At 51.8% G+C, this 114,828-nt stretch carries 115 protein-coding genes, 5 tRNA genes and 3 pseudogenes (2 of these 123 only partly in view); 47 read left to right on the top strand and 76 right to left on the bottom strand.

Annotation, left to right across the window (positions count from 1 at the left end; all coding sequences use genetic code 11):
- Positions 1-100 carry the 5' portion of a purine nucleoside phosphoramidase gene (gene hinT / locus L2097_RS03915; RefSeq protein ID WP_085006537.1) on the bottom strand. Its footprint begins 260 nt before the window's first position, so only the first 100 of its 360 coding nucleotides appear in the window; the start codon lies at positions 98-100; its stop codon lies off the left edge, out of view.
- A gap of 336 nt (positions 101-436) precedes the next feature.
- Between hinT and fhuE the strand changes: the two genes are divergently transcribed.
- Complete coding sequence (fhuE, locus tag L2097_RS03910; protein ID WP_250352165.1) at positions 437-2,617, top strand: ferric-rhodotorulic acid/ferric-coprogen receptor FhuE; 2,181 nt, start codon at positions 437-439, stop codon at positions 2,615-2,617.
- Positions 2,618-2,770: 153 nt separating this feature from the next.
- On the opposite strand, the gene ptsG is transcribed toward fhuE, so the two are convergent.
- The 14 genes from ptsG to yceD form a co-directional block, all read right to left on the bottom strand.
- The gene (ptsG, locus tag L2097_RS03905; protein ID WP_047369870.1) at positions 2,771-4,204 is read right to left on the bottom strand and encodes a PTS glucose transporter subunit IIBC; all 1,434 of its coding nucleotides are present in this window, start codon (positions 4,202-4,204) and stop codon (positions 2,771-2,773) included.
- A 299-nt stretch (positions 4,205-4,503) separates the two neighbouring features.
- Positions 4,504-5,298, bottom strand: a complete 795-nt coding sequence (locus tag L2097_RS03900) for a metal-dependent hydrolase (protein ID WP_047369869.1) — start codon at positions 5,296-5,298, stop codon at positions 4,504-4,506.
- A 10-nt stretch (positions 5,299-5,308) separates the two neighbouring features.
- Positions 5,309-6,313, bottom strand: a complete 1,005-nt coding sequence (holB, locus tag L2097_RS03895; protein WP_250352164.1) for a DNA polymerase III subunit delta' — start codon at positions 6,311-6,313, stop codon at positions 5,309-5,311.
- Complete coding sequence (gene tmk, locus L2097_RS03890; protein ID WP_250352163.1) at positions 6,310-6,951, bottom strand: dTMP kinase; 642 nt, start codon at positions 6,949-6,951, stop codon at positions 6,310-6,312. Before tmk ends, holB begins: the two co-directional genes overlap by 4 nt.
- A complete protein-coding gene (yceG, locus tag L2097_RS03885) occupies positions 6,941-7,963 on the bottom strand; it encodes a cell division protein YceG (protein WP_047369866.1) in 1,023 nt (340 codons plus the stop codon). Before yceG ends, tmk begins: the two co-directional genes overlap by 11 nt.
- The gene (gene pabC, locus L2097_RS03880) at positions 7,960-8,775 is read right to left on the bottom strand and encodes an aminodeoxychorismate lyase (protein ID WP_250352162.1); all 816 of its coding nucleotides are present in this window, start codon (positions 8,773-8,775) and stop codon (positions 7,960-7,962) included. The genes yceG and pabC overlap by 4 nt, the downstream gene beginning before the upstream one ends.
- Before the next feature lie 129 nt (positions 8,776-8,904).
- Positions 8,905-10,146 (bottom strand): beta-ketoacyl-ACP synthase II, encoded by a 1,242-nt coding sequence (fabF, locus tag L2097_RS03875; protein WP_047369864.1) that lies wholly within the window; start codon positions 10,144-10,146, stop codon positions 8,905-8,907.
- An 89-nt stretch (positions 10,147-10,235) separates the two neighbouring features.
- Positions 10,236-10,472 carry an acyl carrier protein gene (acpP, locus tag L2097_RS03870; RefSeq protein ID WP_000103754.1) on the bottom strand — a complete coding sequence of 79 codons (237 nt, stop codon included), beginning with the start codon at positions 10,470-10,472 and terminating at the stop codon, positions 10,236-10,238.
- A 154-nt stretch (positions 10,473-10,626) separates the two neighbouring features.
- Entirely contained in the window at positions 10,627-11,361 is a 735-nt protein-coding gene (gene fabG / locus L2097_RS03865; RefSeq protein WP_047369863.1) for a 3-oxoacyl-ACP reductase FabG, read from the bottom strand.
- A gap of 12 nt (positions 11,362-11,373) precedes the next feature.
- Positions 11,374-12,303: an ACP S-malonyltransferase gene (gene fabD, locus L2097_RS03860; RefSeq protein ID WP_085007574.1), complete on the bottom strand. Its 930-nt coding sequence runs from the start codon at positions 12,301-12,303 to the stop codon at positions 11,374-11,376.
- A gap of 16 nt (positions 12,304-12,319) precedes the next feature.
- Entirely contained in the window at positions 12,320-13,273 is a 954-nt protein-coding gene (locus tag L2097_RS03855) for a beta-ketoacyl-ACP synthase III (RefSeq protein ID WP_047369861.1), read from the bottom strand.
- A 6-nt stretch (positions 13,274-13,279) separates the two neighbouring features.
- The gene (gene plsX / locus L2097_RS03850; protein WP_047369860.1) at positions 13,280-14,314 is read right to left on the bottom strand and encodes a phosphate acyltransferase PlsX; all 1,035 of its coding nucleotides are present in this window, start codon (positions 14,312-14,314) and stop codon (positions 13,280-13,282) included.
- Between the two features lie 64 nt (positions 14,315-14,378).
- Complete coding sequence (rpmF, locus tag L2097_RS03845) at positions 14,379-14,552, bottom strand: 50S ribosomal protein L32 (RefSeq protein WP_020457446.1); 174 nt, start codon at positions 14,550-14,552, stop codon at positions 14,379-14,381.
- A gap of 51 nt (positions 14,553-14,603) precedes the next feature.
- Positions 14,604-15,125, bottom strand: a complete 522-nt coding sequence (yceD, locus tag L2097_RS03840) for a 23S rRNA accumulation protein YceD (protein ID WP_041851730.1) — start codon at positions 15,123-15,125, stop codon at positions 14,604-14,606.
- Between the two features lie 141 nt (positions 15,126-15,266).
- On the opposite strand from yceD, the gene L2097_RS03835 reads away from it, so the two are divergent.
- Positions 15,267-15,851 (top strand): Maf family protein, encoded by a 585-nt coding sequence (locus L2097_RS03835; RefSeq protein ID WP_047369859.1) that lies wholly within the window; start codon positions 15,267-15,269, stop codon positions 15,849-15,851.
- A gap of 40 nt (positions 15,852-15,891) precedes the next feature.
- A complete protein-coding gene (locus L2097_RS03830; protein ID WP_250352161.1) occupies positions 15,892-17,139 on the top strand; it encodes an MFS transporter in 1,248 nt (415 codons plus the stop codon).
- Positions 17,140-17,176: 37 nt separating this feature from the next.
- Here L2097_RS03830 and rluC read toward each other — a convergent pair whose 3' ends face one another.
- A complete protein-coding gene (gene rluC / locus L2097_RS03825) occupies positions 17,177-18,133 on the bottom strand; it encodes a 23S rRNA pseudouridine(955/2504/2580) synthase RluC (RefSeq protein WP_172399103.1) in 957 nt (318 codons plus the stop codon).
- Between the two features lie 572 nt (positions 18,134-18,705).
- Here rluC and rne point away from each other — a divergent pair.
- Positions 18,706-21,897, top strand: coding sequence for a ribonuclease E (gene rne / locus L2097_RS03820; RefSeq protein WP_250352160.1), 3,192 nt, complete (start codon positions 18,706-18,708; stop codon positions 21,895-21,897).
- Positions 21,898-21,937: 40 nt separating this feature from the next.
- Here rne and L2097_RS03815 read toward each other — a convergent pair whose 3' ends face one another.
- Complete coding sequence (locus L2097_RS03815; protein ID WP_250352159.1) at positions 21,938-22,876, bottom strand: LysR family transcriptional regulator; 939 nt, start codon at positions 22,874-22,876, stop codon at positions 21,938-21,940.
- Positions 22,877-22,994: 118 nt separating this feature from the next.
- On the opposite strand from L2097_RS03815, the gene L2097_RS03810 reads away from it, so the two are divergent.
- Positions 22,995-24,209: an MFS transporter gene (locus tag L2097_RS03810; RefSeq protein ID WP_085007579.1), complete on the top strand. Its 1,215-nt coding sequence runs from the start codon at positions 22,995-22,997 to the stop codon at positions 24,207-24,209.
- A gap of 76 nt (positions 24,210-24,285) precedes the next feature.
- Here the strand turns inward: L2097_RS03810 and flgL are convergent, their stop codons facing one another.
- From flgL to flgB, 11 genes are all read right to left on the bottom strand, one after another.
- Positions 24,286-25,236, bottom strand: coding sequence for a flagellar hook-associated protein FlgL (gene flgL / locus L2097_RS03805; protein ID WP_085007580.1), 951 nt, complete (start codon positions 25,234-25,236; stop codon positions 24,286-24,288).
- Positions 25,237-25,250: 14 nt separating this feature from the next.
- Positions 25,251-26,891, bottom strand: coding sequence for a flagellar hook-associated protein FlgK (flgK, locus tag L2097_RS03800; RefSeq protein WP_250352158.1), 1,641 nt, complete (start codon positions 26,889-26,891; stop codon positions 25,251-25,253).
- Positions 26,892-26,966: 75 nt separating this feature from the next.
- Entirely contained in the window at positions 26,967-27,923 is a 957-nt protein-coding gene (gene flgJ / locus L2097_RS03795; RefSeq protein ID WP_047369851.1) for a flagellar assembly peptidoglycan hydrolase FlgJ, read from the bottom strand.
- A complete protein-coding gene (locus L2097_RS03790) occupies positions 27,923-29,017 on the bottom strand; it encodes a flagellar basal body P-ring protein FlgI (protein ID WP_250352157.1) in 1,095 nt (364 codons plus the stop codon). Before L2097_RS03790 ends, flgJ begins: the two co-directional genes overlap by 1 nt.
- A gap of 12 nt (positions 29,018-29,029) precedes the next feature.
- On the bottom strand, positions 29,030-29,728 hold the full coding sequence (locus L2097_RS03785; protein ID WP_047369849.1) for a flagellar basal body L-ring protein FlgH: 699 nt from the start codon (positions 29,726-29,728) through the stop codon (positions 29,030-29,032).
- A 57-nt stretch (positions 29,729-29,785) separates the two neighbouring features.
- The gene (gene flgG / locus L2097_RS03780) at positions 29,786-30,568 is read right to left on the bottom strand and encodes a flagellar basal-body rod protein FlgG (protein ID WP_041851741.1); all 783 of its coding nucleotides are present in this window, start codon (positions 30,566-30,568) and stop codon (positions 29,786-29,788) included.
- Between the two features lie 15 nt (positions 30,569-30,583).
- Positions 30,584-31,339 carry a flagellar basal body rod protein FlgF gene (locus tag L2097_RS03775; protein ID WP_250352156.1) on the bottom strand — a complete coding sequence of 252 codons (756 nt, stop codon included), beginning with the start codon at positions 31,337-31,339 and terminating at the stop codon, positions 30,584-30,586.
- 20 nt (positions 31,340-31,359) lie between these two features.
- Entirely contained in the window at positions 31,360-32,625 is a 1,266-nt protein-coding gene (gene flgE / locus L2097_RS03770; protein ID WP_250352155.1) for a flagellar hook protein FlgE, read from the bottom strand.
- A gap of 26 nt (positions 32,626-32,651) precedes the next feature.
- Positions 32,652-33,338, bottom strand: coding sequence for a flagellar hook assembly protein FlgD (flgD, locus tag L2097_RS03765; protein ID WP_047369846.1), 687 nt, complete (start codon positions 33,336-33,338; stop codon positions 32,652-32,654).
- Positions 33,339-33,350: 12 nt separating this feature from the next.
- The gene (gene flgC, locus L2097_RS03760; protein ID WP_047369845.1) at positions 33,351-33,755 is read right to left on the bottom strand and encodes a flagellar basal body rod protein FlgC; all 405 of its coding nucleotides are present in this window, start codon (positions 33,753-33,755) and stop codon (positions 33,351-33,353) included.
- A gap of 2 nt (positions 33,756-33,757) precedes the next feature.
- Entirely contained in the window at positions 33,758-34,174 is a 417-nt protein-coding gene (gene flgB, locus L2097_RS03755) for a flagellar basal body rod protein FlgB (RefSeq protein WP_047369844.1), read from the bottom strand.
- 165 nt (positions 34,175-34,339) lie between these two features.
- Here flgB and flgA point away from each other — a divergent pair, with 165 nt between their 5' ends.
- From flgA to flgN, 3 genes are all read left to right on the top strand, one after another.
- Positions 34,340-35,005 carry a flagellar basal body P-ring formation chaperone FlgA gene (flgA, locus tag L2097_RS03750; RefSeq protein WP_085006722.1) on the top strand — a complete coding sequence of 222 codons (666 nt, stop codon included), beginning with the start codon at positions 34,340-34,342 and terminating at the stop codon, positions 35,003-35,005.
- Positions 35,006-35,101: 96 nt separating this feature from the next.
- Complete coding sequence (gene flgM, locus L2097_RS03745; RefSeq protein ID WP_047369842.1) at positions 35,102-35,392, top strand: flagellar biosynthesis anti-sigma factor FlgM; 291 nt, start codon at positions 35,102-35,104, stop codon at positions 35,390-35,392.
- Between the two features lie 3 nt (positions 35,393-35,395).
- Positions 35,396-35,818, top strand: a complete 423-nt coding sequence (flgN, locus tag L2097_RS03740) for a flagella biosynthesis chaperone FlgN (protein WP_047369841.1) — start codon at positions 35,396-35,398, stop codon at positions 35,816-35,818.
- Positions 35,819-35,878: 60 nt separating this feature from the next.
- Here flgN and murJ read toward each other — a convergent pair whose 3' ends face one another.
- The 4 genes from murJ to rimJ all read right to left on the bottom strand — a co-directional run bounded on the left by murJ (position 35,879) and on the right by rimJ (position 39,694).
- Entirely contained in the window at positions 35,879-37,414 is a 1,536-nt protein-coding gene (gene murJ, locus L2097_RS03735; RefSeq protein ID WP_250352154.1) for a murein biosynthesis integral membrane protein MurJ, read from the bottom strand.
- 106 nt (positions 37,415-37,520) lie between these two features.
- On the bottom strand, positions 37,521-38,444 hold the full coding sequence (locus L2097_RS03730) for a Gfo/Idh/MocA family protein (RefSeq protein ID WP_142518084.1): 924 nt from the start codon (positions 38,442-38,444) through the stop codon (positions 37,521-37,523).
- 2 nt (positions 38,445-38,446) lie between these two features.
- The gene (locus L2097_RS03725; RefSeq protein ID WP_250352153.1) at positions 38,447-39,100 is read right to left on the bottom strand and encodes a YceH family protein; all 654 of its coding nucleotides are present in this window, start codon (positions 39,098-39,100) and stop codon (positions 38,447-38,449) included.
- A gap of 9 nt (positions 39,101-39,109) precedes the next feature.
- On the bottom strand, positions 39,110-39,694 hold the full coding sequence (rimJ, locus tag L2097_RS03720) for a ribosomal protein S5-alanine N-acetyltransferase (RefSeq protein ID WP_041851753.1): 585 nt from the start codon (positions 39,692-39,694) through the stop codon (positions 39,110-39,112).
- A gap of 232 nt (positions 39,695-39,926) precedes the next feature.
- Between rimJ and mdtH the strand changes: the two genes are divergently transcribed.
- From mdtH to L2097_RS03670, 10 genes are all read left to right on the top strand, one after another.
- The gene (mdtH, locus tag L2097_RS03715) at positions 39,927-41,135 is read left to right on the top strand and encodes a multidrug efflux MFS transporter MdtH (RefSeq protein ID WP_250352152.1); all 1,209 of its coding nucleotides are present in this window, start codon (positions 39,927-39,929) and stop codon (positions 41,133-41,135) included.
- Positions 41,136-41,199: 64 nt separating this feature from the next.
- Complete coding sequence (gene grxB, locus L2097_RS03710) at positions 41,200-41,847, top strand: glutaredoxin 2 (protein ID WP_085006719.1); 648 nt, start codon at positions 41,200-41,202, stop codon at positions 41,845-41,847.
- A 115-nt stretch (positions 41,848-41,962) separates the two neighbouring features.
- The gene (locus L2097_RS03705; protein ID WP_047369835.1) at positions 41,963-42,523 is read left to right on the top strand and encodes a lipoprotein; all 561 of its coding nucleotides are present in this window, start codon (positions 41,963-41,965) and stop codon (positions 42,521-42,523) included.
- Positions 42,524-42,758: 235 nt separating this feature from the next.
- A complete protein-coding gene (pyrC, locus tag L2097_RS03700) occupies positions 42,759-43,805 on the top strand; it encodes a dihydroorotase (protein ID WP_250352151.1) in 1,047 nt (348 codons plus the stop codon).
- Between the two features lie 75 nt (positions 43,806-43,880).
- On the top strand, positions 43,881-44,126 hold the full coding sequence (gene dinI, locus L2097_RS03695) for a DNA damage-inducible protein I (RefSeq protein ID WP_047369833.1): 246 nt from the start codon (positions 43,881-43,883) through the stop codon (positions 44,124-44,126).
- Between the two features lie 269 nt (positions 44,127-44,395).
- Positions 44,396-44,650 (top strand): biofilm formation regulator BssS, encoded by a 255-nt coding sequence (bssS, locus tag L2097_RS03690; RefSeq protein ID WP_041851759.1) that lies wholly within the window; start codon positions 44,396-44,398, stop codon positions 44,648-44,650.
- Positions 44,651-44,766: 116 nt separating this feature from the next.
- Positions 44,767-45,885, top strand: a complete 1,119-nt coding sequence (gene solA, locus L2097_RS03685) for an N-methyl-L-tryptophan oxidase (RefSeq protein ID WP_250352150.1) — start codon at positions 44,767-44,769, stop codon at positions 45,883-45,885.
- 60 nt (positions 45,886-45,945) lie between these two features.
- On the top strand, positions 45,946-46,062 hold the full coding sequence (locus tag L2097_RS03680; protein ID WP_250352149.1) for a YceO family protein: 117 nt from the start codon (positions 45,946-45,948) through the stop codon (positions 46,060-46,062).
- A 267-nt stretch (positions 46,063-46,329) separates the two neighbouring features.
- Positions 46,330-46,896 carry a cytochrome b gene (locus tag L2097_RS03675; protein WP_047369831.1) on the top strand — a complete coding sequence of 189 codons (567 nt, stop codon included), beginning with the start codon at positions 46,330-46,332 and terminating at the stop codon, positions 46,894-46,896.
- 1 nt (position 46,897) lies between these two features.
- Positions 46,898-47,473: a YceI family protein gene (locus tag L2097_RS03670; protein ID WP_047369830.1), complete on the top strand. Its 576-nt coding sequence runs from the start codon at positions 46,898-46,900 to the stop codon at positions 47,471-47,473.
- 90 nt (positions 47,474-47,563) lie between these two features.
- On the opposite strand, the gene trhO is transcribed toward L2097_RS03670, so the two are convergent.
- Positions 47,564-48,613, bottom strand: coding sequence for an oxygen-dependent tRNA uridine(34) hydroxylase TrhO (trhO, locus tag L2097_RS03665; RefSeq protein WP_250352148.1), 1,050 nt, complete (start codon positions 48,611-48,613; stop codon positions 47,564-47,566).
- Between the two features lie 218 nt (positions 48,614-48,831).
- On the opposite strand from trhO, the gene L2097_RS03660 reads away from it, so the two are divergent.
- From L2097_RS03660 to L2097_RS03650, 3 genes are all read left to right on the top strand, one after another.
- The gene (locus tag L2097_RS03660) at positions 48,832-49,752 is read left to right on the top strand and encodes a Kdo(2)-lipid IV(A) acyltransferase (RefSeq protein ID WP_047369828.1); all 921 of its coding nucleotides are present in this window, start codon (positions 48,832-48,834) and stop codon (positions 49,750-49,752) included.
- Positions 49,753-49,902: 150 nt separating this feature from the next.
- A complete protein-coding gene (mdtG, locus tag L2097_RS03655; protein WP_085006716.1) occupies positions 49,903-51,135 on the top strand; it encodes a multidrug efflux MFS transporter MdtG in 1,233 nt (410 codons plus the stop codon).
- A gap of 94 nt (positions 51,136-51,229) precedes the next feature.
- The gene (locus tag L2097_RS03650; RefSeq protein WP_047369826.1) at positions 51,230-51,604 is read left to right on the top strand and encodes a MysB family protein; all 375 of its coding nucleotides are present in this window, start codon (positions 51,230-51,232) and stop codon (positions 51,602-51,604) included.
- Here L2097_RS03650 and L2097_RS03645 read toward each other — a convergent pair whose 3' ends face one another.
- The 3 genes from L2097_RS03645 to mdoG form a co-directional block, all read right to left on the bottom strand.
- The gene (locus L2097_RS03645; RefSeq protein WP_047369825.1) at positions 51,605-51,832 is read right to left on the bottom strand and encodes a YceK/YidQ family lipoprotein; all 228 of its coding nucleotides are present in this window, start codon (positions 51,830-51,832) and stop codon (positions 51,605-51,607) included.
- Between the two features lie 70 nt (positions 51,833-51,902).
- Positions 51,903-54,431: a glucans biosynthesis glucosyltransferase MdoH gene (mdoH, locus tag L2097_RS03640; RefSeq protein WP_250352147.1), complete on the bottom strand. Its 2,529-nt coding sequence runs from the start codon at positions 54,429-54,431 to the stop codon at positions 51,903-51,905.
- Positions 54,424-55,977: a glucans biosynthesis protein MdoG gene (mdoG, locus tag L2097_RS03635; RefSeq protein WP_250352146.1), complete on the bottom strand. Its 1,554-nt coding sequence runs from the start codon at positions 55,975-55,977 to the stop codon at positions 54,424-54,426. The genes mdoH and mdoG overlap by 8 nt, the downstream gene beginning before the upstream one ends.
- A gap of 255 nt (positions 55,978-56,232) precedes the next feature.
- On the opposite strand from mdoG, the gene mdoC reads away from it, so the two are divergent.
- The gene (gene mdoC, locus L2097_RS03630) at positions 56,233-57,381 is read left to right on the top strand and encodes a glucans biosynthesis protein MdoC (protein ID WP_047369822.1); all 1,149 of its coding nucleotides are present in this window, start codon (positions 56,233-56,235) and stop codon (positions 57,379-57,381) included.
- Positions 57,382-57,403: 22 nt separating this feature from the next.
- Here mdoC and L2097_RS03625 read toward each other — a convergent pair whose 3' ends face one another.
- The 6 genes from L2097_RS03625 to csgB form a co-directional block, all read right to left on the bottom strand.
- A complete protein-coding gene (locus L2097_RS03625; protein WP_082137036.1) occupies positions 57,404-58,888 on the bottom strand; it encodes a phospholipase D family protein in 1,485 nt (494 codons plus the stop codon).
- A 150-nt stretch (positions 58,889-59,038) separates the two neighbouring features.
- On the bottom strand, positions 59,039-59,581 hold the full coding sequence (gene ymdB / locus L2097_RS03620; RefSeq protein WP_085006713.1) for an O-acetyl-ADP-ribose deacetylase: 543 nt from the start codon (positions 59,579-59,581) through the stop codon (positions 59,039-59,041).
- 104 nt (positions 59,582-59,685) lie between these two features.
- Complete coding sequence (locus L2097_RS03615; RefSeq protein ID WP_250352145.1) at positions 59,686-59,994, bottom strand: YmdA family protein; 309 nt, start codon at positions 59,992-59,994, stop codon at positions 59,686-59,688.
- A 160-nt stretch (positions 59,995-60,154) separates the two neighbouring features.
- Positions 60,155-60,484, bottom strand: a complete 330-nt coding sequence (gene csgC, locus L2097_RS03610; protein WP_250352144.1) for a curli assembly chaperone CsgC — start codon at positions 60,482-60,484, stop codon at positions 60,155-60,157.
- Positions 60,485-60,540: 56 nt separating this feature from the next.
- Positions 60,541-60,984, bottom strand: a complete 444-nt coding sequence (gene csgA, locus L2097_RS03605) for a curli major subunit CsgA (RefSeq protein ID WP_047369819.1) — start codon at positions 60,982-60,984, stop codon at positions 60,541-60,543.
- Positions 60,985-61,024: 40 nt separating this feature from the next.
- Entirely contained in the window at positions 61,025-61,480 is a 456-nt protein-coding gene (gene csgB, locus L2097_RS03600) for a curli minor subunit CsgB (protein WP_047369818.1), read from the bottom strand.
- A 763-nt stretch (positions 61,481-62,243) separates the two neighbouring features.
- Here csgB and csgD point away from each other — a divergent pair.
- From csgD to csgG, 4 genes are read left to right on the top strand one after another with little or no spacing between them, the layout of a single operon-like run.
- The gene (gene csgD, locus L2097_RS03595; RefSeq protein ID WP_047373244.1) at positions 62,244-62,894 is read left to right on the top strand and encodes a biofilm master transcriptional regulator CsgD; all 651 of its coding nucleotides are present in this window, start codon (positions 62,244-62,246) and stop codon (positions 62,892-62,894) included.
- Positions 62,895-62,898: 4 nt separating this feature from the next.
- Complete coding sequence (gene csgE / locus L2097_RS03590; RefSeq protein ID WP_047369817.1) at positions 62,899-63,288, top strand: curli production assembly/transport protein CsgE; 390 nt, start codon at positions 62,899-62,901, stop codon at positions 63,286-63,288.
- Between the two features lie 26 nt (positions 63,289-63,314).
- Positions 63,315-63,728 (top strand): curli production assembly/transport protein CsgF, encoded by a 414-nt coding sequence (gene csgF, locus L2097_RS03585; RefSeq protein ID WP_047369816.1) that lies wholly within the window; start codon positions 63,315-63,317, stop codon positions 63,726-63,728.
- 26 nt (positions 63,729-63,754) lie between these two features.
- Positions 63,755-64,591, top strand: a complete 837-nt coding sequence (csgG, locus tag L2097_RS03580) for a curli production assembly/transport protein CsgG (RefSeq protein WP_047369815.1) — start codon at positions 63,755-63,757, stop codon at positions 64,589-64,591.
- A 34-nt stretch (positions 64,592-64,625) separates the two neighbouring features.
- Here csgG and L2097_RS03575 read toward each other — a convergent pair whose 3' ends face one another.
- From L2097_RS03575 to ghrA, 4 genes are all read right to left on the bottom strand, one after another.
- On the bottom strand, positions 64,626-65,108 hold the full coding sequence (locus tag L2097_RS03575) for a DUF1097 domain-containing protein (protein ID WP_250352143.1): 483 nt from the start codon (positions 65,106-65,108) through the stop codon (positions 64,626-64,628).
- 102 nt (positions 65,109-65,210) lie between these two features.
- A complete protein-coding gene (locus tag L2097_RS03570) occupies positions 65,211-65,765 on the bottom strand; it encodes a TorD/DmsD family molecular chaperone (protein ID WP_085006709.1) in 555 nt (184 codons plus the stop codon).
- Between the two features lie 20 nt (positions 65,766-65,785).
- Positions 65,786-66,523 (bottom strand): phosphatase, encoded by a 738-nt coding sequence (locus L2097_RS03565; RefSeq protein ID WP_250352142.1) that lies wholly within the window; start codon positions 66,521-66,523, stop codon positions 65,786-65,788.
- Positions 66,524-66,608: 85 nt separating this feature from the next.
- The gene (gene ghrA / locus L2097_RS03560) at positions 66,609-67,547 is read right to left on the bottom strand and encodes a glyoxylate/hydroxypyruvate reductase GhrA (RefSeq protein ID WP_250352141.1); all 939 of its coding nucleotides are present in this window, start codon (positions 67,545-67,547) and stop codon (positions 66,609-66,611) included.
- Between the two features lie 271 nt (positions 67,548-67,818).
- Between ghrA and L2097_RS03555 the strand changes: the two genes are divergently transcribed.
- Both L2097_RS03555 and L2097_RS03550 read left to right on the top strand, forming a co-directional pair.
- A tRNA-Ser gene (locus L2097_RS03555) sits at positions 67,819-67,906 on the top strand.
- Between the two features lie 800 nt (positions 67,907-68,706).
- Positions 68,707-69,468, top strand: coding sequence for a lipoprotein YafT (locus L2097_RS03550; protein WP_250352140.1), 762 nt, complete (start codon positions 68,707-68,709; stop codon positions 69,466-69,468).
- Positions 69,469-69,730: 262 nt separating this feature from the next.
- Here L2097_RS03550 and L2097_RS25855 read toward each other — a convergent pair.
- The 16 genes and pseudogenes from L2097_RS25855 to tssB all read right to left on the bottom strand — a co-directional run.
- Positions 69,731-69,865, bottom strand: a pseudogene (locus tag L2097_RS25855) (AcrVA2 family anti-CRISPR protein); the annotation flags it as partial.
- Positions 69,866-69,898: 33 nt separating this feature from the next.
- Entirely contained in the window at positions 69,899-70,378 is a 480-nt protein-coding gene (locus L2097_RS03545) for an Hcp family type VI secretion system effector (protein ID WP_085006705.1), read from the bottom strand.
- Positions 70,379-70,406: 28 nt separating this feature from the next.
- Complete coding sequence (locus L2097_RS03540; protein ID WP_250352139.1) at positions 70,407-71,756, bottom strand: VasL domain-containing protein; 1,350 nt, start codon at positions 71,754-71,756, stop codon at positions 70,407-70,409.
- Between the two features lie 10 nt (positions 71,757-71,766).
- On the bottom strand, positions 71,767-75,297 hold the full coding sequence (tssM, locus tag L2097_RS03535; RefSeq protein WP_350028992.1) for a type VI secretion system membrane subunit TssM: 3,531 nt from the start codon (positions 75,295-75,297) through the stop codon (positions 71,767-71,769).
- Between the two features lie 20 nt (positions 75,298-75,317).
- Positions 75,318-76,724 carry a type VI secretion system protein TssA gene (gene tssA, locus L2097_RS03530; protein ID WP_250352138.1) on the bottom strand — a complete coding sequence of 469 codons (1,407 nt, stop codon included), beginning with the start codon at positions 76,722-76,724 and terminating at the stop codon, positions 75,318-75,320.
- 5 nt (positions 76,725-76,729) lie between these two features.
- A complete protein-coding gene (gene vasI, locus L2097_RS03525; RefSeq protein ID WP_250352137.1) occupies positions 76,730-77,482 on the bottom strand; it encodes a type VI secretion system-associated protein VasI in 753 nt (250 codons plus the stop codon).
- A complete protein-coding gene (gene tssH / locus L2097_RS03520; RefSeq protein ID WP_250352136.1) occupies positions 77,479-80,187 on the bottom strand; it encodes a type VI secretion system ATPase TssH in 2,709 nt (902 codons plus the stop codon). The genes vasI and tssH overlap by 4 nt, the downstream gene beginning before the upstream one ends.
- A gap of 11 nt (positions 80,188-80,198) precedes the next feature.
- Positions 80,199-80,960 carry a type IVB secretion system protein IcmH/DotU gene (gene icmH, locus L2097_RS03515; RefSeq protein WP_085006700.1) on the bottom strand — a complete coding sequence of 254 codons (762 nt, stop codon included), beginning with the start codon at positions 80,958-80,960 and terminating at the stop codon, positions 80,199-80,201.
- Between the two features lie 4 nt (positions 80,961-80,964).
- The gene (gene tssK / locus L2097_RS03510) at positions 80,965-82,308 is read right to left on the bottom strand and encodes a type VI secretion system baseplate subunit TssK (RefSeq protein WP_085006699.1); all 1,344 of its coding nucleotides are present in this window, start codon (positions 82,306-82,308) and stop codon (positions 80,965-80,967) included.
- Positions 82,309-82,310: 2 nt separating this feature from the next.
- A complete protein-coding gene (tssJ, locus tag L2097_RS03505; protein ID WP_250353125.1) occupies positions 82,311-82,841 on the bottom strand; it encodes a type VI secretion system lipoprotein TssJ in 531 nt (176 codons plus the stop codon).
- A complete protein-coding gene (gene tagH / locus L2097_RS03500) occupies positions 82,841-84,118 on the bottom strand; it encodes a type VI secretion system-associated FHA domain protein TagH (RefSeq protein ID WP_250352135.1) in 1,278 nt (425 codons plus the stop codon). Before tagH ends, tssJ begins: the two co-directional genes overlap by 1 nt.
- Positions 84,119-84,134: 16 nt before the next feature.
- The gene (gene tssG / locus L2097_RS03495; RefSeq protein WP_250352134.1) at positions 84,135-85,169 is read right to left on the bottom strand and encodes a type VI secretion system baseplate subunit TssG; all 1,035 of its coding nucleotides are present in this window, start codon (positions 85,167-85,169) and stop codon (positions 84,135-84,137) included.
- Positions 85,136-86,965, bottom strand: a complete 1,830-nt coding sequence (tssF, locus tag L2097_RS03490; protein ID WP_250352133.1) for a type VI secretion system baseplate subunit TssF — start codon at positions 86,963-86,965, stop codon at positions 85,136-85,138. The genes tssG and tssF overlap by 34 nt, the downstream gene beginning before the upstream one ends.
- Positions 86,965-87,396 carry a type VI secretion system baseplate subunit TssE gene (gene tssE / locus L2097_RS03485; RefSeq protein WP_250352132.1) on the bottom strand — a complete coding sequence of 144 codons (432 nt, stop codon included), beginning with the start codon at positions 87,394-87,396 and terminating at the stop codon, positions 86,965-86,967. Before tssE ends, tssF begins: the two co-directional genes overlap by 1 nt.
- Before the next feature lie 5 nt (positions 87,397-87,401).
- Positions 87,402-88,880 carry a type VI secretion system contractile sheath large subunit gene (tssC, locus tag L2097_RS03480; protein WP_250352131.1) on the bottom strand — a complete coding sequence of 493 codons (1,479 nt, stop codon included), beginning with the start codon at positions 88,878-88,880 and terminating at the stop codon, positions 87,402-87,404.
- A 19-nt stretch (positions 88,881-88,899) separates the two neighbouring features.
- Positions 88,900-89,397: a type VI secretion system contractile sheath small subunit gene (gene tssB, locus L2097_RS03475; protein ID WP_085006694.1), complete on the bottom strand. Its 498-nt coding sequence runs from the start codon at positions 89,395-89,397 to the stop codon at positions 88,900-88,902.
- A 625-nt stretch (positions 89,398-90,022) separates the two neighbouring features.
- Between tssB and L2097_RS03470 the strand changes: the two genes are divergently transcribed.
- The 9 genes and pseudogenes from L2097_RS03470 to L2097_RS03435 all read left to right on the top strand — a co-directional run bounded on the left by L2097_RS03470 (position 90,023) and on the right by L2097_RS03435 (position 97,864).
- Positions 90,023-90,541 carry an Hcp family type VI secretion system effector gene (locus L2097_RS03470; protein WP_085006693.1) on the top strand — a complete coding sequence of 173 codons (519 nt, stop codon included), beginning with the start codon at positions 90,023-90,025 and terminating at the stop codon, positions 90,539-90,541.
- A 220-nt stretch (positions 90,542-90,761) separates the two neighbouring features.
- The gene (locus L2097_RS03465; protein WP_250352130.1) at positions 90,762-93,188 is read left to right on the top strand and encodes a type VI secretion system Vgr family protein; all 2,427 of its coding nucleotides are present in this window, start codon (positions 90,762-90,764) and stop codon (positions 93,186-93,188) included.
- Positions 93,181-93,966, top strand: coding sequence for a M35 family metalloendopeptidase (locus L2097_RS03460; RefSeq protein WP_250352129.1), 786 nt, complete (start codon positions 93,181-93,183; stop codon positions 93,964-93,966). The genes L2097_RS03465 and L2097_RS03460 overlap by 8 nt, the downstream gene beginning before the upstream one ends.
- The gene (locus tag L2097_RS03455; protein WP_250352128.1) at positions 93,929-94,882 is read left to right on the top strand and encodes a hypothetical protein; all 954 of its coding nucleotides are present in this window, start codon (positions 93,929-93,931) and stop codon (positions 94,880-94,882) included. Before L2097_RS03460 ends, L2097_RS03455 begins: the two co-directional genes overlap by 38 nt.
- Positions 94,883-95,129: 247 nt before the next feature.
- Positions 95,130-95,570, top strand: a pseudogene (locus L2097_RS03450) (transposase); the annotation flags it as partial.
- Between the two features lies 1 nt (position 95,571).
- Positions 95,572-96,921, top strand: a pseudogene (locus tag L2097_RS03445) (type VI secretion system Vgr family protein); the annotation flags it as partial.
- 187 nt (positions 96,922-97,108) lie between these two features.
- Positions 97,109-97,558 carry a hypothetical protein gene (locus L2097_RS03440; protein WP_250352126.1) on the top strand — a complete coding sequence of 150 codons (450 nt, stop codon included), beginning with the start codon at positions 97,109-97,111 and terminating at the stop codon, positions 97,556-97,558.
- On the top strand, positions 97,480-97,734 hold the full coding sequence (locus L2097_RS25755) for a peptidoglycan recognition protein family protein (RefSeq protein WP_350028991.1): 255 nt from the start codon (positions 97,480-97,482) through the stop codon (positions 97,732-97,734). The genes L2097_RS03440 and L2097_RS25755 overlap by 79 nt, the downstream gene beginning before the upstream one ends.
- Positions 97,646-97,864: a hypothetical protein gene (locus L2097_RS03435; protein ID WP_250352125.1), complete on the top strand. Its 219-nt coding sequence runs from the start codon at positions 97,646-97,648 to the stop codon at positions 97,862-97,864. The genes L2097_RS25755 and L2097_RS03435 overlap by 89 nt, the downstream gene beginning before the upstream one ends.
- 619 nt (positions 97,865-98,483) lie before the next feature.
- On the opposite strand, the gene L2097_RS25850 is transcribed toward L2097_RS03435, so the two are convergent.
- A complete protein-coding gene (locus tag L2097_RS25850) occupies positions 98,484-98,777 on the bottom strand; it encodes an IS1 family transposase (protein WP_502799303.1) in 294 nt (97 codons plus the stop codon).
- Between the two features lie 128 nt (positions 98,778-98,905).
- Positions 98,906-99,007 (bottom strand): IS1-like element transposase, encoded by a 102-nt coding sequence (locus L2097_RS25845; protein WP_502799302.1) that lies wholly within the window; start codon positions 99,005-99,007, stop codon positions 98,906-98,908.
- 110 nt (positions 99,008-99,117) lie between these two features.
- Here L2097_RS25845 and L2097_RS03425 point away from each other — a divergent pair, with 110 nt between their 5' ends.
- From L2097_RS03425 to L2097_RS03390, 8 genes are all read left to right on the top strand, one after another.
- Positions 99,118-99,906, top strand: coding sequence for a bacteriophage T4 gp5 trimerization domain-containing protein (locus tag L2097_RS03425; RefSeq protein ID WP_250352124.1), 789 nt, complete (start codon positions 99,118-99,120; stop codon positions 99,904-99,906).
- 473 nt (positions 99,907-100,379) lie between these two features.
- Positions 100,380-101,276, top strand: a complete 897-nt coding sequence (locus tag L2097_RS03420) for a hypothetical protein (RefSeq protein ID WP_250352123.1) — start codon at positions 100,380-100,382, stop codon at positions 101,274-101,276.
- An 11-nt stretch (positions 101,277-101,287) separates the two neighbouring features.
- On the top strand, positions 101,288-101,998 hold the full coding sequence (locus L2097_RS03415) for a hypothetical protein (RefSeq protein WP_250352122.1): 711 nt from the start codon (positions 101,288-101,290) through the stop codon (positions 101,996-101,998).
- 195 nt (positions 101,999-102,193) lie between these two features.
- Positions 102,194-102,478, top strand: a complete 285-nt coding sequence (locus L2097_RS03410; protein WP_250352121.1) for a type VI secretion system PAAR protein — start codon at positions 102,194-102,196, stop codon at positions 102,476-102,478.
- A gap of 698 nt (positions 102,479-103,176) precedes the next feature.
- The gene (locus L2097_RS03405) at positions 103,177-103,740 is read left to right on the top strand and encodes a M23 family metallopeptidase (RefSeq protein ID WP_250352120.1); all 564 of its coding nucleotides are present in this window, start codon (positions 103,177-103,179) and stop codon (positions 103,738-103,740) included.
- A 14-nt stretch (positions 103,741-103,754) separates the two neighbouring features.
- A complete protein-coding gene (locus L2097_RS03400) occupies positions 103,755-104,240 on the top strand; it encodes an adhesin (protein WP_250352119.1) in 486 nt (161 codons plus the stop codon).
- A 61-nt stretch (positions 104,241-104,301) separates the two neighbouring features.
- Entirely contained in the window at positions 104,302-104,631 is a 330-nt protein-coding gene (locus tag L2097_RS03395; protein ID WP_250352118.1) for a hypothetical protein, read from the top strand.
- A gap of 174 nt (positions 104,632-104,805) precedes the next feature.
- Positions 104,806-104,893 (top strand) — tRNA-Ser (locus L2097_RS03390).
- 857 nt (positions 104,894-105,750) lie between these two features.
- Here L2097_RS03390 and L2097_RS03385 read toward each other — a convergent pair.
- The 6 genes from L2097_RS03385 to uvrY all read right to left on the bottom strand — a co-directional run bounded on the left by L2097_RS03385 (position 105,751) and on the right by uvrY (position 109,291).
- Positions 105,751-105,837 (bottom strand) — tRNA-Leu (locus L2097_RS03385).
- A gap of 12 nt (positions 105,838-105,849) precedes the next feature.
- A tRNA-Cys gene (locus L2097_RS03380) sits at positions 105,850-105,923 on the bottom strand.
- 52 nt (positions 105,924-105,975) lie between these two features.
- A tRNA-Gly gene (locus L2097_RS03375) sits at positions 105,976-106,051 on the bottom strand.
- A gap of 149 nt (positions 106,052-106,200) precedes the next feature.
- Entirely contained in the window at positions 106,201-106,749 is a 549-nt protein-coding gene (gene pgsA, locus L2097_RS03370; protein ID WP_047369806.1) for a CDP-diacylglycerol--glycerol-3-phosphate 3-phosphatidyltransferase, read from the bottom strand.
- Positions 106,750-106,805: 56 nt separating this feature from the next.
- The gene (gene uvrC / locus L2097_RS03365; RefSeq protein ID WP_047369805.1) at positions 106,806-108,638 is read right to left on the bottom strand and encodes an excinuclease ABC subunit UvrC; all 1,833 of its coding nucleotides are present in this window, start codon (positions 108,636-108,638) and stop codon (positions 106,806-106,808) included.
- On the bottom strand, positions 108,635-109,291 hold the full coding sequence (gene uvrY, locus L2097_RS03360) for a UvrY/SirA/GacA family response regulator transcription factor (protein ID WP_047369804.1): 657 nt from the start codon (positions 109,289-109,291) through the stop codon (positions 108,635-108,637). The genes uvrC and uvrY overlap by 4 nt, the downstream gene beginning before the upstream one ends.
- 357 nt (positions 109,292-109,648) lie before the next feature.
- On the opposite strand from uvrY, the gene L2097_RS25840 reads away from it, so the two are divergent.
- On the top strand, positions 109,649-109,753 hold the full coding sequence (locus L2097_RS25840) for a hypothetical protein (protein WP_425503146.1): 105 nt from the start codon (positions 109,649-109,651) through the stop codon (positions 109,751-109,753).
- Positions 109,754-109,978: a DUF2594 family protein gene (locus L2097_RS03355; RefSeq protein ID WP_047369803.1), complete on the top strand. Its 225-nt coding sequence runs from the start codon at positions 109,754-109,756 to the stop codon at positions 109,976-109,978.
- Between the two features lie 68 nt (positions 109,979-110,046).
- Here the strand turns inward: L2097_RS03355 and sdiA are convergent, their stop codons facing one another.
- The 6 genes from sdiA to fliZ all read right to left on the bottom strand — a co-directional run.
- A complete protein-coding gene (gene sdiA, locus L2097_RS03350) occupies positions 110,047-110,769 on the bottom strand; it encodes a quorum-sensing transcriptional regulator SdiA (protein WP_047369802.1) in 723 nt (240 codons plus the stop codon).
- A 296-nt stretch (positions 110,770-111,065) separates the two neighbouring features.
- Positions 111,066-111,818 (bottom strand): L-cystine ABC transporter ATP-binding protein TcyN, encoded by a 753-nt coding sequence (gene tcyN / locus L2097_RS03345; protein WP_085007056.1) that lies wholly within the window; start codon positions 111,816-111,818, stop codon positions 111,066-111,068.
- On the bottom strand, positions 111,815-112,483 hold the full coding sequence (tcyL, locus tag L2097_RS03340; protein ID WP_047369800.1) for a cystine ABC transporter permease: 669 nt from the start codon (positions 112,481-112,483) through the stop codon (positions 111,815-111,817). The genes tcyN and tcyL overlap by 4 nt, the downstream gene beginning before the upstream one ends.
- 21 nt (positions 112,484-112,504) lie before the next feature.
- A complete protein-coding gene (gene dcyD / locus L2097_RS03335; protein ID WP_250352117.1) occupies positions 112,505-113,491 on the bottom strand; it encodes a D-cysteine desulfhydrase in 987 nt (328 codons plus the stop codon).
- 100 nt (positions 113,492-113,591) lie between these two features.
- Entirely contained in the window at positions 113,592-114,392 is an 801-nt protein-coding gene (gene tcyJ, locus L2097_RS03330; protein WP_047369798.1) for a cystine ABC transporter substrate-binding protein, read from the bottom strand.
- A gap of 84 nt (positions 114,393-114,476) precedes the next feature.
- Positions 114,477-114,828, bottom strand: partial view of a flagella biosynthesis regulatory protein FliZ gene (gene fliZ / locus L2097_RS03325; protein ID WP_047369797.1) — the 3' portion only. Its footprint extends 200 nt past the window's final position; 352 of the gene's 552 nt are visible here — the last part of the coding sequence; its start codon lies off the right edge, out of view; it ends in the stop codon at positions 114,477-114,479.

Raw genomic sequence — 114,828 nt, 5'->3', positions numbered from 1 at the left:
GAGAGATATCACGGAAAGCGGTAACTAATTCATCCTGATAGACGATGTCCGACGGAATTTCACGACGGATAATCTTACTGAAAATGGTTTCTTCGGCCATGACGTTTTCCTTTTTATACGCGCGGGCGAAACCGCCCCATCACGAGATACAGTGTAGAGTATGAGCGAGATTCTCCGGCTGTTTCAACTACAACGCTCTTTTTCTTCAAGATTTCACCACCAGCTGGTGGTGTTATAACCAACCCCTACCCATAAGCGCTTTAAATCAATCACTCAGACAGGAATATTACATCTGTTTACATTGCAATACTGAATGCGTATATTTCGCATTTGCATTTTCATGCGCATTTATTAATTGAAAAATATAAAACAGGCCGGGCGCCGACAACATCTCGCGATCCGGATAATCCCGTTACCACACCATTAAGGGTTAATAATGTCTTTCACCATGAACGCCGGGAATGATCAGCGCTCACTTGCCTGTGCGCCCTCATTACTGGCTGTTTGTATTGGGTTCGCGTTAACGCCAGCCGCAAGCTTCGCGGCATCCACATCCGGTAATGATGAAACCCTCATCGTTGAGGGCGGCTCTGGCACCGAGAGAGATAGCCACCAGGATCACGACTACAGCGTTCAGACCACAACCACCGGGACAAAATTGCTGCTTGTACCCCGCGATATCCCGCAATCGGTAAGTGTTATCAGCCAGCAACGTATACAGGATCAAAACCTGAACGCTATCGGGCAGGTATTGACTAATACAACCGGCGTCACCGCGCAGGTACAGGACAGCGATCGCACCGTGTTTTATTCACGTGGCTTCTTTGTCAACAACTACGCGTATGACGACCTCCCGACTTCCATCAGTGAAGTCTGGAACTTCGGTGATACCGCCGCCGATACGGCCATTTATGACCGCATTGAAGTCGTACGCGGCGCGACAGGTTTGATGTCCGGCACCGGCAATCCGGCGGCCTACGTCAACATGGTGCGTAAACATGCGGATAGCACCGAATTTAAAGGTAACGTGTCCGCCACGTACGGTAGCAGGGATAAACAACGTTATGTCCTTGATCTACAGGCACCACTGAGCGAATCGGGAAAAGTGCGTGGCCGCGTCATCACCGGTTATCAGGATAATGACAGTTGGGTAGATACCTACCACTACCGCAAGAAATTCATCTACGGCGTCGTTGATGCCGATGTGACCGACAGCACCACCCTCTCGCTGGGATATGAATATCAGGAAAGCCAGACCGACAGCCCTACCTGGGGTGGTCTGCCCACCTGGTACGCCGATGGCAGCAAAGCGAAATATGATCGCAGTACAACGGTGGCGCCGAACTGGGCCTATTCCAATAAAGACAATACCAGGGTCTTCGCAAACCTGACACAGCGTTTTGGCAACGGCTGGGAAGCGCATGTTAACGGCATGCATGCGCAAACCAATTTCGATACCAAAATGATGTATATGTACGGTTATCCGGATGAAGCCACAGGCCAGGGAATGGTCGGTTACGGCGGCTGGAATCGTGGTGAGCGTAAACAGGATGCCATTGATGCCTTCATGCGTGGCGGTTTTGACCTGTTTGGCCGCCAGCATCAACTCATGTTCGGCACAAGCTACAGCCGCCAGCGTAACCATTATGACAACGCCCTGCCGGACACGCCTGGAACAATGATTGATGTCGGCTCATTCAAGAATGGCTGGAGCGGTAATATTGCCGACCCGGCATGGACGCCATGGGCGCTATACAGCAAAGACGACATTCGTCAGTCTTCTGCCTACACCTCGGCGCGTTTCTCGCTGACCGATCCGCTGCACCTGATCGTGGGTGCACGTTATACCGAATACAATATTCGCTATAACCCGTCAGGCTCGCCGTCGACCCGACTGGAAAGCACCAAAGACGATGTCACGCCATATGCGGGTCTGGTATATGACATCAATGAAGACTGGTCCGCATATGCCAGCTATACCGAGATATTCCAGCCGCAGGACAAACGTGATGCGTCAGGGCGCTATCTCGATCCCACCACCGGTAAGAGCTATGAAGCCGGGGTGAAAGCAGACTGGTTTAGCACCCGCCTGACGACCTCCCTTGCCGTGTTCCGTATCGAGCAAGACGGCGTCGCCAGCAATACTTACACCTATATGCCAGACGGGGAGTCGATCTATGAATCCCTGGATGGCGTCGTCAGTAAGGGGATCGAGTTCGAACTGAACGGCGCGCTGACCGATGAATGGCAGTTAACTTTCGGCGCGACTCGCTTTATTGCCGAAGACAAACAGGGTAAAGCGGTCAGCTCCGATCAGCCGCGCACCACCATGAAGTTGTTTACCCGCTATCAGTTGCCGACACTGCCTGAGTTAACGGTCGGCGGTGGGATAAACTGGCAGAACAAAGTCTGGACCGACGTGTCGGACACCCAACGCGCAGAACAAGGCAGCTACGCACTGGTCAATCTGTTTGGGCGCTATCAGGTCAGCAAAGATTTCGCCGTTCAGGCAAACCTGAACAATGTGTTTGACCGTGAGTATTATGATTATGTTGGTAGCTATACCGTCTACGGCGCGCCGCGTAATTTTTCTCTTAGCGCCAGCTATAGCTTCTGATGGTCGAGTTCCGATATAAACCCTTGCCCGTGAGTTCGCTTACGGGCTTTTTACTGCAATGCCTTCAACCTCTGACGTGAGTCTTATTTCACCCGCCCTTAAATGTAAAAAAGGCAGCCTTTCGGCTGCCTCAGTCTCCCCAGACTTTACGGCTTAGTTGCTACGGATGTACTCATCCATTTCGGTTTTCAGGTTATCGGATTTAGTACCGAAAATTGCCTGTACACCTGAACCTGCAACTACCACACCTGCCGCGCCCAGTTTTTTCAGACCAGGCTGGTCAACTTTTGCCACATCGGCAACGCTAACGCGCAGACGAGTGATACAAGCATCCAGGTTAGTGATGTTTTCTTTACCGCCGAACGCAGCGACCAGTGCCGGAGCCATTTCGCTGGTCGCGCCAGCTTTAGACTCTTCGGATGCGTCTTCACGACCCGGGGTTTTCAGATCCAGTGCTTTAATCAGTACGCGGAACACGATGTAGTAAACCGCTGCATAGCACAGACCTACAACCGGGAACAACCACAGTTTGCTGCCGTTACCGGACAGAACGATGAAGTCGATCAGACCGTGAGAGAAGGATGTACCGTCACGCATACCCAGCAGGATACAGATCGGGAATGCCAGGCCAGCCAGAATCGCATGGATTGCGTACAGGATCGGCGCAACGAACATGAAGGAGAACTCGATTGGCTCGGTGATACCGGTCAGGAACGAGGTCAATGCTGCGGAGATCATGATACCGCCCACTTTCGCGCGGTTCTCTGGTTTAGCAGAGTGCCAAATCGCGATAGCAGCAGCCGGCAGGCCGTACATTTTGAACAGGAAGCCGCCAGACAGTTTGCCCGCAGTCGGGTCGCCTGCCATGTAACGCGGGATATCGCCGTGGAACACCTGGCCTGCTGCGTTGGTGAATTCGCCGATCTGCATCTGGAAAGGAACGTTCCAGATATGGTGCAGACCAAACGGTACCAGGCAGCGCTCGATGAAGCCGTAGATACCGAACGCAACAACCGGGTTCTGGTAGGCAGCCCATTGAGAGAATTCCTGAATAGCAGTACCAATCGGCGGCCAAATGAAGGACAGCACAACACCGAAGATAATAGCGGCCAGACCGGAGATAATCGGAACAAAACGCTTACCGGCGAAGAAGCCCAGATACTCAGGCAGCTTGATACGGTAGAAGCGGTTAAACATATACGCAGCGATGGCACCGGCGATGATACCACCGAGGACACCAGTATCTGCCAGGTGTTTAGCCGCGATTTCTTCTGCAGGTAAATGCAGTACCAGCGGCGCAACCACGGACATGGTTTTAACCATGATGCCGTAGGCAACCACAGCAGCAAGACCGGAGACGCCATCGTTATTGGTGAAGCCCAGAGCAACACCGATAGCGAAGATCAGCGGCATGTTAGCAAAAACAGAACCGCCTGCTTCGGCCATTACGTGAGAAACCACTTCTGGCAGCCAGCTGAAGTTAGCAGACCCGACGCCCAGCAGAATACCTGCGATAGGGAGTACGGATACTGGCAGCATCAGCGATTTACCGACCTTCTGCAGGTTAGCAAATGCATTCTTAAACATAATTGAGAGTGCTCCTGAGTATTTGTGCTTTTTTTACGCTTTTTGCGCATTGGCACGGGGGGAGAACCGTGCTGTGAACAGGACATCTAAGTGCCCTTTATTTATTACACAGAGTAAAATAAATCCGCATAAGTTTGTTTGACGGCTATCACGTTTCAGTTAGCGCCAGAGGCAAAACTTTCATAGATTTACAAAACCCATTACCGAATGTGTCAAAAAAAGCGTTCACCGCCTCTTTTGTGGCGGTGAACTTTACTCTTATTACTTATTAATTACGAGCACTAAAATAAGCTGAAAATTCAGAGGGATTGCAGGCGGGCCGGATCGATATGGAACAAGGTGGCGAAGTTTTCTGTGGTTTTTTGCGCCAGTTCATCGACCGAAACGCCCTTCAGAACTGCCATATATTCAGCAACATCCCGGACATACGCCGGTTGGTTTTCTTTACCGCGGTGAGGAACCGGCGCCAGGTAAGGCGAATCGGTTTCCACCAGCAAACGATCCAGCGGGACATAGCGCGCCGCATCACGCAGTTGCTCTGCATTACGAAAAGTGACGATCCCGGAAAACGAGATATAGAAGCCGAGATCTAATAACTGACCTGCCGTTTCCCTGTCTTCCGTAAAACAGTGTAGTACGCCTCCGCAGTCCGTCACCTTTTCTTCCCGCAGAATAGCCAGAGTATCTGCACGCGCATCGCGGGTGTGCACGATCACCGGCTTGTTCAGTTCACGGCCAATACGGATATGGTCACGAAAAGATTCTTGTTGGCGGACTTTGGTTTCCGGCGTGTAGTAATAGTCCAGCCCCGTTTCCCCCATCGCCACAACGCCGTCTTCTGCGGCCATTCTGCGCAAATCTTCCACCGCATAGGCTTCATCCTGATTGAGCGGATGAACGCCGCAGGAAAAAGCCACATCGCTACGTTCCCCCACCAAATCGCGCATACTGCGGTAACCCGGCAGTGTTGTCGCCACGGCGAGGAAAAATTTCACGTCGCGGGCCGCCGCTTTCGTTAACGCGTCATTTACGTCCGTATGTAACGACTGATAATCCAGGCCATCGAGATGGCAATGGGAGTCGACTAAAAACATAATCTCTCTCTTAGAAATACTGTCCGGGCAATGCGGCACCGGGTTGCAGGTAACGCTCAATGCGTAGTAAAAGGTCGGTCAATAACAATTCGCGGTTGACGCCTACCACTGTCATCACCTGTTCGCGGCATTCAACCACAGCACGAAGACAGGCTTGCAGGCGCTCGCCATTAAACTGGCTGGCAAGCTGGCGTACCACCGCAATCGCATCCATATTCGTCAGCAGCGTTGCGCCCTGCTGAACCTTCAGCGCATCCAGCAGGAGCGTCGCCAGCCAATGCAGACGTTCGGCCACCTGTTCATGGTTCAGTGCCGTCAGCAGCGAAAGCCAGTCGCCATGCCCTGGCAATTGTCCGACGGCCTGGCACAGCGCCTGACGCGGTGCGAGGTTGTCAGCCTGCAGCAGTTGCGCTGCCGCACCTGGCGCGCCGCCACACAGGCGTAACGCACTGACAATCGTCTCTTGTGACGTGCTGTGCTCACGAGCAAGCCAGGCACAAGAGTAGTTTTCGGCGGGCGGTGCGAGGTGATGCATCCGACAGCGGCTACGCAACGTGGCCAGTAAGCGCGCCGGCTCACGACAGCTCATGAAAAACCAGGTCTCTTTCGGCGGTTCTTCCAGCGTTTTGAGCAGGGCATTTGCCGCCGCGTCCGTTAAAAGCGAGGCATCCTGAATCCAGACCACTTTAGCGCCGCCAAGGCGCGCGTGCTCATACAGTTTTTCGCTGACCTCGCGTACCGCGTCGATCCCGAGCGTCGTCTTGCCCTTCTCTGGTGCTAACGGGTAATAATCCGGATGAGTACCCGCCTGCATTAACTGGCAACCACGGCAATGGCCACAGCTTTTGGCATTCTCCGGATGCTGGCAAAGCAGATAACGGCTCAGCGCATAGATCAGCGCATCATCACCCATTCCCGGTAGCGCATGGACCAGTAAAGCATGATGCCCGCGACCGGCCTGATAACTGGCAACCAGTTGCTCATAATCCGACCTCAGCCACGGGTACCATCTCATGCGTCCTGCTCCTGCACCCAGGCGGTGACCGTCTGACGAATATCCGCCATAACGTCTTCGAGCGATTGCGTGGCATCAATGGTACGAATGCTGTCATCTGCCGCAGCCAGCTCAAGGTAGCGTGCGCGCGTGCGGTTGAAGAAATCCAGAGATTCTTGTTCAATGCGATCCAGTTCGCCGCGGGCACGGGCACGCTTAAGCCCCACTTCCGGCGTCACGTCCAGGTAAATCGTCAGGTCCGGGCGAAAATCCCCCAGCACCGCATCACGCAGCGTTGCCAGCATGGTCTGGTCGACGCCACGTCCACCGCCCTGATAGGCTTGCGTAGAGAGGTCATGGCGATCGCCTATCACCCAGTTCCCATTGGACAGTGCCGGTTTAATCACCGTTTCAACCAATTGCACGCGGGCAGCATAAAACATTAATACTTCGGCCTTAACCGTAATCGTCTCATCGCCGACAGAGCGAATGTCCAGCACCAGGCTGCGCAGCTTTTCTGCCAGTTGAGTACCGCCCGGCTCGCGGGTGAAAACCATCTTTTCAACGCCCATCTGACGCAGCGTGTCAACCACGACATCGCGCGCGGTAGTTTTCCCTGCCCCTTCGAGCCCTTCAATGACGATGTATTTACTGCCCATTTTTTTCCTTAAGTACTTTTAAATAGTCCTGCACTGACCGGTTGTGGCTGGCGAGATTGGTATTGAATGTATGCCCACCTTTACCATCAGCGACAAAATAGAGATAGGGCGTTTTTGCCGGGTGCGCTGCGGCTTTCAATGACGCTTCGCCAGGTGTCGCAATAGGGCCAGGCGGCAGACCACTGATGATATAGGTATTATACGGGGTCGGCGTTTCCAGGTCAGCGCGCGACAATTTACCATTATACCGCGTGCCCATCCCGTAAATCACGGTGGGATCTGTTTGCAGCCGCATTCCAATACGCAGACGGTTGATAAAGACCGATGCGACCTGATCGCGCTCGCTGGCCACTGCAGTCTCTTTCTCGATGATGGATGCCATCGTTACCATCTGGTTTTTATCCTGGTAAGGCAACCCTTCCATACGCCCTTCCCACGCTTGATCAATCGCCCGTACCATTTTTTGGTGCGCACGTTTAAGCAGTGCAACATCCGTCGTATTCGCGGTATACATCCAGGTGTCCGGCCAGAACCAGCCTTCCACCCAGTCCGGATGTTCGAGATCCAGCGCCTGCGCAACCGTCGCGTAGGCATCATCTTTCAGGGTGTGCTTGATATAGGGCGCATCACGCAGTTGCTGCAGATAGTCACTTAGCCGCATGCCCTCAACCAGACGAAGCGGGAACTGCGCCTCTTTGCCGCTTTCCAGCAACTGGAGCATTTCACGCACTGTCATGTCAGGGGAAAAACGATAGGTGCCGGCTTTAAAGTGCGAAAGATCAGGCTCCACACGCAACAACCACTGGAAGACCCGCGGGCGATTAATCACCTTTTCACCATACAGCTGTTCACCCAACGCAAGACGCCCGGTTCCGGCCTCCAGCGTAAAAATGGTGTCCTCTTTAATGAGGAGTTTACTGTCAGCCAACTGACGAACTTTCCATATACCCGCACCAGCCGCAATCACCAGGACCAGCAAAAGGAGAAATACAACGCGCAACATTTTTTTCATGACGATATCGGGTGCTCACAAAGAGGGGCCAGAAATTGGTACAACTCCCGGGAAGTCCAGCTTATGCCATCCCACGCGCGCACGGGAATGACAGGCATTAATGCATTACAGATGATGACTTCATCAGCAGCGTAGAGCGCATCTGGCGACGCATTGATTTCGACAACGCGATATTCGGAAAATGCCAGTTGGCGCAGACAAAATTGCCGCATAATGCCGTCTACGCCCGCCTGACCCAGGTCTGGGGTAAACACATCGCGGCCTTTGCGCCAGAAAATATTCGCGGCACAGCATTCCGTAACCCACCCTTCACTGTCAAGAACCAGCGACTCGTCACCGTGAGTTTGCTCAAGATAACGGCGGATCAGGACCTGCTCCAGCCGATTCAGATGTTTGATACCGGCAAGGTGTGGGTTTCGTCCCAGCCTTACAGGGCTGAGTGACAGCGTAATGCCCTCTTCCTTCCAGCGTGCGTAATGCAACGGATAAGCGGAAACAGTGAGAATACGCGTCGGATTTTGGCAGTCGGCTCCGCTGTAACCACGTCCACCGCCGCCACGACTGATGATCGCCTTAAGGACCCCACTCGCCCTTCCCGAGGCAATACGGCGCATTTCATCTTCCAGGGTTTCCCATTGGCTAAAAGGAATAAAGAGCCTGTCACACGCGAGTTTGAGACGATGCAGATGTTCAGCCAGGAGGCTGATGGTTCCGTTGTCGATACGTGCCGTAGTGAAACAGCCGTCGCCAAATTGAGTCGCTCTGTCATTTGCGGCAAGAGATGCCTGCTCGCAACCATTAATCAATAACATAGAGGCTCCTTATGCGTGGCAGAGTAGTGTGGCAGGACACTCTTTGCAGGACAAGCGGAGAAAACTGAAATAAAAAAGGCCCGCAGTGCGGACCTTTTTACAGGCTGGTCGGTAAAAACAGCGTTACGATCAGACCTTTTTAAAGATCAGGGAGCCGTTAGTACCGCCAAAGCCGAAGGAGTTACACAGCGTATACTCCAGACCACTCACCTGACGGGCTTCGTGCGGAACGAAATCCAGATCGCAACCCTCAGACGGGTTATCCAGGTTAATGGTCGGCGGAACAGCCTGGTCGCGCAGTGCAAGGATAGAGTAGATAGACTCTACCGCACCCGCCGCACCCAGCAGGTGACCCGTCATGGATTTGGTGGAGCTCACCATAATACGGCTTGCTGCATCACCAAATACGGATTTCACCGCCTGCGCTTCTGCTTTGTCACCCGCCGGGGTCGATGTCCCATGGGCGTTAACATAGCCGATCTGGCCTGGCTCAAGGCCCGCATCACGAATGGCATTGACCATTGCATCAGCAGCGCCAGCGCCGTTTTCCGGCGGAGATGTCATGTGGTAAGCATCGCTGCTCATACCGAAACCGACGATTTCCGCATAAATTTTCGCACCGCGTTTTTTCGCGTGCTCATACTCTTCAAGCATGATAATGCCTGCGCCATCGCCCAGAACAAAACCATCACGGTCCTGATCCCACGGACGGCTCGCCGCCTGAGGATTATCGTTGCGTGTCGAAAGCGCACGTGCCGCGCCAAAGCCACCCACACCGAGCGGGGTGCTCGCTTTTTCCGCGCCGCCGGCAAGCATCGCATCCGCATCGCCATAGGCTATCATACGTGCAGCATGACCGATGTTATGCACACCTGACGTACAGGCTGTAGCAATCGAAATACTTGGGCCACGCAGGCCAAACATGATGGTCAGGTGACCGGCCACCATATTAACAATCGTCGACGGGACGAAGAACGGGCTGATTTTACGCGGACCACCATTCACTAAAGAACTGTGGTTTTCCTCAATCAGGCCGAGACCACCGATACCGGAACCAATAGCGGCACCGATGCGGGTTGCGTTCTCTTCCGTCACTTCAAGGCCAGAATCCTGCATGGCCTGAACGCCAGCGACAATTCCATATTGAATAAAGTCATCCATCTTGCGCTGTTCTTTACGCGAGATGATGTCTTCACAGTTAAAGTCCTTTACTAAGCCAGCAAATTTCGTTGCGTAGGCGCTAGTATCGAAATGGTCGATCAGGCTGATGCCACTCTGACCGGCAAGGAGAGCTTTCCAGGTAGACTCTACGGTATTGCCGACAGGAGACAACATGCCCAGTCCGGTCACAACTACACGACGCTTAGACACGGTTGTCCTCCAGGGAGGGAAAAAAGATTAAGATTAGGGGGATAAAAGATAAAACTCAGGCGGTCGAGTGACCGCCTGGAGATGTTCACTTACGCCTGGTGACCGTTGATGTAATCAATGGCAGCCTGAACGGTGGTGATTTTCTCAGCTTCTTCGTCCGGAATCTCAGTATCAAACTCTTCTTCCAGAGCCATTACCAGCTCAACGGTGTCAAGAGAATCAGCGCCCAGGTCTTCAACGAAGGAAGCATTGTTGGTAACTTCTTCCTGCTTAACGCCCAGCTGTTCGCCGATAATTTTCTTAACGCGTTCTTCGATAGTGCTCATACTCTTAAATTTCCTATCAAAACTCGCTTTCGCGATGGTTTTCGTAGTGTATAAAATGTTGAAAAATTTGCAACTAAATCCCGGCAGTTCGTACCACGATTTTACGCTATTTTGCGGCCTTTCGCCCTAATAACGCAAATAAATTTAATCGTGGTTAAACCATGTACATTCCGCCGTTGACGTGCAGGGTCTCACCAGTGATGTAACCTGCTTCGTCAGAGGCTAAAAATGCAACCGCGCTGGCGATTTCCTGAGCACCGCCAAGGCGACCCGCAGGAACTTGCGCCAGTATACCCGCACGCTGGTCGTCAGACAGCGCACGCGTCATGTCCGTTTCAATAAAGCCCGGAGCAACAACGTTCACAGTAATCCCGCGTGATGCGACTTCTCGCGCCAGCGATTTACTGAAACCAATCAGACCTGCCTTCGCCGCAGCGTAGTTAGCCTGACCAGCATTTCCCATGGTGCCAACCACAGAACCGATAGTGATGATACGACCATGACGCTTTTTCATCATAGCGCGCATCACCGCTTTTGACAGACGGAAAACCGATGACAGGTTGGTTTCGAGAATATCGTTCCACTCGTCATCCTTCATGCGCATTAACAGATTATCGCGAGTGATACCGGCATTATTGACCAGGATATCAACTTCGCCAAACTCGGCACGAATGTTTTCCAGAACAGATTCAATAGATGCAGGATCGGTCACATTCAACATCAGACCTTTGCCGTTTGCACCTAAATACTCACTAATAGCCTGAGCGCCATTTTCACTGGTTGCAGTACCGATAACCTTCGCGCCACGAGCAACAAGGGCTTCCGCGATTGCGCGGCCAATGCCACGGCTCGCGCCGGTAACCAGCGCGACTTTTCCTTCAAAACTCATGGTTTTCCTCTTTTATTGCGCAAGTGCCTCTGACAGTGCGGCAGGCTCATTAAGCGCAGACGCTGTCAGGGTATCAACAATACGTTTTGTCAGACCGGTCAGCACTTTACCAGGACCAACTTCATACAGGTGCTCAACGCCCTGTGATGCCATAAATTCTACGCTTTTAGTCCATTGCACCGGGCTATAAAGCTGACGTACCAGCGCATGACGAATCGCTTCGGGCGATGTTTCACATTTCACATCAACATTGTTTACCACCGGAACCTGCGGTGCGCTGAAAGTGATTTTTTCTAATTCTGCCGCCAGTTTCTCTGCAGCGGGTTTCATCAGCGCACAGTGGGACGGCACGCTGACCGGCAGCGGCAGGGCGCGCTTCGCGCCAGCAGCTTTACAGGCGGCACCCGCACGATCAACCGCTTCCTTGTGGCCTGCGATAACCACCTGGCCCGGAGAGTTGTAGTTCACCGGAGAAACAACCTGCCCTTGCGCGGACTCTTCGCACGCTTTAGCAATGGATGCATCATCCAGACCGATAATCGCCGCCATGGCGCCAGTCCCTTCCGGTACGGCTTCTTGCATGAATTTGCCGCGCAGCTCGACCAGACGCACTGCGTCTGCGAACGGAATGACCCCTGCACAGACCAGTGCAGAGTATTCGCCCAGACTGTGACCAGCCATCAGCGCAGGCGTTTTGCCGCCCTGTTGTTGCCACACGCGCCATAAGGCAACAGAAGCCGTCAGCAGCGCAGGCTGTGTCTGCCAGGTTTTATTCAGCTCTTCCGCCGGCCCTTGTTGAACAAGCGCCCACAGATCATAGCCAAGTGCCGCAGAGGCTTCACGGAATGTCTCTTCAACAACCGGGTGACTTGCCGCCATATCAGCCAACATACCCACGGTTTGAGAGCCCTGTCCCGGGAACACAAATGCAAATTGCGTCATGTTTTTATCCTTAATACTAGAAACGAACCAGCGCAGAACCCCAGGTGAAACCACCGCCAAAGGCTTCCAGCAGAATCAATTGACCGCGCTGAATACGCCCGTCGCGAACCGCTTCGTCCAGCGCACAAGGGACAGACGCCGCAGAAGTGTTACCGTGACGATCGAGCGTCACTACAACGTTATCCAGCGACATACCCAGTTTTTTTGCTGTCGCGCTGATAATACGCAGGTTTGCCTGATGCGGCACCAGCCAGTTCAGCTCACTGCGCTGCAAATTATTCGCTTCGAGGGTTTCATCGACGATGCGAGAAAGCTCAGTCACCGCCACTTTAAAGACTTCGTTTCCTGCCATTGTCAGGAAAATCGGATTCTCTGGATGCACACGATCGGCATTCGGCAGCGTTAACAGTTCGCCGTAACGACCGTCAGCATGCAGATGCGTAGAGATGATACCCGGTTCTTCGGATGCTCCGAGCACAACCGCGCCCGCACCATCACCAAAAATAATAATGGTGCCGCGATCTGCCGGGTCGCAGGTACGCGCCAGAACGTCTGAACCGATCACCAGCGCATTTTTTACCGCACCCGATTTCACATATTGATCGGCAATGCTAAGCGCATAGGTGAAGCCCGCACAGGCAGCTGCAACATCGAATGCCGGGCAGCCTTTCACGCCCAACATATTCTGCACCTGACATGCGGCGCTAGGAAATGCATGTGTTGCGGAGGTGGTAGCGACAATAATCAGACCAATCTCATCCGCACTGATACCTGCCATCTCCAGGGCGCGCTTTGCCGCTTCAAAGCCCATGGTTGAGACGGTTTCATCTGGCGCAGCGATACGGCGTTCACGAATGCCTGTGCGGGTGACAATCCACTCGTCAGACGTATCCACCATTTTTTCCAGGTCGGCGTTAGTTCGCACTTGTTCAGGCAGATAGCTGCCGGTACCAATAATCTTCGTATACATGTACGCTCAGTCTTTTTCCGGTAACACAGATTCCAGGCGAGCGGCAATTCGTCGGGGAACTTGCCGCTGCACCGCCTGCACTGCCTGTTCAATCGCGACGGTAAACGCTCGCTGATTGGCTGCACCATGACTCTTAATCACCGTGCCGCGCAATCCTAACAGACAGGCGCCATTATACTGGTCGGGGTTGAGGTGACTGAATCGCCTGCTCAGGCTTTTTTGTAACCAACGCTTTAATAAAATCAGCCACCACGACCGTTTTTTTCCTTCGCCCTGAGATTTCAGCAGCGAAAGAAACACTCTGACAACACCTTCCATCGTTTTTAATGTGACGTTTCCCGTAAAACCGTCACAAACCAGTACATCCGTTTTACCGGTGAGTAATTCGTTCGCTTCCAGATAACCAATATAGTTAATCGTCGGAACTGCTTTCAAAATTGCGGCAGCATCGCGAATGTTGTCATGGCCTTTGGTCTCTTCTTCACCAATGTTCAGAAGAGCCACACGGGGATTGGCGATCCCCACAACGTCTTCTGCCATCACGGCTCCCATGACAGCGAACTGCGCCAGCATCTTACCATCGCAGTCGACGTTGGCACCTAAATCAAGCACCACCGTTTTCCCTTTCTGCTGGTGCGGTAGAACAGTAACCAGCGCGGGACGCTCAATCCCCTCAATGGGTTTGAGCAGCATTTTCGCCAGCCCCATCAGCGCGCCGGTATTACCCGCACTGACACAGGCCTCGGCGCGACCTTCTTTTACAAGCTCCAGCGCCATCCGCATTGAACTGCCGCGACTGTTGCGGACAGCTTGCGAGGGGCGCGCATCGCTGGCAATAACTGACTGTGCGGGAATAACAAGCAAGCGCGAGCGTTGCTCAAAATCAGCTTTGGCGAGCAATGGTGTGATAGCGTCGGGATCGCCGACTAAAAGAAGATTAAGATGCGAATTAGAGTTCAGTGCCTGCAAAGCTGCAGGCACTGTCACGGAAGGGCCAAAATCGCCCCCCATGACATCTAACGCCAGGGTTAGACGAGTCAAGGTATCGGTATATCCCCGTTTTCACGGGGAAATCCTCACTAAGTTTGATCACGCTTGCGCGTGATTACTTAGTGATTACCTTGCGACCGCGGTAGAAACCGTCGGCGGTAACGTGGTGACGCAGGTGGGTTTCACCAGAGGTTTTGTCTACAGACAGGCTGGTGACTGCGGTCAGCGCGTCATGAGAACGACGCATGCCACGTTTGGAACGGGTTGGTTTATTCTGTTGTACGGCCATGGACCTTACTCCTTAATTACGATTTACCCCCGTTTGAGCGGGGAAAACCTATTACTTACGCTTTAAGCTGGCTAATACGGCAAATGGGTTTGGCTTTTGCGCTTCATCAGGCAGTTCACCAAAGACCATGTCCGCCTCGGACACTTCACAGTGTTCAGAATCATGCACCGGAACTACAGGCAAGGAGAGGATGATTTCATCTTCAACCATTGCAAGCAGATCGATTTCACCGAAGTCGTTAACCTCAATCGGTTCATACGCTTCCGGCAGTGCTTCAGCCTGTTCGTCTGAACGGACAGGACTAAAACAATATGTTGTGTGAACCTGATGGGTAAACGGCTTGCCGCAACGCTGGCATTCGAGGGACACCGTCACCTTCGCATCACCGGTTATAACCGCGAGGCGTTGGTTGTCGATGGCGAACGAAATGGAGCATTCCACATCACTGTCCACACTGACTACAGACTCGGCGACACGCTCAACCTGATTGGGCAGATAGATGCCCTCATAATCAAGGCGTTTCTGAGCCGTGCGAACCGGATCGAGAGTCAGGGGTAATTTTACCTTTTGCATAGGGCGCGCATATTAACTTTGTAACGTCATAGAGTCAAAGAAAAAGGCAGCCTGAGGTTGCCTTTTGCCAATAATTCGCACACATTGCGGCCTACAGTTTAAAATGCCTGTCATGGTTAAGCCATATTTGGTGAAAAAAATATGTCAGATATCGTTCTTGCATCGACATCCCCCTGGCGTCGCGCGCTGCTAGAGAAGCTCGGTCTGGCGTTTGAATGCGCAGCACCACTGACTGACGAAACTCCGTACGCTGGCGAATCCCCACGCCATCTGGTTCTGCGCCTGGCGCAGGAGAAAGCGCAATCTCTGTCCCAACGTTTTCCCCATCACCTGATTATTGGTTCTGATCAAGTGTGCATGCTGGAAGGTGAAATTACCGGCAAACCGCTGACCGAAGAAAATGCCCGTCGGCAATTAACCAGGGCCAGTGGAAATATCGTGACGTTCTATACCGGGCTGGCGTTGTTTAATTCCGCAACGGGCCATTTACAAACTGAGTGCGAACCTTTCGATGTGCATTTTCGCCACTTAAGCGCCCAGGAAATTGAAGACTACGTGCGCAAAGAAAATCCACTGCACTGCGCGGGAAGCTTTAAGAGTGAAGGCTTGGGTATTGCCTTGTTTGACCGCCTTGAAGGCCGCGATCCAAATACTCTGATTGGCCTGCCGCTGATTGCGCTGTGCCAGATGCTGCGCCGGGAAGGATGTAACCCGTTATCGCGCTAATAGCGCTAGCGATGGACTGACATTATTTAAGGAAACCCCGGTGAATAAACGTCACGTATCTCAACAGCCGTCGGCGGGACTATGGCCGTTGATTGCCCTGGCCAGCCTGATTTTAATGATTACCATGGGAGTACGGCAGACGGTGGGGCTGTTTGTCCACCCTATTGTCCACTCCACCACCATGAGTATTGCCGAAGTCAGTATGGCACTGGCGATAGGCCAACTGATGTGGGGAGCTTTTCAGCCGCTTTTTGGCGCGTGGGCAGACAAGCGCGGTGCCTTCAATGTATTGGTTATCGGCGCTATCCTCATTGCGCTGGGGCAACTTGGCACACTGTGGGCGTCCTCATTTTTACCACTGACCCTCGCGCAGGGGCTGTTAAGCCCCGCTGGCGCTGCCGCGGGTAGCTTCTCGGTATTAATTGGCATTGTTGCGGGTAGATTGCCCTCCGATAAAGGCTCTGTTGCCAGCGGTATGATCAATGCCGGTGGCTCCATGGGACAATTTATCTTCGCTCCGCTGATACAACTGATTGTCAGTTTGCGTGGTGTCGCCGCAGGGCTGGTTTTCCTGGCCCTCGCCGCGCTGTCGACGATAATTCCCTCATGGTTTCTGTGTCGGAAAAACGAAAAGCCTTCCCCCAAGCTGGCTCAACCTGCCCAGTCAGACGACCCGGGTCTTAAACAGCAGATTCGCGCGGCATTTCGCCATCCCAGCTATCTGCTCCTGCACGCAGGTTTTTTGACCTGTGGATTTCACGTGGCGTTTCTCACCACACATTTGCCGAGTGAAGTTAGCCTGTGCGGGCATGATGCCTCGGTCTCCGCCATTAGCCTTTCGCTAATTGGTCTTTGTAATATCGCAGGCAGTATTTTCGCGGGCTTTCTCGGGAAGCGATTCCCGATGAAATATATCCTCGCCGTGCTGTATGCATCCCGTGCAATATTGATTATCGCTTTTTTGTTGTCATCCAAAACGCCGATGGCGTTCTACCTCTTCGCCTGTGCGATAGGCCTGACCTGGCTTGCCACTGTGCCACCAACCGCAGGAATTGTGGGAAAGTTATTCGGTACCCGTTATCTGGCGACCCTGTTTGGCTTTACCTTATTTTCACATCAGGTCGGCGCTTTCTTAGGCGCATGGTTGGGGGGGCTGGCCATGGAATACGCAGGGAATCTCGACTGGGTATGGTATGCAGATATCGCCCTGGCTCTACTGGCGGCGCTGATCAACCTGCCGATTCAGGAAAAGAATACCGCGATGCCGCTTAAACCGACCCGTGCATAACATAATAAAGAAAGGCGGTCATGCTGACCGCCCTTGCTTATGCTTTCTGGTTACGCAGCACTTGCAGACAACGCCTGAGCTGCTCATCCAGCGGCGCTTCGATACGCAGGGTTTCGCCAGTATTGGGGTGGGTAAATTTCAACGCTGCGGCATGCAGGAACAATCGGGTTAACCCGGTGCCTGCCAGCTGTTTATCAAACTCACGGTCACCATAGCGATCGTCAAAGGCAATGGGGTGGCCCGCGTATTGGGTATGAACGCGAATTTGATGCGTACGTCCGGTCACCGGGCTACAACGCACCAGCGTGGCAAACTCATAACGCTCTTCCACTTTGAAACGGGTTTCCGACGGTTTACCTTCCTGGTTCACGCGCACGATACGCTCGCCGCTTTGGAGAATATTTTTCAACAGCGGCGCCTGCACCACTTTAACGTGGGACTGCCACTGACCGCGCACCAGCGCCAGATAATCTTTCTGCATGCCTTTTTCGCGCAGTTGCTCGTGCAGCGAACGCAGCGCAGAACGTTTCTTGGCGACCAGCAGCACGCCGGAGGTGTCGCGATCGAGACGGTGCACCAGTTCCAGAAAGCGCGCTTCCGGACGCAATGCACGCAGGCCTTCAATGACGCCGAAACTCAATCCGCTGCCGCCGTGTACCGCGGTGCCAGAAGGTTTATTCAACACCAGGATATGGTCATCTTCATACAGAATAACGTCACTGAGCGCGGCGACTTTTTGCAGGTGCGGCGAAACCGCCTCCTCTTCCCGTTCCGCAACGCGGACAGGTGGAATGCGCACTTCATCGCCAGCTTCAAGCTTATATTCCGGCTTCACGCGTTTTTTATTCACGCGAACTTCGCCTTTACGCAAGATGCGGTAAATCATACTTTTTGGCACGCCTTTCAGTTGGGTGCGCAAAAAATTATCGATGCGTTGCCCCGCTTCGTCATCGGCGATAGCAACAATTTTTACGGAAGGAGTCTCAGTTTTCATGGGAGGCGATTCTAAATAGCGTCGATGAATAGCGCCACTCATTTTTATATGCTTATATTTACTTTTGATCCTGGTCTGCTTCGTTCTACACAGACGTTTTGGCGGTTATTAAACCAATCGTCAGGCAAAAGTGAAAAAACTGTGAGTAACCGGGTGATAAAAGGTAAAAGTCAGCTTGCTATAACAGGGTTCGCAAGGAATAATGTTGCAGTTTTCCGCGTTGGATCTTGTTCTAACAAGCAATTGTGCGGAATGACCAGTTTTGCCTGTCCGACCATACACGCAGCAATGGCGTAAGACGTATTGGACTTTCAGGCAGTTAGCGGGCTGCGGGTTGCAGTCCTTACCGGTAGATGGAATCTTCTCTGGAGAGTTTTTCCCAGGCTGTTCCCCTGATAATTGCGCTGTTTTTTCCACAGGAAATACAGGCAACCGACACACTGCGCCTCTTAAGCGTACGACAACCGTGAGGTTGGCGACGTGAACAGACACGAGGCCATCGGTTCTCCCCCGGAAAGGCGTCATCATGCCCGCAGCTTAGTCGTCAATGTAAGAATAATGAGTAAGTTACGATGAAAAGAATGTTAATCAACGCAACTCAGCAAGAAGAGTTGCGTGTCGCCCTTGTTGATGGGCAGCGTCTGTACGATCTGGATATTGAAAGTCCTGGACACGAGCAGAAAAAAGCGAACATCTACAAAGGTAAAATCACCCGTATTGAACCGAGCCTGGAAGCTGCATTTGTTGATTACGGTGCTGAACGTCACGGTTTCCTTCCCCTCAAAGAAATTGCCCGCGAATACTTCCCTGCCAATTACAACTCTCATGGCCGTCCGAACATCAAAGATGTGTTGCGCGAAGGTCAGGAAGTTATTGTCCAGATTGATAAAGAAGAACGCGGCAACAAAGGCGCTGCGCTGACCACCTTTATTAGCCTGGCAGGCAGCTATCTGGTACTGATGCCAAACAACCCGCGCGCGGGCGGCATTTCTCGTCGTATTGAAGGCGATGATCGTACCGAACTGAAAGAAGCGCTGGCCAGTCTCGAATTGCCGGATGGCATGGGTCTGATTGTCCGCACTGCCGGTGTGGGTAAATCTGCCGATGCCCTGCAGTGGGATCTGAGTTTCCGTCTCAAACACTGGGAAGCCATTCAGAAAGCCGCTGAAAACCGCCCTGCTCCGTTCCTGATTCACCAGGAGAGTAACGTCATCGTTCGTGCTTTCCGTGATTATCTGCGTCAGGACATTGGTGAAATCCTTATCGATAATCCGAAAGTGCTTGAGCTGGCTCGCCAGCATATCTCGGCGCTGGGTCGTCCGGATTTCAGCAGCAAAATTAAGCTCTACACCGGTGAAATTCCGCTGTTCAGCCACTACCAAATCGAATCGCAGATTGAATCCGCTTTCCAGCGTGAAGTCCGTCTGCCGTCCGGCGGCTCTATCGTTATCGACAGTACCGAAGCGTTGACCGCCATCGACATCAACTCCGCGCGTGCAACTCGCGGTGGTGATATCGAAGAAACCGCGTTTAACACTAACCTGGAAGCAGCCGACGAAATTGCACGTCAGCTGCGTCTGCGTGACCTCGGCGGTTTGATCGTTATCGACTTTATCGATATGACGCCGGTACGCCATCAGCGTGCGGTGGAGAACCGTCTGCGCGAGGCCGTTCGTCAGGACCGTGCGCGTATTCAAATCAGCCATATTTCTCGCTTTGGCCTGCTGGAGATGTCCCGTCAGCGCCTGAGCCCGTCACTGGGCGAGTCCAGTCACCATGTGTGCCCACGTTGTAGCGGAACCGGGACTATCCGTGACAACGAATCCCTGTCACTTTCTATTCTTCGTCTCATTGAAGAAGAAGCGCTGAAAGAGAATACGCAGGAAGTACATGCCATCGTTCCGGTGCCGATTGCCTCGTATCTGTTGAACGAAAAACGCGCCGCCGTAAGCGCTATTGAAACCCGCCAGGGTGGTGTGCGTTGCGTGATCGTACCGAACGATCAGATGGAAACACCGCACTACTCCGTACTGCGCGTACGTAAAGGCGAAGAGACCACCACCCTCAGCTACATGCTGCCGAAGCTGCATGAAGAAGAGATGGCCATGCCGTCAGACGAAGAAGCTGCTGAGCGTAAACGTCCTGAGCAGCCTGCACTGGCGACCTTCGTCATGCCGGATGTTCCACCTGCGCCTACCGTTCCGGAAGCACCGGTAGCGAAACCGCAACCGGCTGCCATCAGCGCGCCTGCTGTCGCAGCGCCTGCGGCGCCGGGTCTTCTGAGCCGTTTCTTCTCCGCCCTGAAAAACCTGTTTGCGGGTGGTGAAACTGCGGCGCCAGCCGACGTTAAAGAAGAGAAGACGGAAGAGAAGCAGGAGCGCCAGCAAGATCGCCGTAAATCGCGTCAGGGTAACCGCCGCGATCGCAATGAACGCCGAGAGCCGCGTGGAGAAGGTGGTGAAGGTCGTGAGAACAACCGCGATGAAAACCGCCGCAACCGCCGTGAGAAACCGCAGCAAAATGCCGAGGCGCGTGAAGCTCGCCAGCCAGTTCCGGTAGCCGCGGAAGAGACGGAAAAAAGCAAACAGCGTGATGAGCAGCAACCTTCCCGCCGCGAGCGTAATCGCCGTCGTAATAGCGACGAAAAACGCCAGCCGCAGCAGGATGTAAAAGCGCTGAACCGTGAAGAACAGCCTGAGCAGGAAACCGAACAGGAAGAGCGCGTTCAGGTGATGCCGCGTCGTAAGCCGCGTCAGTTGAACCAAAAAATCCGTATCGATGGTGCTCAGACAAACACCAATGAAGAGGTTGTTGTTGCAGCCGAACCGAAAACCACGGAAGCGTCCGCACAACGTACCGATCTGGCGAAACTGGATCTGCCAGCGGTTGTCGAAAACACCGCTGAGCAAGAAGAAACCGCAGAAAATCGCGATACTGCAGGCATGCCGCGTCGTTCTCGCCGTTCACCGCGTCATCTGCGCGTAAGCGGTCAGCGTCGTCGCCGTTACCGTGATGAGCGTTACCCGACCCAGTCCGCCATGCCGCTGGAGATTGCCTGCGCTTCGCCTGAGATGGCGTCCGGTAAAGTCTGGATTCGCTACCCGGTTGCCCGTCCTCAGGACGAGGTGCAAGAAGTACCGGCGGTTGAGCAGCAAAACAATGCCGTCGCTAATGATGTCGCGCCAGCGATTGCCGAGGCTGAACAGGTTGTCTTAGCCGCACAGCAAGAACAACAGCCAGTTGTGTCTGAGGCGCAGGTACATGGCGAAGAAGTGGTTGAAGTCGCACCACAGGCGCCGGTTATCGAGCCAGAGCCTGTTGTGGTCGACACCACGCATCCGGAAGTGATTGAAACGCCGGTTGAAGCGCAGCCTGAACTGATCGCAGAGCAAGACCGTCCGGTCGCCGAAGAGGTGGCGCAGGCCGCTGAACCTGCTGATATCACGCCAGCGGTTGAAGAAGCGGCGCCGGTTACGGAGCAACCGCACGCTGCAGTTGAAGACAAACAGCCAGAAGCTACTCCGGTAGCGCCGGTTGTTGAAGCTACTGCACCGCTCACTGCAGCACCTGTTGCAGCCGGCGAGGCCAACCATGCCACGGCGCCGATGACCAAAGCACCCGCACCTGCCTATGTGCCGGAAGCGCCGCGTCACAGTGACTGGGTCCGTCCGCAGTTCAACTTTGACGGCAAAGGCTCAGCAGGCGGTCACAGCGCCACGCATACGGCAACTGCGCCGGCCACGCGTCCGAACGCAGCAGAATAAGCACTATGCTGATAAAAAGCCGACCTCCGGGTCGGCTTTTTTATGCTTTCAGCGCAGGCTGTTGCATACCGCTCAGGCCCGGCATCACCTCGCGCATCAGCTGGAGAAACATCCGCAAACGTGCCGGATAATAACGCGCCCACGGGTAGACCAGATGCACAGGCAACGGTGGAATCTGCCACTCGGGCAGTAAAACCACCAGTCTGCCCTGTTCAATATCCTGTTGTACCGTCCAGCTTGAGACAATGGCCACACCCAGTCCCGTCAACGCCGTATTACGCGTCACATATAAACTGTCGGTATAGAGCCTGGGAGCGATGATGACGTGTTCTGTTTCACCACTGAGCGCGTTTGTGAGCGCTACGTTATGCTGATAGAAGGTGCTTAACGCAATCCACGGTAACGCGCCAAGATCCTGCGGCGTGTGGATTTCCGCAACACGGGCCAGCAGCGTCGGCGATGCGACGATACAACGTGGAACTTCGGCAAGCAGAACGGAAACGGTCGCCGGGTCCACCTCCGCCCCGACACGAATCGCGCAATCAATGTTGTCGCTAAGAAAGTTGACTATCTTATCGTTCAGCATCCATTGCACAGAAAGCTGAGGATAGCGCTCGAGAAAATGTGTCAGCGGAGCCAGAAGTTGCTCCTGGCCGAAGGCGTGGGGCGCCCGTACACGAAGCATCCCGACGGGCTCGTCTTCTGTCTGGCTCAGTTCGTCTTCCAGCGCAAGCCAGGAATCAATCACGCGTCTCGCATGTTGATAGCAGCGCTCACCATCGTCGGTAAGTTTCATCGCATGGGTGGTGCGAAGAACCAGTTTGACCCCAAGCATGGTTTCCAGCGACTGCAGACGACGACTTACCGTGGCCTGAGTGGTATTGAGTTGACGCGCCGCGGCCGATAGCGACCCCGCTTCAACAATGCGCACCAGCGTGCGCATTAAATCGACGCGGTCTATACGTTCTGTACGCTGCATTTAAATTCTCACTATACGTTTCACGTATAACCGTTTTACCACTCCGCTGGCTACCGCGTCACGCTGGATTCGTCAAAAATAGATTCACACCAACTATGAATATGTTTGAGGAAAAGTTATGAACCGTCATTCTCAATCGATAAACCCGGCGCAGTGGATTATCTTTGCGCTGGCGCTGGGGGCGGGTTTCAGCGTCGCGGCGATTTATTATGCACAACCGTTATTACCGCTGATGGGCAGCGACCTGCATTTAACCGTTAACGGAATGGGGCTGGTCCCAACGCTAACGCAAGCAGGCTACGCGCTGGGCATCCTTTTTTTATTGCCGCTGGGTGACCGTTACGATCGTCGCCATCTTATTCTGGTTAAAAGCGCGGCACTGGCCTTATTGCTACTGGCCTGTAGCCTGATGACACAGTTACCCGGATTATTGCTGATCAGTCTCTTGATAGGGATGGCGGCAACCATGGCGCAGGATATCGTTCCCGCCGCCGCCATCCTTGCGCCTGAGGGTAAGCAGGGGAAAACCGTCGGTACCGTGATGACCGGCTTACTGCTGGGGATTTTACTTTCTCGTACCGTGAGCGGTGTTGTCGGCGCCGCCTTTGGCTGGCGCATTATGTTCCAGCTTGCAGCGGTAAGCATTGCCTTTATCGCCGCGCTGATGTGGTTTGTATTGCCGCGTTTCGCCGCGCATTCAACGCTGAGTTATCCGGCGTTAATGAAAACGATGGCGCACCTTTGGCAACGTTACCCTGCCCTACGCCGTGCTGCGTTTGCACAGGGCTTTTTATCCATTGCGTTTAGCGCTTTCTGGTCAACACTCGCCGTTATGTTGCTGGAAAAATATCATCTCGGAAGCGCAGTCGCAGGTATGTTTGGTATTGCAGGCGCAGCAGGTGCGCTGGCGGCGCCATTAGCCGGGGGGCTGGCAGATAAAGTCGGTGCCGAAAAAGTGACCCAACTGGGTGCGGCGCTGGTCACCCTCTCCTTTGCTTTGATGTTCGCACTGCCGGTATTGTCACCGCATGGTCAACTGGCACTGATAGCGCTGTCAGCCGTTGGTTTTGATCTGGGCTTACAATCCAGTCTCGTGGCACACCAGAATCTGGTCTATGGCCTGGAGCCAAAAGCGCGTGGCCGCCTGAATGCGCTGCTCTTTACCGTCGTGTTCATTGGTATGGCGCTGGGGTCTGCGCTGGGTAGTAAGATCTACACTATCGCCGCCTGGCCTGGCGTGGTGGCGCTGGCAACGTTGACAGGCGCAGTCGCCCTGGTGATCCGTTTAGTGGATAACCGCCGTCTCGCGGCAGAATCGCGGAATATCGGATAAAAAAAAGGCCCGCACCGGAGACCGGTGCAGGCACACAGAACATGTTCCAGTTTCCAGACATGTTCTAAAGCGAAGATTACTTATTGAGCTGGAACAGCGACATGCCTTGCATGTCGCTAAATGCTTTATAGGATGCCTGCAATGCCGTCTGCTGCATGGTGTAAGACGATATGACCGAGTTCCAGTCTACGTCGACGAGATCGCTCATCTGTGTTTTCAGCGAAAGCGAACGGTCATCACCCAATTCATCAAGATTGGTCAGCTCTTGTAACTGTGTACCCAACTGCGCACGAACGGTCGATACGTTGTTCAACGAGTTAGTCAGTCCACGGTTGGCTTTGTCCAGTGCTGCCTGTGAGACAGCCTGTGCAGCCTCATCACCCGAAACCGGGACTTTCAGCGCCGCAATCGCGTCATCTAACATACTGAACACGTTGGTTTGCGAAGTGCCGCCACCAGGTTCCGGAATAGCATTACTGGTAATGCTATTGAAAACCTGGTCACCCGTATGGGCAATCACCATGCTACGGGACGCATCCACCTGCTGAGAGATGGCAACGTTGCCGCCATTATAAGCTCCCGATGCATCAAACGGGGGGGTATCGGTTTTATAACCGCCAAAAATATAGCGGCCGTTACCATCCGTGCTGTTTGCCAGGTTAAGCAATTGATCGCGGACACCCTGTAGCTCCGTCGCCATAGATGCGCGGTCGTCGTCGCTCAATGTGCCATTCGCCGCCGCAACCAGGGACGTATGAGCCGACGTCACCGCAGTGGTCACCTGTGACAGCACGTTTTCTTCCAGCGAGACTTTTTGGGTAGCGAAAGTACGCGCGGTTTTATACTGTTCGTTCTGCTGTTGCGCCTGCGAAACCACGACAGCCTGGGAGGCGGCAATCGGATCATCAGAAGGCTTGTTCACGCGCTGACCTGTCGACATTTGCAGGCCATAATCCATCCACTTAGTCTGTGAATTGGTGATACCGCGCATGTTTTGTTCATACATCATCTGAGTACTAATACGCATCTCTTACCCCTTACTTAGCGTACGTTCAGTATCGCATCGAACAGCGTGTTTGCCGTCTGCAACACCTGCGCGTTTGCGAGATAATATTGCTGGTAACGCTGCAAGTTACCGTACTCTTCGTCGAGGTTGACGCCAGAAATCGATTGCTGCTGGTCAGAAAGCTGCGTAACCACATTCGCCTGCGTAGTACTGCTGGTTTTCAGCGTTGACGTGGTCGTACCGACATAACTGATCATTGACGCATAGGCATCGTTAAAACTTTTGGTATTACCGATGACTTTGCTGTTTTGCAGATTTAACAGCGCCTGACCATTGGTGTTGTCGCTTTTGCCGGATGTCGCGCTGGACGCCATGGCAATTTTCGACTCATCGGTGATGGCAACGCTCATATTGGTAATCGCGTTCACGACCGGTTTCACCGTAAAACTGTCGTTTTTGTTCGCTGTACCGGAAACGCTGATTTTCAGACCGTCAAAATTGAGGTTGCCGCTGGCATCAGGCGCGACGGCAAACGCCGTATTATCCGCCAGTCGGGTCACATTCCAGCCAGTATCGGTTTTGATCAGTTTGTAGTCCGTCGCCTGCACCTGGTTACGATCGCTGATTGTTGCTGTCAGCGCGCCAGTGCCGGTGTTTTTCGCATTACTCAGGGTTGCCGGCGTGCCAATTGTGAAGAAGTCAGTACCAGGATCACCCTCGACATCATAGCCTTGTTTATGCTGCGCATTGAAGGCATCAGCGAACGCATAAGCCAGTTGGCCCAGCGTGTTGCGCGTCTTATCCAGATCCTGAGAGCGGAAGGTCAACACGCCCCCCAGTGAACCGGTGGTCAGCAGTTTTTCCGGAATTTCAATGTTCCCTGCGGTCGGGTCAACATAAGCAACCGTCGTACGGGAAGGGTCATCACTGGATGCTACCGCTGCCAGCTGACGGGATGTACTGCCCTGAACCAGCGTGTAGCCATTCGCCATTGTGATGTTAAACGTACTGTTGTCCTGGACGCTGACTTCGACACCCACAATGCCGTTCAGCTCACTCACCAGTTGGTCGCGCTGATCCAGCAAGTCGTTCGGCGATGCGCCACCGCCTACTGCCGTCAGACGTGAAATTTGGTCGTTCAGATTAGCGATTTGGCTGGTGTAGTTATTAATCTGATCGACGCTTGATGAGATCGAGGTATTGACCTGTTTGTCCTGATCGCGCAGGTACTGATCGGCTACTTTAAATTGGTTAACCAGACCGTCAGCTTTACCCAGTACGCTCTGTCGGGATGATGAATCCTCGGCGTTACTGACCAGCGTCTGAACGCTGGAGAAGAAACCTTGCAACGCAGTGGCCAGAGTATTGGTTGAACCCGACAGCATGTTATCAATTTTTGACATCTGGTTATAACGGGTCGTCAGGCTACTGCTCTGCGTATTCGCTGCGCGTAACTGGTTGGTGATAAAAGAATCATATTCACGTTGTACACCAGTGACTAACGCACCGTTGCCAATCCATCCACCAGCACCCAGTGTGCTATTCGCCGCATTCAGGACTGTTGTCTGGCGGGTATAGCCCGTCACGTTATAACTTGAAATGTTATTACTGGTGGTATTAAGCGCCGCCTGGGCTGCGCTGAGCCCACTCATTGCGGTATTAATCAAGTTGGCCATTGAGGTTCCTTATAAACTTTGAGACATAAGTCCTGCTAACGATTATCGGCAACCCGGAGCTGAACTTGAGTCATTTCAGAACAGATTTTCAATATCATTGCTGTAGGCTTTACTGACCTTCTCGCCCATAGACTTAAGCTGCTGAATCATACTCGTCAGTTTCTGCGCATATTTCGGATCGGTGGCATAACCCGCGTTCTGCAGCGCTTGTGCGCCTTGTTCCGGCGTTGCCGCTGTCGTTACCGCCGCATACCGCGGATTACGACTGAGCATGCTGACATAGTCAGAGAGCGCTTCCAGATACGAGCTGTAAACACGGAACCTGGCTTTGACCTTTTTGGCTTCGCCATTTTCATATTCTGTGGTGGTGATTTCGGTGGTCGGCCCTTTCCAGCTGGGCGTCGCCTTCACGCCGAAGATGTTAAAGCTCGGAGCGCCGTTTTCACGGGTAATTTGTCGCTGGCCCCAACCGGATTCCAGTGCAGCCTGCGCCAGGATCAGGTGGTGCGGCACCCCGCTTTGTTCACTGGCAAGTCGGGCAGGCAGAGAGAGCTGAGCCAGGAAGTCTTTGCTATCGCCGCTCAGCGGCTCGTCATTATTTTCCGGCGCTTTCGGCAACGCTTTGCGCACCATTTGCGTTATCGCCTGGCTTTGATAGGTATTGATGGTTTCGAGGTCGAACTTCATCGGCACCTGCTGCATCTGGTCACCCGGCGCCACCGGCGCCTGACCGCCTGACATCTGCTGAACCATCATATCGGCCAGACCAAGCCCTTTGCCGGCCGTCATCTGCTGCGCAATTTGCTGGTCATATAAGCTGGTGTACATCCGCGTGGAATCGCTGCTGAAAATGCCGTCTTTTGGCAGGGCCTCGCGCATGCTTTTGAGCATCATTTGCACGAACATCCCTTCAACCTGACGCGCCACAGGCCGCAGGTTCGTCTGCGGGTCCTGTCCGGCTTTGGTTTTCAGATCATTAAGCGATTGCGCGTCCCATGCCGCGCTCGCCATCAAACGGCTGTCAGTCAGCATTAGATGATCTCCAGCTTAGCCCGCAGGCAACCTGCGCTCTGCATTGACTGCAGAATCGACATCAGATCAATGGGAGTCGCACCCAACGCATTCAGTGCGCGTACCACGCTGTTCAGGTTAGCGCTGGAACGAATGCTCTGCAGGGAACCGCCACTCTGACGCAGGTCAATCTGTGTCTGCGGCGTGACCACTGTCTGACCACCGCCAAACGGCGTGTTCGGCTGGCTTACATTAGCAGACTGGTTGACCGTGACAGAGAGGTTCCCCTGTGCAACGGCGCAGTTATCCAGCGTCACCTCGCGGTTCATAACAACAGAACCGGTGCGAGAGTTGATAACAATTTTCGCGTCCTGCGGCGCGGCACCGACTTCCAGGTTCTGGATATCCGCCAGCATGCGCACCTGCGAACTGCCACCTTGCGGCACACGGACCTGCACCGTACGGGCATCCAGCGCAGTTGCGCCGCCCATGCCGCGACGGTTGATGGTGTCAGCAATCTGCTGCGCCATCGTGAAGTCGTCCTGATTCAGTTGCAGGTTAATGGTATTGCCATTACCAAACTGGGAAGGGAGTTCACGCTCAATCACGGCCCCACCGGTGATACGCCCACCGTTAAGTTGGTTAACCGCCACGCTGCTGCCACCCGCAGAGGCACCTGCGCCACCAACCAGAATATTCCCCTGCGCCAGCGCGTATACCTGGCTGTCCACCCCTTTGAGCGGAGTCATCAGCAGCGTACCGCCACGCAGGCTTTTAGCGTTACCCATAGAAGAGACCACCACATCAATGGTCTGCCCCTGACGGCCAAACGCCGGGAGCTGGGCGGTGACCATGACCGCCGCAACGTTTTTGAGCTGCATGTTGGTGCCAGCCGGGACGGTGATGCCCATCTGCGACAACATGTTATTCAGGCTCTGGGTCGTGAATGGCGTCTGGGTGGTCTGGTCACCCGTTCCATCAAGACCCACCACTAAGCCATAACCAATTAAGGAGTTTTCACGTACGCCCTGTACACTGGTGAGGTCCCGGATGCGGTCGGCCTGGGCGACGAACGCCACCAGCACCAACGCTATTCCAGCCAGAAATCTAAACATAATTCACCCCGGTTACATCGGCGATAAGTTAAGGAAGAAACGCTGCAGCCAGCCCATATTCTGCGCTTCGTTGATATAGCCATTGCCGACGTACTCAATGCGCGCGTCCGCCACCTGCGTGGACGGAACAGTATTGCTGCCGCTGATGGTGCGTGGGTTCACAACACCTGAGAAGCGGATAAATTCAGTGCCCTGGTTGATGGCGATCTGTTTTTCACCCACCACATGTAAATTGCCGTTGATCAGCACCTGGTCGACCGTGACGGTCAATGTGCCGCTAAATGTATTGCTGGCGTTGGCGCCGCCTTTCCCGTTGAACGAGTTGCTGCCTTCGCTTGTCAGATCTGCGCGCGAATTGCCGAACAGGCCTTCCAGGTAGCGTGGCGTCGTATCCATAGAGAAGCTGCTTTTGCCATCGCGGCTGGCGTTCGCTGATGAACTCTTACTGGCGCTCACGTTTTCTTGCAGCACCAGCGTCAATGTATCCCCGACGTTACGCGGACGGCGGTCTTCAAACAGCGGCTGGTAGCCGTAGTTGATAGGCTGCGCAGTCTGGTAAATAGAGCCATTGACCACCGGAACGGGTCCCGGCATCGGTTGAGCGGTCGTTGCGCCCTGCACCAGCGGTGTTGAGGGAACCCAGGCACATCCGTTCAACATCAGTGCCAGTAAAGCTAACAGGGGGTAGCGGCCCGCGGCGTTTTTTTGCATTACATTCATCTTCGAAATCAGGGTTCCGGTGCAGCCTGTGCCGCACCGGATAACGCCTTAGAGTTGCGACAGTTTTTGCAGCATCTGATCGGTGGTCGATACCGCTTTGCTGTTAATTTCATAAGCGCGCTGAACCTGGATCATGTTCACCAGTTCTTCTGCCACGTTTACGTTCGAGGTTTCTACATACCCCTGATACAGCAGACCTGCCCCGTTCAGCCCCGGCGTCGTGGTGTTCGGCGTACCGGAAGACTGTGTTTCGAGGTACAGGTTTTCACCGATACTTTCCAGACCGGTGTCGTTCATAAAGGTTGTCAGGTTAAGCTGCCCGACCTGCACAGGCGCTGTCGCACCCTGCTGCGTGGCGCTGACCACACCGTCACGACCAATGGTGATGCTCAGCGTGTTAGCCGGAATGGTAATAGCTGGCTGAACCTGGAAGCCGCCCGACGTTACCAGTTGACCATTCTGGTCAACCTGGAATGAACCGTCACGGGTATAGGCAGAGGTGCCGTCCGGCAGCAGGACCTGGAAGAAGCCCTCACCTTTGATAGCCACATCTTTGCTGTTGTTCGTCTGGGAGAGGTTACCCTGACTGTGCAGACGTTCGGTGGCCACAGGGCGAACACCGGTACCAATCTGCAGGCCAGAAGGCAGCGTTGTCTGTTCAGAAGATTGCGCGCCAGGCTGACGAATTGTCTGGTAAAGCAAATCTTCAAATACCGCGCGCTGACGCTTGAAACCATTGGTGCTGACGTTCGCCAGGTTGTTGGCGATAACGTCCATATTGGTTTGCTGGGCATCGAGGCCGGTTTTAGCGATCCATAATGAACCTATCATAGGAAATCCTGTTTATTAGCTCATGGACAGTAACTGGTTGGCACGCTGCGCATTCTCATCAACGTTACCAATAACTTTCATTTGCATTTCAAAGCGGCGGGCGCTGGCGATCATATCGGCCATCGCTGCCATAGGTTTGACATTACTGCCTTCCAGCACACCTGACATCACGCGAATGTTCGGATCCGGTTGTAACGTCTGACCGCGAGTGGCTTGTGCGCTTTGGCTGACGCGGAAAAGACCGTCATCGCCACGTACCACTTCACTGCCGCTGGCTTTCACCAGTTTCAGTTTGCCAATCGGAGAGACCGTGTTCGGCGGGTCGCCGGCAGTCAGCGCGGAAATGGTGCCATCCGCAGCAATCGTGACCTGCGAACCTTCCGGTACGGCAATGGGTCCGCTCTCACCCATTACCGGATGCCCCTGGATGGTCAGTTGCCCGGTCGGCGTCACCTGAATGTTACCGTTACGGGTATACCCTTCGGAACCATCCGCGCTCTGCACCGCTAGCCAGCCGTCCTGTTGCAGAGCAACATCCAGCGGGCGTGACGTATAGTTCAGGTCGCCTGGCGTCATATCAGCGCCAGGCGTGGTCTCGGCGACCAGTGTACGTGTCGGCAGCGACAGCCCTTCTACCGGAACCGCACGCAATGCACTAAGCTGCGCACGGAAACCAGGCGTTGACGCGTTGGCCAGGTTGCTGGCGGTGACAGACTGCTGGTTCAGCGTCTGACTTGCCGCACCCATCGCTGTGTATATTGCGTGATCCATTAGACCATCCCGTCAGCCGATTAACGCAGGTTAACCAGCGTGTTAAGGATCTGATCCTGGGTTTTGATGGTCTGCGCGTTCGACTGATAGTTACGCTGCGCGACGATCATATTGACCAGTTCTTTACTCAGATCCACGTTAGAAGCTTCGAGTGCACCATTGGTCAGCGAACCGAAGTTACCGGTACCCGCCGTGCCCAGCAGCGCAACGCCGGATGAGTTAGTGGCAGACCATACGTTATTACCCTCAGATTTCAGGCCTTCGTTGTTGGCGAAGTTCGCCAGAACAATCTGCCCCAATACCTGTTTCTGTTCATTGGAGTAGGAACCCACGATGGTGCCGTCATCGTTAATGGTGTAGCTCACCATCGAACCCGGCTTGTAGCCATTCTGCGAGGTGCTCACGACAGCGCTGGTGGTGTTCTGCTGCATGGAGTTCAGGAAACTCAGGGAGAATGTCGCCGGCGTCGCGCCGCTGAGTGTACCGGAGGTGACAGTAATGGCCGGGTTCGTATTCGCCGTTGTGGACAAGTCATAATTACCGGTAGTGGTATTCAGGGTGTAGTTATATACACCTTGCAGACTACCGTTCTGGTTAAAGACCATCTGCGCTGCTTTGGTCGCCGTAGAGCCCGTTACGCTGGAATCCTGGGTGTAGACATCCCATGTATTGTCAGCTGATTTGACATAAAACACATTCATGTCATGGGCGTTACCCTGGCTGTCGTAAACGGTGATTGGCCCTTTTAAGTTGTAGCTGTCAGCGTTAGTCGGATCGAACGTTGTCACCGTCGGCGTCTTCGAAGACGAGTTCAGGTTAACGGGCATTGTAGCCGTCGTCGTGATTTGTGCTGACATCAGCGTCGACGGGATAGTAATCGCCGTTGGGTTAGCACCCGACTGGATAGTCGGAGGGGTACCGCTTGCCGGAAAGCCTGTCACTTTCAACCCCTCCATGTTCACGAGGTTGCGGTTTTCATCCAGCGTGAACTGGCCGTTACGGCTGTAATAAACAGAGCCGTTGGTATCAACGAGACGGAAGAAGCCGTTCTGGCTAATCGCAACGTCCAGGCCACGGCCGGTATTGGTGGTGGTGCCGTCATTAAAATCCTGGGTAACACCGGCGACTTTAACGCCCAGACCTACTTTAGATCCCGCGAACATATCGGCGAAGGACGCAGTACTGGATTTAAAGCCATACGTAGCGGAGTTGGCGATGTTGTTACCAATAAGATCGAGGTTGGTGGCCGCAGCATTCAGACCGCTGACCGCTTGTGAAAAGGCCATGACTTACTCCTGATAAGTGTTAAGGCTTAAATAATCTGCCGAACTTCGTTGAGCGTAGTGGTGCCGTAGGTACCTAAATCTAACTTGTTGCCTGAATCCGACAGCGTTACACCCTGAACCAGAGCGTATTGCAGCGGCTGAGCAACCAGTTGCGTAGTGCCTGAACTGGCGGCGATAGAAACTTTATAAGAACCGTCGGGGGCGGTAGTGCCGTCTGAAAGCTTCCCATCCCAACTAAAGGTGTGGACACCCGCGGTTAGCGGCCCCAGGTTAACGGTCTGAACGACAGTGCCGTCTTTACTGGTGATGGTCGCGGTCGCTTTGTCTGCAGCCTGGGTCAATTCAACGCCAAACGGTGTTGTTGTTGAGTTACCGGCCAGAACCGTTGTGCCTTCAATCATCACCCCATGGCCCACCAGGTTGCTCGCCTGCAGCGCCTGGCTGCTGTCGATCTGACCGGAGATAGAGCCCAGCGTGGTATTCAGTTTTTCAATCCCGTTCAGCGTACTGATCTGCGCAAGCTGCGAGGTCAGCTCATTGTTCTGAAGCGGGTTGGTCGGGTCCTGGTTTTTTAACTGTGCGACTAACAGGGTCAGGAAGCTGCTCTGTAGATCTGACGCGCTACTCGTGGTCAGCGGAGACGAGCTGCTACTGCTGCTGGTGGAGCTGACACTGTTGCTGGATGTGTCGTTCACATTTACGGCGATAGACATTTATGTCTCCTTTTACTGGCCGAGGGTAAGCGTTTTAAGCATCATGTTTTTAACGGTGTTGAGCACCTCCACGTTCGCCTGATAGCTGCGGGACGCAGACATGGTGTTCACCATTTCACCGACAACATCAACGTTAGGCATCTTGACGTAGCCCTTCGCATCCGCCAGTGGGTTGCCGGGTTCATAAACCAGCTTGTCGGGCGCCTGGCTTTCAACAACGCCCGCCACTTTTACGCCGCCCGTCGCCTGGCCAGGTGCAGCATCCACCTGAAAAACGACTTGTTTAGCGCGATAAGGTTTTCCGTCCGGTCCGGCAACGCTGTCGGCGTTTGCCAGGTTACTGGCGGCCATGTTCAGACGTTTAGACTGCGCGGTTAACGCAGAGCCAGCGACATCAAAGATATTCAGCAAAGCCATGGTTAGTTATTCCCCTGCAACACGGACATCATGCTTTTAATCTGCCCGCCCAGCACGGTCAGCCCTGTCTGATACTTAAGGCTGTTATCCGCAAACTGTGTACGCTCGCGATCCATATCCACGGTGTTGCCATCGGCTGACGGCTGATCCGGAATACGGTAAAGCAGGTCCGCAGAGGGGGTGGAGATAGCTTGCGCCGGAATATGACGACTGGAAGTTAACGCCAGCGAGACGCCTGTGTTCTCTGCCCGGCCACGTTCCATCACCTTCTTCAGTTCGCTGGAAAAATCCATATCACGCGCCTGATACCCCGGGGTATCGGCGTTAGCAATATTGGAGGCCAGGATTTCCTGGCGCTGCGCGCTCAGATTCAGTGCTTCTTGCTGGAACCGTAACGCGGCATCAAGTTTATCGAGCATGGCTTCCCCGCTGATGACAATTATTTAGTCAACAGCTTAAATCTCATTACGCGCGCCTTATCGACGGAATAAGCGCAAAATGCGTCGCTATTTATTCCGTTGATAGATTTGTATGGCGGGTAGAATCCTGTCATCTCTTCAACAAACAACAGGCAGGGGTCTGCGATGAACACGTTGAAAAGCGGTTTAGCCGCGGCATTGCTGTTTTTGATTTTAAGCCCGCAAGTGTTGGCGCAAGACTTAAAAGCGCAGCTCACCGCGTTTTTTGCACAACGACTGGCTGGCTTTAGTGACGAGGTGGTGGTAACAATACGCACGCCGAAAAATCTTTATCCCACTTGCGAGCAACCAGCCTTAAGTTTGACGGGGTACGCTCAGCTATGGGGAAACGTCAACGTATTGACCAACTGCGGTAACGAAAAACGCTATTTACAGGTGAACGTCCAGGCGACGGGAAATTATGTTGTCGCCGCTCAGGCGATTGCCCGCGGCACGGTTCTGACGCCGGGAAGTGTAGCGCTCAAACGCGGCAGGCTCGATCAGTTACCGCCGAAAACAATGCTCGATATTTCTCAGGCACAAGATGCTGTTAGCCTGCGCGATCTCTCACCCGATCAACCGGTTCAGCTCTCGATGCTGCGCCAGGCCTGGCGAGTAAAAGCCGGCCAGCGCGTGATGGTTGTAGCAAATGGCGAAGGCTTTAGTGTCAATAGTGAAGGCCAGGCACTGAACAATGCGGCGGTGTCGCAAAGTGCCCGGGTACGCATGTCTTCAGGGCAAATTGTAAGTGGAATTGTCGGCGCTGATGGGAATATTCTGATTAACCTATAATCTTTTTAAAGAATTTGCGGCATCTGCCGATAAATAAGCAACGACTGAAGATGGCAGACCCAAAACGCCGGAAAACCTCTATGAGGACAACACACTATGAGCATTGATCGTACATCGCCTTTAAAGCCGGTTAGCACCGTTACAACACGTGAGACCAGCGACACCCAGGCACAGAAAGTACGTCTGGAAAAATCGAAGACCGCCAACAGCACGAGCGTAACGCTGAGCGATGCCCAATCCAAACTGATGCAGCCGGGCAGCGGCGACGTCAATATGGAACGCGTTGAACAACTGAAAACGGCAATCCGTAATGGTGAGCTGAAGATGGACACCGGCAAAATCGCTGATGCCCTGATTAACGAAGTGCAGAGTTACTTGAGTAAATAATGTATGAATCAACTGTCAGATATTCTTGATCAAATGACAGTTATCCTGAACGCATTAAAAGACGTGATGGATGCTGAGCAAAAACAACTCTCTGTGGGCCATGTGCATAGCAGTACGCTGCAGCGCATCACGGAAGAGAAAAGCTCATTGCTTGCCACACTGGATTATCTGGAGCAGCAACGTCGCGAAGCGCAGAAAGTGCAAAGTAGCGCGAACGACGATATTGCCGATCGCTGGCAGATAATCACCCGAAAAACGCAACACCTGCGCGATCTGAACCAGCACAACGGCTGGTTGCTCGAAGGGCAAATTGCCCTTAACCGAAAAGCGCTCGAGGTACTGAAACCTCACCAGGAGCCTGGGCTTTATGGTGCGAATGGTCAGACCTTTACGGGTAGCAGGGGCGGAAAAAAGATTTCCATCTAGCTGTCGCGTTCACATTCTTCTTTGCGGGAGTCGCCTGTCAGGGGCGACTCCCTTTCGCGTTTACGCTATCCGACGGGCGAAGTCTTTCACTCTGAACCCCAGCAGCGCCAGCGTGGCAAAGTAAGCCACAACCCCTACCACCACCACGACCATCAGCCGAATCAGTCGATGTGCCATATTGCCTTGCGCCCAGTCTGGCATCACATACAGCATGCCAAACAGTGCCGCGGCCATCACAAGCACCGCAATAATCAGACGTGTAAGAAAACGTCCCCAACCGGCCTGTGGGGTAAAGATATTCTGCTTACGCAGCTGCCAGTAGAGCAGACCGGCGTTCAGGCACGCCGCCAGACCAATCGAGAGTGACAGACCGGCATGTTTTAGCGGGCCGATAAACGCCAGGTTCATTAACTGCGTCATCACCAGCGTGACGATAGCAATCTTTACCGGCGTTTTGATGTTCTGTCGTGAATAGAATCCGGGCGCCAGCACTTTCACCACAATGAGGCCCATCAGACCAACCGAATAGGCGATGAGCGCGCGCTGCGTCATCTGGGCATCAAACGGGGTGAATTTACCATACTGAAAAAGCGAAACCGTCAGCGGTTTTGCGAGAATGCCTAACGCCACCGCGCTGGGAAGCGCCAGCAAAAAGCACAACCGCAGTCCCCAATCCATCAGGCGGCAATACTCATCATGATTACCGCTGGCAAAACTTCGCGAGAGCGACGGCAGCAGAATCGTCCCCAGCGCCACGCCAAGCACCCCGGATGGAAACTCCATCAGGCGGTCTGCGTAATACATCCAGGAGACCGAACCTGAGACCAGGAAAGAGGCAAAAATGGTATTGATAATCAGGGAGATCTGACTGACCGATACGCCGAGGATCGCCGGCCCCATCTGTTTCATCACGCGCATCGCGCCCGCATCGCGGAAACTAATACGCGGCAGCACCAGCATGCCAATTTTTTTCAGATGCGGCAGTTGATAAACCAACTGCAGGATACCGCCCACCGTTACCGCCCATGCCAGCGCAAGTACAGGCGGATGGAAATATGGCACGCCAAACAGCGCAAAACCAATCATGCTGATATTAAGCAATGTGGGCGCGAATGCCGGGACCGAGAAACGGTTCCAGGTATTCAAAATCGCCCCGGCGAGTGACGCCAGTGAAATCAGCAAAATATAGGGAAACGTTATCTGCAAAAGCTGAGAGGTTAAGGCAAATTTATCGGCGGTATCGGCAAACCCCGGCGCCGTAACCAGAATCACCCAGGGCGCCGCCAGCATCCCGGCAATGGTGACAACAGCCAGCACCAGTGTTAACAGCCCCGAGACATAGGCAACAAAAACCCGCGTCGCCTCTTCGCCCTGTTTACTTTTATATTCTGCCAGAATGGGCACAAAAGCCTGAGAGAATGCCCCTTCGGCAAAAATACGTCGTAAGAGATTCGGCAGTTTAAATGCCACAAAGAAGGCATCGGTCGCCATCCCCGCACCAAATACCCTCGCCACAATGGCATCACGTGCGAAACCCAGCACGCGAGAAAACATGGTCATTGAGCTGACGGCCGCCAGCGATTTTAATAAGTTCATTTAGGATTCCATAAACACAACGCCTGCACAAAGCAGGCGTTGGTATCGCGAAGCGCTTAGTCTACCTGGAATAACGCGAATTTCTACCGCCATATGTTACAGAGGGTTATTCGCTCATCGCCTCACGCCAGAGTTTTTCAACGATGCGCTGGGCCATGATGGCCTGTTCTCCGGCTGTTTCCGGAACCGTCTGATTTTGCACACATTCAATAAAATGACGCGCGCATCCGGCGAAGCCTCGCTGCTCCAGAGTACTCTGCCAGCCGGGGATTGCCGGCGTCACTATCCCCTGCCCCTGTTCTTCGCGCCATTCACGCATATCGGTAACGTCATAAAGTCCACCATCCGTTACGGCCTGCACCCACTCACGTTGACTACCGGCACGGCGATGCATACTGGTGGTGATGTTCAATGCGCCCTGCGCAAAGTGGTGCTCGGCATAAATCATTTCACCCTCGTCATTGGTCAGCAATGTGCCGCTGGCAAGCGACGCGCTGCCTCCTGCTAACCAGAGTGCCGTATCCACAACATGCAGATAATCATCCAGTAAGGTGAAACGCAGATCGTGTGGGCCAACGCTGTTGCTGCGGTGTTTATCCATACGCAGCGATGCAGCCTGCGGCAAATGACGTTTTAACTGACGGTACAGCGGCGCGAAACGGCGGTTAAACCCCACCATCAGCGTCAACTTTTTGCGCGCCGCCAGTTCAATAAGCTTTTCCGCATCTGCCAGATTTTCTGCCAGGGGTTTGTCGACGCAAACATGGACACCGGCATTAAGCAGTTCACTCACCACTGCATAATGCGAGACAGTAGAGGTATGGACAAAGACTGCGTCGCACTGCGCAGCGAGATCGGCTAACGACCCGGCATAAGGGATACGCCAGGTGTCGCACACGCGCTGCGCTTTTTCCCGCGTCGGCGACCATGCGGCCGCCAGCGTCCAATCGGTCGCCGCCCCGAGTACCGGTAACCAGGCTTTTTGCGCGATGCCGCCCAATCCCACCACCCCAATACGTAATGCCGCCACGATTAATCTCCCAGATGTTCGAGTAATGAAGCCAGACGCTGTTTCAGCTCGGCAACATCGTTTTCCAGCGCTTCGACACGTGAAGCCAGATCGTTATTGGTATCAAGCGGGCTTACCGCCTCCACAACGTTAATCAGCGTCTCCACATCACCGCTAAACAGATGCATGTAACGGCTTTCCCGTTTGCCTGGCTCTCTGGCCAGGCGCACAACGTACGGACCATCTTCGCGCTGAGCCAGATTCTCCAGCGCGCTTTCCACTTCACCCATATCGTTAAATTCATGCATCCGCGCCGCGCGTCCACGCAGTTCGCCTGGCGTCTGCGCGCCACGCAGTAACAGCGTGGTAATGATGGCCACTTCCGCTGAGGTGAGTTTCAGGTCACCAAATTCGGAGTTGCAGAAACGCTGCTCATATTTAGTGACACGGTTACCGAAACCGCTGACGGTACGCAAATAGTGACGCTTCACCAGCATATCCAGCACGTCCTGCACCTCATGCTCGCTGAGGTTCATTACCGGTTCACGGTTGGTTTTTTGGTTACATGCGGTCACCACGGCATTGACTGACAGTGGATATTGTTCTGGCGTAGTGACCTGTTTTTCCAGCAGGCATCCGATGACGCGCGCTTCCGTGGCACTGAGCTGATACTTCATGTTTTCTCCTTAACGACCTGGGGTCCAGTCTTTGGTGGTCAATGCCGTCAACACATGGTCGCGCCACTGTCCGTCAATCAGCAGATACGCTTTTGCGTAGCCCTCTTTTTCAAAACCAAGACGCGCCAGTAAATCGCCGCTGCGTTTATTGTGCGGCATATAATTCGCCATAATACGGTGCAAATGTTGCGTTCGTTGCATATAGCGAATGGCTGCCGTCAGCGCTTCGAACATTAACCCCTGCCCCTGCCATTTTTGCCCGATGGAATATCCCAGATAGCAGGCATGGAACGAACCGCGTACCACATTGGAGAAATTCGCCACACCGATGATTTCTTTTTCTTCTGGATCGAGTAACGCGAAATAAAATGCGGTTCCTTGTTTATGGAATTCGTTAATCATGCCCAGGCGTGCCTGCCAACCGGACGGATAGCAATGGCTCTCATCACGAACCGGTTCCCAGGGCTTTAAAAATTGACGGTTCTCGGCGTAATAGTCCGCAAGGCGCCAGGCGTCCCGCTCATGGACTAAGCGAACCACCAGCCTGTCAGTGACCAGGCGTACTTTCGGCACATTACTGCGATAGCCAAACATTCATTCCTTCTCCTTCCGGTTACTACTCTCAACCCCTTCCCTTTACTATACATTTGCTCGGCCACTCTGTGAAAACAACAACCTGCATTTTCGTCATCCATACGTTTTTTCGATGAGAACTCTGAATTAAAGCCCGCTTTTGATAAAAAAATATTGTCGCCCCGATGATGGGAAAACATCAGGCGACCCGGCAGAATATGAAAGTACTTTCTTTTATTTCCCGGGAGGGGGAATGTCACGCGTATCGCAGGCAAGGAGCCTGGGTAAATATTTCCTGCTCGTCGATAATATGTTGGTGGTGCTGGGTTTTTTCGTCGTTTTCCCGCTTATTTCTATACGTTTTGTTGATCAACTCGGTTGGGCTGCCTTAATCGTCGGTATTGCCCTTGGGTTACGGCAATTCGTGCAGCAAGGACTGGGCGTTTTCGGCGGCGCTATCGCAGACCGTTTTGGTGCCAAACCGCTGATCGTTACCGGCATGCTCATGCGTGCAGCGGGTTTTGCCACCATGGGCATCGCTCACGATCCCTGGCTGCTGTGGTGCTCTTGCATATTATCCGGACTAGGCGGTACGCTCTTTGACCCGCCGCGCACTGCGCTGGTGGTCAAGCTGATTCACCCATCCCAGCGTGGCCGCTTTTTCTCTATCCTGATGATGCAGGACAGCGCGGGGGCGGTAATCGGCGCACTGATTGGCAGTTGGTTGCTGCAATACGATTTTCGTCTGGTCTGTGCCGTCGGCGCCGCTGTATTTGTCCTTTGCGCAGGCTTTAATGCCTGGCTACTGCCCGCGTGGAAATTATCGACGGTAAGAACGCCGGTACGCGAAGGACTCAGCCGCGTATTGCGTGACAAACGTTTTGTCACCTATGTGCTGACGCTCACCGGGTATTACATGCTGGCGGTACAGGTGATGCTGATGCTGCCTATCATGGTGAATGATATTGCCGGTTCGCCAGCAGCAGTCAAATGGATGTATGCCATCGAGGCCAGCCTGTCGCTGACGCTGCTATACCCTATCGCCCGCTGGAGCGAAAAGCGGTTTCGCCTGGAACATCGGCTAATGGCCGGGCTACTGTTTATGTCATTCAGCCTGTTGCCAATAGGCCTTGTTACCAGCCTGCAGCAGCTGTTTACGCTGATTTGCACCTTTTATATCGGATCCATTATTGCTGAGCCGGCACGTGAAACGTTAAGTGCGGCACTGGCTGATTCCCGTGCACGCGGTAGCTATATGGGGTTCAGCCGTCTGGGTCTGGCCTTTGGCGGCGCGCTGGGTTACGCCGGCGGTGGCTGGTTGTTTGACGTGGGTAAAGCACTGAGTCAACCGGCGTTGCCGTGGATGATGCTGGCGCTGATTGGTCTTATCACCTTTTTCGCCTTACTGTGGCAATTTGCTCAAAAACGGACCCCTTCCCGCCTGCTCGAGCCCGGCGCGTAATTTGCCACTCCTTTTAATCTCCTCCATACTTTTTTGTGATGGACAATCAGTATGGAGGAGAATCGTGAAACTCTACATTTATGATCACTGCCCGTTCTGCGTTAAGGCCCGCATGATTTTCGGTCTCAAAAATATCCCCGTCGAACTCAATGTGTTGCTCAATGATGACGAGGCAACGCCAACCCGTATGATCGGCAAAAAAATGGCGCCGATACTGCAAAAAGATGACAGCCGTTATCTGCCAGAAAGCATGGATATTGTGCATTACGTCGACAAGCTCGGCGGTAAGCCACTGCTGACCGGGAAGCAGAATCCGGCTCTCGACGCCTGGCTCAGAAAAGTGAATAGCTACGTTAATCGCCTGCTCATCCCGCGCTTTGCTAAAAGCGCCTTTGATGAATTCGCGACGCCTGAAGCGAGAGCGTACTTTGTCGCCAAAAAAGAGGCGGCCATCGGCGACTTTGCTGAGCATATGTCCCATTCATCCGGCCTTATCAAGAACATCAGCGATGATTTACGCGCACTGGATAAGCTTATCGTTCAGCCAAATGCAGTTAATGGCGAGCTGTCGGATGATGATATTCACCTGTTCCCCTTGTTGCGGAATCTGACTATTGTGGCCGGGATTAACTGGCCGACTCGCGTGGCCGACTACCGCGATAATATGGCGAAACAGACGCAAATTAACGTGCTCTCATCAATGGCGATATAATGCCCCAGGCGGAAGCGTACGCTTCCGCTTTCAGCTTTTTCTGCTGGCTTATCCTGTGCCCTGGGCTGATGCTGCAGACAAGGATGAATACACAGGCACTCTGTTGAGGAACACAATGAAAAAGATTATCTTCGCCGCGGCGCTCATTTTAAGCGGCGTTTTGGTGGGTTGTAACCAGCTAACACAGTACAGCATCAGCGAGCAGGAAATTAACCAGTCACTGCAAAAACGCAACAATTTCGCCAAAGATATCGGCCTGCCTGGCGTGGCGGATGCACATATTGTCCTTAGCAATCTGGCCAGCCAGATTGGACGCGAGGAACCGAATAAGATTACGCTTTCCGGCGATGCCAGTCTGGATATGAACTCCCTTTTCGGTAGCCAGAAAGCCACCATGAAGCTCAAGATGAAGGCATTGCCGGTCTTTGATAAAGAAAAAGGGGCAATCTATCTCCAGGAAATGGAGGTAGTCGACGCGACCGTCGCGCCGCAGAAAATGCAGTCCATTCTGCAAACGTTGATGCCCTATTTGAACCAGTCCCTGCAAACCTACTTTAATCAGCATCCTGCTTATATTCTGCGTGAAGATAGCAGCAAAGGCGAAGCGCTGGCGAAAAAATATGCCAAAGGTATCGAAGTGAAACCCGGAGAAATTATCATCCCCCTCACCGATTAAGCGCGTAAGGTTTTTTACGGAAAAGCGGCAAACGGAGCTGTTTTATACCTAAAATAGCCGCATTGCTGAAAGACAGCGAAGCCGTGAATTCCCGGAAACTTACGCAAGTGAGTGACCGGGATGCCCGTGAAGCCAATGCATATGCAGCTTGAAGTATGACGGGTATACGCTTATTCTTAGTGCCCGGCAAAAAACCAGCCATATTGACTGATTCTCACCCAGCCGGAGCACTCTCATGACAGCACAATCCCAGGTTTTAAAAATCCGCCGCCCTGATGACTGGCACGTTCATTTACGTGACGGCGAAATGTTAAAAACCGTCGTGCCCTGGACCAGCGAAATCTATGCTCGCGCAATCGTCATGCCCAACCTTGCCCCGCCGGTGACCAGCGTCGATGCGGCTATTGCTTATCGCCAGCGCATTCTTGATGCCGTACCTGCCGGGCATGACTTTACTCCGCTAATGACCTGCTATCTGACCGACTCGCTCAATCCTGACGAAGTGGAACGCGGTTTTCGCGAGAACGTCTTTACTGCCGCCAAGCTCTATCCTGCAAATGCCACCACCAACTCCAGCCATGGGGTGACCAGTATTGATGCCATCATGCCGGTGCTTGAGCGTATGGAAAAATTGGGGATGCCACTGTTGGTACACGGTGAAGTGACCCATGCGGAGATCGATATCTTCGATCGCGAGGCCCGTTTTATAGAGACGGTGATGGAGCCGCTTCGCCAGCGTCTGCCGGGATTGAAAGTGGTTTTTGAACATATCACGACGAAAGATGCGGCAGATTATGTGCGTGACGGCAATGAACTGCTGGCCGCCACCATCACACCGCAGCATCTGATGTTCAACCGCAACCATATGCTGGTTGGCGGCGTGCGCCCCCATCTCTACTGTCTGCCCATCCTGAAACGTAATGTGCATCAACAGGCACTGCGTGAACTGGTTGCCAGCGGCTTTACTCGCGCCTTTCTCGGTACGGACTCCGCGCCGCACGCCCGCCATCGTAAAGAGGCCAGTTGTGGCTGTGCAGGCTGCTTCAACGCGCCGACCGCGCTGGCAAGTTATGCCACTGTGTTTGAGGAGATGAATGCGCTGCAGCACTTTGAAGGTTTCTGCTCACTCAATGGCCCGCGTTTTTATGGCCTCCCGGTGAATGAGTCTTTTATTGAGCTGGTGCGTGAAGATTCCACGGTTATCGACAGTATTGACTTGCCGGAAGATGCGATCATCCCGTTCCTTGCCGGTGAGACCGTGCGCTGGACAGTGAAATGCTGATTTTTTTCACGCCCCCTGTTGTAAACCCTGCAAGGTAACTGTATAAATACACAGTATATAACACAGGGGGTTGCCATGCGCATTGAAGTCACTATTGCCAAAACTACACCACTCCCGCCTGGCGCTATCGATGCGCTGGCGAGCGAGTTATCCCGCCGACTGAATAATTATTACCCTGATAGCGAAAATAAAATTACGGTCCGTTATGCGACAGCAAATAACTTGTCCGTAATGGGCGGAGCAAAAGAAGATAAAGAGCGCATCAGTGAAATTTTGCAAGAAACCTGGGAAAGCGCAGACGACTGGTTTATCCGGGATTAAAAAATAAGCTGTATTGTGCATGTTTTGCCGGGTCGCCCCGGCTTTTTTGTTTTTTTAAGTAAAAATCCTACTTCTCTCCTAACTCACTTAAAAATAACGCGTAAGTTAGCGCTTTCTTGTTCAAAAAAATCCAGCTGCAATAAAATTATGTTGCAGAGTGTTATTTATTCGATCAGCAAGGTTAAATATTGGTATACTGAAAAGGCTTCACAAAACACGCATTGAACCTCGAAAGTCGTTGTCAGTTAACACGCCATAAGGGGGTTATGATGGAAAAGAATAATGAAGTCATCCAGACCCATCCTCTGGTTGGATGGGATATCAGCACAGTGGACAGTTACGATGCACTGATGTTGCGCTTACATTACCAGACCCCAAACAGAGCCGCTTCACAGGATACAGAAGTAGGCCAGACGTTGTGGTTAACGACCGAAGTTGCCCGCCAGTTTATTTCGATTTTAGAAGCGGGTATCGCCAAAATAGAATCAGGCGAGTACCAGGAAAATGAGTATCGTAGGCATTAGCGATAATGCTCAATAATCACTCAACAGGCACCCATGGGGTGCCTTAATTATTTCCCGTCTTGTATAACGCCTCCCGGTTATTTACTCTCCTGACTACGCACTTGATGGAGAACAACATGAAATACGATTTGATCATCATTGGCAGCGGTTCTGTCGGTGCAGCGGCGGGCTATTATGCGTCCCGTGCCGGTCTCAACGTACTGATGACCGATGCGCACCTGCCGCCACATAAGGAAGGAAGCCATCATGGCGATACCCGTTTAATCCGCCATGCTTACGGGGAGGGTGAAAAATACGTTCCGCTGGTACTGCGCGCTCAGGAACTGTGGGATCAGTTGGTTGCTGAAAGCGGCGAAGCCGTATTTGAGCGCACCGGCGTCCTCAATCTTGGCCCTGCGCACTCCTCTTTTCTGGTCAATGTCGCGCAAAGCGCGCTGCGCTGGAATCTGGCTGTAGAAAAACTTGATGCGCCATCTCTGATGGCACGCTGGCCGGAAATCGTCGTCCCCGATGACTACATCGGCTTGTTCGAAGCAGACTCCGGCGTACTGCGCAGCGAACTGGCAATTAAAACCTGGATTCGCCTGGCGCAAGAAGCCGGATGCGCACAGTTGTTTAACTGCCCGGTGACAGCCCTGCATACTGCCGATGATGGCGTGAGTATTGATACGTCAGAGGGCACATTCAGCGCGAAAAAGGTCCTGGTGAGTAGCGGTACATGGGTTTCGCGACTGGTTCCGGACTTACCTGTGCAGCCAGTACGAAAAGTCTTTGCCTGGTTCCAGGCCGATGGTCGTTACAGTACCAAAAATCGCTTCCCGGCCTTTACCGGTGAAATGGCGGATGGCTCTCAATACTATGGTTTCCCCGCTGAGGACGACGCGTTAAAAATCGGCAAGCATAACGGCGGACAACTCATCAACGAGGCCAGCGAACGCGTATCGTTTGGCGCGGTGGCTTCTGATGGCTCTGAATGCTTTAGCTTCCTGCGCCAGTTCTTGCCGGGTATCGGCGGGTGTCTGTACGGCGCCTCTTGTACTTATGACAATTCTCCTGATGAAGACTTTATTATCGACACCCTACCCGGCTCTTCCGATGTTTTGCTGGTCACAGGCTTAAGCGGGCATGGCTTCAAATTTGCGCCGGTACTGGGGGAAATTGCGGCCCTCTTCGCCCAGGGTGAAAGCAGTAAGTTTGATTTGACCCCCTTCTCTTTAGCACGCTTTGCAGGATAATTTCTTTGTGCGGCCCCTTTATGGGCCGCCTTTTCTTTTGGCCGATTATCAGGAGAGATTATGCGCCGCTTATTCCTTTATCTGGTTAATAATGTCCGCGAGCATTTAATGGTATATATCATTTTATGGTCAATCATTGCCCTTGTGGATCTTATTTATATTGTCTGGGCTGAATAACAAATATTGACGCTTACTGACATTAATTTAAAAAAACCAAAATATCGACAGATTTTTTGAAATAAAAAACCCTACTCAACCCCTTCTATTCAGGCCTTATAAGCATCAATCACCTCCTCACGCTCGAATCAACTGAACATATCCATGATAATTTATTCAAATTTTATGATATTAAAAAATCAGATTTATTAATTGTTATTTTTAAGTTGCAATATTATTTTTCTGACGCCATTTTAAATTAACTTTTACACTCTTGCGGTTAACATTATGCAACTTCGTAATTCTCCATTTCGCTATGGCGCAATTTCTGTTGTCCTGCACTGGCTGGTCGCAATTGCCGTCTATGGCATGTTTGCGCTGGGTTTGTGGATGGTCACGCTCAGCTATTACGATGGCTGGTACCATCAGGCGCCCGAACTGCATAAAAGTATTGGCATTGTCCTGATGCTGGTACTGGTAATCCGCCTTATCTGGCGGCGCCTCTCTCCTCCTCCCGCGCCACTCGCAAGCTACTCTCGATTGACGCGTATTAGCGCGGTGGTTGCACATGTCGCGCTTTATTTGCTGCTGTTCGCCATTCTGTTCAGTGGCTACCTCATCTCCACCGCTGACGGGAAGCCGATCAGCGTTTTCGGCCTGTTTGATGTGCCTGCCACGATTGCCGATGCAGGCTCGCAGGCAGACCTCGCCGGAGATATTCACCTGTGGCTGGCATGGACGGTCGTCATCCTTTCGGTCTTGCACGGCCTTGCCGCCTTTAAACACCATTTCATTGATAAAGACGACACCCTAAAGCGCATGCTGGGTAAATCGTCATCTGACTCTGGAGTATGATATGAAGAAAAGCCTGCTGGGTTTTACTCTCGCTTCGTTACTGTTCTCTGCGGGTTCCGCGATGGCAGCGGAATACAAAATCGACAAAGAAGGTCAACACGCCTTCATCAATTTCCGCATCCAGCACCTCGGTTACAGCTGGTTGTACGGCACATTTAAAGACTTTGACGGCTCTTTTACCTTTGATGAGGCCAATCCTGCCTCTGATAAAGTCAATGTCACCATCAATACCAACAGTGTCGATACCAACCATGCGGAACGCGACAAACATCTTCGCAGTGGTGAATTTCTCAATGTGACGAAACATCCGCAGGCAACCTTCACCTCGACTGAAGTAAAAAAAGACGGTGATGAGCTGGATATCACCGGCAATTTGACCTTAAACGGCGTGACCAAACCGGTGAAACTGGAAGCCAAACTGATTGGTCAGGGTGATGATCCCTGGGGTGGCAAACGCGCTGGTTTTGAAGCGGAAGGGAAAATTAAACTTAAAGACTTTAATATCACGACCGACCTTGGCCCTGCTTCGCAGGAGGTCGAATTGATAATCTCAGTGGAAGGCGTACAGCAGAAGTAACCACCCGCAGAAGTATCAGAGGCGGATCATAGACGATGATCCGCCCTGGCTCGTAGCCTGTGAGCACAGGGCCCACGCTGGCGAAAGCATTTACTCAGGGTCCGGGATACCGAGTTTTGTATTCAGTCGGCCACGCGATTTGTTGAAAATCTTGTTGCCATTTTCCCTTCCGGCTCGCCGCTTACGCTGTTCCTCTTCCGGTAACTGGCTCTCTTCCAGACAGGCTTCGCTACAGCACCCTTTGAATTTTTCGGCGCATGACGGGCATTGAATGAACAGCAAATGGCAACCATCGTTCACACAGTTAGTATGGCTGTCGCATGGCACACCGCACTGATGGCAATGGGCAATCACGTCATCAGAGATACGCTCTCCCATACGTTCATCAAAAACAAAGTTCTTACCGATAAAACGCACCGGTAACCCTTGTTCACGCGCGCGACGGGCATATTCAATGATCCCGCCTTCGATGTGCCAGACTTTGTTAAAGCCGTTATGTTTCATCCAGGCGCTGGCTTTTTCACAACGGATCCCGCCGGTGCAGTACATGACTATCTTTTTGTCTTTATGTTCCTGCATCATTTCAACCGCTTTTGGCAGTTGTTCGCGGAAGGTGTCGGCAGGAATTTCCAGCGCGCCATCAAAATGGCCCACTTCGTATTCATAGTGGTTGCGCATGTCGATAAAAATCGCATCCGGGTCATCGAGCATCGCGTTCACTTCGGCGGCTTTCAGGTATTCGCCGACATCGCTGGCATTAAACGAGGCATCCTCAATCCCGTCCGCGACGATGCGATCGCGCACTTTCATGCGCAGAACCCAGAATGATTTGCCATCATCGTCAATCGCAATGTTCATACGCAGGCCATTCAGGGCAGGATCGAAGCTGTAGAGATAGGCTTTCAATGCTTCAAACTGGCTTTCCGGCACGCTGATTTGCGCGTTGATCCCTTCATGAGCTAAATATACGCGACCGAACACATTCAGCTTTGTTAAGGCGGTATAGAGTATGTCGCGCGTGACCTGCGGGTTAACGATGGAGAAATATTTATAGAATGAGACGGTCTTGCGCGGCTCGGTTTCTGCAAGCATGCGCGCTTTCAGTTCGTCATTCGAGATGCGGTTGTGTAACACTGGCATGGTGTACGTATCCTGCAATGCGGTAATCAATAAAATCGGGCGGCATCATAAAGCAATTAGTAGCAATTTACATCCACACAATTTGCGCTACATTTCCCTCATTAAAATCATCTTTCAATAACAATAGCCTGGCAATTACGCATTTAACTGGTAGTGATTTTGGTTGATTCGATAAAAATGCGACAATGCAGGAGATTTTTGCTGAGTAAAGGAACGATATGACGCATTTACCTAAATTTTCCCCGTCACTGCTACATCCGCGCTACTGGCTAACCTGGTGCGGTATTGGGTTGTTGTGGCTGGTGGTACAACTGCCTTATCCGGCCATTTATCGCCTGGGTTGCGGTACAGGAAGGCTGGCAATGCGCCTGATGAAGCGCCGCGTGCGTATCGCACATCGCAACCTTGAGCTTTGCTTCCCGCAGATGCCGGAGCAAGAGCGTCAGGAAATGGTCAAAAAGAACTTTGAGTCTGTCGGAATGGGAGTAATGGAGACCGGGATTGCGTGGTTCTGGCCAGACAGACGAATCAATCGCTGGGTGGATGTCATCGGGATGGACAACACGCAAAAACACTTCGCCGAAGGCAAGGGGATTTTGCTTATCGGCGTGCACTTCTTAACGCTTGAGTTGGGGGCACGCGTCTTCGGTATGCATATTCCTGGCATTGGAGTGTATCGGCCCAATGACAATCCCCTGCTGGACTGGCTACAAACGTGGGGACGGTTACGTTCAAACAAGACGATGATAGATCGTAAAGATCTGAAAGGGATGGTGCGCGCACTGAAAAGCGGCGATGTCGTATGGTACGCGCCGGACCACGACTACGGCCCACGCTCCAGCGTCTTTGTACCGTTCTTTGCGGTAGAGCAGACCGCTACCACTACCGGCACATGGATGCTGGCGAAAATGTCTAAATCTTGCCTGGTACCTTTTGTACCGCGTCGTAAACCAGACGGTAAAGGGTATGAACTGATCATGCTGGAAGGTGAAACCACGCCACCGCTGGAGAGTGCAGAAGAGACCGCAGCCTGGATGAATAAAGTTGTTGAGCGCTGCATTCTGATGGCCCCGGAGCAATATATGTGGCTGCATCGTCGCTTCAAAACCCGCCCGGAAGGTGTCCCTTCTCGCTATTAACCTCCTGCGTAGCCTGGTCCGCCGGGCTGCGCTTGTTGTATTTCTTCACATGCTTTCCATTGCAGCTTTTATCACCCGGGCGCATAATTAGCAGGCTTATTATTTTTGATTGCTAATTTTTCGCGTGTGACACGCGTAACGTGGAAGGTAATGTCATCTCCTGCTCCCATAAACTGGAAACGTAATTTGACCGTGGCCTGGGTAGGCTGTTTTTTAACTGGCGCGGCATTTAGTCTGGTCATGCCTTTTTTGCCTCTCTATGTGGAGCTACTCGGCGTTACCGGGCATAGCGCGCTTAACATGTGGTCCGGTCTGGTTTTTAGTATTACTTTTCTTTTTTCCGCAATCGCCTCCCCCTTCTGGGGTGGCCTCGCTGACCGCAAAGGGCGTAAAATAATGCTCCTGCGTTCTGCGCTGGGAATGGCGATTGTCATGGCCCTGATGGGGCTTGCGCAAACTATCTGGCAGTTTCTTGTATTGCGCGCCCTGCTCGGCTTGCTCGGCGGCTTTATCCCGAATGCCAACGCGCTGATCGCAACACAGATGCCACGAAACCGCAGCGGATGGGCGATGGGAACATTATCTACGGGCGGCGTAGCAGGAGCATTGCTTGGCCCACTGGCAGGGGGGCTGCTGGCCGATATGTACGGGCTACGGATGGTCTTTTTTATCACCGCCTCGGTTCTGTTTATCTGCTTTTTGTTAACGCTTTTTTGCATCCGGGAAAATTTCACCCCGGTGGCGAAAAAAGAGATGCTTCATGCAAGAGAAGTTTTCGCTTCGCTGAAAAGTCCGCGCCTCGTGCTGAGTTTGTTTGTCACGACGATGATCATTCAGGTCGCAACGGGATCTATCGCCCCTATCCTGACGCTCTATGTCCGTGAACTGGCAGGTAACGTCGGTAATATTGCATTTATTAGCGGTATGATTGCTTCGGTTCCCGGTATGGCGGCGCTGATGAGCGCACCGCGCCTTGGCCGGCTGGGCGATCGTATCGGCCCGGAAAAGATTTTAATCGCCGCGCTACTGATTTCCGTCTTACTGCTGGTGCCTATGGCCTTTGTACAAACGCCGTGGCAGCTTGGGTTACTGCGTTTTCTCCTGGGTGCCGCCGATGGCGCCCTGCTCCCCGCAGTGCAAACACTGCTGGTCTATAACACGACCCAACAAATTGCAGGCCGTGTATTCAGCTACAACCAGTCATTCCGCGATATCGGTAATGTGACCGGCCCACTGCTCGGCGCAGCGGTCTCGGCAAACTACAGTTTTCGCGCCGTATTCTGCGTTACGGCGGGCATCGTCCTGTTTAACGCTTTTTACTCCTGGGTCAGTTTACAACGTCCCGCGCGCCGCAGAGTCGCTGACCACGTCATCGATGATTAACACCGATGACTGATTTTTTTGTTCGGGCACTTGCAAAACCTCATATTCAACTATTCTTTCCCTGAATACCTCGTCAAACCACAGGGAGAAATTTATGACTATGTACGCTACGCTCGAAGAAGCAATTGATGCTGCTCGCGAAGAGTTCCTGGCCAATAATCCAGGCGTGGAGGAAGAAGATGCCAGTGTGCAGCAATTCAACGTCCAGAAATACGTGCTCCAGGACGGAGACATTATGTGGCAGGCTGAATTCTTCGCAACAGACGAAGAGGAAGGCGAGTGTCTACCGATGTTATCGGGCGAAGCCGCACAGAGTGTTTTTGACGGCGATTTTGATGAGATAGAGCTGCGTCAGGAGTGGCTGGAAGAAAACACGCTACACGAGTGGGATGAAGGGGAATTCCAGCTTGAACCTCCACTTGATACGGAAGAAGGTCAGGCCGCTGCGGATGAGTGGGACGAGCGTTAGTTATTCATACGGACCATGGTGAGCATCAATGGGCAGTAAGAGCGTATCGAACACCAGCGAGAATGGCAGGTCGAGTACGGTAACGTAGCGCCATGCGGAGTCGCGGACATCCCATTTGACGCCAGAGTAGTATTGATTGCCATGCCCCTGGCCAGGGATCGTCCGGCTGATGATGCTGCCACATCCGCTCAGCAGGCATGTCATAAGTGCCACGATAAGAATTCTCACCCATTACCTCACATATCATTATTTACGTAAAAAAATACCGGCCCTGAGGCCGGTATTTTCTCATCTCAGCTTACTTTGCCTTCAGAGCAAGCGGGTTGAGTTTCACATCCTGATAAAAGGTTACCCACGAGAGATACCTCTCTGGCGATGCCCATACACGGTAGTGCAAGCGCGCCATGGTGACAGGATCACTCAGCAGCACCAGACGTCGGTCACGGGTAAGCTTATCCGGGGTCTCGTTCAGCGCCTGCTCAACGTGACGCTCACGGGCGATCTCCAGAATATGCCCGCTACGATGACGCGCGGTTGCCATTGCCGTTGCCAGCGCGTTAAACGACGGGTTGAACACGGCATGCATAAAGCCATCTTCCAGTGAACGCCCGCGGTTCAGCTCCAGATACTTATCAGTATCCACCAGCACCTGCGGCGGAGAGTACTCTTCCGGAATCAGGAACAGCTTCCAGCGCTTGGTACGCAGGCCCGTCGTTGAACGACTGGAAATGACCGACACGAACGGAGACAGGATCAGCGAGAAGACGATCGGCGCCAGCCAGAACAGGAAGCGCAGATCCAGCCATGCCATACCCACTGCCCACACCAGCCCCAGCAACAACTGAGAACCATGACGCATGAACGCCTCGCCCCACGGGGTCGAGTCATCGTCACGCTGCGGTGAGTTCCAGACCACTTCCCAGCCGAGGAATGCGCTGACCACGAATACCGTGTGGAACAGCATACGCACCGGCGCCAGCAGAACGGAGAACAGCACTTCCAGCAGCAGGGAGAGTGTCACCCGTACAAAACCACCGTACTCTTTCGGCCCTTTGCACCAGATCAGAATGATACTCAGCAGTTTCGGTAAAAACAGCAGAACCATCGTTGAGGCAAAGAGCGCGATAGCCAGTTCCGGGCGCCACTGCGGCCATACCGGGAAGAGCTGACGCGGTTGCAGGAAGTATTGCGGCTCTGTTAATGCATGCACCACCTGCAGCGCAGTCGACAAGGCCAGGAACATAAACCACAACGGCGCAGAGAGGTAGGACATCACCCCTGTCAGGAACACCGCACGGTGCACCGGATGCATCCCCTTCACGAGGAACAGACGGAAGTTCATCAGGTTACCGTGACACCAGCGACGGTCGCGTTTGAGCTCATCCAGCAAGTTCGGCGGCAGTTCCTCATATGAGCCTGGCAGGTCATAAGCAATCCAGACGCCCCAGCCCGCACGACGCATCAGCGCGGCTTCAACGAAGTCATGAGAAAGAATCGAACCAGCAAACGAGCCTTCACCCGGCAACGGTGCCAGCGCGCAGTGCTCAATAAACGGCTTCACGCGGATGATCGCGTTGTGACCCCAGTAGTGTGATTCCCCTAACTGCCAGAAGTGCAGGCCTGCGGTGAACAGCGGACCATACACGCGCGTAGCAAATTGCTGGCAGCGGGCGTACAACGTATCCATGCCGGAAGCTTTTGGCGACGACTGAATGATACCGGCATTCGGGTTCGCTTCCATCAGACGCACCAGCCCGGTCAGACAATCACCGGTCATCACGGAGTCGGCGTCCAGCACTACCATGTAGCTGTACTGGCTGCCCCAGCGACGGCAGAAATCATCAATGTTACCGCTTTTACGTTTCACGCGACGGCGACGGCGGCGGTAGAAAATTTGCCCTTCACCTTGCACCTCGGCGATAAGTTCCATCCAGGCTTTCTGCTCAGCAACGCAGATATCCGGGTTGTAACTATCACTGAGTACGTAAACGTCAAAGTGTTCACTGTTACCGGTCGCTTTTACCGACTCCCAGGTCGCACGCAGGCCCGCAAAAACACGATCAACGTCTTCATTGCAGATAGGCATGATCAGCGCAGTGCGGTGCGCAGGATTGAGCGCCTCATCACCGACTGTGGAAGCGGAGATACTGTATTTATCCCGCCCTATCAGCAACTGTAAGAAGCCCATCAGTGCGGTCCAGAAACCGGCCGACACCCAACAGAACAGTACGGCAAACAGAATGAGGATACCGGTCTGCAGCACATACGGCAGTAGCTGCATAAAGGAAACCCACAGATTCTGGCCCACCATGTCCGACGGGTTAATCAGCGCCCAGCCCTGGTAAGGCAGGATGGTTTTCATGTACCAGGTAGCAACGACGGTTTGCGACAGGGTCAGCAGCAGCAGGATGTAACGGCGAATAGAACCCACCGTACGCCATTTTTGCTCGCTGGCCTGCTCTTCTTTGGTCAACCGCGACATATAGCGCGGCTGAACATCGCGACCACGAAGCCTGTCCCAGAAACGCCCAATCGGGTTCGTTCTCCAGGGATCAGGGAACATCGAAGAACGCTTCGCTTTCGGCATTGCCTCCAGTTGCGTGCGCCCTTCATCATCTTTAACGAGTTGACCTTTCGCAAGGGAGTCAGGCCAACTGTGCTCAAGACGCGCTTTTACTGAACCCAGCGGCGAATCATCGTCACGGGTCCAGCTGTGACGCTCATCGTCCAGGGCTTCATGCACAGCACGAATACTCTCTGTCGGCAGCGCTGCCTTTTCCGCATCCGGAAGCGGCAGCGCGTCGATATACTCAGTTGTCTTATTCATTGGAAGGTAACTGATAGCTCCAGGTTTCACTCAGGGTCTTGTCGCCATTGACCAGTGCGGCACGCATATCGGTGGTTTTCTTCGGATCTTTGACCTTCACACGCAGCATTAAACGCCAGCCTTGCGTGACAGGATTATAACGAACGGTATTTTCAACGATTTCACCATTATCACCGATACTGGCCTGCGCGGTGACGGGGGTGTCTTTCGGCAGTTGCTTCATATCCTGACCGGTGAAGTCCACGACAAAGGCCTGCGTACCATCCGGCTGACGAATTAGGTTGGACTGTTTGACATCGCCGGTAGAGCGACGAGTCTGCATCACCCATGCGTTATCCGGGGCATGCAGCTTGTCTTCATCGCGACTAAAGGTGATGGTGTATTTGAAATTCATCTCCTTACCCGGCTCCGGCAGTTGATCCGGCGTCCAGTAAGTGACGATATTATCGTTGGTTTCGTCGTTGGTCGGAATTTCCACCAGCTCAACCTTCCCTTTGCCCCAGTCGCCTTTCGGGGTGATCCAGGCGCTTGGACGCAGGTCATAACGGTCGTCGATATCTTCAAAACGCGAGAACTGACGACCCCGTTGCAGCAGGCCAAAGCCCTGCGGGTTTTCCATAGCGTAACTGCTTACTGCCAGGTGTTTCGGGTTGTTCAGCGGGCGCCAAATCCACTCGCCATTGCCGGCGAGCATCGACAACCCGTTGGAGTCATGCAGTTCAGGGCGGTAGTTGATTGCCGGTGACGGCTGTGATGGTCCGAACAGGAACATACTGGTCAGCGGCGCCACACCCAGTTTGCCCACTTTGTCACGCAAATAGACCTTAGACTGCACGTCAACGACAGTATCGCGCCCTGGAATAATGACAAAGCGATAGGCGCCGGTGGCGCGTGGAGAATCCAGCAGTGCGAAAATGGTCAGACGTTTGTCAGTCGGTTTTGGACGTTCGATCCAGAACTCTTTAAAACGAGGGAACTCCTCCCCTGACGGCAAAGCCGTGTCGATCGCCAGACCACGGGCAGAAAGGCCATACACCTGGCCTGCGCCAATCACACGGAAGTAGCTGGCACCCAGCATACTGACGATTTCATCGTTTTTATCTTTATTATTAATGGGGTAGAGGACTTTGAAACCGGCGAATCCGAGATCTTTGACCGTGTCTTTATCGTGCTGCACGTTACCAAAGTTAAAATAATCCGGGCTGTATTTAATTTTGCGAACAGCGGTAGCAGTGACTTCATTGATAGCAACCGGCGTGTCGAAGTACATGCCCTGGTGATAGAATTCAAGCTTAAATGGGGTATTAATGGCGCTCCAGTAGGCCTTATCATGGTTGAATTGAATCTGCTGATAATCCGCATATTTCATCTCGCGGAATACGGACGGCAGATTGCTTTTTGGCGCTTCGTAACCTTTGCCTGCTAAGGATTGTGCCTGTTTTGCGACATCGTCAATGGAAAAAGCCCAGCCTGATGACGTATAAAATGACAACAGTACCGCAGCACCCAACCAACGCATTTTCATCATTCGTAATTTAGGTTTCATAATAACTAAGCACTTCCCCCTTTGTGTGCTTAAATCGATCCGATCCATTTTAATGGAAACATTGGCATTCCGACAACTGAATCCCCGCTTTGTTCAGCACACCGGCTCAGTGAATAAGCAAATGAAACTAACCCTTTATCGTTTTGCGTACTTATCCTGGAGACAGTCTATCGGTCATAGTGTAGGGTTGATTAGGAATGTAATCATTATTTGTCTTATGGATAAGACGAAAAGTCTGAGAGTTAAAGGAGTCATATGAGCAGAATACCCGCACAACGTGAATATTTCCTTGATTCCATCCGCGCGTGGTTAATGTTGCTTGGGATCCCTTTTCACATTTCGCTGATTTACTCGAGCCATATGTGGCACGTGAACAGTGCGCACCCGTCATGGTGGCTGACCTTATTCAATGACGCGATCCACGCCTTCCGTATGCAGGTGTTTTTCGTCATTTCCGGCTACTTCTCTTACATGCTTTATCTGCGCTACCCGCTACAACGCTGGTGGACTGTACGTGTAGAGCGTGTTGGCATTCCAATGCTGACGGCCATTCCACTGCTCACGCTTCCGCAATTTATCATGTTGCAATACGTCAACGGACGTACCCAGGACTGGCATACGTTATCGCTGTACGACAAATTCAATACTCTGGTGTGGGAGCTGATTTCCCATCTCTGGTTTTTGTTGGTACTGGTGGTGCTTACAACCGTCAGCATGTGGCTGTTCCGGAGAATTAAAAGCAATGCGGCGCGCCTGCTCGACAACATAACGCTCGGCAAACTTTCCGTTGCGTTCCTGGCATTCGGCATCCTTTATGCTGCATTCCGCCGACTCGTATTCATAATTTATCCTGATATATTGCGCGACGGGTTGTTCAATTTCGCCGTCATGCAATCACTGTTTTATATCCCGTTTTTCCTGTTGGGAGCGCTGACCTTTATTAACCCGCGATTAAAATCGCTGTTTGTTAATCCCTCCCCTGCCTGCTTTGCGGGTTCGCTCATCGGTTTTGCCGCGTATCTTCTGAATCAACACTATGGCAGCGGCGATGGCTGGATGTATGAAACCGAGTCGGTAATTACCATGCTGCTGGGTCTGTGGATGGTGAATGTGGTCTTTTCACTGGGCCACCGAATGCTGAATTTCCAGTCTGCACGCGTGAGTTATTTTGTTAACGCATCGCTGTTTATCTATCTGGTACACCATCCGTTAACACTGCTGTTCGGCGCGTGGATAACCCCACACATCCATTCCAACTTGCTGGGATTTACCACCGGCCTGGTGTTTGTCATTGGATCTGCGCTACTGCTGTATGAGGCGCACCTGCGTATCCCGCTACTGCGTTTCCTCTTTTCAGGCAAACCGGAAAGCAAAACCAGCAATACCCATGCAACAGCGCGTTAAGGCAACAATGGCTGCCTGGAAATCAGAGCAGCCATTCAACCGGAAGCCGCGATGCCAGCCGTACCAGCATTCGCTGCCAGAACCGCGTCTGCGGTTCTTTTTTCAGCACCGTCTCCTTGCCGTTCTGCAACTCTACCCAATTAATACGCCCCCAACGATCAAGGCGCAGTTGCCACGCCGCCGCACGCTGACTGCGTAAAAAACGGTGGTGGATGCGCTGGGCCAAATCAGCACTGTCGATCACAAAACCCATTTCCGTATTCAGCATTGCCGAACGTGGATCAAAATTAAACGAACCGATGAAGACCTTTTCGCCATCGATACTGAATGTTTTGGCGTGTAGGCTGGAACCGGAGTTCCCGGTCAGCCCACGGTCATGGACCGGGTGTGCCTCATCACGGGTTGGCTTTAGCTCATACAATGCTATTCCATGACGGAGCAGCTTTTTACGCCAGCGTGCATAGCCCGCATGCACCACAGAAACATCGTTCGCTGCCAGAGAGTTCGTAAGAATAGCGATACTTACGCCTTTGCGCGCAAGACGAATGAGCTGGGCAACCCCCCGACGTCCGGGAACAAAATAGGCCGAGATAATATCCACCTGCCGTTCAGGCGTCCCCATCACATTATTCAGACGCTCCGGTAACAAGGTATGCGTGTGTGCTTTCCCCTGCCCTTTACGTGGATCATCGCTTAATAGCCTGGTCTTCGCCCACACAATCGGTAACGTCCCGGACTCCAACTGACTGGCAAAGGGGGTAGATTCAAGCTTGTTGCGGTAGCGGACAGCGGTGATGTCCTGATACCAGGCCTCCGGCAAACGGATGCGCCCGGCAATCTCTTCCTGTGGCAAGTCCAGCACCGCATGCAACGGTGACACGGACTCACTGTGCCAGTAGCGGGAAAAATCATCACTGACATCGCGCACCACCGGGCCTATCGCCATAACATCAAGGTCGGTAAATAACGGTTCTTCCCCGGCGCCAAAATAAGCATCCCCGACGTTGCGTCCGCCGACCAGCGTCACCACACCATCGACAGTGAAACTTTTATTGTGCATACGACGGTTGAGGCGCGCGAAATCAGTAAGGTAGCCCAGCGCACGCAGCGTGCGGAATGAGAAGGGATTGAACAGGCGCACCTCAATACGTGGATGGGCATCAAGCTGGCGTAGAACATCATCCATGCCAAGCGTATTGTTATCATCCAACAACAACCGGACATGAACACCGCGCTCCGCGGCCTCCAGCAGCGCCAGCAATAGCAGTCGGCCAGACATGTCGTCCTCCCAGATGTAATACTGCACATCCAGAGTACGTTGCGCCATTTCTGCCAGACGGTAACGTGCCACAAAGGCATCCAGGCTGTCATCAAGCGCCACCAGCCCGCACAGGCCCGGGTGGGCCTCGCACAATGGCGTAACCGCTCGCCCCAACCGCGTATCCTGCGGCGGAGTCACGTGCTCTTGCGAGGGAAAATCAGGTTCATCGAGTATTTTTATGGTCATAGCTGTCAAAGTATATCCGCCAGCGCCGCGTCGGGTGGGTTAGAAAATCCGAAACGCATCGCCCTGGCGTTGTGCGTCTGCATTACTTTCGCTAATGTTTTCCGTTAACTTTAAAAAGAAACGCAGCGGTACCTTGTCAGCGTTCTCTCCTCAGGCATTATTTTCAGCTCCGCGCTGTGTCAGCAGTCGCCGATACAACGCGGTATTTTCTTCATCAAAACAGACAAACACTACGCGACGTATTTGCGGATGGTCAGCCAGAAATGCCGCAACAGTATTGATGGCGACTTCCGCTGCGGCCGCTTTAGGATAACCGTAAACCCCGGTGCTGATTGCCGGAAAGGCAATGGATTCAAAGTTATTGGCTTCGGCCAGCATCAGACTGTTGCGATAGGCATCTTCCAGCAGGTGAACGTCATGATCATCTCCACCATGCCATACCGGACCAACAGTATGCACAACGGCTTTTGCCGGTAACTTTCCGGCTGTGGTGATCACTGCATGTCCGGGCGGACAATCTCCTTGCTCCTGGCGCACGCGCCGACAGGCTTCCAGCAATGCCGGACCGGCCGCCCGATGAATGGCCCCGTCCACCCCACCGCCGCCAAGCAGTGATGAATTTGCCGCATTAACGATAACGTCCACGCTGACGGTGGTGATATCCCCTTGAATAACCTGCATTGTCGCTTGCATGTTCCTGCCTCATAGCTTTCTCTTCTCTCAAGTGTAGCGCAGCCAGGAATGAAATTTGATCAGGCCCGGTCTGCATTACTGCGCAAATTGAGCCTGTAAAACGATTAGTTATAGGTAATGTCCATCACAGCCAGCGTATGCGCCGGATTGAGGTAGTTGATTTTCATGGTCACAAGGTTGCCTAAGCCACTCTGCTCCTGGGTAAGCTTTTTTAGGGAGAATTGTTGAGTTTTAGCCTGTCCCTGGCGGTCGCATGCCACCGTCGCCTTGTGAGCGTCGACGCTGACATCGCATGGGCTTTCGACAATCGCCCCTTCAAAATAGATAACCCCGCCGGTCGACGCCATCGAAACGGAACTGCATACGGCAGACAAAAGGAGTGCTGGAAGAAACAGCATGCTGGAAGCTGACATATAAACCTCAATAATGGGTGGTCTTTGCAGATGGTGAGAGTGGCACCGCTCAGACACCTCATAAAAACAAGATGTCAACTTTATGTATACATTAACTAATCAAATTTAACAGCATTGAAACAAACTATTTTCATCAAGAAACATTCATGAAATGAATGCGTTATATCTTTTGTTGTGAAGTCCAGTGCCTGGATACATTCACTGACTGCCCATCGGTGACGGTAACGACAATATCGACACTATCTTGCGCTTCAATATTCATACTTAACCGCATCAACGACGTCGGTTGATTAGCGATAAATTGAATAGTTTTACGCTGCTGGGTACGACTCTGGCCGCCTTGCCCCTCTCGTGTTGCCAGAATCTGTACCTGACAGACGCAATTTTCGGTGAGTAAAACCTGTGGGGTAATCGTATACATATCGCCAACGCGGGTCGTGTCAAAGGTAATCTGGCTGGACAGAGCGGCAAGTAATAACAATGTGTTCATAACGCCTCCCAAAAAGAAACAGGGCCGTAGCCCTGTCTCTTCAAACGATATGTCTGTTAGTACTGGTTGGCAGTTGCATTGTTGCCGAAACCAACCTGGTGTACGTTGACGGTAGAGCCAGAAGCAGTCTGATTAACCAACGCGCCGTTGCCACCACCATACTGGCTTACAGAGATAGTAGAATCTCTGCTATTCCACTGGTCAATCGTTGCACTGTTATGGAAACCATTTTGTGACAGGCTGATGGTGCTGTCGTCAGAACCCTGGCCAACATCAGCGCCGTTGCTTGAGCCATTCTGACGGATTGTAGTGGAAGAGTCGCGAGCATCGGATTGCAGTGCCAGTGCGGAGTTACTGCTACCGGTCTGATAGATACTCAGTACTGAATCCGGACCACCATAGTTATGACCGCCATGATCTGAGAACTGCGGGACGCTGCCTGCAAAAGCACTGGCTGAAACGACGATCGCTGCTACTGCTGCCACTTTGAAAAGTTTCATGGTAAACCCCCATCGGATTGATTTTAAAGCCACAATGGCATCAACGTTGTATAACGCGTATGTCCATCTGCGACTGTCTCTGGACAACGACTGCTGTTTTCTGTGTACCGTACTGTGTAATGCTCGCTCTGTTACCCGACCCTTTTTGGATAATCATTGCGGTATTGCCGTAAGCCCCTTGCGTAATATTCGCGTCATTGGCACTGCCTGACTGATCGATATATGCAAGGTTATATGCTCCTGACTGGTCAATTTTTGCCGAATTGCTCCCACCATTCTGGGAAATAACTGACAATAACTTCGAGCCTGCCTGGCTAATTTGTGCGTTATTATTTGCACCGGATTGACCAATAATGGCCGCTTTATTGTAGGCAGCGGCGCTTAATTCATTCACCGCCAGGTTATATTCCGAACCGGCCATATCATAACCCGTAGCGGCGGCAAACCCAGGTGCACCCAGCATCGTTAACATCATAAATAACAACTTGTTTTTCATGTTGTCACCCTGGACCTGGTCATTTATTAAAAAGACAGTTTAAATATTTGTCACGCCAGCGATAACATCGTCAATTAATTTGTTAACGCTGCGTTACGGAAATCAGTATGGGCAGTGAGAAAAATAAAATATCTCACCCGTGATTCGTATTTTTTACTTTCCACTTAAGACCAAAGTATGAACATTTGTATTGTTACCGGTACGCGCATATAGAGAGCGTATATTGACTTTTTTGGCAGGTGGGTTTGCTTATAACAATTTGGTTGTAACGAAGTAATCCGTAAGCAGGTTCTGAGAAGGAGATAACATTTCTTTTCTCGCCCTTCACAATCGTTCCTTTTTTTACTGCACAAACCGAACATCGACCCTCATACCAAAACCTTTGTTGTGGCATTACCCATACTACTTTAAGGTTATTATTAAAAACCATTAAAAACAATTACATATATTAATTTGTATGATTTTTAAAATGTGTGCAAGTATGATTTCATGTACAACTTACCTATCAAAACTAAACAATAAAAAAACCACAATGAAATATTTTAATATTTATTTTTACATTAGGTTACATGTTTAACACTTGCTTTAAGAAGGGCAAAGACTAGATTGGAATTAGCAGTACACATTTAGATTTATTAATTTCCCTTACTCGTTAGGGATTAAGTATTTATTACTACACACAGCAACACAGCATCTGTCAGTACTTCTGGTTCCCCACCTTTGGGTGGGGAAGCTGCGGATGTCTTTAACGCGGGGTTTCATCATGTTCAGTGAAGTCCATAGTTCGTACAATCATACATTGTTGTTAATTACCAAACCCTCCTTGCAGGCAACAGCCTTGTTGCAGCATTTGAAGCATTCTCTGTCGATGAGCGGGAAACTGCATAATATTCAACGCTCGCTGGAGGACATTCCCGGCGATTGTGTGGTGTTATTCGATATGATGGAGGCGGATAAGAAAATCATCCAATACTGGCAGGACATTTTGTCCAGAAAAAACAATACATTAAAAGTATTGTTAATGAATACGCCGGAGGAATATCCGTTCCGTGATATCGAAAACTGGCCGCATATCAATGGGGTATTTTATGTCTCGGAAGATGAATCCCGTATGGTTGAGGGGTTGCAAGGGATCCTGCGCGGTGAGTGCTACTTTTCGCAAAAGCTTGCCAGCTACTTAATCACCCACTCTGGAAATTATCGGTACAGCAGTTCGGAATCCGCGTTGCTGACACACCGGGAAAAAGAGATTTTGAATAAGTTGCGCATTGGCGCATCCAATATTGAAATCGCCCGCTCTCTGTTTATCAGCGAAAATACAGTTAAAACACATCTTTATAACCTTTTCAAAAAGATAGCAGTAAAAAACCGTACTCAGGCGGTCTCCTGGGCCAACGACAATCTCAGGCGTTAATGCCATGAAACGCGTATCGCACTACCTTGCGGCTGCAACACTCTTGCTGGCCGCCGGGAATCTGCACGCTGTCGAAGTGGAGATTCCCGGTTTACTCACCGACCATACGGTTTCTTCGATCGGACACGATTTTTATCGTGCTTTTAGTGATAAGTGGGAAAGTACCTGGACAGGGAATTTAACTATCAATGAAAGACCAAGTGCTCGCTGGGGAAGCTGGATAACCATCACGATTAATCAAAGTGTTGTGTATCAGACTTTTATGTTCCCGACACGGCGTGATTTTGACAAGAATGTTGATATTGCACTTGCACAGACACACGAAGCACTCGACCGTCGCCAAATTGATCAGGCATTACTCAGCACCCGCGATTTAGCGACAGATGAATTCTAAAACACGATAAACATCCGGAGGGTAACATGCGTATTGCATATGCCGTCATTTCATTAATGTTGATAACGCCATCAAGTTGGGCCGGGCAAATGACGTTCCAGTTCCGCAACCCTAATTTCGGGGGCAACCCTAATAACGGCGCATTTTTATTAAATAGCGCGCAAGCACAAAACTCTTATAAAGATCCAAGCTATAAAGATCTTGGCGTTGAGACGACATCGGCACTTGATAATTTTACTCAGGCTATTCAATCACAAATACTGGGTGGATTATTAACAAATATAAATTCCGGCAAACCTGGTCGAATGGTAACTAGCGACTTTATCGTTGATATTGCCAATAAAGATGGACAGTTACAATTAAATGTAACTGACAGAAAAACAGGCAAAACGTCAACTATTCAGGTTTCAGGTTTGCAAAACGGTTCAACCGATTTTTAAGGCATCGCCATTACAGGACAATAATCATGCAGCGCTTATTCATACTTCTGGCCGTGTGTTTATTAAGCGGATGCTTAACCGCGCCGCCAAAACAAGCCGCCAAACCTACGTTATTACCCCGGGCACAAAGCTACAGTGATTTAACGCATTTGCCGCTGCCGTCCGGTAAAATATATGTGTCGGTATATAACATTCAGGATGAAACCGGGCAGTTTAAACCCTACCCGGCCAGTAACTTCTCGACCGCGGTTCCGCAGAGCGCTACCTCCATGCTGGTGACGGCGCTAAAAGATTCACGCTGGTTTGTTCCACTGGAACGCCAGGGGCTGCAGAATTTGCTGAATGAACGCAAAATCATTCGCGCGGCGCAGGAAAACGGCACGGTTGCTATTAATAACCGCTTCCCGCTCCAGTCATTGACCGCTGCGAATGTAATGATTGAAGGCTCGATAATTGGTTATGAAAGCAATGTCAAATCTGGGGGCATAGGCGCACGTTATTTCGGTATAGGTGCCGACACGCAATATCAACTCGACCAGATCGCCGTTAACCTACGCGTGGTCAATGTCAGTACCGGTGAAGTGCTCTCGTCAGTAAATACCAGTAAGACTATTTTGTCCTATGAAGTGCAGGCTGGGGTATTTCGTTTTATTGATTATCAGCGTCTGCTGGAAGGCGAAGTGGGTTACACGGCTAATGAACCGGTCATGCTTTGCCTGATGTCTGCTATCGAGACCGGGGTCATTCTGTTGATTAATGATGGTATCGATCGCGGGTTGTGGGATCTGCAAAACAAGGCAGAGAGCAAAAACGAAGTGCTGGTCAAATATCGCGAGATGGCGGCGATGCCTCCGCAATCCTGATGGTAAATACGGAAAAGCGTGACGGGTTAAATCGTCACGCTTTTTTTTGTTCTTTTGTCATCCCACCAGCGTTACGTGCAGCAAGCCACAATCCGCTGTTTTTCATGGCATAACCAAATAACAATCCGACAGCAAGCGAAGGCACGATCATACGCCAGTCGCCCTGCCCAGCAAAAGTAGCGCATGCGCCAATAAACGTGCCCGGAACGAAAGAAAGCAGCAGATTTTTCGCCTGGACACACATCAGAAACGCCACCAGGCCAGTCATGACATACCCTACAATCTCAAGATGCGGAGCCAGCGCGCTGCCGTGAATAATCACCTGCGCCCAGGCTACCCCGCTCATTAACGTACAGGCAGAAATTAACAGGCCCTTAAGACCACCTTGCGGACAGGCAAAGTAGGCAGTACAGCCAAGGAATCCGGCCCAGCCGATCAGACCAAGAGAGACAGCAACCCAACCCCAGAGACCGGAGAGAATGCCTGTCGTTAAAGCGATTGAAAGGAGTATGTTCATGGCGCGCATCTTAGCAGATACGCGCCTGATTTATGTGATATCAAGCGCAATAATTGCAATGTCACATTTCTTGTTGCAGTTTAAATGTGACTTACATCACATTTATTCCTCTTCTGATTCCTGCAATTCATCCCACATGGCAGAGATAGCATCACGCGTTAACGGTGCCATAGTCCGCCAGAATGGCGTAGTAGCATGTGCTTCCACTTTGCCGAGGAATGTGCCGCACCACGGCAGCAGATATTCTGCAAACAGTGTTTCCAGCGCTTCACTTTCATCTTCTGCCGACTGATCTTCCAGCCACGAGGCTGCCAACAGCAGCGTACCAAAATGATCTGCAGGTGCGTCGGTCAACGGCATACCGCGAGACGAAAGAAATGCCCGCACTTCTGCCTCTGTCGCCCCGTCAATCCACGCGCTGCGATAGGGGGAAACGCGGCTTTCGTTACCGACAAAAAGCGCATTAAAATCAGCGGCCAACGCCTGTGCATCACAATTCTTTTGCAGGCGCTCCAGCATTTCATCCTGCTCCAGCGGCCAGTTATGCGCCAGCTTCCCTTCACGTATGAGGGTATAGAGCGGCACGAGTAAGGGATCCTGTGGCTGACGATAAAACAGTGAACCCAGTACGCGGCAGAGGATGGAAAATTCGTTCATGCAATGATTCCAGTGGCTAATTAAAAGTCGGCAAATTCAGTAATAGGCGTCATTCCACGCGCTTCAAGGAAGCTCAGCATCCTGCGCGGTGTGACGTTGAGAATACGATCTTCCGGGAAATCGACCTCATCAAGGATTTCACGGCATTGCGCAAATTCGCCCAGCGTAAATGCCGTATGCGAGTCAGACCCCAGAGCAACCCACCCACCCGCATCACGCACGGCGGCAGCTATCGCACGGCAATTTGCTTCGCTACCTTTACGCGAATGCAGGAAAGAGGAGTTGTTGATTTCCAGAGCCACATTGTACTTCGCGGCGGCGGCGGCAATTGCCGGGATATCGACGGGATATTTTGGATTGCCCGGATGGCTGATGATGTGTGCATAACCATGCGCCATCGTCGCAATCATCGCCTCGGTATTGGTCTCTTTGTCCTGCGGGGCAAACACGGGTTCATGAAAGCCTGCAATGATCAGATCCAGCGAAGTTAGCATAGGGCCGCTACAATCAATCTCACCGTCAATATTTTTGATATTGGCTTCAATGCCACGCAGAATGCCGACGCCATCCACAACGCGTGGCCAGATACGCATGTTGATGAAGTGCCAGTGGTGTGGTGCATCATCCATATCAGGGCCATGATCGGTAATAGCGAACAGCTTAATCCCTTTTCGCTTTGCTTCGGTAATGTAGTCTTGCAGGGTGCTATAGGCATGGGTGCTGGCGACGGTATGCATATGCAGGTCAACGGGATACATGAAACTCTCCTGTAGTTGTTTCTGCAAGGATAGCAGTTATCGCTGCCATTTTTAATGAAAAACCCGGTCTGACACGGAAGCTTCACTAATAGCCACGAACACGATCAACCCCCCCGTTCACGATTTCGCCACGTTCAAGTTTGCCGATCGTAGCAGCAATAAAAGTAATGGCTTCATCTGCACGGGTGGTGGCCGCAATATGTGGCGTCATGGCAACACGGGGATGCGCCCAGAGAGGATGGTCGGCCGGCAGCGGCTCGCGACTGAAGACATCCAGCATTGCCCCTTTCAATTTACCGCTATCCAGCGCCTGCAAAAGATCGTCCTCGACCACATGAACACCCCGCGCCAGGTTCATAATATAGCTGTTATCCGCCAGTTGATTTATCACATTGAGATCAATGAGCCCCGTCGTTTCAGGGGTGTTAGGTAGCAAATTGATCAATACGCGCGTCCCGTGCAGAAATTCGCCTAACTCTTCTGTTCCGGCAAAACTGGTCACACCTGGTAAATCTTTATGCGAACGACTCCAGCAGCGCAGCGGAAATCCCCATGCGCTCAGGCTGGCTGCCACTTTCGCGCCAAGCACACCCGCCCCCAGGATGCCGATGGTGAAATCTTCGCGGCGATATTCTTCCAGCTCCAGCCACCTGGCCTGCTGTTTTAATGCCTGATAATCATCAAAGCGGCGGAACCAGTGCAGCACCTGACTCACCGCATATTCCTGCATCTGAAGCCCCATGCCGGTATCTTCCAGACGAAACAGCGGGATATGTTGGGCCAGCATCTCCGGATGCGCCTTGAGTTTACTCAGAATAGAGTCGACTCCGGCTCCCAACGCAAATACCCCTTTCAGTTCACGGCCGCGCAGCATCTCGACAGGAGGATGCCAGACCAGCGCATAATCGGCAGGTTCATCATCACCCTTGCGCCATTCACGCACGTTCGCACCGGGTAATGCGTTGCGTAAGGCTGGCAGCCAACAGGCGGGATCGAAGGTCGGGTGATAAAAAATAATCTCCATTTCAGCTCCAGATTGATGGTTTGGTTTCCCGGTCACTATCGGGGTTATCTGTTATCTTGTCAGACGGTTATGTTCACACATCACCTTAGCAAATATCATTGAAAGTATTTAGAAAAGTGTTTTGCCGGTAAAAAAGCCAGTTTCAGGACATTTAAGAAGCAAGTTGATTGAAGTTTGTCTAAACGCACTAATTTATTGAAAAAGAAGATTGACGGAAGTCCCGCTTTTTCCTACATTAGCGCCCGTCCCGACAACATCGGGAAGACAATGTGGTGAGGTGTCCGAGTGGCTGAAGGAGCACGCCTGGAAAGTGTGTATACGGCAACGTATCGGGGGTTCGAATCCCCCCCTCACCGCCATCATTTCAGATAAGAGCCTGTACGAAAGTACAGGCTTTTTTCTTTTATATTCTCCCGTACCGGGGGGATGAGAACCCCCGACCGGGGCTCGACAACCGGCGCCAGCCGGTTGGACAGATGACGAGCCTGCGAGGAATCTGCCCGCAGGGCGAGCGAAGCGAGTCAATCCCCCCCTCACCGCCATCATTGCAGATAAGAGCCTGTACGAAAGTACGGGCTTTTTTCTTTTATATTCTCCCGTACCGGGGGGGATGAGAACCCCCGACCGGGGCTCGACAACCGGCGTCAGCCGGTTGGACAGATGACGAGCCTGCGAGGAATTTGCCCTCAGGGCGAGCGAAGCGAGTCAATCCCCCCCTCACCGCCATCATTTCAGATGAGAGCCTGTACGAAAGTACGGGCTTTTTTCTTTTATATTCTCCCGTACCGGGGGGGATGAGAACCCCCGACCGGGGCTCGACAACCGGTGCCAGCCGGTTGAACAGATGACGAGCCGGCGAGGAATCTGCCCGCAGGGCGAGCGAAGCGAGTCAATCCCCCCCTCACCGCCATCATTCAGCATTTATATTTTATTCTCTCCTTAGATTCATATTTCATCTTAAAGCGCGGTTGTCTCTCAGCAAAAAATTAAGAAAGGATTTAAAGTTTATTTTAGCGAGAAATAAATAAAATATATGATATCAGAAAAAACATTGGAGGAGTGAATATTAATTTCATTACCTGCTACATTGGTGATGCGATATAATAGATCGACATTTTTTGGTCAAATTCGCATTATTACACGATAAGGAAATATAAAGATGAATGCCCGATTAGTGATGTTTTTATGCGCAACAACGCTACTGTTAACGGGTTGTATTCGCTCCCCTATTGATGCAAAAAAAAACAGACCATCAGGATCGGTAAGTAGTATAAGTAAAAGTACAACACATCTCACAGACAAAGATATTTTCGGCAACGAAACCACCTTATCTGTTTCAGAAGAAGATATTCAGGCTGCAATGGGCAGTGAAGGTTTTCGCATTCCGTTAAATTCTGCCGTGATTCTGGTTCAGTCAGGAAATCGTGCACCGGAAATGTTAATGCAGCAGGAAATGGGGAAATATTACCAGATATCAACATTCTCCGGAATTCCGGACAAACAAAAAACAACCTCGTGCAATAAACCCGCCAAAAATAAAGAACCAGATGCTGATGTTAGCGAGAACATGAACTATATGCAGGCACTGCGTTATATTGCAGCAAAAGGACATCAGAAAGCAGTCATTGTCTACTGGGATACTTTGCAGATTGGCAGGTACGACACCGCAGCAAAAGCCACCGTCTGGTCTGATTACCGTAATGAAACATTATCCGGTTCCGCCTCGCTACGTTACCTGGTTCGCTTTGCCCTCGTGGATGTTGCATCAGGAGAGTGGGCAACCTGGTCACCCATCAATTATGAATACAGCATCCTCAAGCCCCTGTCCGGAGAAACGCCTGTAACAGAACAGCAAATAATCCAGCTCAGGCAGAAAACGTATGCAGCAGTGACTAAAGACCTGGTCAACCGCTATCAGTAATATCCGTATGCCAGATTTCCTCATCAGTGGATTTATGACATATAAAAAAGCAAAGGCACCCCCAAAGGCCGTCAGTGGAAACTTAACAAGGTATATAGCGCCGGGTTAAAATCAGCTTTCCGGCACTATCTTCATCTTCTTAACCGGATTGCTTCACGATTTGATTTTACTAATGGCTGATTATCTAAAGCGGCCCTATACAGAACGGAACACCATGACAGGAACATAAATCTGGCGTAATAAATAATGCCCCGGATTATTCTCATTGGATTGATATTCTGCCGCTGATAATTTGTGGCGGCACCCAGTGATATGAGAATATCCGATTCTCCGAACCATCCTGTTTTCCGGACCAGAAACCATACCAGTGCCCACGCCGTAGATGCGCACAGACATGCCTTCTGGTATCCGGTTATTCACCTGTCGCTCCTTAATAAATTCGTTCACTCCACAGACTGTATGCACTGGTTCCGGCAATACAGTGCTCCCAGCTGATGCTTTCATACGTAAACGACACCGATTCTTCCGGCTGTCCCTGGCCGTTCAGAATAGTATCCGGCACCGTCAGATTAATGCTGGAAATTCTGGCGTTAATCAGCTTCAGTTTGTAATACAGTTCATTGATGCCGAAGCGGTTGGTGCGATAAAAGTCAAAATCACAGGTCAGGCATTCATTTTCGTTAATAGCCTTGCTCAACAACGGGGACGATTTATCCACCGGTTTATGGATGCTCAGTTCCTGGTGATTCACATTCTGCGCACGGCTTAAACCATGATTCAGCTCTGTCACCATAATCTGATCCAGATGTTTAAGTTGTGCTTTATTACCAATCGAAGCCAGCGATGAACACCCCGCCGAAATCAGCCCCTGAAACTGCCCGTTTAATGTCAGGTAAACCGGATTTGCCATGTTGTAATCTCCCTGAAATTATTATGAATTAATGTTTGTCAGCCGCATCCGGGCTGATTGAATTTTTCAGCAGCAGCCAGCGGCTTAACACGCCATCCAGCCGTTCATTAATCTGTTTTTCCAGAACGCCAGTTGCCTGTCCGTTTGCCTGGGCTTCCTGATACTGCGTCAGCAGCGACTCCAGCGGCGTCTCCTGGTTCAGCGTCCGCTCAGCCTGGTAAATCACTGTTTTGATATAGGAAAGTGTGAAGCCTTCTTTTGCCTGCTCGCGCTGAACCAACAGTTCGGCAAACGCGCGTAAATCCTGGCGAGTCTGCTGCCAGCCTGTCATCTTCGGACTGTTTTGCGCACGGGTTTTCAGCGTCTCATTCCACTGAGCTGTTGCCTGCTGCTGTTGCAGGCTCTCCGGCCAGCGGCTGTCGGCAGTCCGGACCATCTGCATTCCGGTTTCCAGCAGTTGCAGTGGAGACGCATAAGGAAGCTGTCGCAGACGTTGCGCGTAACGGTCGAGATCGGGAGATGACAGCCAGACCGTGGCTGCGCCCTGCGCTGTGTCATTTACCCTGGCCAGGAGCTGCTGTATCGGATAGATCTGCCACCACCAGAGCACGGCAGCGATAACGGCGGTAAAGGCAGCGCCTGCCGCAAAACCTTTCACGCTGAGACGCGACATGACTCCCGCCGTGCTGCCTGCTGTCGCGTTGGGATGAACCTCCACCTTCATTTCCGGTAGTTCAGGCAACGGCGGAACAATGTCCGCAATTGTTGACGTGGCGGCAACGGCGCTCTCCGGGGCATAGACCAGCGTCCTGACAGTGGTTTTCGCCTGCGAATCCCTACTGTGCTTCGGCTGCGGCTCCAGCCGTTTGCGTGTGTTCTGCACAAAGTACAACAGATTTTCCACACGCGGCATCTTCTTCAATTCCACCTGCTGCAGCTTATCGCAGATAAGCTGTAATGCCCGTTCGGTGCGGTACAGCAGCGGCAGGTCGGCTTCCGTAAAGGACAACTGCTGGCGCAGAATGTTGCCGGTGCGGGTATTGAACCAGTCGAGCATTTCCGTGCGTGCTGTTCCGTTTTGCGGCCAGAACTTATCCCACTCGTGGCTTATCATCGCCGCCAGCAGTTCCGTGCCTTCGCAGAATCCCGCCAGCCCCTGCGTGCGGGTGCGCGCCAGGGTGTAGTAACTCGCGGTATGCAAATCCACGCCGCTGGCTTTAAAAATCGCCAGCGCCAGCGACTCCACCCGTTTCCAGTTCAGCTCCGGCTGTGACGGGTGACTGGCCTTGTTGATTTCCTCGCGAATGGCGCTGAATTCCGGCAGACCACGCGGGTCGCTGCCAGTCACAATGGTCTGCGTAAGTGCGTCGTTGTTCATCCCTGTCTCCTCAGTACAGCGTATCCGGCAGGCGGAATTGGCTGAACAGCCCACCGCTGAAAGGATTATCTTCGGTGTCGGTATGCACCCGGTACACCATCGCCCCACCGTCCACGTTAAAGCGCACGCTAAAAGTGCCCTCCTGTACACCGGTGAGCTGCCCCGCGCCAAACAGCCGGAACTGCGCCCACGGCCCGCGGAAGCTGATGCTGCGCGGCGAACCACCGCTGAGACCAATCAGCGTCAGCTTGCTTTCATTGCCTTCACGCATGTTGTTCGGCCACACCAGATGGGCGGTATAGTTGCGTCCCTGGCTGTAGTCCACTAACTGCCCGTCCAGGTTCAGCACACTGCGCCGTTTGTTGCCAGAGAGCGATACAGTTTCCACTGCAAACTGCGCGCCTAAGCCATTCTGCTTACTGAAAAAAATGTTGCGGATGTTCTGCGCCCGCTCCAGCTGTTTCAGCACGTCTTCGCGGATAACGACAGCATTGTCGCCGTTCACTTCCACCCCGCCCTCGACAAACAACTTCAGGTTCTGCGCATAAAACGTATCCAGTACGCCACCGGATTTAAAGAAGCGTTCAAACGCATCCAGAGATGCATCCTGCGGCGAATGCGGGTTAAAAGGATACTTGTCCGCTAACTGCTCACTGAACGGCACCACCACGCTGTCGCGCCAGTCGACTTCCATATAGTGAACGGCTTCCACCATCACTACACGCCATGCCTGGTCGGCCAGCTTACCCACCCAGCGGTTGAGCGGCGCGGGCAGCGTTTTCGCCATCTGCCGGGTGGCGAAAATCGGGTCGCTACTGTTCTGGTCAAGCCGTAACTGCACGGCTTTCAGGGCCGATTTTCCCGGCGCAGGGGCATTCTGTATCGCCAGCAGGTAGCGGTGCAGCTCCGTCAGTTGCCGGTAAACCGTCTGCATCGAGCTTTCTTTATCCTTCTGCGCGTCCAGCGTGCTGTTTTCCGGGGCAAACTCGTGACCGAGGCGCGTCAGTAACGGGTAATCCGGCGCGTTCCGCGCCTCCTCACGCGCCTTATCATCCAGCTTGTCCGGCAGGACGATGGCGTGGGTGTTGTCACGCAGCGCGGTCAATGCCCGCTGGAGCGGCTGGTCGCCGCTGATAATTTGCTCCAGCGCCCCGGTGAGTTCCGCGACGGACGCATAATCACGCACATTGAGGTTATCCATTCCGGCGCGCCAGGTGGCGATGTAGTCACCAAGATATTGCTCGGTCAGTTGGCGCTGGATCTCCGTGCGGTCTGCGTCGCTGTATTTCACGCTGCGGGTCAGGTTCAGCACCCACGAATCCATTGCCGTCAGCGCCACCAGTTCATCACGCTGCGTCACAAAATAGCGTTGTAGCCCATGACGGGTCAGAAGCTGTGGAATAATCAGTTTGTCGTCATCGCCGGAGATAAACACCTTTTGAAAAGTCGGGCCGACCTGATCGCGCAGGTTCAGGTCGGCAGGCAGAACGCCTTGTGCGCGCGTTTTCAGGCTCTGATACACCCGCTGGTAAACCGGTAGTTTGCTGAGTTCTTTCTGTGCATCAATGATGGGTTTATCGTACGGCGTCCAGCGGCTGATGACGTCGCTTTCGCCCGCCTGACGCTGCGCGTGCCAGTCGGTATGTTGCAGCGCATAGTCCAGATGCGCCATCAGTTGCGCCTGAATATCACGCTGGCCATGAAACCGTTCGCTCCAGCGTTTCGCCATATACTGTTTCACCACTTCATTGTTGCGCCCGCTTTTATCCTCCAGCATTCTGAGCACGCGCAGCACGGCCAGTTTCTGCTCGCTGTTCTGCGGGGCGTTCGCCAGATCCTTTATCAGCCCGTTGATGAGCGACGGAAGATAACGCTGCTCCAACAGTTGCAGATAGGTCTGCTCTACATATGGGCCGATGCGCCTGCCCTGATACAGTCCGAGATCGGCCAGACGGCTGCGATCGCCCCAGTCGCCGTAAGCAAGAGTGGCGTCGCGCACCGGATTCAACAGGGGCAGTTGCAGGTTGCCGTACTCATCGGTCCCCTGCGGCGGTGGAACGTCCATAAAGGCTCTGGCCTGCTCCAGCACCCTGACGCCCGCGTTCCAGTTGCTATTGTAATAGTGATGCCAGCCCCCCACAGCCAGCACGATCAATAGCGCACTACCGGCAGTAAATATCATCATCCGACGGCGGGCATTTCCCAGCCAGACGCTGTTTTCTCCGGACAGGTTCGGTTCAGCCAGCAGCGTCTGTGGAAACAGGTTGCGGGTAAAATACGGCGTGGTGTCCACCAGGGGCCAGGCGATGAGTGGACCGCTGCCCAGTTGATACTGTCGGGCGGCGGACTGCGTAAAAATGTCATCCACCTGCCCGCGTTGTAGGGACGAGGTGAGATAGACGCCGCGCAGCATCACGTCCATATTTTCACCGTCCAGAAGGCTGTCGAGCAGCGCAGTCAGCGTATCGTTGACCCCCTGCATCTGGCGGACGAAACTGAACAGGGCACTGCGATGGTGGTTCTGCGCCAGCATCAGATCCGGCAAAGCCTGGTTGAGTTGCTCTCCCCACGTCTGCCAGAAAGTATTCAGTTCTGTACGCCAGTCATCGTTCTCATGGGCATGGCGGGTGAAGGTGACGCCGAGGATAGCGTCACGGCCCGCTTTATCCAGCGAGGCAAACAGTGGGGAAAACCCGGCCAGCAGATCCAATTTAGTCAGCACAACATAAACCGGAAGCTGACAATGAAGATGCTGGCGCACGTCCTGCAAGCGGCTGCGCAGGGTCTGCAACACTGCTTCGCGTTGGCGTTTTCCGCTGGTCAGCAGATCGGGTAAGTCCAGCGTCAGGATCAGGCCGTTCAGCGGTTGACGGGCGCGTGTTTGTACCAGCCAGTCCAGCCAGTGTTGCCACAAACGCCGGTGTAGCGTATCCGCGTCCGGCTCTCCGCACAGCGCACCGCTGGCGTCAAAAATCACCGCCTGTTTACCGACGTGTGGCGTGATGTACAGCCGCTGTTCCGTTCCGCGTACCGCCTCCGGCGTGTAAATAACGTCGGACGGAAATCCTTCACGCAGCAGCGCGGTTTTGCCGCTTCCGGTAGGACCGATAACCATATACCACGGCAGTTGCCACAGAGAACGGCGGCTGTCGAGATGGCGCTGGAGACGCAGCAGCCAGCGGTCAAGGTAGCGTTGTTGAGCGTTCAGTTCGAGGCCGAGCGGATCTTTTTCTTCCTCCCGCTGCTGTTTCTGCTGCCGTTCAAGCTGTTGCAGGCGCCTGATGACCAGGACGGTCAGCCATGCCAACGTTATCAGGCCCCAGACGGCGGTGGCCAGCCAGCGGTGTGACAGCGGTTTCAACCAGAGTACGTCATAAAATTTCCATGCAGGGCCTTTCCACCAGATCCAGACCAGCAGCGCCACCCAGACCAGCGCCAGCAGCCACGCCGCAGAAATCTTAAGCCGGGGCATGGCCGGTCTGAGCATGGAAGTCAGCCCGCTGAAAAGACGAGGGACACGGGGTGTGGGTATTCTGAACACAAAACGCTCCTGTTTTTATCTCACTTTTCCGGCGTGAGTTTTTCTTCCAGTTGTTCCAGCAGTAACGGCTCCCAGTCGCCCAGCATCGTATGCTGGCCTGTTTTAAACAGCATCCGATAGTGCTGCTGCGCCAGTTGCGCCATACCGGACGCTTCCAGCAGTTGCGCCATCAGATACTGACTGTAAAAGCGTTCGCGCGGCGAGTGCTGCGGTTGCTGTTCCGCCAGCGCCAGCGCGGCTTCCAGGCCCTTCTCCCGATAGCAGTCCTGGATTTGCTGCGTCAGTTTATCTGCGGCCACCAGCGATTCTGTCCTTTTCACCGGTTCATCCGCCAGCCACTGCCGGGTGGCGGCGCTGAGAAACGGCGTGCGGTCGTTAAACAGCAGGGAGGAAAGTGACGGCAGGCGGTTCAGGAAGCGACGCACTTCATCGCGGATCGCCTTCGCCGCATCATGGTAGCCCAGGCGCTGTGCGGCCTGCGCGGAGAGATAATGACCATCCAGCCAGTACGGGGCCAGTAACAGACTGTTTTCCACCTGCTGCCAGAGTGCCATATCAGCGCTGGCGAGCCGCGCCTGATAGTCCGCTGTCATATCAGCGGAAACCGCCGCCAGTGGCGTCCGTCCGTCGCTTTCCGCCTGCGGTTCGCTGGTGATGGTCTGCCATAGCGCATGACGGCGCATCCGGTAGCCCAGTGGCGAGTCCGGCTGGCGTTCGCATAGAATGGTGGCGACGTTCAGCAGCGTGTCGCGCCAGGCTTTATCACTGTGGCTGTCGATATTCACGACCGCAGCGGGGATTGCGGTGACCTGCGCGTGAGGAACCGGAACGGCTGTCGGGGTGCCTGTTGTTACGGTTGATGGTGCTGCCGGGGCCGTCACAGGTAAGCTGTCGCGAAAAGCCCTCTGGTACAGCGCGAATAAATCATCCGTTGCGGAGGCCAGTTCCGGCATATTATTCGACTGCCAGCACTGTGCCAGTTTTGCCAGTTCGCCCAGCAGGTCATCCCGCTGTACGGGCGTTGACGCCGAAGCAAACCGGGTAATACCGGATTCAAAGCGTTTCAATATCTGGTTGGCAAGACGCCCTTTGTTCACCGCATTCTGCGGCCAGCCGGTGATCCAGTAGTATGTGACATACTGCGTCAGCATTCTGAGCGCCAGCAATGGATTGCCTGCATGCTGAAGGGTGCGCAACAGATGTGTCAGCAGGCGAAAATCCTTACTTTCTGACGCCAGAAGCACCAGCCCCTGACGCTGGATTTCCGGGATATCAAGCTGGCTGTGGGCCAGCGAGCCAAGTTTAACGATTTCGCCGTCTATATATTCCCACTGCGGGTTCTCATCGCTGAGTTTCGCGGCCAGTTTCTCTTCCGGCAGTGCTTCCAGCAGATGAGACAGCCAGACTTCCGGGTTCTGTATATCCATATTCGTCACTCCCCTGCCCAATGGCAGGCGTCACGTAGCGGCGCGATAATCTGCCCCAGTCCGTCAATGTTAAAGGTCAGTTTTTTGTCTGCCCCCGTCTCAAGTGTCAGCGTTTTAGCGCCAAAAAGTTGCCTGATTTCTTCAATCCCTGGCAGGCCCCGGCTGGATTCCAGCAGCATGCCGTTTTCCCGCACAAACCAGTGCGAACGAAACGCCCTGCCTTCGAGCACAAGGCTGACCGGAATATCGTTCTCCTTGCGGGGATGGGTTAGGGCCACCTGCATCCGGGTGATATTGTCCACGCAGGAGAACATCAGCACCGGGCGCGGTGGCAGGCTGCCAATGGCTGGGGTGGTAATAATCACCGTCGGGCGTTCGCCGGGGCGCTGAGTCAGCAGCAGCACGGTGGAATTGTCTGTTCGTCGTTTTTCCTGCTCCATGGCACGCGTCCAGGACTCGCCCTGGTAAGTCGCTTTTACTCGCGAGCCATCAAACCCCTGCTCCTGAACCGGTGCCAGAATCAGATCATAACAGGCCAGCCGCTCCAGGGGCGCAGGCTCTTTCCGGCAGACGGTCATGGCATTTACCCGAGCCTGCGCATCCGCACCGGTAATGGTCCGAATGTCAGTAGCCGTCGCCGACGCTATTGACAGGGCGATACCGGGAACAACTTGTTCCTGCTGAACCTTAGCCTGTACGGTGCTGGTGATCATCCCTGCCAGTAGCGCGATATACCGGAAAATGTGCGCGTGACTCACAGGGCAGCATCCTCTGTTTCCTGCCCCGGTACGTTATCGCTGACGGCTATCTCTTCTTCAAGATCAGCGGTAAACGCACTGTCTGCCACACCCAGGGTTATCCTTGTGATCACCGCGTTTGCCGCCATTTTCTGCAACAACAGCAGAGACAGCGGCGGCAGCATCTCGCCGTCAATTACCGATTCCAGCATGCGCGCGCCGTTCTCTGCGCGGGTGACGCGCTGCATAATTTCTTCCGTCACCTCCGGCGTAATCACCACTTCCGCGTTAAAACGGGAATGCAGCACGTTGCCGAGGCGCGCCAGCTTCCCGGCGATAATGGTGGCGAGCGTGTCGCGTGACAGCGGCAGATACGGCACCACTTCCATACGCGCCAGCAGCGCGGGTTTGAAGAAGTCGGCCAGTACCGGATACAGCGCATCGTGAAGGGCTTCCTGATTGTCGGCATATTCAACAATCACCTGATAACCAAGATTGGAAGTCAGGAAGAAGACAATATTTTTGCAGTCGATCTGGCGACCTTCGCCATCGGCCATCTCGCCTTTATCAAACGCCTGATAGAACAGGTTGAGCACGTCCGGGTGGGCTTTTTCGACTTCATCCAGCAAAACAACGGAGTACGGTTTCTGCCGAATGGCCTCGGTCAGCACGCCGCCTTCGCCGTAGCCGACGTAACCTGGAGGGGAGCCAATCAGTCGTGAGACGGTATGCTTTTCCTGGAACTCCGACATATTGATGGTGGTGAGGTACTGACGTCCGCCGTAAAGGAGTTCCGCCAGTTGCAGCACGGTTTCGGTTTTGCCTACACCACTCGGGCCTGCCAGCAGGAATGCCCCCAGCGGACGGCCAGGACGACGCAGGTCGGCGCGTGCGGTCAGCAGGTGCTTGTGCAGATGCTTAATGGCTAAATCCTGGCCCTTGATGGTATGGCCCAGCCACTGGGGCAGGTCGGTGATGATCGACATCTCATTCTGCGACAGACGGTTGAGCGGTACGCCGGTCCATTCAGCAATCACCGCCGCAATCTGTTTTTTATCCACGTGCGGGGAAACCAGTAGTTGTGCGTTGTGCAGGGCATTGAGTTCGGCGGTCAGTTGTGCCAGGCGTTCAGCCGGGGAAGCCTGTGGCTCTGCATCAGCGATATCGGTAACGTTTTCAACTTCTGTGGAAAGAGGTTCTGTCTCAGTTGCTGTTTCAGCCTCTTCCAGCAGAGCCTGACGCAGGGCAATAATCTCTTGTACCAGCGCCTGCTGCTGATGCCATGCCGCGTCCAGCGCCTGCAGCTCAGACTGTGTCGTTTCATACTGCGCATGAACATCCTCCAGCCGTGCACTGTCCGTGCGCAGGCCGATACGGATTTCCCGCTCAAGCAGTCCGATCTCCGCCTTATGCTGGCGACACAATGTCATCAGTGCGGAAATCTGTTTCGGAGGGGAAGAGAGATTAATTGCCACGCGGGCGCAGGCGGTATCCAGTACGTCGATGGCTTTGTCCGGCAACTGCCGCCCGGAGAGATAACGCTCGCTTAACGTTGCCGCGGCCTGTAAGGCGTCGTCATCAATCAGCACGCCGTGGGATTGTTCGTACACCGCCGACAGACCGCGCAGAATAATGGTGGCCTCGTTGGCGTTGGGTTCGCTCACCTTCACTAACTGGAAGCGGCGCGACAGCGCGGCATCTTTCTCAAAATATTTTTTATACTCGCTCCAGGTGGTGGCAGCGATGGTTTTCAGCTCGCCGCGTGCCAGCGCGGGCTTGAGCAGGTTGGAGATGTCCAGCCCGCCCTGCTGGTTGCCCGCGCCAATCAGCGTATGTGCCTCGTCAATAAACAGAATGATCGGTTTCGGCGACTGAATAATTTCTATCATCAGTCCCTTAAAGCGCTTTTCAAATTCGCCTTTAACCGATGCCCCCGCCTGTAACGCGCCTAAGTCCAGCGTCATAATTTCACAATTACGCAGCTTATCGGGTACCTGACCTGCCACAATGCGCAGCGCCAGCCCTTCGATTAAGGCGCTTTTGCCGACGCCCGCTTCGCCCACCACCACCGGGTTATTTTTACGGCGGCGGCAGAGAATGTCGATCATCAGGTCGATTTCGTTATCACGGCACAGCACCGGATCAAGTTTGCCGTTGCGGGCGTCTTCGGTCATGTTTTTCGCGAAGCGCCCCAGCACGCTGTCCTCTGAATGCACTGCAGGTACGGATTTCTCCCCGTTTTGCATCACCGACTCCGCCGACTCTCGCGTCCAGTCGGCAAAATCCTGGCGCAACCGGTCACGGTTGATCCCTGTCAGCAGGCGGGCGGCGGCTGGTGGGACATAACGATGTGCCGACTGCAACAGTGCCAGCAGCAGCGTGCCGCCGCGCAGTTCGGTCTGCTGCATCTCGGCGGAGGCCAGCAGCCAGCCGTCGCGCAGCCATTCAATCAGCAGCGGTGAGAAAACCGGGTAGCTGTCGGAATGGCGCATGGTGGCATAATGTTCCACGGTCAGCGCCTGACCCAGTTCTTCCGTGCCAATCTCCGCTTTTTGGGTAATGACGCGCAGATCGCAGCGAGGAATAGCCAGCATCTGTATCAGTACATGACTGACGGTAATTTCAGTGGCCTGCAGGCTCATGCAGACCGTGGCAGCCATCTCCAGCGCCTGGCGGGACAACGGGTTCAGTCGTTTTACCAGCGTGGAAACATCAATCTGGATCATGGAAGGTATCCTTACCTGGCAAGCAGCCGGTTTAACTGGTGAAGAATATCCTGAGTCTGGTCGTCCAGACGCAGCAGGTAAAACAGATAGAGCGCCGCCAATACGGCAACACTGCTGAGCAGGACATGCTTAACCGTGAGTCGTTTAATCAACTGGTAGTGTCCGCCCTGTATTTTTTTATTCTGGTGCAACAACGGAAAAGGTGAGTCACCGCGAAGCCGATGCAGGACGTGATAAAGGCGATGGTAAATCTGCTCAAACTCACCCTGCTCGTGGACGGCTACCTTGTAGCGCCCGCGAAAACCCAGTGAAAAACACAGATACAGAAATTCCAGTAAATCCTGGTAACGCACCGGTTCGCGCATCAGGCGCTCCAGTAGGATAAACACCTTCTCACCGCCCCAGGCTTCGTTGTGGAAATGGACCAGCAGTGACTGTTTGATCCACTCGTTTTTATTCGACCAACCGTTACCCAGCGCCGCTTCGTCAATAAAGGTGCAGAGGATGTAGCGAAACGAGACGATAACGCCGGGTTCATAACCCTGCTCCTGGAGCAACTGCTCTACTGCCTGCACGTCCGTCACAACCTGAGTGAACAGATGTTCCGGCATGGCGTTGCCGCTCATGCCGGTCAAGCGCATCACCATCCCCAGCAACGGCGTGGCGGCATCGATCATCGCATTGAGGCTGTTACCACGAAGCCGCAGTTTATATTGGCGGCAAGTGATGTCCTCGTCGCTGCCATCCGGCGAAAAAACCGTCTGTTCATTCATAAAGTCAGCCTCTTATTGCCCACAGCTGCATATCCAGTTCCGGGAAAGTACCGGAGATATGCATCGCCAGCGCCCCCGCCGTTACCACGTCCTGCCAGGCGGAACCGCTTTTTTCCAGCTCGAAATAGACATAACCATCGTGGTACGGCAACTGGCGCGGCGCGGCAGGCAACGCGCGTAGAGGGATACCCGGCACCTGAACGCTGACCATATTGCGGATTTTGTCAGTGGCGGCAATTTTCGACTGCTGGGTAAACTGGAGGATCAGCTGCGTGTGCGGCATCCGGGCACGGACCGCCAGTACAAACACGCCGGACTGCAATAATCCCGGATCGTTGACCGTCGCCAGATACACCCCTTCGGTAAAAATGAGTGGCAGATTCTGCGCGCGCGGCTGTAGGACGATATTGAGCGCCCGGCGCAGTTCGGGGATCACTGTTTTAAAGGACTGCGTGAGATCACGGTGATCGTAGGGTTCGACCGCACACGGCTGGCGGCTGTTTTCGGTGAAGGTCATCAGTTCGCCCAGCAGCCGCACCAGATCCAGATAGAACGTCTCCGGATGCAGGGTATGCAGATGCGCACGGTGAGTGAAGTGCATCTGGCTGCGGTTGAGCATCTGCAGCATCATAAACTCGGCCACGTCGGCAATGCCGCTCTGCTCTGGCGAGCCAATACGTTTCGCCAGATCGGCGGCGCGGGTGGCGATCATCCCCTGTACGTCGCCGACAAAACGGTTCAGCACCGGGCTGACGCGCACTGACTGGCAGGCCGGGATAAACGCCTCATCCAGCACCAGACCGCCGCCGGCCCGGAAGCTACGAATGCGGCATAGCGGCAGCACCACCATCGCGCTGAGATCTTCTGCGCCACTGACAATGCGGAACATCAGTTGCCCCAGCGACAGCGGCTGGACGTCACCGTTTTCCGTATGCACGTCATAGACATCTCTATAACTCAGACAGTAACGTTCCGAACTCTGCCCGGCGCGGCGCACGCCCTGAATTTCACTGATATTATGGCCACTGACCGGCAGCGCCAGATAAATGTCGTGGCTCTCCGGCGTTGTCAGCTCTCCAGGTTGAAACGGCAGTGGCAGTAAATCCTGGTCAGGGATGCGGAATACCGTGCCATCCGGCAGACAGCCCGCGGCCTTGTCAATCATCACCTTGCCCTGCGCCAGCAGTTCGGTATTCAGCGACAGTTCGGTAAATCCCCAGGCAAAATCCGTCTGTGCGTCCAGCCGTTCATGCAGCAGATAATCGGTATGACGCTGCTGCTGCTGAAAATGCTGAGGCAGCGCAAACAGGCCCTCCTGCCAGAGCACGCGGTTATTGGTGGTTGCCATCGTCAGTTGTCCTCGGTTTTCATTTCAATACTGTTCTGCCGGAGATGTGCCAGCAGGCGATAGTGGTGACCAGTGCTCTCGACCGGTACGATTTGTTTCCACTCACTGGCCTGGTCGTCGGAGAAATAGGCGACAATGCCGATAAACTGCGTTTTGCTGTCCAGCGTCACGTCAGGCAACGTTTTGAGCGTATCGGGCAGCAGGGTAAGATCCTGATGATCGATATAGTTTTTTCCCAGCGCCTCCGGCAATGGTGTGGATGCCACAAGGTCATAATCCGCGCCCGCAAGTTTTGAATCGTCGCTCAGATATATCAGTTGAACATCCACTGGCGTGGCCTCCCCCTCCGCGTTCATATTGGCATCCGGTTCGGTCAGCAGCGTGAGCGTCACCGTGGAGGACTGCTGCCTCAGGTCTCCCACCGGAATATCGGGATTGGCGATAACCTGGCCGATTTTTTTGCTCACCTCGCAACCGCTTAACGCCCCGGCCATCGCTACAAGCAGAAGAACGAACGCAAACCTGCCTCTCATCATGCTTCCGGTTCCCGCTGCTTTTCACGCAGCACGCGGTCGTAGACCTGGGCATACACCTCATTAAACAGCATGGCGAAACCCTGCTGGCGGTCAGACGCCAGTTCGTCGTAATAATGACGGTACATCTGCCAGGCATCGGCATCGTCCAGCGCCCGGCGCAATTCATGGCTACGGCGGTACTGAACAAAGCGCTTCAGCAGGCTTTGTGGTGAGAAGGCATCGAGCATCACCCGCAGCGCTTCGGCAATCGCGGCTCGGTTGGCTTCTTCATGATGGCGAATGTTGCGCAGGCTCTCGCGGATCGCCGCCGGGGCCGCCAGATGTACCGGGCTTTTGCCTTCGGCAAACATCACCTTCAGCGCTGTGGCGTAGTCCAGATTCAGACGCAGCGGATTATCCTCCAGCGGTCGAAGATGTTTATCTGACAGGCTGTTCTGGCTGTGCTGCAAATCAAGCAGCCCCTGAATGGCCGCTTGTAACGCGCGTCCGGTCTCTTCCAGAAAGGCATCCGCGTCCTGCGAGTTGCTGACGCTGAGCGAACTACCCAGCCCTCGAAGCAACGGCGTCACCGCCAGATGCCTATGCGACGTCTCAGCCGGAGAAAGCGCCTCGCCACGCGGTTCGGCATACACAGGCGGCAGGTCCATAAACGGCGTATCGATGCCGCCATCTGCTCTCAAATCGGACAACGGCACGGTCGGTTGCCCGTAAGCGCCTGTCACCGCCGTGGTCAGGCTTTCACTCTGCAAAACCTGCAACGGATCGGTAGAGAAGGCGTTCGCCACGGTCGCCGTCAGCTGATGGCGGTGCGACAGCCCCGGGTAATCCGGCTGCCCCTCGGTGGACATCAGCGTTTCCGTCAGGCTGTCGCGGTGATTAATAATGCTTTCTGGCGCGACCATCTGTTCGTCATAGCTGGTGCGACGCCCCTCATGCAAAAAGGCTTTCAGCGCCAGCGCACCAATGCTGATTTCATCGCCCTGCCGCAGTCGCACCAGCCCGGTATCCATGCCTACCGGCGCAAGGTTAATCATCACGCCGGGCATCAGGCTGCGCAGACAGAATGCGCCGTCATGCAGAACTATCTGACAGGCGCGACCCGCAACCGCGCCAGCCCTGTCCTGCACCGGCCAGTGGCACGAGGAAGCATGACCAATATCTCCGCCGTCAGCAGAAAACTGACATTTCGCGGCGCGCCCGCTTTCCAGTTCATTGCTGTTCATTACCTGCAACGTCAGCGATAATCCGGAAGACGGCGTTTTTTCCTCAGCCATTTGCGGCTCCATAAAATTAATCCCTGATGTGGAGAGTGATGGATGGCGGCATTTTCGGCTCGCCGATAAAAGCAGTACGCCCGATGCAGGCGCGGCAGCGGTCGCCCAGCTTCATGCCCTGTGCCTGCGCCGGGGCCAGATCCAGACGTAAATCCCAGGCAAACTGATCGCGCAGTAAAAAGGCGATAAACAGAGTCAGCGCCGCATGCTCCTCGCCGCCAGGCAAAAACGACAGATACCGGGACATGGACAGGCTGCCGATCCGCAGCAGGAATTTGCCGCTGCGGTCCGGTACGTGGGCACCGAGAGTAAAATTGACGCCTATCACCGAGCGTCCGGGAACATATCCGGCGGTATTATTTTTCGGGTTACGCCGGCCCAGCCGGTTTTGTTCGCCAGGCTCAATCACCACCCGGCGCAACTGCCAGCTTTCAAGGGTGACTTCCGGCAAATCAAAACAGTGGGACACCAGGTCACAAACCACCTCCGGCGCACGGCCCGGTGCAGCCAGCACACCCGCATAAGCCAGCATCTTGCTGTGGTTAATGGCGAGTTTATCGCGCAGGCCCTGACTGCCCAGCCCGACCAGCGCGAACATGCGCTGCGAAAAGCTGTCCGTACCACCGTTACGAAAGCAGATGTAATAGCGGTATTTTCGCCAGGCGTGATACACAAATTGCGTCCAGCGGTGGCTGAACAGATCGAGAAACTCTCTCAGCCCTTCTTCATTCTGCGCCGACTCCCGCGCCATCCGGTCCAGGTAGTAACCGGGCAACGGCGACTGGCTGCCGGAAAAGCCAAGAAATTTCGTGGTCAGCGTAAACTGCCCGCGGTCGTCACGCGTGAGCGAGGTCAGATCGCTGCCGGGGAATGCAATGCTGGCATCGGATTTGAACAGTACCACCTCCTGTTCCGGCTCCGTGCGCAGTGAGGGCTCACTGCCTGGCTCGCCGTAACGGCGGTACAGCGACTCCAGCAGGACATAAAAACTGGTATCGCGAACATCCACCGGAAAATCTACATCAGGGCGTGCTGGCCTTTGTTCTGCCATTCCCAGGCCTCCTGACTTTCCGTGTTGATAATTTTCAGATGGTGAAACGAATTGATGCTGGCGTAGAGCGCAAAGAAATGCGTCAGCACATTACCGAGCTGGTAGATTTCGCCTACACAGACAAACGGTGACGGGTTGATCCACAGCGTGGTGGCCAGCCCTCTCACCGCTACGCCCTTAAACAGCCGATCTACCGGCTTAGTTTCCATCCTCTCAATAGCATCCAGCTTCTGCTGCGACAGGCGGGCCTGCTGTGGATGCTGGATGCCCGGTAAATCAAAGGTGCGCAGGATCTGTACCAGCGCCTCCCTATCCAGTAGAGAAAGGTAATTCAGGTTCATACAGGAAATCAGCGACCACTGCATATCGCCGTCGATGACCGGAAAGAGCGGGCGCGTCGGGCGGGTGACGTTGCCGAAACTGGCGACCGCCGGGTTTTTGCCCACAGCCACGCAGATATCGCCGGTGTGCAACTGCACGGGCAGCATCCGGTTCGTACAGACCAGCGACACGCTGAGCGCCTCGCCGCTCAGGTTCGCGGGATCGGGCAGACTGCCGTCAGCACGCACAAACGCAATACTGTGCTCCAGCCCGCGATGAAATAACGAGGTTTTTGTCCTGTGATGCCAGTAGACCACCTCACGCTGCTGACTGTATTCCATCTGGTGGTTAAAGCTTTCGAACTCCGGCCAGAGACGCGACGGACTGGTCACTCCGGCGACCTCAGCGGAAATAGAAACCTTGCTGGACACCGACTTCACGCGGAAAATATCGTAGGCATCCGGATGCTGATGGCTGGCACGCAGCGGATACTGCGGCATGCTGCCATCCGGTGCGATGGGTTCGGCCTGATGGACAAACAGATTCACTACCGGTGTACAGAACAGATGCAGCGATGACGCGCGGAGCTTTACATCCACCGGCAACGGCTGGTTAAAGTGCAGACGTAGCGTAAATGCCCCACCGTGAAAACCCTCCGGCAGCGGCACGGCATCGCGCAGATGAAAGAAGAAAAAGCTCTCCGGGTAACAGAAATATTCCTGGAGTACGCGATATCCGTTATGAACGTTTTTCGGCCACGGCAGCAGCGCATCCTCCCGCTCAAACCCTGTGGCATCCAGCCATAAATCAGGCATGGGAACACGTCGGTCACCGATAACCAGTTCAGCATCCATCAGACGCACACTGAACCACAGGTAAAGCTGGTAACGGGTATAGTCATCTTCATTACCCAGCCAGAAATTGATTTTATTTAAATCCAGCGCCCATGAAGACACACCGTTTTCGGCAAAAAAATCAATATCAATAATACCCTCTTCGAGGCTACTGGCATTACGCACATCCTGTATCTGTAAAGGCTGTAACCAGATATCGCGGGCCAGGGTAAAATGACAGGGAGGCGGTTGTGTCCGGTCATCGTCGCCCAGCACCTTCCGTCCTGATGAAGCGACACGAACAACACCTGAACTGACCAGTTCATCACGCAGAACCTTCACCGGCGCTTTAATATTACCTTCAGGCTGATACTCAATCACCGACATCGAGGGGACCGGACGCAGATAGTTGGGCCACAACATGCGGATGATCCCGTTTGTGAACTCCGGGAACGCGTCCTCCAGCTTCTGCCGCACCCCGCCGGAAAGAAACGCCGAGGCCTCCATCAGACGCTCCACGTCCGGGTCGCCCTCTTTCTCGGTCAGAAAACGGGACAGATAGGGTTTATCTCGCGCCAGCAGCTTACCCAGTTGTCGCAGGTAGTCCAGCTCTTCGCGGTAATAGCGTTCTTCAAAAGCCATCAGTGGTACTCCACCCGGTAGCGCTGGCGGTTATCCAGCAGAATGTCAAACTCCAGAACGTCCCTGGCGTCGTGAAAACTGACCTGCGCCAGAATATGAAAACGCAGCATCAGGGGCGTATAGCTGTCGGGTGACGCCACAGTTACCGTCACCCCGGAAATGCGTGGCTCATAGCGACGGATGCAGTCGTGAATGCCTCTTGCAATCTCTTCCCTGAAATTGCCCGGGGCTAACGTGTTATCATTTAAATCAGCAACGCCCAGCTCCGGAGAGCCGGCGCAACTGCCGGTGCGGGTATTGAGGATGCTGTACAGGTTTTGGCTGATGGAATGCAGCAGATTAATACCGGGTCCACGCTCACGTTTGGGAACCGCCGCTTCGCCAATACGGTCAAACAGGCTGCCCGCTTTATCAATATCCCGCTTCATCATGGTGCTTAATCTCGGTCCAGACGCCCGACCAGCGAAAGATCGAAGCTGGCGCCCATATATTTGAAATGCGGACGGACTGACAACGACACCTGGTACCAGCCCGGTTCGCCTTCCACATCCAGTACCTCAATTTTTGCCTGGCGCAGCGGCTTACGGCTGCGGACATCAGCGGGTGGGTTTTCCTGGTCAGCCACATACTGGCGGATCCATGTATTCAGTTCACGCTCCAGATCGCCACGCTCTTTCCAGGAGCCAATCTGCTCGCGCTGCAGCACCTTGATGTAGTGTGCCAGACGGCTGATAACAAACAGATAAGGTAACTGAGTTCCCAGCTTGTAGTTGGTCCCGGCTTCCTTGCCTTCCGGCGTATTCGGGAAGATTTTCGGTTTCTGTACCGAGTTTGCCGAAAAGAACGCGGCGTTATCAGACCCCTTACGCATGGTCAGGGTAATGAATCCTTCTTCCGCCAGTTCGAACTCGCGGCGGTCAGTGATCAGCACTTCAGTCGGAATTTTGGCCTGCAATTGCCCCATAGATTCATACAGATGGACCGGCAGATCTTTCACCGAGCCGCCATTCTGCGGACCGATGATATTCGGGCACCAGCGGTACTTCGCAAAGCTGTCCGCCATGTTGGCCGCCAGGAGAAAAGCGGTGTTGCCCCACAAATAATCATCATGGCGGCGGCTGACATTCTCACGATAGTTGAAGCTTTTCACCGGGTTGTCTCCCGGCGCATACGGCTGGCGCAGCAGGAAGCGCGGTGAGGTCAGCCCCAGATAGCGAGAATCCTCCGACTCACGCAAGGCGCGCCACTTGGCGTAAGCTGGGCCTTCAAAGATAGCACCAATGTCTTTAATGCCCGGCAGCTCGGTCCACGACTCCAGCCCCAGAAATTCCGGAGCCACAGAGGAAATAAACGGCGAATGGGCCATCGCGGAAACCGCGCTGACGTATTTCAGTAACTTGAGGTCCGCCGCGTTGTTTTTAAATGCGTAGTTACCGATAACCGCCGCAACCGGCTCGCCGCCGAACTGCCCGTAACCGCTGGAGTAGACATGTTTATAAAAGCCGGACTGGGTGATTTCCGGTGCGAATTCGAAATTATCCAGCAGCTCTTCTTTGGTGGCGTGCAGCAGATAAATTTTGATGTTTTCGCGTGGGTCAGTGCGCTCAACCAGTAATTTGAGGGAACGCAACAGCGCTTCCAGCTCCTGAATTGCCGGATCGTGGAGGATGAGATCCATCTGGCGACCTGTGCGATCGTCAATATCGGCAATCATGGCGTTCACCGCCAGAATATCGACGGACTCAGCTTCATTCTGCAACAGGGCGGAGATAAACGCCGTCACGCCCTGGCGGGCAATGTCATAGCTTTCGGACTCTGGCTGAAAGCGGCTCTGCGCCATGATGTCATCCAGCAGGGATGATGAGCCTGTGGGAGAAGCGGCATCGGGGGCTTCCTGCAATGCAATATCTGACATAGTGAAATCCTTGTACACGTTATTTGCCACTGGCGAGACCCAGCTCCTGAATCAGTTGTTCGCGGGTTTCTTCGTTATCCAGCAACGCCTGTAGCTGGGCGCGGAACGCAGGGATATTACCCATCGGCCCTTTCAGGGCGACCAGAGCTTCACGCAATTCGAGCATTTTTTTCAGCTCCGGTACCTGGGCGGCGATGTTATCCGGCGAGAGATCCGCCATTGATTTCACCTTCAGGCTGACATCCATACGGGCACCCGACACACTGCTAAGTACCGATGGCACGGAAACATTACGTTCAATGCCCGACTGCGCCAGTACGGCGTTAAAGGTGTTTTTATCGATAGCCACGGGCTGGCGTTCATCCAGCGGAGTGTCGTCCGGTTTACCTTTTAAATCGCCGGTGACCAGCAGACTGAGTGGTAATTCCACCTCAGCAGCCTGGCCATTTACTTTCGATATATAACGAACATTAATACGTTCTTTGGGAGCAATGCTCCCGTCATTATGATTACTCATGAATAATATTCCATAAAACTATGACTAATGTTCAATTCAGCCAACAGAACCTGAATCAACCATAAAAATAATCGTTCAAAACCAAAATTGAAATTCACCATGACATAAATACTAACCGAGCTATATAATACTCTTAGAGGATAATTTTAAAACTACTTTTAGTTAACTCGTCAAGTAATATCACATGATGTGACGAATAACGCAAAACCTCATAGTTTATCTATGATACAGATATAAATAGTGAAAAAGACGACAAAAACAATCCATTTCAATAGATTGTTTTTAAAGACTTTCACATTAAACTCACGAACATCAAAAGAATAATGAATATAAATAGGAAAATCATAACGAAGATAAATATAAATTCCACAAAATTAAAAACAAGACAACAAAATCGGATAAAACAATATTTATTCATGATTGGCAATTGGAGCAAAAAAAATTCCCCACAATCAAAATGACCACCATAAAAATTAATTTTCGCGAATCTGATAAACGCCTAACCTCGCTTTAAGATAAGCATGAAAGCATTCTTTTTATGAATACTTTTATGCTTACCAGTAGATGGTAATTTCGCTAATGAAAATTGGCGTGAAATATGAAATAACACAAAGGAGTTAAGGAAATGCCAACACCGTGTTACATCTCAATTAAGGGACAAACTCAGGGACTGATCACCGATCGCGCTTTTACCGCCGAATCTGTCGGTAATATCTACGTTCAGGGCCATGAAAACGAAATGCTGGTGCAGGAATTCAGCCACAACGTCACCGTTCCGACCGACCCGCAGTCCGGTCAGCCATCAGGCCAGCGTGCGCACAAGCCGTTTATCTTCACCGTGGCGCTGAACAAAGCGGTTCCGCTGCTGTACAACGCGCTGGCCTCCGGCGAAATGCTGCCGACCACCGAGCTGCATTGGTACCGCACCTCGGTTGAAGGTAAACAGGAGCACTTCTTCACCACCCGCCTGACCGACTCCACCATCGTGGATATTGACTGCCATATGCCGCACTGCCAGGACGAGGGTAAACGAGAGTTCACTCAGCTGGTTAAAGTCTCTCTGGCTTACCGCAAAATTGAGTGGGAGCACGTCTCCGCAGGCACCTCCGGCGCAGACGACTGGCGCGCACCGCTGGAAGCATAAGCAAAAAATGACAGCATTCTGCCGAAAGGCAGGGTGCTGTTTCAAAGGAACAGGTCATAAAAAGCAGTGCCAGTACAAAGTTGTGTTTTGCATACGGGAGATGGCGGATGCCGGAAACTTCGGCGGTAGCGTGCCTGAAAATGCGCGTGGCATGTGCCATTACGGCAAGAATGTCTGACTGTGGCTCTGTTTTTCTGCCAACAATACCGGGAGTAAGTTTATGTCACAACAGGGCCTGCGTTTTACGCTCGACGTGGACGGGTTACTGGCGATGAGCACCGCCGTGGTGAGATTCACCCTCTGTCAGAACCTCTCCACGCCTTTTACACTCAGCGTCGATATCGCCAGCGGTCTCCCCGACCTCACCGCTGAAGATTTTCTCGAGAAGAACGCCACCCTCACCGTCTGGCAGGGGAATGGTGTACAGCGCCGCCTCTGCGGTATCGTCACCGGCGTGGAACTCGGTGAAAACAACGACTGGCAGATGAATTACCACCTGACCCTTTCGCCCCCGCTCTGGCGGGCCGGACTGCGCCGGAATTTCCGCATCTTTCAGCAGCAGGATATCCAGGCCATCTCCGCCACCCTGCTCAGTGAAAACGGCATCACCGACTGGACCCCGTCCTTTTATGAAGCCCATCCGGCCCGCGAGTTCTGCGTACAGTATGGCGAAAGCGACCTCGCCTTTCTCTCCCGGCTGTGGGCTGAGGAAGGCATTTTCTATTTTGACTGGTGCTCTCCGGCCGGGACCGCGCAGACGCTGGTGCTCTGTGATGATGTGGCCGGTGTCTCCGCGCTCGGCTCCCTGCCCTTTAATCCGAACACCCGCAGCGAAGTCTCCGCGGAATGCGTCAGTGAGTTCCGCTACCGGGCGCAGGTCCGCCCCTCCTCCGTGGAGAACCAGGATTACACCTTTAAAACCCCCGGCTGGCCCGGCTGGTTCAGCCACCACGCCACACACCTCAACGGCCAGCGCACTCAGTACGAAATCTTCGACTATCCGGGGCGCTTCAAGGACGAGCAGCACGGACAGGATTTTGCCCGCTACCGGGCCGAGGGCTTCCGTCATGATGCCGAAACCGCCGCCGGGGTCAGTAACTCGGCGAAGCTGTGGCCCGGTAAACGCTTCACCCTTACCGGTCACCCTTCCCTCACCCTGAACCGGGAATGGCAGGTCACCGCCTGCGTGCTGAGGGGCGAACAGCCTCAGGCACAGCATGGCAGACAGGGGCAGGGAACCACGCTGAGCAACCATTTTGACGTCATCCCGGCTGACCGGACATGGCGCGCGTCTCCCCTGCCCGGACCGTCCGTGGACGGCCCGCAGAGCGCCATCGTCACCGGGCCTGCCGGCGAAGAAATCTTCTGCGATGAACATGGCCGTGTCCGGGTGCGGTTCCACTGGGACCGCTACTGTCCGGGCAACGAGGACAGCTCCTGCTGGATACGGGTGTCACAGCCGTGGGCCGGCGCCGGGTTTGGCAACCTGGCGATACCCCGCGTCGGCCATGAGGTGATTGTGGACTTCCTCAACGGCGACCCTGACCAGCCCATTATTATGGGACGCACCTATCACCAGGATAACCGCTCACCGGGCAGCCTGCCGCGAACCAAAACGCAGATGACCATCCGCTCGAAAACCTACAAGGGCAGCGGGTTTAACGAACTGCGGTTCGAGGATGCGACGGACCAGGAGCAGGTGTATCTCCACGCACAGAAAAACATGGATACCGAGGTACTGAACAACCGGACAACGGATGTGAAGGTGGACCATACGGAGACCATCGGCAATAACCAGAAGATTACGGTGGGGCTCGGACAGACGGTCATCGTAGGCAAAGAGAATGCCGCCGGACATGACCGGACCGTCACGGTCGCGCATGACCAGAGTTGCACGACAGGGAATGACCATCAGGTGACGGTGGGCCACGATGACACGGTGACGGTGAAGAATGACCGGAAGACAGAGATAACGCATGACCGCCGCGAGCATGTGGGGAACGACGAGACGCTGGTTGTGGGCAATGACCGGAAGATGTCAGTGAAGGGAAAGCAGGAGCACACCACCACCGGTGACCATATCAGCCTGGTGAAAGGGACGAAGAGTCTGGAGGTGAAGGGAGACCTGGCACAGAAGATAAGCGGCGCGCTGGGGTTCAAGGTTCAGGGCGACATTGTTCTGGAGAGCAGCAGCCGGATCAGTTTGAAAGTGGGTGGGTCATTTATCGACATCCATCCGGGCGGGGTGGACATTATGGGGCAGAAGATCAACCTGAACAGCGGGGGAAATCCGGGAACACCGATGGGGACAATGCAACCAAGCGTTCTGAAAGCGCCAGCGGATCAGGATGATAACGCGGATGACAAAGAAGATAGAAGGACTGGGAGTAATGATGATCCAGATGATACCGAAGACAATCAGGATAACGTCGAAAAATATTACCTTCAGTTTCATTTTACGGACGACGATGAGATACCTTATTCAGAGACGCGCTATATCGCATTTTTTGAGAATGGTACACAAACACAGAGTAAAACAGATAAGGAAGGATATACAGAAATGTTCATCACTGATACTGAACAGAAAATTAAGATCAGATTATTGCATCAGAGTATTGATATGATTGAAGGGGGTGTATATGAGTGATAATAAAGGCAGCTCGCAAGCTTCAACCCAAAGAAGTAAAGCATGTATTAAAGAGTATAAAGTTACCGATCAATTCATGAAGATGATAACTGGCGCTTTGGTCGCCACGAAGAGAGTGTTAAGTACAAGAAAAAAAAACCTGGAGGCATGGACATATGCCGATAAAAAAGAATTTCAAGACATATTTGGCTTATCGGGAAAAACTGATATAACAGTCGACTACTACACACCAAATCAAAAAGTTAATGCGAACGGAGAAATAACCCCATATCGCATAAAAACTACCGCACATGAGTTTATTAAAAATGGCGTTGACAGAATGATTTTTATTTGTGACAGTCTGATTATCGGCAACCGAACGGATGGAAATAACAAGATCATATATAGTAATTTTGTCAACCTGACAGATAGACCCATCGGGTCAGCGCGCATACCTGCCCTCCAAACAACTCATATTAATCTTAAAGATCATAATTATAAAAACAAATCACAAGAAGAGATATTAAAACTTGAATATCAAAAAAGAATAACTATTGATATATTACAAAACTTCACATGCAAAAAAACTACAGGGAAATCTTCTCAAGTATCCACATTATGTCATGAGTTATCACACCTCTTTACTATCTGGGATGGCGTTCAATATTATGGAGGCCTGAGCAGTGACGATTTAGGAAAAGGTAGAGAAATAGCTAATGCCATAGATTTAAGTACAAGACATGACCCAAAGGTTTTTAAAAATGCCTATAACATTGAAAAATATTTTGAAATTGATTAACACCGTTGCAATGGCATCCATACCATTTCATGTATTATCTAATGAAAACTTTCTTATAAAACAAGATACATTTATTCATACCCCCGCCCCTACATCATTCGAAAAACTCACATCACCACCATATTATTTTTCTAAAATCATAAAAAATAACATTAAAGAAAATAATGATAAAATTTATGTTACTTTGTCAGCAAAACAAATAGGACATCATGTATCGGCAACTATAAGTTTTATAAACATGGATAAAATAGATTATTATATCCACAAGCGATTATTACCAATTAACCCAGATACGAATGATCCATATTTTTTCTCTCCTTTATGTCAAGATGCTTTTTTTATCCTCATGGAGGGTGTCCATCTCAAATTTCTTCCTCGCGCCACAAATATATGTGAATATATTGAAGATGATGATAATGATGATCTCTATATAGGCAGAAATAACAACAATGATAAAACATCAGAATGGATTAAACTCCCATCAAGTAAAACCCTTTCTTTTAATGTTAATATCAATAACGCCTATTCTTTCGCACCTGGAAATCATTTATATATAATAAAGTCATTACAATATCGCGTTGTTAACGATAAATGGTTCTCACAAAGATCCATAAATAAGTCATTTTTCTTTATCACTAATTTTCATTATCCCTCATGCCAGAAAAACAATGAAAGCTTCTACATACAGAAATTAATCAGTTTATGTGAACGTGATTATTCCGCACAAGAGAAAAGCATGGAAAATTTCATGCATAAATTTTTCCCTAATGGAGGAAAAAACAGAAACTATGTTGATATTACCTCAAATGTAATTCAGATAAAAATAAATGGACATCAAATAAAACCATACCATATCACAAAAATTGAATTATTAAAAAAAAGATACAAAGAAGACTGGGAAAAATACTGGTTTTAGTAAACACCCAATTCATTACATCATTGCCAGAAAAAGGCAATTACCTAAGTGTTTATTTCATTTTGAATGATAAATAAAATCTAACTTCATACCCTCAAAGACTATGCATGTATTGAATATGACCCGCATGTATAAATCAAGATCACACTATCATTTCACATAGGTAAATATGATTTCCTCCCTGAAAACAGTGCCAGTCTAAATTGAAGTATCCGGTCTTTCTTCTATTGCTGGGAGGCACATCGCCATGAAAAAGACCCGTTATACCGAAGAACAGATTGCAGCAGATTGCGTTTGCACTGAATTTGCACTGAAACAGGCAGAAACCGGCACCCGCGTCGGGGAAATCTGCAGAAAGATGGGCATTTCTGAGTCCACCTTTTACTGCTGGAAAAAGAAATTTGCCGGCATGGGCGTGACGGAATTGCGACGTTTGCGGCACCTGGAGGAGGAAAATCAGCGCCTGAAAAACGGGTGGCTGAGCTGAGTCTGAACAAGGAGATGCTTCAGGAGGTGCTGAAACAAAAGTTCTGAGGCCGGCTCAAAAGCGCCAGTCGGTGCATTTCCTACTGGGGGCTTACCGTATCAGCGTCCGGGGGGTTGCGGGCTGCTGATGCAGAGCAGAACGGTTTACCACTGGCTGAGCCGGCGTGACGATCGGGCAATAACCCTGCGCATCAGGGAGATAATGGCAGGTTACCGCCTGCGTGCTGAGGGGCGAACAGCCTCAGGCACAGCACGGCAGACAGGGGCAGGGAACCACACTGAGCAACCATTTTGACGTCATCCCTGCTGACCGGACATGGCGCGCGTCTCCCCTGCCCGGACCGTCCGTGGACGGCCCGCAGAGCGCCATCGTCACCGGGCCTGCCGGCGAAGAAATCTTCTGCGATGAACATGGCCGTGTCCGGGTGCGGTTCCACTGGGACCGCTACTGTCCGGGCAACGAGGACAGCTCCTGCTGGATACGGGTGTCACAGCCGTGGGCCGGCGCCGGGTTTGGCAACCTGGCGATACCCCGCGTCGGCCATGAGGTGATTGTGGACTTCCTCAACGGCGACCCTGACCAGCCCATTATTATGGGACGCACCTATCACCAGGATAACCGCTCACCGGGCAGCCTGCCGCGAACCAAAACGCAGATGACCATCCGCTCGAAAACCTACAAGGGCAGCGGGTTTAACGAACTGCGGTTCGAGGATGCGACGGACCAGGAGCAGGTGTATCTCCACGCACAGAAAAACATGGATACCGAGGTACTGAACAACCGGACAACGGATGTGAAGGTGGACCATACGGAGACCATCGGCAATAACCAGAAGATTACGGTGGGGCTCGGACAGACGGTCACCGTAGGCAAAGAGAATGCCGCCGGACATGACCGGACCGTCACAGTCGCGCATGACCAGAGTTGCACGACAGGGAATGACCATCAGGTGACGGTGGGCCACGATGACACGGTGACGGTGAAGAACGACCGGAAGACAGAGATAACGCATGACCGCCGCGAGCATGTGGGGAATGACGAGACGCTGATTGTGGGTAATGACCGGAAGATGTCAGTAAAGGGAAAGCAGGAGCACACCACCACCGGCGACCATATCAGCCTGGTGAAAGGGACGAAGAGTCTGGAGGTGAAGGGAGACCTGGCACAGAAGATAAGCGGCGCGCTGGGGTTCAAGGTTCAGGGCGATATTGTGCTGGAGAGCAGCAGCCGGATAAGCCTGAAAGTGGGCGGGTCATTTATCGACATCCATACGGGCGGGGTGGATATCGTCGGTGCGAAGATAAACCTGAATGGCGGGGGAAGTCCGGGAGATGTGATACCGCCGCTGTCTGTGACCGAACTGGGGGAGTATAAACTCCGGTTTCATTTTATCACTGATGATGGTGTTCCGTATGCAAACACCAAATATATTGTGCATTTTGCTGATGGTACGCAGAAAGAAGGTCTGACGGATGGAGAGGGATACTCGGACAGTTATATTAAGGATGGTGAGGAAACTATTACAGCTCATTTAATGATTGGTTATTATTAAACGAAATTAACTACAACGGGAAGATATGGGCTTTATCCGGTGTTGTGTGTTTTATATAATTGTTTATATGGATGAAGAATAAAATGACAGATAATTCAGCTACAGGGACTACAGACGCAGTGAGAACAAAAAATCCCTTTCCATTAGTTTATGATAAAGAGAAAATAAGAAGTGTAAATTTGAGGGGGTGACTACAACTGACGAAAATAATAAAGTTAAAGATTGTAGAAAAACAGTGATTTATGTTGATCCGGAAGGATATATCCAGAATGCTGAGATAACAAAAAAAACTGTTAAAGAGTTAGAACATGGCGAAATGGATAAAATTAATGCAATTATATTGCATAGGACCAAATCTTCATCAGAACCATTTGATAGTTTCAAGACGAAAAAAGAAGGGACTCACTTTGTAGTCGCAAAAAATGGGACTTTATATCAATCAGCAAGTTTATTTGAATGGACTCCTCATATCGGAAAAATAAGATCACGCTGCCAAGAAGAAAAAACATGGTCTAATGAAGAAAAAAAATACAGAGTTTTGGCTGGAATCCTAAACGATTGCACGAGTATGAATTGGAGAAAGAATACCCCGGCCGGTACCCTTATAATAAAGATAGCGTTGGCATTGAAGTTGTAGCTGATTATGTTAGTGGTTCATGGGAGAATCCTACCGCTGAGCAGATGAAGTCTATTAATAAACTAATTGATATACTAATGAATATTTATGAACTACAAAAAAAAGATATATATGAACATGATAAAATATCATATAAAACATCTGGTGAAGGTGCTGGGCTATACGACTATTCTTAGCATTTTTTTTGTGAGGATGGCATTTTCTGATGAATTGAGCGTTGCTTTTGTTGGAAAATCTGAATACACGGGAGAGAAGGTCAACGAAAGTAATGAGGTTTTTTTAAGGCATGCCGATCCTGGCATTTAAATAAAAATCAAGTGAAGCGTATATTTTTACTGAGCATAAGATATAAAAATGATAGCTCGATAATAAATGATTATTATTGGTTGCCATGTGAGATAAAGGGGGTTTTATTTTATAATAACATTCAGTGGCGGTTTATTATTAATGCTGCCTCTACTGCGATATGGCGAAGTGATAATAAAAGTATTTCTTGGGGATGTAATAAGAGAGAGTGCAACTCAATGTTTTTGCTACCATATGATACGGATAAGACGCAATGATCTAAATAGTTCATACAGGGAAAGATCATCGTGTGCCGCAGGCACACGAGTTAGTAATACAACGGATGTAACGCTAACTTATGTATAAGCTTGTGAAGAGATAGTGCTTGCTCTGCGAGGTATTATTGGTCATGGTGAAAATAGTTAAGGCAGCACTGATATTCGGGGAAAACAGAAAAACATATCCTGCAGTTCTTCCTGATGCAAGAGAAACTACAATTGTGCGACGATGAATTTAGGTTGGTCTTTTGATATGACACATATGGTTGCTGATCATGAAAAAAATGGATGGAATATATTGGAGTGTTAGAAATTCTCTATCATTCCAGTAATATACAATCAAAAAGGAGTGATGACTCCAATTAGGAGAACATGAATTTCTCAATAAAGCTGCCAATGACTTTTTCATGGGGTTCAACTGAGCGCGAAAAACAAATCGTTTTGCGGGCAAGTCGTTTGATCCGGGTTCGTAACGTCAGATTGTTTCGCTCAATTCGCTGAGTGAATATTTTCCCGGTCAGATGCTTATCTTTCGGTACCTCCCGGGCATAACTGCCCCACACATCGCTGGTTATCATGCCGATACTGAAGGGCGCGAGAAGCGTCAGCAATTCGCGCCAAATCTCGTCGGTCCGCGGACCAAATGTGTAAGCCAGTACGCCGCCATGTTTTGTGTCGTATGCATACCAGAGCTAGTGCTGCTGTGCTTTTTTACCCACAAAGCTCCATTGTTCATCCACTTCGCAGATGAGCGCGATATCGGCATGAGCAGCGGGCGCTGATGTTACTTTTCGTGGCGAGAGTTTTTTAATGCCCGAATGACGGTGTTGAGGTCAATTTTCAGTGTCCGGGAGGTATCACGAACACCTGCACCGTTAAAAGCCATCTCAACAATCGGTTCCTTAACGCCGGGTTTACGGGCTTCATAAATGTAAGAGAGTTGAAAGACATGATGGCAGTCTCGGCAACGGAAACGGTCTCCACGCACAGAAAAACATGGATACCGAGGTACTGAACAACCGGACAACGGATGTGAAGGTGGACCATACGGAGACCATCGGCAATAACCAGAAGATTACGGTGGGACTCGGGCAGACGGTCACCGTCGGTAAGGAGAATGCCGCCGGACATGACCGGACCGTCACGGTCGCGCATGACCAGACCAGCACAACGGGGAATGACCGTCAGGTGACGGTGGGCCACGATGACACAGTGACGGTGAAGAACGACCGGAAGACAGAGATAACGCACGACCGCCGCGAACATGTGGGGAATGACGAGACGCTGATTGTGGACAATGACCGGAAGATGTCAGTGAAGGGAAAGCAGGAGCACACCACCACCGGCGACCATATCAGCCTGGTGAAAGGGACAAAGAGCCTGGAGGTGAAGGGAGACCTGGCACAGAAGATAAGCGGTGCGCTGGGGTCCAAGGTTCAGGGCGATATTGTGCTGGAGAGCAGCAGCCGGATCAGTCTGAAGGTGGGCGGGTCATTTATCGACATCCATCCGGGTGGCGTGGATATCGTCGGTGCGAAGATAAACCTGAATGGCGGTGGGAGTCCGGGGGATGTGATAAAGCCGTTGCCTGTGACCGAACTGGGGGAGTATAAACTCCAGTTCCATTTTACGGATGATGATGATGTACCTTATGCAAATACGAAATATATTGCTTATTTTGCAGATAGTTCACAGATAAATGGAGTCACGGATGCTGAAGGATTTACAACAACGTTTACTACAGATAAAGAAGAAGAAATAAAAATTCGGTTGATATGCAATTAATAATCTTAAGGCAACTTACAATACTTAATTAAAGATACTAAAGATATTAAAAATAATGCGGCGCTTTGTAACATCCAGTAAGGCAGGAGACTACGAACATGCCATATGCACAGGAGTTGTCGATGAAGTTTTTATATGGATATATTATAGAGATTAGTGTTCAGATATGGTTTTAAGTTACGTCAGGCCATAATCTGGAGCGGCATTAAATAATACATTAAAAATTTAAGATGTATTTAACACAAAACTAATTAAAGGACAAAAAATGAAGCCAATTCATTGAATTTACTCTCATAATCAAATCAACAACTTAAAATCATTAATATGTTTTTGAAGGATACCAATTTATATTTCTGGTTTTCCCTCAGTCTAATCAAATTCATTTGAAAACAATATATTTGATTTTTAATGGTTTTATCCTTTGCTATAAATATTGTTGCGTCTTTTAATAATTTGAACATGGAGCGTGCATATTGAACGATATTAATAAAATAACTACTGGCATCACATCAAAATCCAATAACAACATAACACACCAACAAATTACGAGGGTAAAATCATCAATCGAGTATCACATATATCATGATGGAATAATAAAATACAAATTAATTGATGAGACCGGTAATGGCACAGATAAAACCGAATACTCACTAAAAAATGCACGCAGTAAAGCAAAATATATTTACCATGATTCTTCAAATAATCCATATGAAATTGGCACATATGATATTGTAGTAACAAAAGATACATATGCCGATGATAGATATAAAGATAAATTAGGAGGTGATATGATTTACCTCATAAATATAAGTGATAATATAAGTAGTTATTTGAATGGAAATGTAAGGTTTACATTATCGATAAATACTGTACGTCCTTATGCGAGTGATATTGCTACAGCATCTTTACTTGGTGCAATGCTAAATACGGGCTACACGGATTTTAATTATAATGGCGGTAGTGATAGTTGCGGCGTATCACCCGCTCCCAGTAGTAGTCATAAAAATGGAATGAATTTAGATATGCGCTATTTAAGGAAAGATGAGTCAGGAAACGGAATTCACCTAAACTTAAACAGTGAATCTGGGGACCCTTGTGGCTGGAAAGGATTAGATGTTGAGAGACAAAATAGATTCATTGAGGAGCTAAATAGATTTGGTTGGGGAAGCATTTTAGGATGGAAATACTGGGACAGTAATAATAGTCCCAATACCAGTGCTACATGGAATGAATGGTCTGCAGCATGGAAAAACGAACATCCTAATGAAACAGAAAGTCCAATTTTGAAAAATATAAAACATGCAGCGAACCATCAACATCACATACATCTACAAGGATATAATCCCACATTAGAGTTACTTACTGATTAGAGATAGTTAATATGCAACAAAATAAATTTTTTGTGAAGATAATTTTAGTTTGCATTATGGTTTTAATAGGTGGGGGTAATAGCGGAGAAAGTAAAAAATTACCTCTACCTGTTGACTCTGAGCGTTCTACATTATTGGAATTTTACTATCAGTATATCGGTCAAAATATCTATAGTGATGCAATAGAGTTAAAACTACCCGAAAATTATCTTAAACTAACCAAACCATTCAATCAGCAAGAAATTAAAGTTCAAGTAAAAGGAGATAACTTCCTTTCTCCATATGTTGCTGAAAATAACCGTTATTATGAGCTTGGCCACTTTGTTCATAAGTCAAATACTTACAGACTGATAATTTATAATAAAACAGGCGAAACCGACACATTATTACTCAACATACAACTAAATAGTTATGACAAGAAAGGCAACTTAGTTGATGCTTTATTGATTGGTAGTCTCTTTGGTTATGAAGATATAGTCCGTTTTTCAGATTTTATTATCAATCCTGATTACACAATTGAAATTAACATTCATGTCATTTACAAATATACAGAAAATGAGGATGGCTCAATTAAAAAAATCACCCAGCCCATTCCTCAGCCTTATTTAAAAGAAAAGTATCAAATAGAAGATGGTCAATTTAAATTGGTATACAGGAATGAAATACCACACACTGAAAAACAAAATAAAATATCAAGCAAGGTTTATTCTCACCATTATTAACAATGACTATAAGGGAATGTAATGGACGGTGTTTTATGAAAGACATTTTATCGTAGTGCTAACAAACACCAGCCATTTACTTAACGCCATATTGTGACATTTAAAACCCCACGCACAATTAAATATTGTTGTTTTATATTTCATTATGCAATGAAAAATTCAATAATATATCAATATACAGTAAGGATACTACCTATGCCCTCAGCAGCCCGACTTAACGATAAAGGCACTCAACATGATGGTTATTACGAAACCGTGATCACCGCTGGCTCCCCTACCGTCTTCATTGACGGCTTACCCGCCGCCCGTATGGGCGATCCGTTAACTCCTCATTCAAAACCCAAACATCCGCCTCATCCGCGAAAAATCGCCAGTGGCTCATCCAATGTTTTTATTGATGGCCTCCCCGCCGCCAGAACCGGTGATGCTATTGATTGTGGCGGCGTGGTTATCGGCAGCGGCACCGTCACTATCGGCTGACTTACGTCTTAAGGTCTTAAGGTCTTAAGGTCTTAAGGTCTTAAGAGAGAATATGATGTCACAACAGGGCTTGCGTTTTATGCTCGACGTGAACGGAGTGGTAGAGAAGCAGAATGGTAGTTGTGCGCTTCTAAGGGAAAAAAGATTCACCGCTACGTGTTAATTTATATGGTGAGCCACGCCCCATGGAGAAAAAAAAGCAACATAATCGGAGTCACTGACAACATGGCCTATAGGCATTGATATGTGGGATACTTACAACATGCCAGAGATGCTGTATTTTACTGGCAACAACTCAATATCGGACGTTTTTCACCGCTGGTTACTTCGCAAAAATGGCACCATTCCGTCGACAGCTAAATGCGCATATTAATGGTTTACGTGCTGCTGGTCAGGAGGGATGGGATGCAGCATTTAAGAACGACTCCCGTTGGAAAACCGAAAGCGAGGCGTTTATTTGTTGGTTGCTGACTCTGGAACGGGATGAGCCATCATATATCAGGATGTTGCACAACATGACTCAAGGTCATAGTGAGTCGTTCCTGCGGGGTATGGCAGATGCTATCGCCTGGTTGCCTGAACCTCAGACCAGATTAATTCTGGTCCGCTGGCGTGCCGAATCATGATCAGATGAAAGAATGCCTGAATCACGGGGCCACAGACCTGGCAAAAACTAGATATTCAGTACAGATTCATAAATGGTTTATCTACTGGTTCTTCAACTACCCCGTCATCCAGTCCCCGTTAATTCAAATGGCGCGGTTGCTGAGACAAGTGAAGTATTCTGTTTTCCCTTCCCGAAAATCCCCGAAAAATCATGGTCAAATGGAGGTCATCAATTTGGTGCTCCGCGCAAAGCCAAAGATGGAAGTGCACGCAAACATGCTGGCTGCGATTTAATATTCCCTGTGGGGACGCCTATTTATGCTGTTGCGGATGGAGTATTAGTTCAAAACCCCTATTCCTTTTATTCGAGTACTTATGCTGTAGAAATCAGACATGGCAACCTTCTTCTTCGTTGTGGCGAAATTGCTCCTGGCTCATGCTCATACTCTGGTGGTTCATCCGTCAAAAAAGGGCAGATTATTGCTAAGGTTGGGCGGTTGCGAGGTGGTTCATCTATGTTGCATCTGGAGATTTATACCAATGGAGCATCATCAACGGCTCTTACAACAACTACCGGGGATTACAGATGGCGTTCCGACGTGACAGATCCTACTCAATATCTGAATGTATGGAAAAATAACCGTCCCAGATCTTAATATTGATGGAATCGATGAAAATGATTAAAAATATTATATTCCTTTTAACTCTGATGTTATCTGGTATTGCTGGCTGTGCTGCAAACGAACCTGCTACTATACCGCCAGATGGCATTGAGACTAATAGTTTAGACATTGGTGAAATTGCCGATGATGAGATTACTGATTTGAGGCATTTCACTTGTACTCTGAGTCTGACTGATAATAAGAAAGAGGATTCCTATAACTATGTTGAAGGCGCAATTTGTCCTGCCGCGGGCGGAGAGTGTACGTATTCTGCCATCATGAAATTGAATGGAGAGATAACTATATTGAAACAGATATCGTCAGGAGAAAACACCTCAGAATACAAAAGTGAAGACATTTCGCTCACCGTAAAACAGGCTCCGATTGCAGAACCAGCAGAGGATGAAGAAGGCAGCGATATTAAAGCCACTATTGACATAAAAACAAAAAAAACCGAAAGAAAATTTAATATGTTCGGATACTGTGGCGTTTAAAAATAAATCTCTCTGGCAACAGAATTGCAGATATTCTGCCATTACCGCCAGGAAGGCCACGATGAGCAATCTATTTCATGAAAGACAAACGGGATGCCCACAGCGACGGCAGTGGAGCCAACAGGAACATCAAATTCTGTCGCAGTATTATCCTAAGGTATGGCTGTCACAAACCGTTAAGTTAGATATGACTATGACGCCGCCATCATTGCAGATAAGAGCCTGTACGAAAGTACGGGCTTTTTCTTTTATATCCCCCCAAAAGTGCAAACGCCAGCAATATGCCTTTATTCCCCTGACACTATTCTCCCCCCAAAGGTGTGAGGAAATCGGTTCAGCGCGCACCTCATTTCCTGACCCGGATAAGCGCCAGCGCATCCGGGAAAACTGACAATCTGGACTGATGCCACAAAGTAGAGCAGCGCATTATCAGCTTGTCATCCGCCGTCGTTGCTCAGACCTTAAGCGAACAATCATCAATACCGAAAATATGCTTGACCGTTTTAGTGCAACTCCCTATAGTAGCGCCCCGTTGCCCCCCAGAGGTGTGGCATCAAAATAATGTGGTGAGGTGTCCGAGTGGCTGAAGGAGCACGCCTGGAAAGTGTGTATACGGCAACGTATCGGGGGTTCGAATCCCCCCCTCACCGCCATCATTTCAGATAAGAGCCTGTACGAAAGTACGGGCTTTTTTCTTTTATATTCTCCCGTACCGGGGGGGATGAGAACCCCCGACCGGGGCTCGACAACCGGCGTCAGCCGGTTGGACAGATGACGAGCCTGCGAGGAATCTGCCCGCTGCGACCTGCTCTCACATAACAGGATTAACATCTACATCCGTCTGGTGGGAGAAATAAGCCACACTCCGGATTACAACCATGCCTTCCCATGGTTCCGCATCTTCGCTAATGAATTCATTTCGCAGACAACTAACGCCCATGCAGCGCCAGAATGGTTGTGCAGTTTACCTGCTTAACCTGAGAGACAGCATCCCCTGGGGGCGCTTGTATCATAGAGGCGGCCAAATGTAGGCTGGGATCTACAGCAGATCATAAATTGCCCATTCCAGGACACAGAAAAACCGTGAGAGAAGCAATCTATCCAATAGCAGGCCCACTACTGGCTGCCCGTTCCAACTCTTAACTCTCTGAAATTGATGTCCTTGCGGATGCTGAATCCGCAGAACGCCAGCGGATCGACTGGAATCCCCCTAAGTGAGCACAGCTCAGCAGCGCATCATTGCCCATTTTTAATGCGTTGATGTAGTTGATTATCGCCATTTTCATCTGGTTACCAATCAACGACCAGATGATGCATCTCAGGTAACAATAGACGAGCGAAAAGTAAAAACTGACCTGTTATCGAATTTCAGGAAACGTGAATGGCCAGGAGTCCGCGGAAAAGCCTCTTTGGACGCCTCTTTGGAAATGGTGGAGTAGAAAAACAAAAAAACCACCCGGAGGTGGTTTCACGACACTGCTTATTGCTTTGATTATTCTTATCTTTCCCATGGTACCCGGGGCGGGACTTGAACCCGCACAGCGCGAACGCCGAGGGATTTTAAATCCCTTGTGTCTACCGATTCCACCACCCGGGCTCGGGAAGAAATTGGAGGCGCGTTCCGGAGTCGAACCGGACTAGACGGATTTGCAATCCGCTACATAACCGCTTTGCTAACGCGCCAGAATCTTCATGCCTTTCAGCCAACACCCGCAATATGCCGATGCTTTTAAACTGGAGCGGGAAACGAGACTCGAACTCGCGACCCCGACCTTGGCAAGGTCGTGCTCTACCAACTGAGCTATTCCCGCAATATCAAGTTTTGTTCTAATCACTTGATTTTGTTATCTTCTGGCGAGCTACGCTGCCGTCCGATGCGATGCATTCTACTTACCTGACGCACTGAGTCAACGATATTTTTCAAAACCCGGATCGTTTGCTGAAAATTAACGCGAAACGATCACTGTTCAAGCAAATCTCCGCGGGCAGCGTTCAAATATTGCAACATCGACCACAGTGTCAGTACCGCAGCAATCAGGAAAAGGCCAATCCCCGCCCATTCGACCCATTCATTTGGACGCCAGAGCATCCAGACCAGTGCAGTCATTTGTGCGGTCGTTTTCACTTTACCGATCCAGGAGACGGCAACACTGTTGCGTTTACCCAATTCCGCCATCCATTCGCGCAGGGCCGAAATAATAATCTCGCGGGCAATCATGGTTGCCGCCGGGAGCGTCACCCACCAGGTGTGGTAATGCTCTGCTACCAGCACCATTGCGATAGCGACCATCACTTTATCTGCCACCGGATCCAGAAATGCACCAAAACGCGTACTCTGGTTCCAGCGGCGCGCAAGGAAACCGTCAAACCAGTCGGTGACTGCGGCGACGAGAAAAATCAGCGCGCATGCAAACGAAGCCCATTGAAAAGGCAAGTAAAATGCCAAAACAAAAAATGGGATAAGGATGACGCGAAACAGGGTAAGCAACGTAGGGATATTAAATCGCATAATGACGGTAACTATCTGTTGTCAGTAAATTTTGACCCTATGTTGCTACAGAGCCCTTAATGTTTCAACGAGTAGTAGATCTTTTCTGCTAGACCTTGCGAGATGCCCGGCACTTTTGCAATTTCTTCAATACTCGCATTCAGCAAGCCCTGCAGCCCCCCCATGTACTTTAACAGTATCTGGCGACGCTTTGGACCAACGCCTTCGATGGTTTCCAGGGTACTGGTATTCTTCACCTTCGCCCGCTTTTTGCGATGCCCGCTGATCGCATGATCGTGCGACTCGTCGCGAATATGCTGTATCACATGCAACGCGGGGGAATCAGGAGGCAGACTAAACCCTTCGCCTTCCGGCTCAAAAAACAACGTCTCAAGCCCTGCTTTGCGGTCGGTTCCTTTCGCTACGCCCAACAGCAGTGGATGGTGTTTATCCCACGGAACATCGAGTTCAGCAAAAACCGTTTTGGCCTGCCCTAACTGCCCTTTCCCGCCGTCGATCAAAATCACATCCGGAATTTTATTCTCTTCAATCGCCTTCCCGTAACGACGACGCAGCACCTGGTTCATTGCAGCGTAATCATCGCCGGGCGTGATACCAGTGATGTTGTAACGCCGGTATTCCGCACGCACAGGCCCGTTGGCATCAAATACCACACAGGACGCCACCGTCTGCTCACCCATGGTATGGCTAATATCAAAACATTCCATACGCTTCACCTCAGGCAGTTTTAGCAAGGTAGCCAGCGCCGTCAGCCGCTGGTTGACGGTCGACTGCTGCGATAATTTCGTGCTAAGCGCCGTCGCGGCATTGGTACGCGCCAGTTTCAGGTAGCGTGCACGATCGCCACGTGGTTTGGTCTGCACGTTTACTTTGCGTCCGGCAAGCCCCGACAATGAATCCGCCAAAAGCGTTTTGTCATTGAGGTTAAAATCCAGCAGGATCTCACCCGGCAGAGTGCGCATCTGGCTCCCCTGCAAGTAAAACTGCCCGACAAAGGTTTCCACCACCTCACCAAGCTCAGTACCATTCGGCACTTTGGGGAAATAACTGCGGCTGCCTAATACCTTGCCCTGGCGAATAAAGAGCACATGCACACAGGCCATGCCAGCATCGAATGCCACGCCAATCACGTCCAGATCGTCGCCGGTGTTTGAGACAAACTGTTTTTCGGTTACCCGGCGCACGGCCTGAATTTGATCGCGAATACGCGCTGCCTCTTCAAATTCCAGCGCCTGACTGGCTTTTTCCATTCGGGCAATCAGTTTCGTAAGCACCTGATCATCTTTACCTGCCAGGAACAGACGCACGTAATCCACCTGCTGCGCGTACTCCTCTTCGCTGACGAGGCCAGCCACGCAAGGGCCCAGGCAGCGACCAATCTGATATTGCAGACACGGCCGCGAGCGATTGCGATAGACACTATTTTCGCATTGGCGAACGGGGAAAATCTTTTGCAGGAGCGCCAGTGTCTCCCTCACCGCGTAGCCGTTTGGAAACGGGCCAAAATACTCCCCTTTGGCATGCTTCGCACCACGATGCATCGCCAGGCGCGGATGTGTGTCGCCGCTCAGGAAGATAAAAGGATAGGATTTATCATCGCGCAGTAATACGTTGTAACGCGGCTGGTAAAGTTTGATGTAGTTGTGTTCCAGCAATAATGCTTCCGTCTCGGTATGCGTTACCGTGACATCAATCTGCTGGATCTGCGCAACCAGCGCCTCTGTTTTTCGCGAGGCGAGATTGCTGCGAAAATAACTGGAGAGGCGCTTTTTAAGATCTTTTGCTTTGCCAACATAGATAACCGTACCGCCGGTGTCATACATACGGTAGACACCCGGTTTGCTGGTCACTGTTTTGAGAAAGGCTTTTGAATCGAAAACTTCATTCACTGACTTGCTAACGTCTCCGCATTGCACAGACCATGGCGAATCGCCAGGTGAGTCAGCTCCACGTCACCATGAATGTTCAATTTACTGAACATGCGATAGCGATAGCTGTTCACCGTTTTGGGGCTGAGATTCAGTTGCTCAGAGATCTCATTGACCTTCTGACCTTTAGTGATCATCAGCATAATCTGCAATTCACGTTCAGACAAACTATCAAACGGTGAGTCGGTTTTTTCCGGTTCAATCTGACTGAGAGCCATCTGCTGAGCAATATCAGACGCAATATATCGTTGTCCGGAATGGACGGAGCGAATCGCATTGACGACTTCTTGCGGTGCAGCGCCTTTGCTAAGATAACCTGACGCGCCAGCTTGCATCACTTTCGCAGGAAGCGGGTTTTCTGTATGGATGGTAAGCATGATGACTTTGGTGTCGATATTAGCGCGCGCAATCTTGCGTGTGGCTTCAAGGCCGCCGATGCCCGGCATGTTCATGTCCATCAACACAACGTCGACGGAATGTGCCCGGCACCATTTTACGGCATCCTCGCCGCAACAAACTTCGCCAGAAATTTTTATGCCTTTAATATCTTCGAGAATGCGTCGTATCCCTGCGCGCACCAGTTCGTGGTCATCAACAAGAAGTACGTTGATCAATGGAATATCTCCAGAAAAGGGATGACGCTGCTGCAAGCTAATTCTTCACATACTAACGGTTTTTGCCGCATTATTGAAAGTTAAAAAATGCCACTCATTCGATTTTGGTCTCGTTTTTGGAAATTAACCTGTACATTTTGTGGAAACTTTCTTAACCCGCGCCGCATCAGGTTTGCGTGTTTAAAAGTGCTTTTCGGAAAGTTGACGGAACGCACTTTTTTTATTCTGCCGGGGAAATAGAAGCGGTACTTTGTAACAATAATTAACCGACACTCTACCTCTATTAAACATATATTTTGCCTGCACTATTAAAATTAAATATTCTGTTAATGTTTAATTTAATAAACCAGATAACGCGTGCGCATAAAACAACCACTGCTATTTTTCCCCTGGCTTGTGGTATACTCCGCCGCTTTGACATTCACCGTCACGCTAAGCACGGTAACAGAACGAGGTAAATAAATGAGCACACCTGATTTTTCCACTGCTGATAATAACCAGGAACTGGCTCAGGAAGTCTCATGCCTGAAAACGATGATCACGCTGATGTTGCAGGCTATGGGGCAGGCTGATGCAGGTCGCGTCATCATTAAAATGGAAAAACAGATCGCGACGCTGGAAGATGAAGCCCAGGCTGCGGTGTTCACCAACACGGTGAAGCAGATCAAACAAGCTTATCGCCAGTAAGTGAATCCGGCTGGCAGCACAAAAGCTGGCAGCCGGTATACGTCTGGCACGCAGAACGAAGATGCAGATCAGATGATTCCCGTTGCCGCCGCATAACAGGCAATCTGTGTTTTATTCGGCGCGTTGAATTTTTTCTGCATGTTCTTTTGGTGAAAATTCACCGTATTCTCAGATATGGACAAAATCATAGCGATTTCGGCCGATGTCTTCCCTTCCGCTGTCCATTTCAGAATTTCTTTCTCGCGCTTACTGAATTTCATTTCCGGCGCAATGACCATATTGTCTCCCAGTCGGGAAAGCGTGATCAGGCTGTGTTGAATCAGTGTTTGCAGGCGCAACTCAATCTCTTCATCATGCTCTGGATGATGAAGAATACTCGAGCGAGACACGGACAAGAATCCCAGTGCATGGTTTGGCAGCATCAAACACTGCGTTATCCCTTTACGTAATCCAAAATCCCGTGCGGTATTCCATAATTCCGGTGTCTCGTGAAATAATTTGTCATTCCACGGTAAATGCCCGTGAAGGAAATTCTCTGGTTTAAGTACCGGATCAATCGCGAAATAATTTTCAGCCTGATAATGTGCCATCCAGGCATCCGGGTACGTGGTGTGGACATTGATTTTCGGGCGCGTAAACGGCACCGGATGACGAACACACAGTGCAAAAAAATCAAATTCAAGCAGCTGCGTTTGCTGCTTTAATGTTGAATAGACCTCTTCCTTGTCGGTTATCTCCTGAAAACGTAGCAGCATTTCCCTGCGCCACGAGAAAAAATCATTATCCTGCATACTGACCGATATCACCCCTGACAATAATAATCATTATTATGGATACATTAAATTAACACATAAATCTTTTTTATAAGTGTAAAATATCGGTATTAGCGGAAATCAGTAAAAATTTTCGCAGGTTATGGCGAGCCGTGAAGGCAGAAGCTACTGTTTTTGCGGGAAAATGCGGCGACGGAGAGTGGCTAAATAGCGTTATTTGCAATGCATATGCTTTAAAGTGCGCTAATAAATTTAGCTTAAGTTGATACAACTCACCGATTCGAAAAGCGAGTCGCTGCCGAATCGGTGAATCATTACTGCATCAGGAATTTTTCCAGAAATTGCTGTGTGCGTGGCTGCTGCGGATTCGCGAATAATGACTTCGCCGCACCCTGTTCGACAATGCGCCCCTGATCCATGAAGATGGCCCGGTCTGCGACATCTCGCGCAAAGCTCATTTCATGGGTAACAATGACCATCGTTCGTTTTTCCTGCGCCAGTTGCCTGATGGTATTGAGCACCTCTCCCACCAGCTCAGGATCCAACGCCGAGGTCGGTTCATCGAACAGGATGACATCCGGGCGCATCGCCAGCGCACGCGCAATCGCGACGCGCTGCTGTTGTCCGCCGGATAACCGCCGCGGATAACTGGTTTCTTTACCACTTAACCCTACTTTGGCCAGCAGCTCCCGCGCCCGTGCAGTCGCTTCATCCTTCGTTTCCCCTTTCACAATCACCGGCCCTTCGATGATGTTTTCCAGTACCGTGCGATGTGGAAAGAGATTGAAGTTCTGGAACACGAAACCTACATGCTGACGCAGCTGGCGAATCAGGTTTTTCTGTTGTCCCAACGGCTTTGCCATATCAATGGTCATATTGCCCACCCGAATCGTACCGCTCTCGGGCTGCTCCAGCAGGTTGATACTGCGCAATAGCGTGGTTTTTCCGGATCCGCTGGGGCCGATAATTGCCACCACTTCCCCTTGCGCCACCTCAAGATCGATACCGTGCAGCACCGTCTGGCCGTGGAATTGTTTCACCAGGTTTTTCACTTCGATAGCACTCATTTCGGATCGCGCTCCTGACGGTTCAACTGGTTTTCAAAATAGTTCTGCAACGCAGAGAGCACTGTCGCCATAACCCAATAAATCAGCGAAGCGGCAAGATACATCGTGAACACTTCCAGCGTACGCGAAGTGATCAGCTGCGCCTGACGGAACAGCTCCGGCACCTGAATCGTCGCCGCCAGCGAGGTGTCTTTCACCAGACTGATGAAGCTGTTAGAGAGCGGCGGCAACGCCACGCGCGCGGCTTGTGGCAGTATTGCGCGCCGTAACGTTTGCCACGGTGTCATGCCAATACTCGCGGCGGCTTCCCACTGCCCTTTATCGATAGACGAGATCGCCGCGCGCAATGTTTCCGAGGCGTAGGCGGCGGTATTGAGCGACAAACCGATCATCGCCGCCGGGATCGGATCCAGCTCAATGCCAAATTGCGGCAAGCCGTAGTAGATCATAAACAGCTGGGCGATAAGCGGCGTACCGCGAAAAATCGAGATGTAGACGCGTGCCAGCCAGCGTACAGGCAGCAGCGGCGACAAGCGCATCAACGCCAGTACAAACCCCAGCAGTAGGCCAAAGAACATGCCACCGATGCTCAGTTGCAGTGTAAATATCGCCCCTTTAAGCAGGAACGGCGCTGAGTCGAAAACCAGCTGTAGACTTTCTTGCATTATGGTTGTTCTGCCCGGAGATTAAACATGTGGGTGATAGGCAAACAGCGCCGGAGCGCCGCCGGTGTGGACAAACAAAATCGGGCCATCATCTTTAAAACGTTTCTGCTCAATTCCATCGATAAGACCCGCCATCGCCTTGCCGGTATACACCGGGTCGAGAAGAATACCTTCCAGCCGCGCCAGCAGTTTAACCGCTTCCATACCCTCATCATTAGGCTGGCCGTAGCCTGGCGCGAAATACTCATCCCAGAGGGTAATCTCTGCGCTGGCCTTCACGTCCAGCAGCTGTGCAACCTCCTGTTGCAGGGTTACCACTTTCGGTTTTTGGTCAGCAACACTGCGCGATACCGTCACACCGATGAGCTCGACTTCCGGCAGAAGTTGTTCCAGGCCAATCGCCAGGCCGGCGTGCGTTCCGGCACTGCCCGACGCCACCACAACCGAAGAAAGCCCTACGGCACCTTCACACTGCTGAGCGATTTCCAACGCGCTTTCTACATAACCCAATGCCCCCAGCGCGTTCGAGCCGCCAACCGGGATCACATATGGGCGAAACCCCTGCGCTTCGATACGCGTTGCCAGCTCATCCAGTTGGCGTTTGGGATCGGTCAGCGCGTCGCACATTTCGATTTGCGTGTTGAACAGGTCCAGCAGCAGACGGTTACCGTTGCTCAGATAATTTTCTGCGGTCGTGCCAATCGGATTCTCCAGCAGCGCCACACAGTGAAGCCCGAGCTTCGCTGCCACCGCCGCCGTCTGACGCACGTGGTTAGACTGAATAGCGCCTGCGGTAATCAACGTGTCAGCCCCCTCGCGCAGCGCATCTGCGGCGAGAAATTCCAGCTTACGCAGCTTATTACCGCCCATCGCTATGGGAGTCACATCATCGCGCTTTATAAAAATGTCACGACCGAGGAAATCAGAAAAACGCGGCAGGTATTCCAGCGGCGTCGGCGCGCCGATAAATTCCAGTCGGGGAAAACGGGTGAGATTTTGTAAGGACATTGATCCTCCGGTAGCGAGATAGGAATTGTTTTTATTATGCACGTATACCGCGCGTAAATAAAAAAGGCGCTGAATTTAGCGCCTTTTTCTTACGGAGAGATTACTTCGTTACATCTGCGCCGAACCATTTTTCCGATAGCGCTTTCAGAGTGCCGTCTTTCTGCATGTCGGCAATCGCCGCATCAATGGCTTTCAGCAGGTCTTCGTTACCTTTACGCAATGCGACACCCGCTTCCTGACGTGAGAAAGCATCCCCCGCAACGGCCAGCGTATTGTTGGTTTTTTTCACCAGATCGAGCGCGGCAAGACGGTCCACCAGAATGGCATCAATACGGCCTACGCGCAGATCCTGGTATTTTGTCGGATCATCATCGTAGGTACGGATATCCACGCCCTGCACGTTGGCGCGCAGCCACTCTTCATAGTTGGTACCCAGACCCACGCCCACTTTTTTACCTTTCAGATCGGCAGAGGATTTGATGCTCTCTTCATTGCCTTTTTTCACCAGTGCCTGAATACCCGAGACGGTGTAGGGGGTGGAGAAATCGTATTTTTTCTTACGTTCATCGGAGATAGTGACCTGGTTAATCACCACATCAATACGTTTTGAATCCAGCGACGCCAGCATGCCATCCCACTTGGTGGGTTTCAGCGCTGCTTTCACGCCCAAATGTTTCGCCAGCGCATCGGCAAATTCAACTTCAAAACCGGTAAGCTTGCCATCATCACCCTGAAAGCTGAACGGCGGGTAGGTGCCTTCCAGTCCAACCAGCAACGTGCCACGCTCTTTAACTTTATTCAGTAAATTTTCAGCGGCGAACGTTTTGACGCTCATCCCCGCAACCAGCGCGACTGCCATAACACCCATCAGCGCCTGACGACCCAAAAGTGCAAGTTTCATAGTGTCTCCGACCAGAAAATGAAGAGCGTAACGCACGGTACCTGAATCATTTTCAGGCACCTGTGCGTTACATTTTATTCATTTTTAATATATATCAGATCGAGCACCGACAGCGATCTTTTGCGCAACGTTAAAGCGTGCTTGTGCTTTAAATTGTGCGTACTTACGCAACGCGATACGGTAATTATTGGTACTGGTGGTGGGTAACCAGGGCTCCAGATTTTCATCAGGATACCCTTCGTCAAGAAGATCACGGGAGATATTAAGCTCACTTAAATGATTTCCCAGGCGGCGAAGACGGACAACGTATTCGCGCACCGTGCCATGGCTCATTTCAGTGTGATCGAAAAGGAATTGTTTAAATCCAATGATATCGAAGAAATCACTTTGCTCTTTGCAATGCAGGTCACCGCAGAATCGGCAGAGCGCTACCCAT

The organism is Citrobacter sp. MNAZ 1397 (assembly GCF_023613995.1).
GTDB lineage: Bacteria > Pseudomonadota > Gammaproteobacteria > Enterobacterales > Enterobacteriaceae > Phytobacter > Phytobacter ursingii.
The sequence above is the reverse complement of the archived record's forward strand: the minus strand, read 5'-3'. Positions and strand labels throughout refer to the sequence as shown.

Bases quoted from the DNA above. Each gene is read 5' to 3' on its own strand.
- fhuE (WP_250352165.1), top strand. From the start codon at position 437: ATGTCTTTCACCATGAACGCCGGGAATGATCAGCGCTCACTTGCCTGT.
- ptsG (WP_047369870.1), bottom strand. From the start codon at position 4,204: ATGTTTAAGAATGCATTTGCTAACCTGCAGAAGGTCGGTAAATCGCTG.
- L2097_RS03900 (WP_047369869.1), bottom strand. From the start codon at position 5,298: ATGTTTTTAGTCGACTCCCATTGCCATCTCGATGGCCTGGATTATCAG.
- holB (WP_250352164.1), bottom strand. From the start codon at position 6,313: ATGAGATGGTACCCGTGGCTGAGGTCGGATTATGAGCAACTGGTTGCC.
- tmk (WP_250352163.1), bottom strand. From the start codon at position 6,951: ATGGGCAGTAAATACATCGTCATTGAAGGGCTCGAAGGGGCAGGGAAA.
- yceG (WP_047369866.1), bottom strand. From the start codon at position 7,963: ATGAAAAAAATGTTGCGCGTTGTATTTCTCCTTTTGCTGGTCCTGGTG.
- pabC (WP_250352162.1), bottom strand. From the start codon at position 8,775: ATGTTATTGATTAATGGTTGCGAGCAGGCATCTCTTGCCGCAAATGAC.
- acpP (WP_000103754.1), bottom strand. From the start codon at position 10,472: ATGAGCACTATCGAAGAACGCGTTAAGAAAATTATCGGCGAACAGCTG.
- fabG (WP_047369863.1), bottom strand. From the start codon at position 11,361: ATGAGTTTTGAAGGAAAAGTCGCGCTGGTTACCGGCGCGAGCCGTGGC.
- fabD (WP_085007574.1), bottom strand. From the start codon at position 12,303: ATGACGCAATTTGCATTTGTGTTCCCGGGACAGGGCTCTCAAACCGTG.
- L2097_RS03855 (WP_047369861.1), bottom strand. From the start codon at position 13,273: ATGTATACGAAGATTATTGGTACCGGCAGCTATCTGCCTGAACAAGTG.
- rpmF (WP_020457446.1), bottom strand. From the start codon at position 14,552: ATGGCCGTACAACAGAATAAACCAACCCGTTCCAAACGTGGCATGCGT.
- yceD (WP_041851730.1), bottom strand. From the start codon at position 15,125: ATGCAAAAGGTAAAATTACCCCTGACTCTCGATCCGGTTCGCACGGCT.
- L2097_RS03835 (WP_047369859.1), top strand. From the start codon at position 15,267: ATGTCAGATATCGTTCTTGCATCGACATCCCCCTGGCGTCGCGCGCTG.
- rluC (WP_172399103.1), bottom strand. From the start codon at position 18,133: ATGAAAACTGAGACTCCTTCCGTAAAAATTGTTGCTATCGCCGATGAC.
- rne (WP_250352160.1), top strand. From the start codon at position 18,706: ATGAAAAGAATGTTAATCAACGCAACTCAGCAAGAAGAGTTGCGTGTC.
- L2097_RS03815 (WP_250352159.1), bottom strand. From the start codon at position 22,876: ATGCAGCGTACAGAACGTATAGACCGCGTCGATTTAATGCGCACGCTG.
- L2097_RS03810 (WP_085007579.1), top strand. From the start codon at position 22,995: ATGAACCGTCATTCTCAATCGATAAACCCGGCGCAGTGGATTATCTTT.
- flgL (WP_085007580.1), bottom strand. From the start codon at position 25,236: ATGCGTATTAGTACTCAGATGATGTATGAACAAAACATGCGCGGTATC.
- flgK (WP_250352158.1), bottom strand. From the start codon at position 26,891: ATGGCCAACTTGATTAATACCGCAATGAGTGGGCTCAGCGCAGCCCAG.
- flgJ (WP_047369851.1), bottom strand. From the start codon at position 27,923: ATGCTGACTGACAGCCGTTTGATGGCGAGCGCGGCATGGGACGCGCAA.
- L2097_RS03790 (WP_250352157.1), bottom strand. From the start codon at position 29,017: ATGTTTAGATTTCTGGCTGGAATAGCGTTGGTGCTGGTGGCGTTCGTC.
- L2097_RS03785 (WP_047369849.1), bottom strand. From the start codon at position 29,728: ATGCAAAAAAACGCCGCGGGCCGCTACCCCCTGTTAGCTTTACTGGCA.
- flgG (WP_041851741.1), bottom strand. From the start codon at position 30,568: ATGATAGGTTCATTATGGATCGCTAAAACCGGCCTCGATGCCCAGCAA.
- L2097_RS03775 (WP_250352156.1), bottom strand. From the start codon at position 31,339: ATGGATCACGCAATATACACAGCGATGGGTGCGGCAAGTCAGACGCTG.
- flgE (WP_250352155.1), bottom strand. From the start codon at position 32,625: ATGGCCTTTTCACAAGCGGTCAGCGGTCTGAATGCTGCGGCCACCAAC.
- flgD (WP_047369846.1), bottom strand. From the start codon at position 33,338: ATGTCTATCGCCGTAAATGTGAACGACACATCCAGCAACAGTGTCAGC.
- flgC (WP_047369845.1), bottom strand. From the start codon at position 33,755: ATGGCTTTGCTGAATATCTTTGATGTCGCTGGCTCTGCGTTAACCGCG.
- flgB (WP_047369844.1), bottom strand. From the start codon at position 34,174: ATGCTCGATAAACTTGATGCCGCGTTACGGTTCCAGCAAGAAGCACTG.
- flgA (WP_085006722.1), top strand. From the start codon at position 34,340: ATGAACACGTTGAAAAGCGGTTTAGCCGCGGCATTGCTGTTTTTGATT.
- flgM (WP_047369842.1), top strand. From the start codon at position 35,102: ATGAGCATTGATCGTACATCGCCTTTAAAGCCGGTTAGCACCGTTACA.
- flgN (WP_047369841.1), top strand. From the start codon at position 35,396: ATGAATCAACTGTCAGATATTCTTGATCAAATGACAGTTATCCTGAAC.
- murJ (WP_250352154.1), bottom strand. From the start codon at position 37,414: ATGAACTTATTAAAATCGCTGGCGGCCGTCAGCTCAATGACCATGTTT.
- L2097_RS03725 (WP_250352153.1), bottom strand. From the start codon at position 39,100: ATGAAGTATCAGCTCAGTGCCACGGAAGCGCGCGTCATCGGATGCCTG.
- rimJ (WP_041851753.1), bottom strand. From the start codon at position 39,694: ATGTTTGGCTATCGCAGTAATGTGCCGAAAGTACGCCTGGTCACTGAC.
- mdtH (WP_250352152.1), top strand. From the start codon at position 39,927: ATGTCACGCGTATCGCAGGCAAGGAGCCTGGGTAAATATTTCCTGCTC.
- L2097_RS03705 (WP_047369835.1), top strand. From the start codon at position 41,963: ATGAAAAAGATTATCTTCGCCGCGGCGCTCATTTTAAGCGGCGTTTTG.
- pyrC (WP_250352151.1), top strand. From the start codon at position 42,759: ATGACAGCACAATCCCAGGTTTTAAAAATCCGCCGCCCTGATGACTGG.
- dinI (WP_047369833.1), top strand. From the start codon at position 43,881: ATGCGCATTGAAGTCACTATTGCCAAAACTACACCACTCCCGCCTGGC.
- bssS (WP_041851759.1), top strand. From the start codon at position 44,396: ATGGAAAAGAATAATGAAGTCATCCAGACCCATCCTCTGGTTGGATGG.
- solA (WP_250352150.1), top strand. From the start codon at position 44,767: ATGAAATACGATTTGATCATCATTGGCAGCGGTTCTGTCGGTGCAGCG.
- L2097_RS03680 (WP_250352149.1), top strand. From the start codon at position 45,946: ATGCGCCGCTTATTCCTTTATCTGGTTAATAATGTCCGCGAGCATTTA.
- L2097_RS03675 (WP_047369831.1), top strand. From the start codon at position 46,330: ATGCAACTTCGTAATTCTCCATTTCGCTATGGCGCAATTTCTGTTGTC.
- L2097_RS03670 (WP_047369830.1), top strand. From the start codon at position 46,898: ATGAAGAAAAGCCTGCTGGGTTTTACTCTCGCTTCGTTACTGTTCTCT.
- trhO (WP_250352148.1), bottom strand. From the start codon at position 48,613: ATGCCAGTGTTACACAACCGCATCTCGAATGACGAACTGAAAGCGCGC.
- L2097_RS03660 (WP_047369828.1), top strand. From the start codon at position 48,832: ATGACGCATTTACCTAAATTTTCCCCGTCACTGCTACATCCGCGCTAC.
- mdtG (WP_085006716.1), top strand. From the start codon at position 49,903: ATGTCATCTCCTGCTCCCATAAACTGGAAACGTAATTTGACCGTGGCC.
- L2097_RS03650 (WP_047369826.1), top strand. From the start codon at position 51,230: ATGACTATGTACGCTACGCTCGAAGAAGCAATTGATGCTGCTCGCGAA.
- mdoH (WP_250352147.1), bottom strand. From the start codon at position 54,431: ATGAATAAGACAACTGAGTATATCGACGCGCTGCCGCTTCCGGATGCG.
- mdoG (WP_250352146.1), bottom strand. From the start codon at position 55,977: ATGAAACCTAAATTACGAATGATGAAAATGCGTTGGTTGGGTGCTGCG.
- mdoC (WP_047369822.1), top strand. From the start codon at position 56,233: ATGAGCAGAATACCCGCACAACGTGAATATTTCCTTGATTCCATCCGC.
- L2097_RS03625 (WP_082137036.1), bottom strand. From the start codon at position 58,888: ATGACCATAAAAATACTCGATGAACCTGATTTTCCCTCGCAAGAGCAC.
- ymdB (WP_085006713.1), bottom strand. From the start codon at position 59,581: ATGCAAGCGACAATGCAGGTTATTCAAGGGGATATCACCACCGTCAGC.
- L2097_RS03615 (WP_250352145.1), bottom strand. From the start codon at position 59,994: ATGTCAGCTTCCAGCATGCTGTTTCTTCCAGCACTCCTTTTGTCTGCC.
- csgC (WP_250352144.1), bottom strand. From the start codon at position 60,484: ATGAACACATTGTTATTACTTGCCGCTCTGTCCAGCCAGATTACCTTT.
- csgA (WP_047369819.1), bottom strand. From the start codon at position 60,984: ATGAAACTTTTCAAAGTGGCAGCAGTAGCAGCGATCGTCGTTTCAGCC.
- csgB (WP_047369818.1), bottom strand. From the start codon at position 61,480: ATGAAAAACAAGTTGTTATTTATGATGTTAACGATGCTGGGTGCACCT.
- csgD (WP_047373244.1), top strand. From the start codon at position 62,244: ATGTTCAGTGAAGTCCATAGTTCGTACAATCATACATTGTTGTTAATT.
- csgE (WP_047369817.1), top strand. From the start codon at position 62,899: ATGAAACGCGTATCGCACTACCTTGCGGCTGCAACACTCTTGCTGGCC.
- csgF (WP_047369816.1), top strand. From the start codon at position 63,315: ATGCGTATTGCATATGCCGTCATTTCATTAATGTTGATAACGCCATCA.
- csgG (WP_047369815.1), top strand. From the start codon at position 63,755: ATGCAGCGCTTATTCATACTTCTGGCCGTGTGTTTATTAAGCGGATGC.
- L2097_RS03575 (WP_250352143.1), bottom strand. From the start codon at position 65,108: ATGAACATACTCCTTTCAATCGCTTTAACGACAGGCATTCTCTCCGGT.
- L2097_RS03570 (WP_085006709.1), bottom strand. From the start codon at position 65,765: ATGAACGAATTTTCCATCCTCTGCCGCGTACTGGGTTCACTGTTTTAT.
- L2097_RS03565 (WP_250352142.1), bottom strand. From the start codon at position 66,523: ATGTATCCCGTTGACCTGCATATGCATACCGTCGCCAGCACCCATGCC.
- ghrA (WP_250352141.1), bottom strand. From the start codon at position 67,547: ATGGAGATTATTTTTTATCACCCGACCTTCGATCCCGCCTGTTGGCTG.
- L2097_RS03550 (WP_250352140.1), top strand. From the start codon at position 68,707: ATGAATGCCCGATTAGTGATGTTTTTATGCGCAACAACGCTACTGTTA.
- L2097_RS03545 (WP_085006705.1), bottom strand. From the start codon at position 70,378: ATGGCAAATCCGGTTTACCTGACATTAAACGGGCAGTTTCAGGGGCTG.
- L2097_RS03540 (WP_250352139.1), bottom strand. From the start codon at position 71,756: ATGAACAACGACGCACTTACGCAGACCATTGTGACTGGCAGCGACCCG.
- tssA (WP_250352138.1), bottom strand. From the start codon at position 76,724: ATGGATATACAGAACCCGGAAGTCTGGCTGTCTCATCTGCTGGAAGCA.
- tssH (WP_250352136.1), bottom strand. From the start codon at position 80,187: ATGATCCAGATTGATGTTTCCACGCTGGTAAAACGACTGAACCCGTTG.
- icmH (WP_085006700.1), bottom strand. From the start codon at position 80,960: ATGAATGAACAGACGGTTTTTTCGCCGGATGGCAGCGACGAGGACATC.
- tssK (WP_085006699.1), bottom strand. From the start codon at position 82,308: ATGGCAACCACCAATAACCGCGTGCTCTGGCAGGAGGGCCTGTTTGCG.
- tssJ (WP_250353125.1), bottom strand. From the start codon at position 82,841: ATGAGAGGCAGGTTTGCGTTCGTTCTTCTGCTTGTAGCGATGGCCGGG.
- tagH (WP_250352135.1), bottom strand. From the start codon at position 84,118: ATGGCTGAGGAAAAAACGCCGTCTTCCGGATTATCGCTGACGTTGCAG.
- tssG (WP_250352134.1), bottom strand. From the start codon at position 85,169: ATGGCAGAACAAAGGCCAGCACGCCCTGATGTAGATTTTCCGGTGGAT.
- tssF (WP_250352133.1), bottom strand. From the start codon at position 86,965: ATGGCTTTTGAAGAACGCTATTACCGCGAAGAGCTGGACTACCTGCGA.
- tssE (WP_250352132.1), bottom strand. From the start codon at position 87,396: ATGATGAAGCGGGATATTGATAAAGCGGGCAGCCTGTTTGACCGTATT.
- tssC (WP_250352131.1), bottom strand. From the start codon at position 88,880: ATGTCAGATATTGCATTGCAGGAAGCCCCCGATGCCGCTTCTCCCACA.
- tssB (WP_085006694.1), bottom strand. From the start codon at position 89,397: ATGAGTAATCATAATGACGGGAGCATTGCTCCCAAAGAACGTATTAAT.
- L2097_RS03470 (WP_085006693.1), top strand. From the start codon at position 90,023: ATGCCAACACCGTGTTACATCTCAATTAAGGGACAAACTCAGGGACTG.
- L2097_RS03465 (WP_250352130.1), top strand. From the start codon at position 90,762: ATGTCACAACAGGGCCTGCGTTTTACGCTCGACGTGGACGGGTTACTG.
- L2097_RS03460 (WP_250352129.1), top strand. From the start codon at position 93,181: ATGAGTGATAATAAAGGCAGCTCGCAAGCTTCAACCCAAAGAAGTAAA.
- L2097_RS03455 (WP_250352128.1), top strand. From the start codon at position 93,929: ATGCCTATAACATTGAAAAATATTTTGAAATTGATTAACACCGTTGCA.
- L2097_RS03435 (WP_250352125.1), top strand. From the start codon at position 97,646: ATGAACTACAAAAAAAAGATATATATGAACATGATAAAATATCATATA.
- L2097_RS25845 (WP_502799302.1), bottom strand. From the start codon at position 99,007: ATGGCTTTTAACGGTGCAGGTGTTCGTGATACCTCCCGGACACTGAAA.
- L2097_RS03425 (WP_250352124.1), top strand. From the start codon at position 99,118: ATGGATACCGAGGTACTGAACAACCGGACAACGGATGTGAAGGTGGAC.
- L2097_RS03415 (WP_250352122.1), top strand. From the start codon at position 101,288: ATGCAACAAAATAAATTTTTTGTGAAGATAATTTTAGTTTGCATTATG.
- L2097_RS03410 (WP_250352121.1), top strand. From the start codon at position 102,194: ATGCCCTCAGCAGCCCGACTTAACGATAAAGGCACTCAACATGATGGT.
- L2097_RS03405 (WP_250352120.1), top strand. From the start codon at position 103,177: ATGGTTTATCTACTGGTTCTTCAACTACCCCGTCATCCAGTCCCCGTT.
- L2097_RS03400 (WP_250352119.1), top strand. From the start codon at position 103,755: ATGAAAATGATTAAAAATATTATATTCCTTTTAACTCTGATGTTATCT.
- L2097_RS03395 (WP_250352118.1), top strand. From the start codon at position 104,302: ATGAGCAATCTATTTCATGAAAGACAAACGGGATGCCCACAGCGACGG.
- pgsA (WP_047369806.1), bottom strand. From the start codon at position 106,749: ATGCGATTTAATATCCCTACGTTGCTTACCCTGTTTCGCGTCATCCTT.
- L2097_RS03355 (WP_047369803.1), top strand. From the start codon at position 109,754: ATGAGCACACCTGATTTTTCCACTGCTGATAATAACCAGGAACTGGCT.
- sdiA (WP_047369802.1), bottom strand. From the start codon at position 110,769: ATGCAGGATAATGATTTTTTCTCGTGGCGCAGGGAAATGCTGCTACGT.
- tcyN (WP_085007056.1), bottom strand. From the start codon at position 111,818: ATGAGTGCTATCGAAGTGAAAAACCTGGTGAAACAATTCCACGGCCAG.
- tcyL (WP_047369800.1), bottom strand. From the start codon at position 112,483: ATGCAAGAAAGTCTACAGCTGGTTTTCGACTCAGCGCCGTTCCTGCTT.
- dcyD (WP_250352117.1), bottom strand. From the start codon at position 113,491: ATGTCCTTACAAAATCTCACCCGTTTTCCCCGACTGGAATTTATCGGC.
- tcyJ (WP_047369798.1), bottom strand. From the start codon at position 114,392: ATGAAACTTGCACTTTTGGGTCGTCAGGCGCTGATGGGTGTTATGGCA.